A 107,927-nucleotide genomic window follows, 5' to 3' on the forward strand; every position below is an offset into this window, starting at 1 on the left:
GCTCGCTGATCCTGTCGGCCTCGAACCCCGAGAAGGGCAAGGTCATGCGCAACCCCGAGCACGAAGACACCTTCTTCCGTGACTTCATCGGCTATTCGATCGGGCCGCTCGGCATCCACCGGCTGGGCACGCTGCTGGCGATCAATGCGGGCCTGTGGAGCGCGATCTGCATCGTAATCTCGGGGACCATCTGGTTCGACCAGTGGGTCGCCTGGTGGGATTGGTATCTGAACCTGCCCTGGTGGGCCGACCTGTAAGGAGACCTGGATATGCCAGAGTATCAAAACATCTTCACACAAGTGCAGGTCCAGGGCCCGCCCGAGATGGGCATGGTCGAGGACGCCGACCTGCGCGACCGCACCAAGGGTGCGAGCTTTTCCCAGCTGCTGGGCTGGTTCGGCAATGCGCAACTTGGGCCGATCTACCTGGGACCCTTCGGCGTGGTGTCGTTCATCACCGGCGGCCTGTGGTTCTTCCTGGTGGGCATCAGCTTCTGGGTGCAGGTCGATTTCTCACCCGGGCTGTTCTTCCGCGACCTGTTCTACCTGGCGCTCGAGCCGCCGGCGCCTGAATACGGTCTGGGCATCGCGCCCCTGTGGGAAGGCGGCCTGTGGCTGATCGCGTCCTTTTTCCTGCTGATCGCGGTCATGTCCTGGCTGATCCGGTCCTGGGTTCTGGCCAACCAGCTGGGCATGGGCAAGCACGTGTTCTGGGCCTTTTCCAGCGCGGTCTGGCTGTTCCTGGTGCTGGGCCTCATCCGCCCGATCCTCATGGGATCGTGGTCCGAGGCGGTGCCCTACGGCATCTTCCCGCACCTGGACTGGACGAACCTGTTCTCGCTCAGCTACGGCAACCTGTTCTACAACCCGTTCCACGCGCTTTCGATCGTGTTCCTTTACGGCTCGGCCCTGCTGTTCGCCATGCATGGCGGCACGATCCTGGCCGTCAGCCGCTACGGCGGCGACCGCGAGCTCGAGCAGATCGCCGACCGGGGCACGGCATCCGAACGGGCGGGCCTGTTCTGGCGCTGGACCATGGGCTTCAACGCCACGATGGAGGGGATCCACCGCTGGGCCTGGTGGTTCGCGGTCCTGACCACGCTCACGGGCGGGATCGGCATCCTTCTGACCGGCACGGTCGTGGATAACTGGTTCATCTGGGCGCAGGAGCACGGCTACGGCGCGGCACAGAACTACGTCCCCGCCCGCACGCCGGAAGAGTTCATGATCTACAGCCCCTATCAGGAGTGATCGAGATGAGTGACAACAAGAAATGGTTCCTCGCCGATGACCTGCAACCATCGCTTTACATGTGGGTCTTCACCCAGATGTGCCTGGGCGCGGTCTACGCGGCGGTGGTGTTCTTCGGGGTGATCGGGGTCATCCTGATCCTGCGGGCCATCAGCTTCCTGCTGCCCGAAGATCCCTATGCAGCCCTCGAGACGATGGGCCAGGTCGCCACCGCGCTGGCCTGACAAGATTGGGGGCGCGGGCCTTATTCCCCGCGCCCCCAGGCCAGGTCGCGCCCCTTGGCTTGGGGGTGTGACGTCGGGGTCTCCACACCCCGGTTCCCTTCCTGTTGGCTACAGGAGCGCACCCCGGTGGCATGCCACCGGGGTGCAAATCTTTCCGGGTCCCGTTGTTTCCGCCTGTCCGCTTCTGGTCGGGCGTCAGCCGGGAAAGACCTTCGCCATCTCGGCGTCGAAGCGTGCCCAGCTCATGGTCGCCCTGTTCCCGGCATGGCCGTGGTAATAGGACCGTCCGGAGGCTGTGGGCAGGCCGGCCCAGATCTTGGCGAGGTTGTGCATGAAGGCGCGTCGGCCGAGACGGCCAGCCTGCGCCCGCGCCAGCCCGGCCTCCTCCAGCAGCATGTCGGCCAGCCTGTCCTGCACACGCGCCGAAAAGCGCGTTTGCTCGGACAGTCCCGCCTGACGCACCAGCCGCCGCAACGTGGCCGGGATGAACTGGTAGCGACCGATGGCGTGGGGCTGGCCGGGGGTCGCGCGGATCCAGTCGAAGATCTGGCCCAGCGTCATGTCCGTGGGCGCGCGGCGCGGCGGCACCCGCGCGCCGTGCTGGACGGCGTCGTAACCCATGCCACCGGCCTCGGCCTGCGCGATCACGTGGCGGATATGGGCGGCCGGCCCGCGCGCGGATGGTGCACCGGGGGTCGGCAACGCGGCGCGCCCGGAGGTCGGCACGACAAGAGGGCGCGCGCCATTCTCGTCGAACAGGCTGGCCAGTCGCGGTCCTGCGGAACGGCTGTCGGGCTCGTCCCGGTCGATCAGTGCCGGGCGATCTTCGAACAGGCCGTCCGCACCGGCCAAGAGCGATCCCAGCGGGGCTGCGGCGGCGGCAGATGCCGCGTGGGCCGCCAGTGTGATGATCGTGATGAGGCCCGTCGTCCTGCCCATGCATCTTGTCCCCGCAAGCCAGTGTCCAGCGGGGCCGACCATGGGGCGGCGAGGTTAGGATTTGGTTTCCGCGCGTGGTGCGGTCAGCCGTAGGAGGTGACCCGCGTGCCGATCTGGACGTTGGGATAGAGCTCGATCACGTCCTCGTTGGTCAGGCGAATGCAGCCCGAGCTGACGGCCATGCCGATGGTCCAGGGCTGTGGCGTGCCGTGGATGCGGTAAAGCGTGTCACGGCCGCCGCGATAGAGATAAAGCGCCCGCGCGCCAAGCGGGTTGTCCCCGCCGCCGGGCATGCCGCCCGCGTACTTGCCGTAGATCTCGGGCTCGCGCCGGATCATGTTCCGCGTCGGCGTCCAGCTGGGCCACTCCTCCTTGCGGCGGATGGTGGTGTTGCCGGACAGGTTCCGGCCGTCATCGCCCACCGCGATGTGGTATTCCCGGGCCATCCCCGGCGCCCGGACATGGTAAAGCGAGAAATAGCTGGGGAAGATGTGAATGGTGTCCACGGCGATGTCGGGCCGCACCTCGACATCGCGGGCCGACATGGTCGCGCGATCGGTATGGGGCAGGCCCGCATGGCCCAGAACGGCGGTCGGGCTGGCGGCGAGGGCAAGCCCGGAGGCGATGAAATGGCGTCTTGTCAGCATGTGCGATGGTCCGTGGCAGCGGAGATACACTTCGGATTACAACCGAAATTCGATTCGGTAACGCAAAGGGTTGTGATTGGTTGCAACTGTGACCCGAAGGCCGCGCCGTGCCGGGGCTAATCCGCGGGCTGTCCGAAGATCGCGTGGGCGTGTTCATCCAGGTAGATGCGCAGCCACGGGGTGAACCGGTCGGGCGCGGCCGCGACCTCGGTGCGCAAGTCGGACAGGGGCGCCCAGCGCACGGCGTCGACCTCGTCCGGATTCGGTTCAACGCGCAGGCCCGGCCCGGCCTCGAAGCTGTAGATCTGGACGACCTCATGCTCGACCAGCCCGTCGCCCACGGGCGCGCGGTATTCGGCGGTCAGGCGGAATTCAGGCTGAACGCCGGTGATGCCCAGTTCCTCGTCCAGGCGCCGGACGGCACAGGTCAGGCTGTCCTCGCCCCAATGCGGGTGGGTGCAGCAGGTGTTCGTCCACAGGCCCGGCGTGTGATACTTGCCCGCCGCCCGGCGTTGCAGCAGCACCGCGTCGCCGTCCATGGCGAAGACCGACACCGCCTTGTGCCGCAGTCCGCGCAGATGCGCGTCGAGCTTCTCGACCGGCTGGAGCGTGCCGTCGACCCAGGCGGGGATCATCACCGGTTCAGCCATAGGTGGCCGGAACCAGCCGCAGAAGGTGCGCCACGTTCTTCACCCCGATGCGCAGATGCGCCATGGGGCGGGCGCGGACCAGTTTCTTGTTCATGTAGGCCTCGAAAGTCAGGCGCTGGACGTCGATGTCGTGGCAGAGCGACACGAACCGTTCGCGCCGCTCGTCGGACTTGTAATAGGCGTCCTGCATGCTGCGCAAAACCTTGAAGACCATCTTGTGCTCCTTCATGAACAGCTTGCGGGCCAGCTTCAGGTCGCTGGCCTTGCCGCTGGCCAACGCGGCCTGCGCGGCCGTCGCGGCCACCCGGCCGCCGGCCATGGCGTAATAGATGCCCTCGCCGCTGGAGGGCGCGACGACGCCCGCCGCGTCACCGGCCAGCACCACGTCGCGGCCATTGTCCCAGCGGTCGAGCGGTTTCAGCGGGATGGGGGCGCCTTCCTTGCGGATGGTCTCGCATTCCGACAGGCCCGAGGCGGCGCGCAGGGCGGCGGTCGCGGCCTTCAGGTCCACGCCGTCGATCCCGGTGCCCATGCCGACGCTGGCCTGCCCGCCATGGGGAAAGACCCAGCCGTAGAAGTCCGGCGAAATCGTCCCGTCGTAGATCACGTCGCAGCGCAGGGGATCGTAGCGGTCGCTGGCCTCGGGGCTGCGGATGATCTCGTGGTAGGCGATGACGTAGGGGATCGTGTCGCCGCCCGGCACTTCGCCCCGCGCCACGTTCGACCGCGCGCCGTCCGCGCCGATGATCAGGCGGGTGGGCAGGTACCGTTCCTCGCCCGTGGCCTTGTCGCGGTAGGCCACGGCGGTGGTGTCGCCCCGCTCGATCCGCAGGAAGGTGCCGGTCACACGCTCGGCCCCCGCCTCGGCGGCGCGCTGGCGCAGGTATTCGTCGAAATGCTCGCGGTCGACCATGCCCACGAAGCCGTTCTCGATGGGGATGTCCACGGCGCGCCCCGTGGGCGAGATCATGCGCGCGGTGTTGACCTTGGCCACCAGCTGGCTGTCGGGGATGGCGAAATCGGCGATCAGGCGGGGCGGAATGGCGCCGCCACAGGGCTTGATGCGCCCGGCCTTGTCCAGCATGGCGACGCGTTTCCCGGCGCGGGCCAGATCCTCGGCGGCGGTGGCGCCCGACGGCCCCCCGCCCACGACGACGACATCGTAGATCATAGTCATTCTCCCGGCACGAGGGACCGGGGCATCGCCCGTGTCCCGTCCATGATGCGCGCGGCCATCAGGGCGGCGGCGATGAAGATGCAGGCCTCGCCCGCGAAGACGAGACCGAAGGCCGGGGCGTCGGCGATCAGCCCCCGCAACAGGTCTACGCAGGCCGCGCCCACCAGCCCGCCGAACCCGGCGGCGATGGCCTGCGCCGCGCCCCACAGGCCCATGCGCGTGCCTTCGCGCGAGGCGCGGCCCTCGCTCGCAAGGGCCATCATCGACCCGATGGCGGCGACGGCGAACATGCCGTTGAAGAAGCCCAGCGCGACCGTGGCGGGCACCAGCAGCGCCAGCCCGGTCTGCCCCAGCGCGGCGATGGCCAGCAGCGACAGCGCCGATCCGACACAGCCCGCGATGACCCAGTCGCGCAGCGCGCCCAGCCGCAGCCCGGTGGCCGCGATACCGACCAGCAGCATCCCCACGAAGACCCCGCCGTTCTGCGCCCCCGACAGTTGCGTGGACTGTCCGGGCGTGAAGGCGAAGACAAGGCCGGCATAGGGTTCGAGGATCAGCTCCTGCATGAAATAGGCGGTCATGCTGAGGAACACGAAGATGGTGAAGGCGCGGGCCTTGGGCTCGGCCCAGATCTCGGCCAGGCCCTCGCGGAACGGCATCGGCGCAGGCTCGGCACGGGCGACCACGCGGGATTCGATCCCCCAGGTGGCGACAACGCTCAAAACCACGGCCGCCCCGCAGACGATGGCCACGATCCGCATGAGCAACGCGGGCGAATAAGGGTCGAGAAGGGTGCCCACCACCCCGGCCGTCACCGCGATGCCCGCGATCATCATCAGCCAGGTGATCGTCGCCGCGGCCGCGCGCCGGTGCGGTGCCGTGGCGGTGGCCAGCAGCGCGAGCAGGGAGGTGCCCGAGGCGCCGACGCCAAGGCCGATCAGCGCGTAGGCCAGGACCGAAACGGCCAGGCCCAGCGCGAACCGACCGTCGAGCAGCACGACTCCCCACGCCGCCAGAAGACCGCCCAGCGCCAGCGCGACCATGCCGCCCACGATCCAGCGGGTGCGCTTGCCGCCCGTATCGCTGAGAAAGCCCCAGTTGGGCCGCGTGATCTGGATGCCGTAATGCAGCGCGACCAGTGCGCCGGGCAGGATCGCCAGCAGCCCCAGCTCGACCACCATAAGGCGGTTGAGCGTGCTGGTGGTCAGCACGACGATGGCGCCCAGGGCCATCTGCACCAGCCCCAGCCGCGCGATGGAGAGCCAGGACAGCGTCACAGCGCCAGGCCGCGAATGGCCAGCGCCGCCACCATCATGCCGCCGACATAGAGCGTCACGCCGGTGGCGTTGTACCAGGGCGCGCGCGCCTCGGGGTCGCGCAGAAGGACCCGCATTGCCGCGAACTGGCCCAGCAGGGCGATGGCGATGGTCAGCGCGTGGATCGGCTGGCCCCAGACCAGCAGCAGCGCGATGACCAGCGCCTGCGGCAATGCCATGACGACGCAGGCGATCCGCGCGGCCACGTCGGGCCCCTTGGTCACCGGCAGCGACCGGATGCCGGTCGCGCGATCCCCCTCGATGGCCTTGAAGTCGTTCAGTACCATGATGCCCTGTGCGCCCACGGCATAAAGCGCGGCGACGGTCACGACGAAGAAGCCGGGCGCGCCGGCTGACAGCACGGCGGCGCCGGTGAACCAGGGCAGCCCTTCATAGCAAAGCGCGACAAGGGCCGGGCCCCACCAGCCGGATCGCTTCATGCGGACGGGCGGCGCGGAATAGGCCCAGGCGCAGGCCACGGCGACCAGCGTCGCGCCGAAGCCCCAGGGCCCCAGTTGCCAGCCCAGCACCACGGCCAGAAGGCTCAGACCCAGCGCGAAGACCAGCGCGGCGCCCGGTGCGACGCGGCCCGAGGGAATCGGGCGATCGGGCTGGTTGATGGCGTCCACGTGGCGGTCGAAGTAGTCATTGATCGCCTGGCTCATCCCGCAGACGAGCGGACCGGCCAGCACGACGCCCAGCGCCACCAGCCACCATTGGCCCGCGGGCGCGACGCCCGCCGAGACGATCCCGCAGAGATAGGCCCACATGGGTGGAAACCACGTGACGGGTTTCAACAGCTCCAGCAGGTCGGCGGGGCGGGTCGCGCGGGGCGCGATGTGTAAGTCTGAATTGACACTCATGTGTCAACCAAACACCAAGAAACCCTTTCTCGCAAGGAAAACGGCGGTTCGCGTGATCACGTTTTCCGCCATCCCGACCGTCCTTCGATGCGCCCCGCCAAGAAAATGCGCCGGTGACCGACGGAAGATCGCCGCTGCGCCGTATCAGCCCCGTCGCGACGTGAACGATACGGTTTCATCAAGGAAAGACACCATGAACAGCACCACCCTATTCGCCGGCCTCGTCGCCGCCATGTCCATCACACTCGTTGCGCCCATGGCGTCGGCCCAGGGCGCGGATCGCCCGGGCGGCCGGATGCAGATGCTCGACCTGAACGGCGACGGCAGCATCACCCGGGCCGAGGCCGAGGGCGCCTTCGAGGCGCGCTTCGCCGAGGTCGACACCGATGGCAACGGCACCCTGTCGCAGGACGAGCTGGTCGCCGCGGCGCAATCCCGCGCCACCGACCGGGCGCAGGCGCGGTTCGACCGGCTGGACACCAACGACGACGGCCAGATCGACCCGGCCGAGATGCCCGGGCCCCGCGGCGACCGGATCGCCCGCCTGTTCGACCGCGTCGACGCGAACGGCGACGACGTGCTGACCCGTGACGAGCTGCAGGCCATGCGCGACCACCGCGGCGGTCGCGGCCACGGCGCGGGCCACAAGCGCGGCGGCTAAGCCGCCCCCCGGCGGCGCGCGGCCCTTCCCGTTGCGCGCCGTCGGTGCAAGAAAAGCATGATGGACGCCCCCGACCCCCGAGACGACGACGCGCTGCTGGCGGCCTATGCCGCCGGCGACGGTGACGCGGCCGCGCCATTGGCTAGCCGCCACGCACCGCGCGTGCTGGCGGTGGCGACCCGGATGCTGGGCGACCGGTTCGAGGCCGAGGACGTGACGCAGGAGGCTCTGTTGCGGTTGTGGAAGATCGCGCCCGACTGGCAGCCGGGGCGCGCGCGGGTGTCGACATGGCTCTACCGCGTGGCGGCGAATCTCTGCACTGACCGCCTGCGCCAGCGGGCACGGTTGTCGCCCCTGTCGGACGCCGTCGATCCGCCCGACCCGGCGCCGTCGGCCCTGGCGCGGATCGAGGGCCAGCAGCGGCACGCGGCGCTCGAGGCCGCGCTCATGGACCTGCCCGAGCGGCAGCGCCTTGCGGTGATCCTGCGCCATATCGAGGAATTGCCGAACCCGCAGATCGCCGAGGCGATGGAGATCTCGGTCGAGGCGGTGGAAAGCCTGACCGCGCGCGGCCGCGCCGCGCTGGCGCGCGCGATGGCCCCCCGGAAAGAGGCATTGGGTTATGACTGAGCGTGACGATACCGATCTCGACGCCGCCCTGCGCGGCCTGCGCGACACCCGCCCGTCCGGCGACCTGATGGACCGGATCGCCGGTGACGCGACGCTGGAACAGGCGTTCCGCGCCGCCCGCCGGGACGCGCCCGTGCCCTCGGACATGCTGATGGCGCGCATCGCGCGGGACGCGCGGCGGCACCGTCCATCGGCCTGGTGGGACCGCGCCGCCTGGTCGGGGCTGGCGATTGCGGGGATCGCGGGGTTGATGATCGGCCTGTCGGGCGGGGTCGACGGTCTCGTCGGGTCCGAGGATGATCTGGGCGCGCTGACGATGGCCTACGACTTCCAGTTTGCGGCATTGGAGTAGGCCATGGGTTTCAGGACCATCCCGCGCCGCTGGCGCATCGTGCTGCTGGCGTCTCTGGCGGTGAACCTGCTGGTCGTCGGGCTGGTGGCCGGTGCGCTCTTGGACCGGGACGACCGGCGGCCCGGGTTCCGGGGGCAGCCCCTGGTCTCGGCGCTGCCGGATGCGGACCGGGCAGCGCTGCGCGATGAGCTTGGCCGCCCCGACCGCGAGGACAGGCGCGCGCGGTTCCGGGCATTGCTGGACGCGATCCGGGCCGAGCCGTTCGACGCGGACGCGCTGCGCGACCTTCTGGCGGCCGAACGCGCGCGGGGGCAGGACCGGGCCGCGCGGTTCGAGACGGCCATCATCGCGCGGCTGTCCGGCATGGACGCCGCCGCCCGCGCGGATTACGCCCGGCGGCTGGAGCAGATGATACGCCGCGGGCCGGGCCGCCGCGACTGAGCTCTAGCGGTAGACGATCTCGACATTCTCGAACGCGCCGAGCTTGTGATCCTCGCGGAAGGCCTTGTGATCGGCGCGCAGGCGGTCGGCCGTCTCCTCGGCCCAGGACACGAGGTCCGACATGAACAGGTGTCGGGGGCTGGCGGCCTCGATGATCGAGGGTTCCACGTCGTAGTCGACCTGGCCCAGGTCGTCGGACAGCGCGTGGGCCTGCGCCAGGTTCGCGCCGCAGGCGCGGGCATAGGCGCGCCAGGTCTTGTCCGAAAGCTCGTCCAGGTCGATATCGTCGCGGAACGGCGCGCGTTCCCGGCTCATGAAGCTGTCGCCGTCGATCTCGACCGCACCGTAGAAGATATCGCCATGGGCCAGTTGCACCGCCTGCCCGTGGGCGATGCGGTCGGCCTTGTCGCCCGCGTGGAACTCGGTCGGCGGCGTCAGCCCTTCGAGCGCCGAGCGGCGCGCGGCCTTGAACTCGATGATGATGTCGTCGGTGGCGTCCTTGGACGGCCCCTCGATCAGGACGTAATAGCGCGGCAGTCCCAGGGACGCGGTACCCTGACCGTGGCGCACGCAGACATCCTTGACCTCCAGCTCGCCCGCGCGGTCGGGCACGTCGATGCCGTTCTTCTTCGCCAGGTCGTTGATCGCCTTCTGGAACTTGTCGATATCATGCGAGATCGGCTGAAGCTCGTCATCGGCGCGGAACCCGCGGCCGTTGGGCTTGAGGTAGTCGTCCCACAGCCACTCTTTCCGCTCTTCCCAGGCCTCCTCGAACAGGCGGCGGATGACCTTGGGCGAATTGTCCATGCGCCAGCTGTCGTTCTTCTCGGTCGCGTTCTCGGCATAGTCCTTCATCGCTTTCAGGTAGCCCTTGGCGAAGGCCTTCACCACGCGGCGACGCTTATTGCGCTTCATGCCGGCGACCTCTTTCGCGGCGATCCAGAAGCCGACCGCGCCGCGTTTCATGTCCCATGTGAAGGGGGCATAGATCGCCTCGTCGAAATCGTTCACGCCGAAGATCGGGTTGCCGGCCTGGTCGGGCATGATGCCGAAATTCTCGGGGTGGACGTCACCCAGCGCCATCACCGTGGGCATGCCCGCGTCCTCGCCCACCATGTCGCGGTAGAACAGCAAGGCGGTGCCGCGGAAGAACTTGAAGAAATCATCGGCCAGCTGGTCGAATTTCTCCTTCGTGCCGTGATCGTCCTGCTCGATGCGGTTGGCGTGGTCCTCGCGCAGGGTGGAGCGGACATGCAGGCGTCGCGCGTGGCCGCTCAGGTGGGTGGGCGGAACGATATGGCTACCGCTCGCCAAGGCCTCGGCAAGGCCGCGATATTGCTCGACCCGCGGATCGGCGGGACGCGAGACGTCCTTCTGTCCGTCGCCGGTGCTCGTGCTCTCCGTCTCGTCTTTCATGGCGCGCGTCCCCTTGATCCCGTCGCCTGACAACGCGGATCGGGGCTCGGGCGTTCCGCTGGGTCAGCGCGCGGGTCCCTCGCCGGGATGCGATGGGGTCAGACCACGACTTCCAGCCGCTCCTGCTGTCCCACGTCGAAGACGTCCTTGTAGCGCCGGATCTGGTCGGGCGGCCCCATCGCCTTTTCCGGGTTGTCGCTGAGCTTGACCGTCGGCCGGCCATCCGCCGCCACCGCCTTGCAGACCAGCGAGAACGGCGCCAGCGCGTCGCCCTCGGTCAGGCCACGGAAATCGTTGGTCAGCAGGGTGCCCCAGCCGAAGCTGACCCGCACACGTCCCGCGAACTGGCGGTGAAGCTCCTCGATCTTCGCCACGTCCAGCCCGTCGGAAAAGATGATGAGCTTCTCGGTCGGGTCCTCGCCCCGCGCGCGCCACCAGTCGATGGCGATCTCGGCGCCCTTCGCCGGGTCGCCGCTGTCGATGCGGATGCCGGTCCAGCCGGCCAGCCAGTCGGGCGCGCGGTCCAGGAAGCCCTGCGTGCCATAGGTATCGGGCAGGATGATGCGCAGGTTGCCGTCGTGTTCCTCGTGCCAGTCGCTCAGCACGTCGTAGGGCGCGCGGGCCAGCGCCGCGTCGTCCTTGGCCAGCGCGGCATAGACCATGGGCATCTCGTGCGCGTTGGTGCCGATGGCTTCGAGGTCGCGGTTCTTGGCGATCAGGCAGTTGGAGGTGCCGGAGAACGCGGTGCCCAGCCCCTCCTGCATGGCCTGCACGCACCAGTCCTGCCACAGGAAGCTGTGCCGCCGCCGCGTGCCGAAATCGGCGATGCGCAGACCGTCCAGCCCGCGCAGGCGTTTCACCTTTTCCCACAGCTTGGTCATGGCGCGGGCATAGAGGACCTGAAGCTCGAACCGTCCCATGTCGTCGAGCACGGCACGCCCGCGCATCTCCATCAGGATGGCAAGGGCCGGGATCTCCCACAGCATCACCTCGGGCCACGAGCCTTCGAAGGTCAGCTCGTACTGGTCGCCCTTCTGTTCCAGGTGGTAGGGCGGCAGGCGCAACGCTTCGAACCAGTCCATGAACTCGGGCGTGAACATCTGGCGCTTGCCGTAGAAGGTGTTGCCGCGCATCCAGGTCGACTCGCCCCGGCTGAGGCTGAGCGATCGCACGTGGTCCAGCTGTTCGCGCAGCTCGCCCGCGTCGATCAGGCGGGCCAGCGGAACGTCGGTGCTGCGGTTGATGAGGCTGAAGGTCACCTGCGTGTCGGGATGGTTGCGGAACACCGACTGGCACATGAGCAGCTTGTAGAAATCGGTGTCGATCAACGACCGCACTATCGGGTCGATCTTCCACTTGTGGTTCCAGACGCGGGTGGCGATGTCGACCATGGGGCCTCTTTCGATCATTTCGCCCGGATAAACGCATGGCCCGGCGACAGGGGCAAGGGCGCGACCGGGGCGGACTCTGCCACCGCGGCGTGGTGCAATAAGGTTAACGCCCGGTCAACGGCCTCTGCTATCGTGAAATCACCGAGCGGGGAGGGCAGCATGCGGGGATATTTCGGAAGCGCGCAGGTGCAGGCCCTGCAAGGGGCCCGCGATGCGGAGGTCGCCGAGCTTCGGGACCTGCCCGGCGCGGTGGTCCACGCGCGGGCCTTCTCGTCGGACGACCCCGAGGCGCTGGGCTGGGACAGGTTGCGCGACGTCATGGCGCGCGAGGGGATCGTCACCCTTCGCGGCGTCGGACCCGAGGTGGTCGAGCGGGCCACGCGCGAGCTTTCGGCGTTCTCGCCGAACCTGCATCACTGGGACATCTTCCGCGCCGATGCGGATACCCTGCGCGCGGTGTGCGGACCCCTGGCCGCCGCGCCATTGCCCGATACGTTGATGCGGCTGTCCGTCGATGCGTTGACGGACGACGTGGTGCACGCGGTGCAGGCCTTTCTCGACGGTCACGGCGTTTCGCCGTTTTCGCGGGATGCGCTGACGGGGCGGCTGTTCCCGGCGCGGCTGGTCGTCATCACGCACCGCGACGGCAGGATCGCCGCGGCCGGGTTCGCGGGGATGACGCATAACCGGTTCAGCCCGTTCCACCGTGACGCCTGGGTCGGATTGATCGCGGTCGATCCCGAGTTGCGGGGCCTTGGCCTGGGGCGGCAGGTGGACGCCATCACCAATCTCGAGGCGGTCGACGCGCTGGGCGCGGGCGGCAGCATCGAATTCGTGGCGCGGGACAACGCGCCGTCCCGCGCGATGCTGGAAAGCTGCGGGTTGCGCCAGATGCCGGACCGGGCGGTCGTCATGTTTTCGACGTCGACGGATCGCCTGTCGCGCTGACGCCCTCAGTCCGGATCGACCTGTCCGCGCAGGGCCTTCACCTCGCCGCGCTTGCGCTTGGCGGCGACGCGCTTGCGCTTCTGGTTGCGCGAGACCTTCGTGGGGATGCGGCGCTTGGGCTTCTGCGTGGCCGCGCGGATCAGCTCGACCAGACGATCGCGGGCGATGTCGCGGTTGCGGGCCTGGTGGCGCGTCTCGGCCACTTGGATCAGGACGGCGCCGTCGCGGGTCCAGCGGCGGCCGGCCAGCCGTTTCAGCCGCGCTTTCACCGGTCCCGGCAGGTTGGGGGAGCGATCGGCCTCGAACCGCAGCTCGACCGCGGTGGCGACCTTGTTGACGTTCTGCCCGCCGGGGCCGCCGGCCTGGGTGAACTGCTCGGTCAGTTCCCAGTCCTCGATGCTGATGCTGTCGGTGATGCGCAGGGTCATGGCGATGAGCTAGGGGCGGACGGGCCTACGAAAAGGGCCGCTGATCGGATCAGCGGCCCTATCGAATGTTAAGGAGATGGGCCCGGTTAGAGCGGGTGCCCAATCATGCGGTGTCGCCCACGGGGCTGCCCTCAGGCGCGAACCTCCATGACTGTTCCGACCTCGTTCTCCACCATCATTCTAGACACTGGACCACCTCCTTTCGTTGATTTCCGATATCTTGGAGCGTGGCACAGATTTTGCGTTTGTCAAAACTTTTTACGCAAGCTGTGGGCGATTCGCTTTGACGATGGCGCGGAATGGCACAAGCGCGATCAGGGCCAGCCCCATTTTCACGCACCAGTCGGCCACGGCCAGGCTGACCCACAGGGGCACGGCCGGACCGACGCCCAGCAATGGCAGGACCTCGCCGGCCCAGGACACGTCGTTGGCGGGCTCGATGAAGCTCAGCGCGCCGCTGAACGCCACGGTGAAGAAGATCGCCGTATCGACGGCCGATCCGACGATCGAGGACACCAGCGGCGCGCGCCACCATGCCCCGCCGCGCAGCCGGTCGAACACCGACACGTCCAGCAGTTGCGCCGTCAGGAAGGCCAGGCCCGATCCCAGCGCGATGCGCCACGTGACCAGCGGGCCGAACTCGCCCATGATCTGCGTGCCGATCAGCGAGCAGACGATGCCCACGACGAAGCCGACGAACACGACCTTGCGCGCGGCCGAGGGGCCGTAAAGGCGGTTCATCAGGTCGGTGACCAGGAAGGCCAGCGGATACGTGAAGGCGCCCCAGGTCAGCCATTGGCCGAACAGGAACTGCACGAGGATGTTCGATGCCACCACGATGGCGGCCATGGCGATCACGCCGGGAAGAAGACGGGTCATGGATTTTTCCGTTTTGACAAGGTGGTCGGAGACTTGATCGCGCGGCATTAGACCCATCGCGCCCGTGTGGCAAGGGGGCGGCAGGGGGCGCACGTGGGCCTAGTCGGGCAGGATGTAATCCACGAACTCGGTCCGCTGCACCGGCAGGAAGTTGTCGTCCGAAACCATGGTGGCGCGCAGCCGGTCCCGGTCGTCGCGCCAGATGGCGATCCCTTCCAGGTTGTCGTGCTGCCGCAGCCGGCTGGTCAGCAGAACATCTTCACGCGCGATCCCCTGGTCATCCAGCGTCAGGCGGCGGACCCGGCTGCGGAAGCCGATCCACTGGAACTTGCGCTCGAGGATGTAGAGCCGCCCGCGGTCATCGAAATCGGCGCCGACCGGGCGAAAGCCGTGGCGGATCTCGGGGATGCCCACGATCTCCCATTCGCCGCCACGCAAGCGCAGCAGCGGGCTTGGCAGGTCGCCGGCCAGCCTCTCGGGAAGGGTGTAGAGCGCGCCGTCCCCGTCCATGGCCAGCGCTTCCAGCCCGCCATTGGTGCGGAAGGACATGAAACCCGGGTAGAACGGCAATGCGGTGGCCGGGCCGCCGGGCGTGTCGTAGACCCACAAGCGCGGCCAGTTCTCGAACGAGACGGTCAAGCGGCCCTGGGGGTCGACGGCCAGCCCCTCGCTGTCGGCATAGTCGCCCATGAGGGTCCGTCCGCGCGGGTCGTGCAGCCTGTCGTCCGATGTGATCGTGACGCCCGTCACAGCCCCCGCGGCATCCCGGTCCAGCGTCACGCCCATCAGCCGCGCGCTGTCGTCCAGCACGTGTCCGGTGATGCCATCAGCCGACAGCTCGAGCCCAGAGAAACCGCCGAAATCGGTGCCGTCCGCCTCCCACTCCCATGCACCGACGAATTCGGCCGCCCCGATCGGGGCGGCCGCCATGGCCAACAGGGTGGCAAGGATCAGCGCGCCAGGACGGCCTGGCATGCCTGCGGCAGATCGGCGACGCGCAGTTCACGCTTCGGCTGCGGGGCGGGGGCGTTCGGATCGCGCGGCTTCGGCGGCGGCGGGTTCAGGATGTTGTTGACCCATTGCTGCGCATCGGCGCAGCCGTCACCGGCCGGGATCGGATCCTGGTTCTCGCACCCCTGCGATCCGGGGGGGCAGTTCAGCCGCACGTGCATGTGGTAGTGGTGGCCCCACCACGGGCGCACCTTGCGCAGCCAGCTGCGGTCGCCGGTGGCGTCCTTGCACATCTGCACCTTCGCGCCGGGGAAGATGAAGATGCGCGCCACGCGGGGATCGCTGGCCGCGGCCTTCACCAGCTCGTGCTGGTAGGCGGACCAGCGATCGTTGGTATAGGCGCCTTTCGCCCGCTGCATCGACACGGCCGAGATCTCCTCGCGCTGCTGGCGCGACAGGCCCAGCGTGGCGGGCATCAGCCAGATGTCGGCGTCCAGCCCGCTCTGGTGGCTGGCGTGGCCGGACAGCATGGGTCCGCCGCGCGGTTGGCTCATGTCACCCACGTAAAGCCCGTTCGAGCCCGGCAGCGACGCCGCCTTGCGCGACAAATCCTGGACGAAGTCGATCGTGGTCGGATGCGCCCAGTTCCGGTTCCGGCTGAGCCGCATGGACTGCCAGGTTGGCCCGGTATCGGCCAGCTGCTGACCGCCCGCGAGGCAGCCGCGGGAATAGCCGCCATAGGCGGCGGCGGGCAGGGGGGCGTCCAGGTTCTTGGCGCCGAACATCGTCTTGGCCAGCGCGCTCTGGTTCACTTCGACCCCTGCCATGCTGGGGAGGGGAACGGTCCGCTCGGTTCCGCCGCTGCACGACGCAAGCGCCAGTGCGGCCGCGGCCAGAAGAAGAGAAAGTCTCATACTGCTCGAGCTCCGTCGGGTTTTACCCAGATTAGCAGGAACAACCCCAAGCCGAAAAGAATAATGAGGGGCGAGATCCCCAATTGCTGGCTGCCCGTGACTTGCGTCGCGACCGCGATGGACAGGGGCGCGATGAACGACGTGGCCTTGCCCGCCAGCGCGTAGAGACCGAACGCCTCGGTCATGCGGTGGGGATTGCCCTGGTAGACCATCATGGTGCGGCTCGCGGCCTGCAACGCGCCACCGGCGGCCCCGATCAGGGCGCCGACGATCATGAAGGCGTTGTCCGGGGTGGTCGAGCCCACGCCCTGCGCCACGCCCAGCACGCTTTCGCGCGAGATGAACATCGAGGCGACGATCACCCCGATCAGCGTCACGCAGCAGACCACGATGACCGGCATGGGGCCGAAGCGCTGATCGGCACGTCCGCCGACCCAGGCGAAGACCGCACCGGTGACCACGGCGAGGATGCCGAAGGTGCCTGTCTGCACCACCGACCAGTCAAGCACGCCGGCGGCGAAGATGGCGCCCAGCGCGTAGGTGCCGTTCAGCCCGTCGCGGTAGAACATGGACGCGACGAGAAAGCTGAACTGGCTGGGCGTCTCGGGCAGGCGGCGAATGGTGCGGCCCAGCCCCGAGAGCGCGCCGCGAATGTCCGAAAGGCTGGCACTGCGATGGGCGCGGGGCTCGCGGACCCACAGGAAGAACGGCACCATGAAGACGATGAACCACAAGGCCGTCAGCGGCCCGACGAAGCGCGTGCCCTCGCGCGCCTCGGGGTCGAGGCCCAGGATCGGCTCGATCCCGATCAGCGTGACGCCGGTCGCCGGATCCTCGGCGAAAAGGGTCAGCATGATGACCAAAGCGACGAGCCCGCCCAGGTAGCCGAAGGCCCAGCCCGAGCCCGAGATTCGGCCCAGCCGGTCCCGGGGGGCGAGGTCGGGTAGCATGGAGTTCGTGAAGATCGTGCAGAACTCCATCCCGATCAGGCCGATCCCGAAGCCGAGCAGGATGAGCCCGAGATTGAAATCGCCGGGCGCGGCGAACCACAGCGACGCGGATCCGACCACGTAAAGGACCGAGAAGATCCAGATCCATCGCATCCGGCTGCCCGAATGGTCGGCCACCGCGCCGAGGATCGGGGCGAAGATCGCGATGACGATACCCGCGGCCGCGATACCGTAGCCCCAGACCGCCTGTGCCTGCGTCCCGTCGCCCAGAAGGTCCTTGATGTAGGGGCCGAAGATGAAGGTGATCAGCAGGGTATTGTAGGGCTGGCTGGCCCAGTCGAAGAAGAACCAGCCCCAGATGCGCCTGCGCGCGCCGGTCGCGGCCGCGCTGCCGTCTTCGATGGATGCCATGGCTGCCCGTTCTCCTGCCCGTCGCGGGCATTCAAACAGCCAAACCGGCGGTCGTGCAATCTATCCCTGCGCGGCCAGCTTCGGCGCGAGCTGGTCCTGCATGGGCGGCCAGGGGCGCATGGCCTCGGCCCGGGCCCATTCGGCGATCCAGTCGGGCAGGGGCGGGCTTTGCACGCCGTCCATCACCTTGGCCACGTCGGCCATGGGCACCAGCCCCGCCTTCGACGTCACCGCCGTGCGCAGCAGCGCGTGCGAGGTGCAGGTCTCGCCCCGCCACATGCCCTGCTCGATATAAAGGAACCGGTCGTCCCAGCCGACGACGCGGGTGCGCATGTCGATCCGGTCGAACATCCGGACGCGGGCGCGATAGCGCACCGACGCCCCCGCGATGGTGCCCGCCCATTTCTCGCGCTTCATCACGTCGACGACGCCGATCCGCATGAACAGGATCATCCGGCCGAGGTCATAGAGCGTCAGGGTGCGACCGTTGTTCAGCTCCATCCACAGGTCGATATCGTGCGGCCAGCAGACGTGGCGGCTTTCGTGGGTGTCGAACAGGCCGAGCCGTGGGGCGTTGCGGTATTTCGCGGCTTCCTTGGCCATGCGGATGACGGGATACATGCGGCAGCACTCCTTTGACCCGGCAGGTGTCGCGACGCCTGCCTCCCGTCAAGCCTTGTCGCTGCGTCCCGGTGCCATTAGATCGGGCGGGATTGCAAGCGGTGGAGCCCCGGCCATGACCTCGATCTTCCAGATCCTGATGCTGATCCTCGACGTGATCTGGTTCATCATGATTGCCCATATCATCATGTCGTGGCTCATCAATTTCCAGGTTCTGAACCTGCGCCAGCCGCTGGTCGCGCAGATCTGGGACGGTCTGAACCGGATGCTCGAGCCGATCTACGGCCCCATCCGGCGCGTGCTGCCCAATACCGGCGGGCTGGACCTTGCCCCGCTGGTCGCGCTGATCGCGATCTACGCGCTGCGCATCATCCTGATCAACAACGCCGCCGCCTTCTACTGAGGCGACCCGCCGCGCTTGTGCGTGATTCCGCGATGTGGGATCAGGGTGGCATCCCTGACTGACCCAGCCGCAGATCGCCCATGAATGACCCCCGTGCGATCCTGTCCGAGGTGTTCGGTTTCTCCGATTTCCGCCCCGGGCAGGAAGACATCGTGACCGCCGTGGCCGAGGGCCGCGACGTGCTGGCCATCATGCCCACGGGCGGCGGCAAGTCGCTGTGCTATCAACTGCCCGCCTTGCTGGGCCATGGCGTGACGCTGGTGATCTCGCCGCTGATCGCGTTGATGCGCGACCAGGTGCGCGCGTTGCAGGAGGCGGGCGTCGCCGCCGGCGCGCTGACGTCGGGCAACACCGAGGCCGAGACCGACGCCGTCTGGCGCGGCCTGCATGACGGGTCGCTGCGCCTTCTCTACATGGCGCCCGAGCGGCTGGCCTCGGGCGGAATGGACCGGATGCTGAACGAGGCCGGGATCGCCCGCATCGCCGTGGACGAGGCGCATTGCGTCAGCCAGTGGGGCCACGATTTCCGCCCCGACTACCTGCGGATCGGCAAGCTGCGGCAGGCGCTCGACGTGCCGCTGGCCGCCTTCACCGCAACCGCCGATGCCGAGACACGGGCCGAGATCGTCGAGCGGCTGTTCGCGGGCCGCGAGCCGGTGCAGTTCCTGCGCGGCTTCGACCGGCCCAACATCCACCTGGCCTTTCGGCCCAAGGACCAGCCCCGCCGCCAGATCCTGGACTTCGCCCGCGCCCGCAAGGGACAATCGGGCATCGTCTATTGCGGCACGCGGGCCAAGACGGAAGGCCTGGCACAGGCGCTTTCGCAGGACGGCCACCCGGCCTGCGCCTATCACGGCGGGATGGAAGCCGATCAGCGCCGCGCGGTGGAAGGCCGCTTCGCCCGCGAGGACGGTCTGATCGTCTGCGCGACGGTGGCCTTCGGCATGGGGGTCGACAAACCCGACATCCGCTGGGTCGCCCATGCCGACCTGCCGAAGTCGATCGAAGGCTACTACCAGGAGATCGGCCGCGCGGGCCGCGACGGTGCGCCGGCGGAGACTCTGACCCTTTACGGCCCCGACGACATCCGCCTGCGGCGCATCCAGATCGACGAGGGCCTGGCCCCGCCCGAGCGCAAGGACGCCGATCACGGACGGCTGAACGCGCTTCTGGGGCTGGCCGAGGCGCTGGGCTGCCGCCGCGTGCAGCTTCTGTCCTATTTCGGGGAAGAGGCCGCGCCCTGCGGTAATTGCGACCTGTGCGACCGCCCGCCCGAAACCTTCGACGGGACCGAGGCGGTGCGCATGGCGCTTTCGGCCATCCTGCGGACCGAGGAATATTTCGGCGCCGGCCACCTAATCGATATCCTGACCGGCACCATGACCGACAAGATCCGCCAGCGCGGGCACGACAGCCTGCCGACCTTCGGGGTCGGCAAGGCGCACGGCAAGAAACACTGGCAGGGGATCTTCCGCCAGATGATGGGCCACGACCTGGTGCGCCCGGATGCCGAGCGGCACGGCGCGCTGCGCATGACCCATGCCGCGCGGCCGATCCTGCGCGGCGAGGCCTCCATCGACCTGCGGCGTGACGCGCTGCAAGCGCGCGACCGCCCGGCGGTGAAGACACTGGTCGATGACGAGGACGCGCCGCTCCTGTCGGCGTTGAAGGCCCAGCGCCGCGCGCTGGCCGAGGCGCAATCGGTGCCCGCCTACGTGATCTTCCCCGACCGCACCCTGATCGAGATGGCCGAGCGCAAGCCCCAGACCATGGACGACATGGCCGGGATCTCGGGCATCGGCGCGGTCAAGCTCGAGCGCTACGGCGCCACCTTCCTGAAGGTCATCACCGGCGCCGACGCGGGCGAGATGCACCCGGCCCGCCGCAAGCTGGCCGGCCGGACGGCGGGAACGACCTTCGACCGACTGCAGGATGTCCAGGCCCGCCTGTCGCGCGGCGCCGACGGGACCGGCAAGCCGCTCAGCTGCAATGCCGCGACCCTGCGCTGGATCGCCGAACGCAAGCCATCGACGCTGGACGACCTGTCGCGCGCGCCGGGCATTACCGGCCCCAAGCTCGACCGGTTCGGCGATGCTTTCCTCGCCGTTCTGGACGAAGGTTGAGGCCCTCGGCCCTGGTGCTAGCATCAGTATCGAAGTGAAATCGCAAGGAGCCGCCGATGCTGATCGTTCTGTCGCCCGCCAAACGCCTGGAGTGGGACGTGCCGCATGACACGGTCCAGCGCCCCGAATTCCAGCGGGATGCCAACATTCTTGCGGGCCACGCGCGGCAGCTATCGCTGCAGGACCTGAAATCGCTCATGGATCTGTCGGACGACCTGGCGAAATTGAACCGCGACCGGTTCCGCGCCATGGAGAATGCGCCCGATATCGACAATGCGCGGCCCGCGGTGCTGACCTTCGCAGGGGACACCTACCAGGGGCTCGAGGCCGAGACGTTGGACGACGCCGCGCTGGATTTCGCGGAAGGCCACCTGCGCATCCTGTCGGGGCTCTACGGTGTGCTGCGGCCCATGGATTCCATCCAGGCGTACCGGCTGGAAATGGGGTCGAAGCTGAAATCCCGGCGGGGCAAGGACCTTTACAATTTCTGGGGCGACACCATCGCGCAGGCGTTGAACGACCAGGCGGCGGACCTGGGCACCGACGTGCTGGTCAATTGCGCGAGCCAGGAATATTTCGGCGCGGTGGACAGGGATGCTCTCAAGTTGCGCGTCATCACGCCCAGGTTCCTGGAGGAAGGACCCAAGGGGCCGCGCATCGTCAGTTTCCACGCCAAGCGGGCCCGCGGCGCCATGGCGCGGTTCATCTGCGAACACCGCCTGACCGATCCGGACGCGCTCCGCGATTTCGACGCGGGCGGCTACGTCTACTCGGAAGAGCTGTCCGAGCCCGATGCGCCCGCCTTCTACCGGTCCGAGGCCGCGGCGGCCGACGCTGCCTGACAGCATTCCTCGCGACAGCAGGTGGGACGCACCTGTCCGTCTCAGGACCGTGGCATACAACTCGATCTGCGTCTGACCGGGCCCGAGCGGCCATGGCGGTCCTTGGGGAGATCGGGCGCGCTTTAAGGCTCTTCCCCGTCCTTGCCTCGTTGGTCGTCCGGTCCTTTTGGGCATCGTGTGAACATCCTCCCGCACGCGGACAAGACCGATGAAGAAAACGGCGCCGAGCTGATGCGCCCATCTGCGGCAGGGCGGACAAGGGACAGCTTAGGTTTCTCCAATGGTCTTTTGCCGCCGTGCCGCTGGCACTCTGTAAACCGCCGCCCGGTCAATGGACGAGAACGACGGGCCCAATGGCTTGGCTAGGGGGCACGAGGCTCTGATGGCACCATCTCGGCGCCTTCCGCAGGGACCGGCGGAAGATCCAGGGTCGCGTGGATCGCCATGCCCTCGCTGCTGTTTCGCACCCCGATGGTCCCGCCCATCATCTCGACCAGCGCGTGGCAGACCGAACGGCTGAGACCGTAGGATTGGCCATGCCGAGTGTCGCTTTCCTCGTCTCGACCGACAGGCTGGATTGTCCCCGGCCTGCCCGGGGCCGAAGTGCCGGGTCCCAGACGCGAGACCTCTATCTCGATGAGGCTCGGGGTGTCCCCGTCTCGCGGTGAACCGGAGATCGACAACTCGACCTCGCCGCCTTCGGTCGACTTGATCGCGTCGTCCAGCAGCGTGTCCAAAACCTGCCGGATGCGCCTTTCATCGCCCAGCCGCCGCGGTGAAAGGTCGGGGTCCAGCGTCAGCTTCAGGTCGGTTCCCCGGTCCTCTGCTCGCGCGCGCATGATCGCCACCGCCTGTCGCGCGCATGCCGCCACGTCGAGAGGGGCGCGGCTCAGGTCCAGCCGACCTTCCTCCATCGCGGTGATGTCGAGAATACCGTCGAGCAGCGTCAACACGGCCTCCGCCGAGCTTCGGATCGACTCCACCATATCGCCTTGCGACGGCGCCAATGCGTCGTCGGCCAGCATTTCGCTGACGCACAGGATCGCGTTCATGGGCGCCCGCAACTCGGAAACGACCCGGCTCAGAAAGTTCGACTTGGCCCGGGCGGCGGCGTCGGCGGCGGCGCGGGCCTCGTTCAGCGCAGCGCGCTGTTGCGCCAGGTGCGTGATATCGGAGCCGTGGACCGCTCGCCCGCCATCCGGCGTCGGCACCGCGCGCAGCCGCAGCCGTCGGCCATCCGCGGTACCGATGTCCCTGGGCGCGCTGCCCGCGTCGCGGAACTGTCCGAGAAGGCCATCGGCCTCAATCGGGTCTTCCGGCGCAGGATCGGGGCCGGGAGACCCCAGCGCGCGGAACGACGCGTTGCTCAGAACCAGCCGATCGTCACGGTCGAAGACGGCGAAAGGGTCCGCGACGGCCTCGACCGCGCCGCGAATGCAATGCTCGTGGGTATGATCGAGCGCGAGGCTCACGAAGCCTCCGTCGGGCATCGGGCGGTCGGACAGGGTGATGATCTGCCCCGACCAAAGATGGATCTGCATGTCCGGAACCGGCGAGCGATCGTAGCGCCGGAACACCTGCGCGATCCAGTCGCGGCCCGGCATCCGCGGATCGACGATGCCCTCCTCGATCATCAGGCGGCATAGATCGCGCAGCGCTATACCGGGTTTGACCGCGTCCAGCCCGTCGAAGATCGACAGGTAGGCCGCGTTGGCGCAGACCAGCCGAAGGTCGGCGTCGAAGACGGCGAAACCGTCGCGCATGGTGTTCAGCACCTGCCACAGCCTGGTCTCGGCCCGCGCCCGGTCCGACACCGTGGCCTGCATTGATTGCTCGGTTTCCAGCGCCAGAAGCTTGGCGCGATCCACGCGGGCCTGCATCTCGTCCAGCTGGGCGCGCTTTTCCAGGATCGCTTCGGTCAGCACGCGGCTGCGCCGTTCCATCCGCTCGGTTGCGGTGCGCAGGTCGCGCTGTCGTTGGCTCAGCTGACGTTCGGCGGCCAGCCGGGCGCGGCGTTCCTGCGCGACGAGACGGTCGAGTTGGGTGGGCACGGGCGGCAGTCCTCCTGCCGCCAGCCTTGCCTCTCCGCGGTTAAGGCGCGGTTAAGCGCGCCGGGTCAGAGCCGCTCGATGGCCAGCGCGATGCCCTGTCCGCCACCGATGCACATGGTGATCAGCCCGCGGCGCCCACCGGTCCGGTCAAGCTCGTACATCGCTTTCACGGTCAGGATCGCGCCGGTGGCGCCGACCGGGTGGCCAAGCGCGATGGCGCCGCCATTGGGGTTCACCTTGGCCGGATCGAGACCCAGCGCCCTGTTCACGGCGATGGCCTGGGCGGCGAACGCCTCGTTCGATTCGATCACGTCGAAATCGCCCCCCGACAGGCCGGTGCGCTCGAACAGCGACTCGCAGGCCGGGATCGGGCCGATCCCCATGACCTCGGGCCGCACGCCCGCGTGGGCATAGCCCAGGACGCGGAAACGGGGGGTCATGCCGGCGGCCTCGGCCGCGTCGGTACGGGCCATCACGATGGCTGCCGCACCGTCGTTGATACCGCTCGCATTGCCCGCGGTCACCGAGCCGTCCTTCTGGAACGCTGGGCGCAGGCCGGCGAGTTTCTCCATGGACGTGGCCTTCAGGTGCTCGTCGGTGTCGAAGGCCACGCTGTTTCGTTTCACCTGGACCTCGACCGGCACGACCTGGTCCTTGAACCGGCCCTCGTCCACGGCGCGGCGGGCGCGCGTCTGGCTTTCCAGCGCGAATTCGTCCTGCGCCGCGCGGCTGATGTCGCGTTCGGCGGCCACGTTCTCGGCCGTGACGCCCATGTGGCCGGTGCCGAACGGGCAGTTCAGCGCGCCCAGCATCATGTCCAGCGCGCGCACGTCGCCCATCTTCTGGCCGAACCGCGCGGGGGGAAGGATGTAGGGCGACCGGCTCATGGACTCGGCACCGCCGGCCAGCGCCACGTCGCAATCGCCGAGCGCGAGGTTCTGTATCGCCGAGACGATCGCCTGCGCCCCCGACCCGCACAGCCGGTTCACGTTCATGGCGGGGGTGGTGTCAGGGATGCCCGCCTCGATGGCGGCGGCGCGCGACAGGTACATGTCGCGCGGCTCGGTGTTGATGACATGGCCGAAGACCACGTGGCCGACCTGGCCGCCCTCCACGCCGGCGCGTTCCATCGCCGCCCTGGCGACCGTGGCGCCCAGCGTGATGGGCGGCGTGCCGGCCAGCGTGCCGCCGAACGTGCCGATGGCGGTCCGCGCGCCGCCGAGGATTACGATATCGTCCATGGTAAACTCCTCCCGATCCGTTGGCCGCACCCTAAGGCCGCGCCAAAGCCGGGTCACCCGCCAAAATCCCGCCGCGACGCGTGACGTCCGGGCACGCGCCCGGCTTCATCTTTCCACAAATACCTCGGGGGAGTCCGCGTCAGCGGACGGGGGCCGCGCCCCCGATCACCCCGCCGCCCCTCACATCCCCGGATGCCAGAGCGGGACCGTGGACATGGACATCTTGGCCGAGCCTTCCGTGATCTCGGCCGCGTGGGCAAGGTAGATCAGCGTGCGGTTCGCCTCGTCGTAGATCCGCTTGATCCGCAGCGATTTCAGGACGATCGAGCGTCGCTCGCGGAACACCTGCTCGCCGGCTTCGCTGCGGTCGATCTCGTCGAGATCGGCCATGTCGATGGGGCCGGTCTGGCGGCAGGCGATCGAGGCGTTGGACGGGTCCTCGAACCAGTTGCCCTGGCTCAGCCGGTCCAGCAGGCCGCGCTCGAAATAGGCGATGTGGCAGGTGACGCCGGCGATGTCGGGGTCGGCGATGGCCTCGATGATGATGTCGTTGCCGACCCAGTCGACGCCCACTTCGCCCACCTGTTCGGCGGTGGCGGACGGCGCGGCGAATGCCGCGGCCAGGGCAAGGGCGGGGAGGATGGAACGGGGCATTGCGGTCTCCTTACCGGGATGGTCTGCTCGATGGGCAAGTGGTGCGGCTCATGCGGCAGGATCACGCCGGGGCGCGAAATTGTCATCCCCGCAATCGGATTCCGGCGTTCTCATCCCGACCATGCTAGTCTAGCCAAGGGCAAACGCCGGCGGCACGGCCCCGGTTTCCAGAGCGGATGATCGATCATGGCACCTGTTCTTCGTATCGCGATTCTCACCGGCCTGCTGTCCGGCGCGGCCGCCGCGCAGGACAGCGCGCCGCCGCCGCGCGTCTCGGCGTCGCCGCCGACGGCGGACGAGGTGGCGCAGCGCCCGAAGGCCCGGCCGGACGGGCTGAACGATGCCCGCGCGGCCGAGATCCGGGCGCGCGACGCGGCCTTCGACGACTGGGTCGCGGCGTTCCGGGGGCGCGCGCTGGTGCAGGGCGTCAGCGGGGCGACCTTCGACGCGGCGTTCGAGGACGTGGGATACCTCGACGACGTGATCGAACGGGACCGCAACCAGGCCGAGTTCACCATGCCGATCTGGCGCTACCTGGACCGGGCCGTCTCCGACAGCCGCGTCGAGAACGGCCGCGCCGCGCTGGAGGAGCGCGCGCGCCTTCTGGACGCGATCGAGCTGCGTTACGGCGTCGAGAAGGAAATCGTCACCGCCGTGTGGGGCATGGAGTCCGCCTATGGCAGCCACCGGGGCGATATCGACACCATCGCGGCCCTGGCCACGCTGGCCCATGACGGTCGGCGCGGCAGCTTTTTCGAGGCGCAGCTCATCGCCGCGCTGAAGATCCTGCAATCGGGCGACGTGGCCCCGCGCGACATGCAGGGGTCTTGGGCCGGGGCCATGGGGCACACCCAGTTCATCCCGACCTCCTACCTGGCCTATGCGGTGGACTTCACCGGCGACGGCCGGCGCGACATCTGGGACGACAACCCGGCGGACGCCCTGGCCTCGACCGCGTCTTACCTTTCGTCTTTCGGCTGGGTCACGGGGCAGCCCTGGGGGGTCGAGGTGACGCTGCCCGACGGCTTTGACTACAGTCTGGCGTCGCGCGACGTGAAGCGGCAGCCGTCGGACTGGGCGGCGCTGGGCGTCACCCGCCCGGATGGCGAGGCCGTCGACGATTTCGGCGCCGCGTCGATCCTGCTGCCCGCGGGCGCGCAGGGCGCGGCCTTCATGATCTTCAAGAATTTCGAGGTGATCGAGCGCTACAACACCGCCGATGCCTACGTGATCGGGGTGGGGCACCTGGCCGACCGCCTGGCGGGGCAGGGGCCGCTTTCGACCGAGTGGCCGCGCGAGGACCGCACGCTGACCTTCGACGAGCGGGTGGAATTGCAGCGCCTGCTGACGCGGGCGGGCTTCGACACCCAGGGCGCGGATGGCCGTGTCGGGCCGCTGACGATTCGGGCCATCCGCGGCTACCAGCGGCAGACCGGGGCGGTGCCCGACGGCTACGCGTCTCTCATGCTGCTGGACGACTTGCGGGACGACGCCGGCTGAACCTCAGCAGGCCAGACCGCGCAGCCAGTTGGAATGCACCCAACCTTTCTGACTGTCGCGCACTCGTCGCGCGGGGCCGTTGCTGCCAAGGTAGTCGGGCCAGCCATCGGCGACCTGCGCAGGGTGACGCCGACCCACCGCCCGACGCCTTCAAAGATGTAGACCACGTCGCCGTTGTGCAACTCGTCGATCTCGCGGTGGTTCGATCCCGGACGCGCGCGCGGTGGACGCGAGCAGGGTGGCAAACGACGTCGATCTGCCCAAGGGCGCGTCGCCGCCTCCGGCTGACCTGCAATCCGGAAAAACGGCTACCGCTCAATTCGCTCAAGCGCCGCCCGGTCGTCTCAGCCGATTGTGCCGCGCGGGCCTTCTCCGACCTGACCGCGATGAATCAGCAGGTGATCGAGCATGACCGCCGCCGCCATCGCCTCGGCCACCGGGACGGCGCGGATGCCGACGCAGGGGTCGTGACGGCCCTTGGTCACGATCTCGGCCGCCTCGCCCGACTTGGTGATCGTGCGCCGGGTCTGCAGGATCGACGACGTGGGCTTCACCGCGAACCGCAGGACGATGTCCTGCCCGGTCGAGATACCGCCGAGGATCCCGCCGGCGTGGTTCGAGCCGAAATAATGCCCGTCGTCGCCCATGAAGATCTCGTCGGCATTGTCGGTGCCGGTCAGGCCGGCGGCCGCCATCCCCTCGCCGATTTCGACGCCCTTGACGGCGTTGATGCTCATCATCGCGGCGGCCAGGTTGGTGTCGAGCTTGCCGTAGACCGGCGCACCCAGCCCGGCGGGTGCGCCCGAAACGCACAGCTCGATCATGGCGCCGACGCTCTGGCCGTCCTTGCGCAAACCGTCGAGGTAGGTGCCCCAGTCCTCGGCCGCCACGGCGTCGGGCACCCAGAACGGGTTTTTGTCGATCTGGTCCCAGTCGAAGCGGTCGCGGTCGATATGCTTGGCGCCCATCTGCACCATGTAGCCGGTGATCTTCATGCCGGGCGCCAGAGCCGCCAGCGCCGCGCGTGCCACGCCGCCTGCCGCCACCCGGGCCGCCGTTTCGCGCGCGCTGGAGCGGCCCCCGCCGCGCGGGTCGCGGATGCCGTATTTCTGCCAGTAGGTGATGTCCGCGTGACCGGGGCGGAATTTCTCGGCGATGTCGCCGTAATCCTTCGACCGCTGGTCGGTGTTCTCGATCATCAGCTGGATGGGCGTGCCCGTCGTCTGCCCCTCGTAGGTGCCCGACAGGATACGCACGGCGTCGGCCTCGCGCCGCTGGGTGGTATAGCGCGACGTGCCGGGCTTGCGCTTGTCCATCCACACCTGCAGCGCCGCTTCGTCGATGGGCACGCCCGGCGGGCAGCCGTCCACCGTGGCGCCCAGCGCGGGCCCGTGGCTTTCGCCCCAGGTGGTGACGCGGAAAAGGTGTCCGTAGGTGTTCAGGCTCATGCGGTGCGCTCCGTTGACGCCAAGGGTGTTAGCGGTGGCCCGGACGTGTCTCAAGCGGTTTCGCCTTGATGCCGGGCCGGTGGGGCCTTAGCTCTTGTCCCACCTCGGGGTGCCCCTGGCGGGGCTGAGACGCGTGATGCGGACCCGTTGAACCTGAACCGGTTGATACCGGCGGAGGGAAGGTCGGTATCCGCTGCGCCCCCCCCCCGTTCGGCTTGGAGGATACGATATGAAACCCCACGCTTTGCTTGCATTGGGCCTGATGGCCGCGCCCGCGATGGCGCAGGACCGCCCCGTGCTGACAGTCTATACCTACGACAGCTTCGTTGCCGAATGGGGGCCCGGCCCGCAGATCGAGGACGCATTCGAGGCCGAGTGCGGCTGCGACCTGCAGTTCACCGCCGCGGGCGACGGGGCCGAGCTGCTCGCCCGGATCCGCCTGGAAGGCGAACGGTCCGAGGCCGACGTGGTGCTGGGCCTCGACACCAACCTGACGGCGGCGGCGAAGGAGACCGGGCTGTTCACCGACAGCGGCGTGAGCGACGTCGCTTGGGACCTGCCCATCGCGTGGGACGACCCCACCTTCGTGCCCTACGACTGGGGCTATTTCGCCTTCGTGCACGACGCGGGCTTCGACGCGCCGGGCAGCTTTCGCGCGCTGGCCGAGAGCGACACGTCGATCCTGATCCAGGACCCCCGGTCCTCGACGCCCGGGCTGGGCCTGCTTTTGTGGGTCGAAGCCGCCTATGGCGACGAGGCCGGCGTGATCTGGGACGGTCTGGCCGACAACATCGTCACCGTGACCAAGGGCTGGTCCGAAGCCTATGGCCTGTTCCTGGAGGGCGAGGCCGACATGGTGCTGAGCTATACCACCTCGCCCGCCTACCACCTGATCGCCGAGGACGACGACAGCAAGGAAGCCGCCCGGTTCGAGGAAGGGCACTACCTGCAGATCGAAGTCGCGGGCGCGCTGGCGGCGTCCGACCAGCCGGACCTGGCGCAGGATTTCCTGGCGTTCTTAGCGACGGACGCGGCGCAGTCGGTGCTGCCCACGACCAACTGGATGTATCCCGCCAAGACGCCCGAGGGCGGTCTGCCCGAGGGGTTCGAGACCCTGATCCAGCCCGACGAGGCCCTGCTGATCCCCGAGGCCGAGGTTCCTGCCGTGCGCGATGCGGCGCTTGAGACGTGGCGGTCCGCGCTCAGCCAATGAAGCAGCCGCTGACGCTGGCGGGGATCGCGGCGGGCGCGCTCGTCGTCCTGCTGATCCTCGGCAGTGTCGTGGCGGTCGCCCTGCGTGCCGAGCGGGGCGCGGGGCTGGGGGCTGCCGATTGGGCCGCACTGCGGTTCACCCTGTGGCAGGCGGCGCTGTCGGCCGTGTTCAGCGTCGCGCTGGCCATTCCCGTGGCCCGCGCGCTGGCGCGACGCCGGTTCCGTGGACGGGGGCTGCTCATCACGCTGCTGGGGGCGCCCTTCATCCTGCCCGTCATCGTCGCCGTGCTGGGCCTGATCATGGTTTTCGGGCGCGCGGGCCTGCTGAACGACGGGCTTGCCGCGCTGGGCCTGCCGGCGGTGTCGATCTACGGTGCCTGGGGCGTGTTGCTGGCGCATGTCTTTTTCAACCTGCCGCTGGCCACGCGGATGATCCTGCAGGGCTGGGTCGACATCCCGGCCGAGCGGTTTCGCCTCGCCGCCGCGCTGGGCATGGGGCCGGCGGCGCAGTTCCGTCTGATCGAGCTGCCGATGCTGGCGCGGGTGGTGCCGGGCGCGGCATTGGTGGTGTTCCTCATCTGCACGACCTCCTTCGCCGTGGCGCTGACCCTGGGCGGCGGCCCGCGCGCCACGACGATCGAGCTGGCGATCTACCAGGCGTTTCGCTTCGATTTCGACCTGGGCCGCGCGGCGCTGCTGGCGTTGCTGCAACTGGGCGTGACGCTGGCCGCGGCGCTGGTGGCGTTGCGGGTCGCGGCGCCCGAGGCCATGGGCGCGGGGCTCGACCGCCCGGTGCAGCGCTGGGGCCTGCCGGGACCGGTGGTCGATACGCTGGCCATCACCCTCGCGACCCTGTTCCTCGTGCTCCCGATGGTGGCGCTGGCGGCGCGGGGACTGCCGCACCTGGCGAACATGCCGCCCGAGGTCTGGGCCGCTGCGTGGCGGTCGGTGGTCGTGGCGCTGGGGTCGGCCGTGCTGACGATCGCGCTGGCGCTGCCGCTGGCCGTCGCGGTGGGACGGCTGCGCCCGAGGGCCGCCCGGGGGCTCGAGGTGGCGGGCATGCTGGGGATCGCGGCCTCGCCCCTGGTGATCGGCACCGGCCTGTTCATCGTGAGCTACCCGTTCATCGCGCCCGACCGGCTTGCCCTGCCGGTCACGGCGCTGGTGAACGCGGTCATGGCGCTGCCCTTCGCGCTGCGGCTGCTGGTCCCGGCGGTGGCGCGGGTGGAATCGGATTACGGACGTCTCGCCGCGTCGCTGGGGCTGAGCGGTTTCGCTTGGCTCCGCCTGGTCCTGCTTCCGCGTATCACCCGGCCGCTGGGCTTCGCCACGGGACTGGCGGCGGCGCTGTCCATGGGCGACCTCGGGGTCGTCGCGCTTTTCGCCGACGCCGAGGCGGCGACGTTACCCTTGCAGATGTATCGCCTCATGGGGGCTTACCGGATGCAGGACGCGGCGGCGGCGGCGCTTCTGCTGTTGGCGCTCAGCCTCGCCGCTTTCTGGATTTTCGACCGCGGGGGGCGCGCCGATGCTGACGCTTGAACGGCTGCGCCTCACCCGCGAGGATTTCGCGCTCGATGCGGATCTTGCTATTCCGCAAGGCGCCCGCGTGGCGATCCTCGGTCCGTCGGGTGCGGGGAAGTCCACGCTGCTGGCGGCCATCGGCGGTTTCCTGTCCCCGCGATCGGGCCGCATCCTGTGGGACGGAAAGGATATCACCGGGGCCGAGCCCGCCGCGCGGCCGGTGGCCACGATCTTCCAGGACAACAACCTGTTTCCGCACCTGACCGCGCTGCGCAACGTGGCGCTGGGGCTGGATCCGACCGGGCGGCTGTCCGCGACGACCCGCGACCGCGCGCTGGCCGCGCTGCGCGACGTGGGGCTAGACGGGTTCGCCGACCGCAAGCCCGGTGCGCTGTCGGGCGGGCAACAGAGCCGCGTGACCCTTGCCCGCGCCATGTTGCAGGACAAGCCGATCCTGCTGCTGGACGAGCCGTTCTCGGCGCTGGGCCCGGCCATGAAGGCCGAGATGATCGACCTGGTCCTTCGCGTGGCTGAAGAGCGCGGCCTGACGGTTCTGATGATCAGCCACGATCCCGCCGACGCGCTGCGGCTGGGCGGGCTGTCCCTTGTCGTGGCCGATGGCGTGGCGCATCCGCCCCGGCCCACGACCGAACTGATGGACGATCCGCCACCCGCACTGCGGGACTACCTGGCGCGCTAGGGTGCGTCCGGACCGCGCAAGAAAAAAGCCGCCCCAAGGGGCGGCTTTCGGTGTTTCGCGGTGTGGCCGGATCACTCGGCCGGGGCAGCTTTCTTGGCCTTCCGCTTATAGGGCGCCCAGATCCGCTTGTTGGTCAGGTAAAGCAGGGCTGCCAGCACGGCCAGCATCAGCACGCCGGTGAAGCCCGCCTGCTTGCGCGCGCCCAGCTTGGGCTCGGCCGCCCACATCAGGAAGGCCGCGACGTCCTGCGCCTCTTGCTGCATGCTGGCCTCGGTGCCGTCGGCATAGACCACGTCTTCACCGTAGAGCGGGGGCGCCATGGCGATCCAGCCGCCGGGATAGGCGGTGTTCTCGTAGAGGATCGCGCCGGCCTCTTCCTTGTCTTCGCCGGTATAGCCGGTCAGCAGCGACGCGATGTATTCCGGGCCGCCCATACCCTTGAAGAACTGGTTGATGCCCAGGCCATAGGGGCCGTGGAAACCGGCGCGGGCCTTGGCCATCAGCGACAGGTCGGGCGCGTTTTCAAGCGACGATTCGGGGAAGTGGTCGACGGGCCTGCGCGGGCGGTAATCGTCGATGTCCTCGTCGTAGATCTCGTAGAATTCCGCGTAGGCGCGCACCTGATCCTCGGGCAGGCCCGGCCCGCCCTCGTCACTCAGCGAGCGGATCGGCACGAACTTCATGCCGTGGCAGGCCGAGCAGATCTCGGTATAGACCTGCAGGCCGCGCTGCAGCTGCATCTGGTCGTAGCTGCCGAACGGCCCCTCGAACGAGAAGTCGTAGTCGGTTACGTGCGAGTCTTCGCTGCCCGCGGCCAGGACCGGACCGGTGGCGAGCGCCAGGGCCAGCGCCACGCCGGTGGTGAGTTTCTTAAGCATCATTCTTCCTTCTCACTCGGCCGGGTTCACGATGGTTTTCGTGCCGCCCGTGGCCGGTGCGTAGTGGCTGGCATAGTCTTCCTCGATCGTCTGCGGCTGCGGCAGCGGCTTCTCGATCAGGCCCAGCAGCGGCAGGATGACCAGGAAATACGCGAACCAGTAGGCCGACGCGATCAGCGAGATCGTGGCATAGGGTTCTTCCGCGGGCATGGCGCCCACCCACATCAGCACGAAGAAGTCGACGACCAGCAGGGCGAACCACCACTTGAACATGGGGCGGTAGCGGCCCGACCGCACGCTCGACGTGTCCAGCCACGGCGCCAGCGCCATGACCAGGATCGCGCCGAACATGGCCAGCACGCCGAAGAACTTGGCGTCGACGATGCCGCCGGTCACGAAGCTGGCGATCTGGACGACCCAGACCTCGGCGGTGAAGGCGCGCAGGATCGCGTAGAACGGCAGGAAGTACCATTCCGGCACGATGTGCGCCGGCGTCGCCAGGGCGTTCGCCTCGATGTAGTTGTCGGGGTGTCCCAGGTAGTTCGGCATGAAGCCCACGATGGCGAAGAAGATCGCCAGGATCAGGGCCAGCGCGAACAGGTCCTTGATCACGAAGTAGGGCCAGAAGGGCAGGGTGTCCTTCTGCGCGTCCTCCTTGCTGGTGCGCCGCACCTCGACCCCGGTGGGGTTGTTGTTGCCGGTGGTGTGGAAGGCCCAGATGTGCACCGCCGTCAGGCCGACCAGGATCATCGGCATCAGGTAATGCAGCGAGAAGAAGCGCGTCAGGGTGTATTCACCCACCGCCGGTCCGCCCAGCAGCCAGGTCTGCAGCGACTCGCCCACGAAGGGGATCGCGCCGAACAGGCCGGTGATCACGGTGGCGCCCCAGAACGACATCTGGCCCCACGGCAGCACGTAGCCCATGAAGGCGGTGCCCATCATCAGCAGGTACATCAGGATGCCGATGATCCAGGTCACCTCGCGCGGTTCCTTGTAGGAGCCGTAGTAGAGCGAGCGGAAGATGTGCAGGTACACGGCCACGAAGAACAGCGATGCGCCGTTGGCGTGCATGTAGCGCAGCATGAAGCCGCCGTTCACGTCCCGCATGATGTGCTCGACCGAGGCGAAGGCCTGATCGACCGACGGGATGTAGTGCATCACCAGCACGATGCCGGTGACGATCTGCAGCACCAAGGTAAAGGTCAGGACGATGCCCCAGATCCACATCCAGTTCAGGTTCTTGGGCGTGGGGATCATGATCGTGTCATAGGCGAGGCCCAGCACCGGCAGGCGCTTGTGCAGCCAGCGCTCGCCACCGGACTTGGGCTCGTAATGATCGTGCGGAATTCCAGCCATAGGGTGTACTCCTTATCCCAGTACGATGGTGGAGGCGTCGGCGAACGCGGCGACGGGCACCGGAAGGTTCGTGGGCGCGGGGCCGCGGCGGATCCGCCCGGCGGTGTCGTAGTGCGAACCGTGGCAGGGGCAGAACCAGCCGTTGAAGTCGCCGGCATTGCCCAGCGGCACGCAGCCCAGGTGGGTGCAGACGCCCATCTGGACCAGCCATTCCTCGCTGCCTTCCTCGCCCGGGACGGCCAGCGCGCGGTTGGCGTCGGTGGCCGGCGCGCCTTCTTCGATGTTCGCGTTACGCGCCTGCGGGTCGGGCAGGGTCGACACGTCCACGGCGTTCGCCTCGTCGATTTCCTCCTGCGTGCGGCGGCGGATGAACACGGGCTTGCCCAGCCACTGCACCGTCAGCTGCGTGCCGGGTTGCACCCCGCTCACGTCAACGCGGATCGAGGCCAGCGCCTGCACATCGGCCGAGGGGTTCATCTGGTTCACCAGCGGCCAGACAGCGGCGCCGGTGACGACGGCACCTGCGCCTGCGGTCGCATAGTAAAGGAAATCGCGGCGTGTTTCGCCGTGGTCGTCTGCGTGGGACACCGGGTGCTTCTCCATCTTTGATTTGCCCGCACCATAGCGTTGCACGGGCGATTCGCGCAAAGTCGGTCGCCTTCGACCTTTCGCGGAGGGTCTATAGCCGTTTTTTGCATCGGTCCAGCCGACAAACTGGCGCAGTTTCGCCAATTTCGTCCGGTCAAGGGCCGAAAAACGGCGACCCGCTACTCGGGTTTCGTCGCCTGCATCGAGCTCCGCTCGCCGAATTTCGCATACCAGTCCGCCAGCGCCGGGCGCGCGCTGCGCCAGTCCCGCGCGCCGTGGCGCAGGTCCAGGTAACCCAGCGCGCAGGCCACGGCGATCTGCGCCATGTTCAGCGGACCGGCCAGGTGGCTCATCCACTGCGCCTCGATCGCGTCGAGCGCGCGGGTGATCTTGGCCCACTGGCCCTCGACATAGTCCGGGAACTGCTTGTCCTCGGGGCGGACGCGGATCTCGTAGACCATGAGGATCCCGGCATCCATCACGCCGTCGGCCAGCGCCTCGAGCGTCTGGATCTCCCACTGCCGGGCGGCGGGGATCAGGTCGGCGCCCGCGCGGTCGGCCAGGTAGCGGCAGATCACGCGGCTGTCGAACAGGGCCGGACCGTCGGGACGGGTCAGGCAGGGGATCTTGCCCAGCGGGTTCTGGTTGGCGGGGTTGGGCGACAGCGGCGTCTGCGCCGATTCGACCAGCGTCACGTCTTCGGCCTGGCCGGTCTCGTGCAGGACGACCTTGACCTTGCGGACATAGGGCGAGGCTGCGGCGTGAAAAAGCTCCATCGACGATCCTTTCGCAAGGCACGGCACCGCGCCGCGCCGAAACGGAAAACTGCCGAAGTGGTAGCGGATGGAAGGTCGCGCCCGCAATGGCGTTCGCGTGCCTTCGCCCGGCGGGTCAGGCCGCGGTCAGGTGCGCGCCGTCGTGCCCGGTGATGGTCGTGCGCACGACCTGGCCCTCGGGGCGGTCGCTGGCGAAATGCACCTCGGCGAATTGCGCGGTGCGGCCCATGCGCGGGCTTTCCATCAGCACGTCGTGGCTGCGGCCCGATTGCGCGGCCAGGTGCCGCTGCACCGCGCTGTCGCCGGCGGCGCGCAGCCGCGCGGCGCGGTCCTTGATCGCGGCGCCGTCCACGGCGGGCATCCGGGCCGCGGGCGTGCCCTTGCGGGCCGAGTAGGGAAAGACGTGCAGCCAGGTCAGGTCGCAATCCTCCACCAGCCGCAGGCTGTCGGCGAAATGCGTCTCGGTCTCGGTCGGAAAGCCGGCGATGATGTCGGCCCCGAAGGTCATGTCGGGCCGCAGGCGCCGCGCCTCGGTGCAGAAGGCGATGGCGTCGCCGCGCAGGTGACGCCGCTTCATCCGCTTCAGGATCAGGTCGGAGCCGTGCTGCAACGACAGGTGAAGATGCGGCATCAGCCGGTCCTCGTCGGCGATCGCGTCCATCAACGCCGGATCAGCCTCGATCGAGTCGATCGAGCTGATGCGCAGGCGGGGCACGGCCGTCAGCTTCAGGATCCGCCGCACCAGGTCGCCCAGGCGCGGCTCGCCCGGCAGGTCGGCGCCCCAGCTGGTCAGGTCGACGCCGGTCAGCACCACCTCGTTATAGCCCTGGTCCACCAGCCGCGCGATCTGCTCGACCACGACGCCGGCGGGGACCGAGCGGGAATTGCCCCGCCCGAACGGGATGATGCAGAAGGTGCAGCGGTGGTCGCAGCCGTTCTGCACCTGGACGTAGGCGCGGGACCGGGTGCCGAAACCGTCGATCAGGTGGCCCGCGGTTTCGCGCACGGACATGATGTCGTCCACCTGCACCCGCTCGGTCGCGCCGATCAGGTCCGGCGCCATGCCGGCCCATGTCTCGGGCTGCATCTTTTCCGAGTTGCCGATGACGCGCGTGACCTCGGGCATGGCGGCGAAGGTCTCGGGTTCGGTCTGGGCGGCGCAGCCGGTGACGATGACCGGCTTGCCCGGGTTCTCGCGCGCCAGGCGGCGGATGTCCTTGCGGGCCTTGCGCACCGCCTCGGCCGTGACGGCGCAGGTGTTGACGATCACGGCGTCGGTCAGGCCGGCTTGCGCGGCCAGGTCCTTCATCGCCTCGGTCTCGTACATGTTGAGCCGGCAGCCGTGGTTGGAGAAGACGGGCGCGCTCATGACTGACCCGCGATCCAGTCGGCGCGGATCACGCCATCGGCCACGTGGGCGGTGGGCCCGGTCATCCAGACGCCGTCCTCGCGCCAGTCGACCCAGAGCGTTCCGCCGTCGAGGTCGATGCGCACGCGGCGCCCGGTCAGCCCGCGCCGCGCCGCCGCCACGGCGACCGCGCAGGAGGACGACCCCGAGGCCAGGGTCACGCCCGCACCACGTTCCCACACCCGGAGGCGCAGGTGATCGGGACCCACAAGCTGCGCGAGTTGCACGTTGGTGCGTTCGGGGAAAAGCGGATCATTCTCGACGCGCGGCCCGATCTCGGACAGGTCCACCGCCTCGACGTCGTCGACGAAGAAGGTGCAATGCGGGTTGCCCATGCCCGTCGCCACCGGATCGCCGTCCAGCGGCAGGTGGTCCAGGTCCACGTCGCGGGCCAGCGGCACCTCGCGCCAGTCCGGCACCGGCGCGCCCATGTTGACCGAGGTCAGGCCGTCGCCCGCGTCGCGCGCGGCCAAGTCGCCCCGGTCGGTGCGCAGGGTGACGGCATCGCGGCCTTCGTCCATCAGGTGACGCGCGATGCAGCGGGTGGCGTTGCCGCACGCGCCCGACAGGCTGCCGTCGCTGTTCCAGAAGGTCAGCCGCGCATCGGCACCGTCGCAGGGGTCGATGGTGGCCAGCTGGTCGAACCCCAGCCCGCGCCGCCGGTCCCCCAGCGCGCGCGCCAGAGCAGCCGTCACCGGCACGTCGCGGTGGCGGCGGTCGATGACGATGAAATCGTTGCCCAGCCCATGCATCTTCATGAACGGCACGTCTGTCTGGTCCTGCGGCACGCGCGCCATATATGCCCCTTTGGCGGCGCTGAAAAGCGGGGCGCGACGTTCGGGGTTTTTGACTTGACGCCCCATGCCCCCGTCTTTAGTGACCCGCCTCGTGAGCCTGTAGCTCAGTTGGTAGAGCAACTGACTTTTAATCAGTAGGTCCAGGGTTCGAACCCCTGCGGGCTCACCATTCCTTCCCCTTCGTTTCCGGTGTCGCGAAATGTCGTGACCTGCGCGGCCCGTTGCCTAATCTTCGGATCGGGGCGGTCCTGCACCGCGCGCGCATGGGGATTGCCTTGATCGACCACATCCTGAGCCTGCCGGTCGCGCTGTCGGCGTCGCTGTTCATCGCGGCCACCGTTCTGCTGGCCTTGGCCTCCTACGCCGTGGCGCGGTGGGCCCGGCCGTGGTCCCGCGGGTCCGAAACGCGCGATCTGGCGGGGTCTGTCACCTTCCGTATCGCGGCGCTGCACGGGCTGGTCCTTGCCCTGGTCTTCGCGCAAGAGCTGGGAAACATCCGCGACGTCCAGACCGCCGCGGCGCGCGAGGCGTCGTTGGTAAGCGACATCTTCCATGACCTCGAGCGATTCGACCCGGACGCGACCGGGCGGATCCGCCGCGACCTGGCGCGCTATGCCGTCATCGTGGCCGACCAGGAATGGGACCTGCTGGCCAGTGACGCCCGCCTGTCCCTGCCGGCCTGGGATGCATGGGAAAGCGCCTATCTCGGGATCCTCGACCTGCCGACCGGAACGCTGGTGCAGGAACGGCTGATGGGCTTCATGCTGGACGACATCCGCGAATTGTCGGCCCTGCGCGACGCGCGCGAGAACGCGGCGCTGTCGGGCACGTCCTCGCTTTTCCTCTTCGCGGCCATCGCCGGCGTGGTCCTGATCTCGGCGGCGTGGTTCACCTGGGCGCCCACGGCGCTGCACCTCGGCCTGATGGCGGGGTTCGCGGCCTATACCGGGCTGATCGTGTTCTTCGTGGTGGCCTACGCCAACCCCTACCACGCGCCCGGCAACGCCGAGCCCACGGGATTCGAGCGATTCCTGACCGACCGCGTCCGGGCCGTCGCCGCCGAGCCGGACTGAGCGCGGCCTTCCTTCGGCGCGCGCTGGCACTAGCTTGGCGAAGGGCAAGGAGGATCGGCATGCACAAGCTTCAGACACAGGGCGTCCACCACATCACGCTGGACGGCGCGGACCGGCAGACGTCGCTCGATTTCTGGGAAGGCGTGCTGGGCATGCCTTTCGTGTTCGAGCAGCCCAACCTCGACAACCCGGGCGAATCGCACCTGTATTTCGACCCGGGCGACGGCCGGCTGATCACCATCTTCACCAACGAGGACCGCAAGCCTACGGGCAAGCCCGCGCCGGACAACCCCGGCGACGTGCATCACATCGCGTTCGCCGTCAGCCAGTCGATGTATTCGCAGCTGGCCGGGCGGCTGGACGCGCGGGGCATCAAGCATTCGGGCGAGAAGGATCGCGGGTTCATGAACTCGATCTACTTCCGCGACCCGCTGGGCACGCTGATCGAGCTGGCATCCTACCGTTTCGTGCCGCCGGTGGGCGCGACCCATACGGACGTGCTGTTCGAGGCGCACCTGATCCGGGTCGAGATGGGGGACACATCCATCGGCGATCCGCATCTCGCCATCGCGATCGAGCGTCTGTCGAAGCGCAATCAGCGCAGCCTGAGCGACTGAGCGCTCAGGCCACCGCGCGGGCCTTCGACAGCTGCACCGCCAGGATGCCCGCCATGATGATCGCGACGCCCAGCACGTCCAGCGGACCGATCCGTTCGCCCAGGATGGCGGCCGCGATGGCAACGCCCAGGAACGGGTTCAGGAAGTGGAAGGTCGCCGCGCGCGTGGCGCCGATGCGGCCCACCAGCACGAACCACAGCAGCGTCGCGGCCAGCCCCGGCACCAGCGTGGTGTAGAGGAACGCGATCACCAGCGACGGCGACCAGTCGACCTCCCACGGCTCGAGCGCGGCGCCCGCCACGGCCAGGATCGCCGCGCCCACCAGCATCTGCAGGCCCACGACCATCACCACGTTGCCGCCCGACGACGCCCCGCGCACCGACAGCGTCGCGGCGGCCAAGGCCAGCACGCCGGCGATGCACAGGCCCAGCCCGAACGGGTCGACCCCGCCCGAGATGCGGCTGCCCATGATCAGAACCGCCCCCGCAAGCCCCGCGAACAGCCCGGCGATGGCCTGCCGGCCCAGTTGCTCGCCCAGCAGGCTCCAGCCCACGAAGGCCACGATCAGCGGCATCGTGGAGGCGATGATGGACGCGAGGCTCGCGTCGATGGTGCGCATGGCGACGAAATTCAGGCCGAGGTAGAGCGCGTTCTGGCACAAACCGAACAGGAAGGTCAGACGCCACTGCCGCGCGGTCAGGTTCCAGCTCTGGCCCATCGCGCGGGCGACGATGACGGCCAGCGCGCCGGACAGCGCGAAGCGGAAGGCGAGCGCGGTCAGCGGCGGCGCATCCGCGACGATGAACTTGGCCGAGGTGAAGGCCGAGGACCACATGACCGCGAAGGCCAGCCCCAGCATCAGTGCGCGAAGATCCATCAGGTCAGCGTCACGCCCGCGTTGCGCATCCCGTCCATGGCGGCCTTGAGCGAGCCGTCCAGGTCGATGCCCCGCGACAGGTCGGTGCGTACGGTAACGTCAAAGCCCAGCTTCGCGCCGTCCACCGCCGAGAAGTTCACGCAGAAATCCAGCGCGAGGCCCACCATGGTCAGCCGCTCGATCCCCCGCGTGCGCAGGTAGCCCTCGAGCCCGGTGGGCGTCTCGTGGTCGTTCTCGAAAAAGGCCGAGTAGCTGTCGATGGCCGGGTTGAACCCCTTGCGGATGATCAGGTCGCCATCGGTGCGCAGGTCGGGATGAAACGCGGCCCCCTTCGAGCCCTGGACGCAGTGATCGGGCCACAGGACCTGGGGGCCATAGGGCATTTCGGTCATGGTCATCGGCTGGGCACCGGGATGCGACGAGGCGAAGGACGAATGGCCCGCCGGATGCCAGTCCTGCGTCAGGATCACGGTGGCGAACTCATCCATCAACGCGTTGATCGGCGCGACGATATCGTTGCCCCCCTCGACGGCCAGCGCGCCGCCCGGGCAGAAATCGTTCTGCATGTCGATGACGATCAGGGCGTGCGCGCGGTCGGTCATGGGATGTCCTTCTCAGCTTGGCGGCAGCTAGGCGCGGCCCCCCTCCGGTGTCAACCGCCGCCCGCTTGCCCGGACGCGGCCACGGCGCTATCAGCCGGGGCCATGCCCGTCGTCGCCGCGTTCTACCGTTTCGCCTCGCTCGAGGATCCCGACGCCCTGCGCCCCGCGCTGCGCGCGCTGGCCGAGGCGCACGGCGTGCGCGGCTCGATCCTCGTCGCGGGCGAAGGGGTCAACGGCACGATCGCGGGCCCGCGCGACGGCATCGAGGCGGTGATCGCCCATATCCGCGCCTGGCCCGGCTGCGCCGGTATGGAGGTCAAGGAAAGCCACGCCGAGACCATGCCCTTCGGCCGGCTGAAAGTCCGCCTGAAGCGCGAGATCGTGACGCTGGGCGCGCCGGTCGACCCCGACCGGGTGGGCCAGTACGTCCCGCCATCGGCATGGAACGACGTCATCTCGGCGCCGGACGTGGCCGTCATCGACACGCGCAACGCCTACGAGGTCGCCATGGGCAGCTTCGCGGGCGCAATCGATCCGGGCACCGAGGCGTTCGGCGATTTCCCGGCCTGGTGGGCGGAGAATGCCGAACGGCTGCGCGGCAAGCGTATCGCCATGTTCTGCACCGGCGGCATCCGCTGCGAGAAATCCACCGCCTTCCTGCGCGCACAGGGGGTCGAGGAGGTGATGCACCTGCAGGGCGGCATCCTGAAATACCTCGAAGAAGTGCCTGCCGACCAAAGCCTCTGGCGCGGCGAATGCTTCGTCTTCGACCAGCGGGTGACCGTGGGCCACGGCCTTGTCCCCGGCAGCGCCACACTCTGCCACGCCTGCCGCAGGCCGCTGTCGCCCGAGGATCGGGCGCATCCCCATTACGAAGAGGGCGTCCGTTGCCCCCACTGCGCCGACGAATTCACAGACGAACAGCGCCAGCGCTTTCGCGAACGTCAGAAACAGGTGACGCTGGCCGAGGCGCGGGGCGCGGCGCATCTGGGTCCCGACGCGCTTCGCAAAACCGTTACAAAGGACGGCTAAACGGCGCGCGACCGAAACGGGGGCCCGGTATGACGAAGATCGCGATCAACGGTATCGGCCGGATCGGCAAGCTGCTGGTGCGGCGCCTGTTCGACATGGGGCTTGGCGACCGGATCGCGCTGCTGAACGATGCGAAGGGCGATCCCGGGCAGCACGCCCTGCTGCTGGAGTTCGACACGGTCCACGGCCGCTGGAGCCGCCCCGTCTCGGCCGACGGCAACTCGCTCGTCATCGACGATCACCGCATCCCGCTCAGCCACGCCGCGCGGATCGAGGATCTGGACCTCACCGGCATCGACCTGGTCATCGACTGCACCGGCACCTTCAAGACCGTGGCCAAAACGCAGCCCTATTTCGACGCGGGGGTCGCGCGGGTGCTGGTCAGCGCGCCGATCAAGGAAGAGGGCGCGCTGAACCTCGTCTACGGCGTGAACCACGACCTTTATGACGGCAGCCAGCGCCTGGTCACGGCGGCCAGCTGCACGACCAACTGCCTCGCCCCGGTGGTGAAGGTCCTGCACGAGCGCATCGGCATCCGCCACGGCGCGATCACCACGATCCACGACGTGACCAACACGCAGACCATCCTCGACCGCCCGGCGAAGGACACGCGGCGCGCGCGCTCGGCCGTCAACGCGATGATTCCCACGACCACCGGCTCGGCCACCGCGATCACGGTGATCTACCCCGAGCTCAAGGGCCGCCTGAACGGCCACGCCGTCCGCGTGCCGCTGGTCAACGGGTCGCTGACCGATTGCGTGTTCGAGATGGAGCGCACGGTGACGGCGGACGAGGTGAACACGCTGTTCCGGGACGCCGCGGCAGGCGACCTGGCCGGGATCCTCGGGGTCGAGGACCGGCCGCTGGTCTCGGCCGATTTCCTGAACGACGACCGGTCGTCCATCGTGGACGCGCCGTCGACCATGGTCGTGAACGGCACGCAGCTGAAGGTCTATGCCTGGTACGACAACGAATGGGGCTATACCTGCCGCATGGCCGATATCGCCCGGATGATGACCTGACCGATGAGCGCCGCCGACCGCCCGCTTGCTGCCTACGCCACGGTGACCGCCGCCTACTGGGCCTTCATGCTGACCGATGGCGCCCTCAGGATGCTGGTGCTGCTGCACTTCCACGAGCTGGGCTTCAGCCCGGTGCAGCTTGCCTTCCTATTCACCCTCTACGAGGTCGCGGGCATGGTCACCAACCTGGCCGCCGGGTGGCTGGCCGCGCGGTTCGGCCTGACCCGCACGCTGTATCTCGGGCTCGGTGTGCAGGTGGTGGCGCTGGCCGTGCTCACCCGCCTCGACCCGGGCTGGGCGGTGACGCTGTCGGTGACCTTCGTGATGCTGACCCAGGCCGCGTCGGGCGTGGCCAAGGACCTGACGAAGATGTCCGCGAAAAGCGCGGTGAAATTGCTTGCCCCGGGTGACGGCGCGCTGTTCCGCTGGGTGGCCGCGCTGACGGGATCGAAGAACGCGGTGAAGGGGCTGGGCTTCTTCCTGGGCGCCGCGCTGCTGGCGTGGCTGGGGTTCCGGGCGGCGCTCTGGTCCATGGCGGGCACGCTGGCGCTGATCCTGCTCGCGGTGCTGGTCTTCATGCCCACGGGCCTGCCGCAGGGCCGCAAGGGCGCGAAATTCTCCGAGGTCTTCAGCAAGGACCCGGCCGTGAACTGGCTGTCGGCGGCGCGGATGTTCCTGTTCGGCGCGCGCGATACGTGGTTCGTGGTGGGCATCCCGGTGTTCTTCCAGGCGACGCTGACCGGCGCGCTGGGCTGGGACACGCGCGACGCCTTCTTCGCGGTGGGCGGTTTCATGGCGGTCTGGATCACCCTCTACGGGGCCGTGCAGGCGGGTGCGCCGCGGGTGCTGCGCGCGAATGGCCGCGATCTGCCCAGCCTGGCGCGTGGCGCGGCGTCCTGGCTCACGGGGCTGATCGTCATCCCGTTGCTGCTGGCCCTGGCCGCCATGACGCTTTCCGGCGCGCCCCTCGTGGCCGTGGTGGTGATCGGCCTTTTCGTCTTCGGTGCGATCTTCGCGGTGAACTCGTCGCTGCATTCGTTCCTGATCCTCGCCTTCAGCACGGGCGAGCGGGTGACGCTGGACGTGGGGTTCTACTACATGTCGAACGCGGCCGGGCGCCTGCTGGGCACGCTGCTGTCGGGGATCAGCTTTCAGCTGGGCGGATTGCCGGCCTGCCTCGCCACCGCCGCCGCCATGGCCGCGCTCAGCCTGGTCGCCGCGCGCAAGCTGCCGGGCGGCGCGGGCCACGCCCCATCACTGGTCTGAAAATACTTTCGGTCCCGCCGGTTCAGCGGCGCGTCCGCTTGACCTTGCGCGCCGTCTTCGCCGACTTCTTCTGCGCCTTGGCCCGCGCACGCTTGGGCGGCTTGCCGGGCTTTCGGGACCCGCCGCCGCCGCGGGGCATGGCGTCGCCCTCGACCTCCAGCAGCTCCAGCATCAGCCCGCCGGTGACCGGCACCGCCTCGGCCAGACGCACGGTCACGCGCTGGCCCAGCCCGATAGTCGTGCCGCTGTCGGCGCCCATGAGGGTCTGCGCCTCGGGGTCGAAGACGAAGAACTCCCGCCCGATCGACCGCACCGGGACCAGCCCGTCGGCGCCGGTTTCGTCCAGCTTCACGAACAGCCCGAATTTCTGCACACCCGAGATCCGGCCCGTCATCTCCGAGCCCACGCGCTCGGACAGGTAGGCGGCGAGGTATCGGTCGGTCGTGTCGCGCTCGGCCACCATCGAGCGTCGCTCGGTGCCCGAGATCTGTTCGGCCGTCTGGTCCAGCGCCTCGATCTGCGCGGGGTCGAGTCCATCGTCGCCCCAGCCATGGGCCGAGATCAGCGCCCGGTGCACGATCAGGTCGGCATAGCGGCGGATCGGCGAGGTGAAATGGGCGTAGTTCTTCAGCGCCAGACCGAAATGCCCGAAATTCTGCGGGCTGTAATAGGCCTGCGTCATGGCGCGCAGCGTGGACATGTTGATGAGCTCGTCGAAATCGCTGTCCTGGGCCTGCGACAGAAGGCGGTTCAGATGCGCGGTCTGCAACACCTGCCCCTTGGCCAGCGCGAAGCCCGAGGCCTGGGCCACCTCGCGCAGCGCCTCGAGCTTCTCGGGCGCGGGTTCCTCGTGCACGCGGTAGAGCAGGGGCGAGCGGCGCTTCGACAGCTCTTCGGCGGCGGCCACGTTGGCGGTGACCATAAACTCCTCGATCAGCCGGTGCGCGTCCAGCCGTTCGGCGAAATCGACGCTGGCGACGCGGCCGTCTTCGGACAGGACGATCTTGCGCTCGGGCAGGTCCAGCTCCAGCGGCTGGCGACGTGACCGCGCCCGGCGCAGCGCCGCGTAGGCGGCGTAAAGCGGGTCGATCACCCTCTCCATCAGCGGCGCCACCTTGTCGGACGGGTTGCCGTCACGCCCCGCCTGCACCTGCTGGTAGCTGAGCGAGGCGCGCGACCGCATCAGCCCGCGGGTGAAGCAGTGGGCGATCTTGTTGCCCTCGGGATCCAGCGTGATGCGCACGGCCATGCAGGCCCGTTCCACATCCTCGTGCAGCGAGCACAGGTCCCCCGATAGCGCCTCGGGCAGCATCGGGACGACGCGGTCGGGGAAGTAGCTCGAGTTGCCGCGCAGCCGCGCCTCGCGGTCCAGCGCGCTGCCGGGGCGCACGTAATGGGCCACGTCGGCGATGGCGACCCAGATGACGTGGCCGCCCTCGTTCCCCGGGTCCGTGTCCGGCGCGGCCAGAACGGCGTCGTCGCGGTCGCGGGCATCCGCCGGGTCGATGGTGATCAGCGGCAGCTCGCGCAGGTCCTCGCGCCCGTCCAGCCCGGCGGGTTCGGCCGCCTCGGCCTCGGCGATGACCTCGTCCGGGAACTGGTCCGGAATCCCGTGCTGGTGGATGGCGATCAGCGACACCGCTTTCGGCGCCGTCGGGTCACCCAGGCGCGACAGCACGCGCGCGCGCGGCAGGCCCATGCGGCCCTTGGGGCCGGCGCGCTCGGCCTCGACCAGTTCGCCATCCTGCGCGCCGTGGGTGTCGCGGGACCCGACCTGCCATTCCTTGTCCTGCCCCTTGTCGATGGGCACGATGCGCCCGCCCTCGGGACCTTCGCGGAAGATGCCCAGCATGCGCATGGCGCTGGAGTTCAGCTTGCGGATCAGCCGCCCCTCGTAGCCGTGATCCTCGTCCGTCACGGCGGTCAGGCGCAGAAGCACCCGGTCGCCCGGCCCCAGGGCGGGGTCGGCGGCGCGCGGGATCACGAGGATGCGCGGCTCGGGCGTGTCGCCGTGCCATTCCAGCGGGCGGGCGAAGATGTCGCCGTCACGGTCGGGGCCCGTGACCTCGCAGACCGATACGGGCGGCAGGGTGTCGGGGTCGCGGTAGGTCTTGCCACGCTTCGTCAGGTTGCCCTCGGCCTCCAGTTCCTTCAGCACGCGCTTCAGGTCGATCCGGTCCGCACCCTTGAGCCCGAAGGCGCGCGCGATGTCGCGCTTCGCGGTCTGGGTGGGGTTTTCCGAGATCCAGTCGAGGATCTGCTGCTTCGAGGGGATCTTGGCCATGGCGCCGCGCCTAGCACGCGCCGGGCGGGCGCGACAGGGGGCGGCGTGCGCGGCTCACAACGACAGCCACATGTCGCGATGCGGGATGCCGGCGTCGTCGTAGATCGGGCCATCCGGCTCGAACCCCAGCCCGCGGTAGAAGGGGATCACGTGCACCTGCGACGAGACCTTCATCCGGGCCGCACCCCGGGCGCGCGCCACGCCGATGGCGTGTTCCATGATCTGGCCCCCGATGCCTGTGCCGCGCAGGGGATGCAGCACGCAGACCCGGCCGACCTTGGCGACGTCGTCCTCGATGAACATCCGCGCGGTCCCCACGTCCAGGCCGTCCTGCCGGGCCAGCATGTGGATCGCGTCACCGTCGCGGTCGTCGTACTCGTCCGCCTCCGAGATCTTCTGCTCCTCGATGAAGACGACGCGGCGCAGTTCGCGGCAGGCGTCGATATCGTCGGTGATGTCCACGAGAACGGTCATTTGAAGAAATCCTTCAGGATACGGGTATAGATCGCCTTCAACGTGACGATGTCGGCCACCGGGACCCGTTCGTCGATCTGGTGCATGCTGCTGCCGACCAACCCGACCTCGACCACGGGGCAATGGTTGCGGATGAAGCGCGCGTCGCTGGTCCCGCCCGAGGTCGACAGGGCGGGCGTGACGCCGGTTTCGGCCGCGACGGCGTCGCTGACCATCTGCGAGAACTCACCTTGCGGAGTGACGAAGCTTTCGCCCGACACCTTCACCTCGATGTCGAAGTCGACGCCCGTGGTCCCGCTGACCTTGGCGATTTCGTCCTCGATCCAGGCCTTCAGATCGTCCGAGCTGTGCGCGTCGTTGAACCGGATGTTCAGCATGGCCCGGCACTGGCCCGGGATGACGTTGTTGGCGCTGTTGCCGGTGTCGAAGCTGGTGACCTGCACGGTGGTGGGGTCGAAATGCTCGGACGCGTCCACCCGTTCGAACGCGATCAGCCGATCGACCAGCTGCACCATGGCGTGGATCGGGTTGCGCGCCTTGTGCGGATAGGCCGAGTGGCCCTGCACCCCGCGCGCGGTCAGCCAGGCTGTCATCGACCCGCGCCGGCCGATCTTGATCATCTCGCCCATGGTTTCGGGGCAGGTGGGCTCACCCACCAGGCAGACATCCATCGCCTCGCCGGTCTGGTCCATCCAGTCGAGTATCGCGCAGGTTCCGTCGACGCCGTCGCCTTCCTCGTCGCCGGTGATGGTCAGGACGATGGAGCCGTGCGGGTCGTCGGATGCCATGTCGATGGCGGCGGCCACGAAGGCGGCGACCCCCGATTTCATGTCGCAGGCCCCGCGACCGTACATGATGCCGTCCACGATTTCGGCCCCGAACGGGTCATGCGCCCACTGCGCCGGGTCGCCGGTCGGCACGACGTCGGTATGCCCGTTGAAGCCGATGACCGGGCCGTGCGTGCCCCAGCGGGCATAGAGGTTGGCAATGCCGTTGCGATCGACCCGCGTGCAGACGAAGCCCGCGTCTTCGAGCAACTCGAACAGGTGCTGGATCGCTCCGCCTTCCTCGGGCGTGACCGAGGGGCAGCGGATCAGCTGAGATGTCAGCTCGACCGGGTCGGTTGTTGTGTGCATGGGCGGCCTCCTCCGGGCGGCAAAAGGGATGGTAGGCCGGGCGTGTGTGGCGGGCAATCGTGCGGCCGGTCAGTCCGCGCCTTTTTCAAGCTCGTCGCCTTCGAAGAACGGGGTCATCTGCGCGACGATCACGGCGTTCTCGTCCAGCGCGCGCTGCATCAGAAGGCGTTCGTCGGGGTCGATGTCGTGCCCGTCGGCCAGCCGTTCGTCCAGCGTGCCGTATCCGGTGACGTCCAGCGGCGAAAGATCGGCCTGCTTGAGGATGGCGACCGTCTCGCGCACGGCCTCGGCCTCGTCCACGCCGGCCGCGTAGCACATGAGCGCCGCGCCTGTCGCATTCTCGGGAAGCCCGTCCGAGGGGGCGCGACCCACCTCCACCAGGAGCGTGTAGACGTAGTGAGGTTTGCCGGATTTAGCCATGGCCGCCGGATGCCAGTCCCGGCGGCCTTTGGCAAGATATCAGGTGCGGCCGCGCACGGCGCGCACGAGGAAGATCAGGATACAGGCGCCGATGAAGCCCGCGACCAGGTAGCCGATGCTGAAGCTGGCGCCGGCGGCGTAAAGGCCCAGCAGCGTGCCGAAGATGAAGTTGAAGACGATGGCGCCGACGATGCCCAGGACGATGTTCATCAGAAGCCCCATGTTGGACTTCATGAATTGCTCGGCCAGCCAACCGGCCAGACCCCCGACGATGATAGCTGCAAGCCAGCCCATGGATTATCCTTCCTGATTGTTTTCGCTACGCATTTGCGCAGGATTCGAGGCAAAACGTCGCGATCTGCGCTCGGTTCCGTGAAGGATCAGCCGAAGACCTCGAAAAACGCGGCGGCGAAGTAGATGGCCAGCATGGCGACACTTTCGACACCGATGCCGCCCGGTCCGCGCCGCTGCCGCGCGATCAGCCCGGCCAGGAGGATCGAGGTCATCAGGATCCCGGTGCCCAGCCAGTAAAGGTCCGTCGTCCCGATGGCGTGGTAGAGGGACCCGTCCCGGTAGGCCAGGTCCGAGAAGACGACGAACAGCGTGTCGAACGTGTTGCCGCCGATGATGCCGCCCACGGCCAGCTGCAAGGCGCCGCGCCGGACGGCGACCAGGGTCGTGACCAGTTCAGGCAGCGATGTGACGACGGCGGTAATCAGCGATCCGACCAGGCTGGACGACAGGCCGAAGCGCTCGATGAACGACCCGCCCACCTGGCTGATGACCCAACCCCCGACGGCCATGATCGCGACCAGTCCGATGAACGACATGATCGGTCCGCGGGCCGATTTCTCGGGCTCTGCATCGTCCTCGGGCTCGTCCTCGCGGGTGTCCGAGGTCTGGACCGGTTCCCACATCGGCTGTTCCGACACGCTGGACGACACGCCGACTCCGTAGAGATAGGTCAGGAAAAGCACGACCGAGATCGGGTGGATGCCGAAATAGGCGATCTCCGGACCGGCCATCGCGCAAAGCGGCATCGACAGAAGCACGATCAGCATCACGCCCTGGAACAGGTTCGTGGGCTCGGCCGCCGCGTGTTCCAGGTTCACCTTCTTGTAGATCGTGTCGGCTATGGCGAGGAAAAGGGTCTGCGCCGCGATACCGCCCACCGCGTTCGAAAAGGCGAAGGACGCGTCGCCGTCCAGCGCCGCGTTGACCGAGACGACCACGCCGGCCAGCGATGTCGCACCGCCCAGGATCAGGCCGCCGGCCATCGCCTCGCCGATCTGGGTGCGGTCCGCGATGATGTCGGCCAGGCGCGTCGCACGGATCGACGACAGGACGACGGCCAGGGCCGCGACCGCGAACACGGCGAACAGCCAGAAAACGGGAAGATCACCAATCATGACGTGGCAACGGGCCTGGCGCTGAAATGGTTGCCATCTTTCCCGATGATTTGCCCGCGCGGAAGGTCAGGGCATCGGGCCGCCGATTGGGGGGCCACATCCTGAACCTCGCCATCGGTGATAGGGGCCAAGGCAAGTGCGGCGCGGGGATCTATCTCCACGCGCGCCGCACCGTTCCCCGGTGCGCCCTCAGTCGCGCAGCAGCTCGTTTATACCGGTCTTGGACCGCGTCTGCGCGTCCACCCGCTTCACGATCACCGCACAGTAGAGGTTCACGTTGTTCTTCGACGGCATCGAGCCCGAGACTACGACCGAGTAGGGCGGCACCTCGCCCATGAAGACCTCGCCCGTCTCGCGGTCGACGATCTTGGTGGACTTGCCGATGAAGACGCCCATGCCCAGCACCGAGCCTTCGCGCACGATGCAGCCTTCGACCACCTCGGAGCGGGCCCCGATGAAGCAGTTGTCCTCGATGATCGTGGGCCCGGCCTGCATGGGCTCGAGCACGCCGCCGATGCCGACGCCGCCCGACAGGTGCACGTTCTTGCCGATCTGGGCGCAGGACCCGACCGTGGCCCAGGTGTCGACCATCGTGCCCTCGTCCACGTAGGCGCCCAGGTTCACGAAGCTGGGCATCAGCACCACGCCCTTGGCGATATGGGCCGAACGGCGGACGACGCAGTTGGGCACGGCGCGGAACCCGGCCGATGTCCACTCGGTCTCGCCCCAGCCCAGGAACTTGCTGTCGACCTTGTCCCACCAGCCGCCGCCCTGCGGTCCGCCCGATTGCGGCGCCATGTCCTTCACGCGGAAGCCTAGCAGCACCGCCTTCTTGGCCCACTGGTTCACGTGCCATTCACCGTTCTCGCGCGGCTCGGCCACGCGCAGCTTGCCCGAATCCAGCGCGTCCAGCGTGGCCTCGATCGCCTCGCGCGTCTCGCCGCCGGTGGCGGGCGTGATCTGGTCGCGGGTTTCCCACGCGGACTCGATTGCGGCTTCAAGCTGGGCGTTCGACATGGGTGCGGCCCCCTTTGTGATGTGTCTGGTTGCGTTGCGCGCTCTATACTCGGGGGGAGGCCCGGGGAAAAGAGATGGCGAAACTCATGCTGCGGACGTTGGCCCTGCTGTTCGTGACGGCCCTGGTGGCGGTGGGGTGCCAGACCTGGCGCAATGGCGGGCAGGCCGATCTGCCGCCCCCGCCGCGGGACGCGCTGCGGATCGCCACCTACAACGTCCACTACATCGTGCTGAACGACGCGACCGGCGCCTGGTCGCGCGGCGACTGGGAGCGGCGCAAGGACCCCCTGGCCGCCGCGGTCGCCGCCACCGGCGCCGATGTCATCGCCTTCCAGGAGATGGAGAGCTTCCAGCGCGGCAGCGACGGCAGCGTGAACCTCGCCCGCGATCACCTGCTGGCCGAACTTCCGCAATACGCCGCGGCCGCCGACGGCCCGTGGGAGACGTTTCCGCCGACCCAGCCGATCTTCTACCGCGCCGATCGTTTGCGCGTTCTGGACGAGGGCTGGTTCTTCTTCTCGGACACGCCGGACCGGATCTATTCGCGCACCTTCGATGGCGGCTACCCGGCCTTCGCCAGTTGGGCGCGCTTGACCGACCGGACGACCGGCAAGAGCTTTCGCGTGGTGAACATCCACACCGACTACGCCAGCTACGACAACCGCGCGCAATCGCTGGCCCTTGTGGCCGAGCGCATCGCGCCGTGGCAGGCGGCGGGCGAAACGGTTTTCGTCACCGGCGATTTCAACGCGCGGCTGGGGTCGGACCTGCACGCCATCCTGGAGGATCGGGGCCTGTCCTTCGCGCCGGTCGAGGGCGCAACCTATCATTTCGACCGTGGCATCAACCTGTTCGGCGCGATCGACCACCTTGCCTACACGCGCGGGGTCGGTCTGGCGGGCGGCCCTTGGGTGCTGCGCCGTCAATTCCTGGGCGAATGGCCCACGGATCATTATCCGGTCGTCACGGATGTGACCTTACCCTAGGCTGCGACCCGAGTTTGACCGAAGGATCCCCCATGCCGGACGACCGCCAATCGCCGTTCCGCGATGCCCACCAGGATATCGAAACCGCGCGCGACATCCCCGATACGCCGCAGACCCGCGCGCCGGCCTACAGGCTGGCCTTCGCCGACGACGACTTCCTGTGCCGCGAGGAGCTGCGCCCCGTGCGGCTTCAGCTGGAACTTCTGAAGCCCGAGATGATCCTGAACGAGCAGAACATCGACTCCACCGTCGTTCTGTTCGGCGGCGCGCGGATTCCGGATCCCGCGAACAAGGCCAGCGCCCGCACGCAGACGCTGGCGGACCTGTCGCGCTATTACGACGAGGCGCGCGATTTCGCCCGGCTGATGACTCTGCGCAGCATGGAGACCTATGGCCGCGACCACGTCGTCGCGACGGGCGGCGGCCCCGGCGTGATGGAGGCCGGGAACCGTGGCGCCCAGGATGCGGGCGGCCATTCCATCGGCCTGAACATCGTGCTGCCCCATGAACAGGCCCCGAACGAGTACGTGACGCCGGGCCTGTGTTTCAACTTCCACTACTTCGCGATCCGCAAGATGCACTTCCTGATGCGGGCGCGGGCGATCTGCGTTTTCCCGGGCGGCTTCGGCACCTTGGACGAGCTCTTCGAGGCGTTGACCCTGATCCAGACCGGCCGGATGGAGCGGGTGCCGGTTCTTCTGTTCGGGCGCGAGTTCTGGGAGCGGGTGATCGACTTCGCCGCGCTGGCCGACGCGGGCACCATCGCCGACGAGGATCTCGAGCTGTTCCGCTACGTCGAGACGGCGGCCGAGGCGGTCGAGATCATCGACACGTGGGACGACGATCCGGCCAAGCGGGACACGATCCCCGGCCGCTGAATTCAGGCCTTGCGCAGCTCTGAATGGCTTTTGAGGACGGTGCCGCCGTCCTCCTGCTCGATCCGGTAGGCCGGGTCGTCGTCATCGGCGTCGCGCGTCACCTCGGAGCCGTCGATCTTCAGCGTCCGTTTCTGGGTGTATTTCTGCGCCACCTTCCCTTGGGCGGTGCCGTTGCCCCAGTCCCATTCCACGGTGTCGCCTTCGTCGTAGTGCTTGGTCATGCCACATCTCCTCGGCGTGTCTTTGACCGCTCAAGGATCGGCAGCGCCGCTTCGTTCCTCGTCACGGCGCGGCACGGCGGACAAGCGCCCAACAAGACGGCGCAATTCCGGCATTATTGGCCTGAAAATACCTGAAGCCGGACGCTCGCCCTCCGCGCCGATCACCCGTCCCGGCGGATCGGGCGACCCATGCCATCCGGCGCAACGCCCCGCAGCGGGGCGCCCCGCGTCAGGACAGGCCCGCGTCGGCCTCGATCTGGCGGCGGGACTTGCGGGCGCGCTCGGTCTCGGACTTCAGCTGACCGCAGGCGGCCATGATGTCCTCGCCCCGCGGCGTGCGGATGGGCGAGGCATAGCCGGCCTTGTAGATGATGTCGGCGAAGGCGCGGATGCGATTGTTCGACGACCGCTCGTAGGGGGCGCCGGGCCATTCGTTGAACGGGATCAGGTTGATCTTGGCGGGGATGCCCTCGATCAGCTTGATCAGACGGTGGGCGTCCTCGTCGCTGTCGTTCACGCCCTTCAGCATCACGTATTCGAAGGTGATCCGCTCGGAATTGGTGGCCTTGGGATATTCGCGCAGCGCGCCCAGCAAGGTCTCGATGTTCCAGCGCTTGTTGATCGGCACCAGCTGGTCGCGCACCTCGTCTGTGGTGGCGTGGAAGGACACGGCCAGCAGGCAGCCGATCTCGGCCGCGGTGCGCGCGATCTCGGGCACCACGCCGCTGGTCGACAGGGTGATGCGGCGGCGCGACAGGGAAATCCCTTCGCCGTCCATGGCGATCTTCATCGCGTCGCGCACGTTCTCGAAATTGTAAAGCGGCTCGCCCATGCCCATCAGGACGATGTTCGACAGCAGGCGCTGTTCGTCCTTGGGATGGCGGCCGGGCAGGGGCCATTCGCCCAGGTCGTCGCGGGCGACCATGATCTGGCCCACGATCTCGCCCGCGGTCAGGTTGCGCACCAGCCGCTGGGTCCCGGTGTGGCAGAACGAACAGGTCAGGGTGCAGCCCACCTGGCTGCTCACGCACAGCGTGCCGCGGCCTTCCTCGGGGATGTAGACGGCCTCGACCTCGTGCCCGCCGGCGATGCGAAGCAGGTACTTGCGGGTGCCGTCGGTCGACAGTTCGCGGCGCACGACCTCGGGCACCTCGATCACGAAATGCTCGGCCAGGAGCGCGCGATAGGGCTTGGCCAGGTTCGTCATGTCGTCGAACGACCGGACGCCCTTCTGGTAGACCCATTGCCAGACCTGGCCCGCGCGCATCCTGGCCTGTTTCTCGGGCGTGCCCGCCGCGATCAGCGCGTCGCGCAGGGCGTCGCGCGTCAGGCCGACAAGATTCACCTTGCCGCCCTCGGCCGCCTTGCGGGGCAGGGTCAGAACGTCCTGTGTGATCGGCGCCTTGGGTGCGTCGGGCATCGGGTCCACCTTCGTCAACGGGATGGACGGCATATAGGGCAAGTGTCGCGCCCGATAAACCCCGCGTGACGTTGCGGGGGCCGACACGAAAAAGGGCGGCCCGCGCCGCCCCTGTCCGTTCCGCTGTCGCGCTCAGTTCACTCGCAGCGACTTTGCGCCTCTTCCAGCGCGGCGGTGAAGCCGAACAGCGAGAAGGTATCGGCGGTGTTGGTGCCGCGCTCGGACCGGGCGCTCAGTTCCGCCTCGGCGCCGCGCCGCATGGCCGCGATGATCTGCGCGTCCTCGGCCTCGGAGGCCGGCCAGGCCCACTCGCCATCGGTGAACAGCTCGAACTCGGTCCCGCCGATGTCCAGCGTCACGGTCGAGCCGTCGGCGAAGGGATAGCCGCCGGTGAACGACACCTCGCCATTGGCGCCCGATCCGGGGCGGAACGTCACGAACAGAAGGATATCGCCGCGGCGCACCGACACGACCTGTCCACCACGGGTGTTGACGGTGTTGGTCGGGCTGCTGACCGACCAGCATTCCTGCGGGTCGTCCTCGACGAATACGCTCCAGGCCGTTTCGACGGCCACGCGGTTGGTGCTTTCGTCCTGCGCCACGGCGGCGGTTGCAAGGGCCGCGCCCAGGATGGCGCCAGCAAGGATTGATTTCATGTGTCGGGGCCTCCAGCCGTCGTCTGCCTCTGGAATTTGGTGCCCGTCCGGCCCGTCTTCGGGGCGCGTGACGAGACGGGTTCCAATCGTCGTCAAGCGCGGCGACTTTAACGACAATTCGCCGAGCGACGAAAGCCCCTGTGGCAAATAATCGCTCAGACGTGAGGCGCCATTCCCGTCACCCGTCCGGCCCGTTCGTGCCGTCCCCGCGGAGCCCAATGGCGCGATTCGCGGCGAGTCGCGACCGGGCAGGGGCGGCCGCCCGTGGTCACTGGCGCACGAAGTCACCGTCGGCGTACCCCTGGAGATAAAGCAGCGCGGTCAGGTCGCCGTGGTTGATCCGCCTGTCCACCTGCGCGGCGACCGAGGGCTTGGCGTGCAGTGCCACGCCTGCCCCGGCCAGTTGCAGCATTCCCAGGTCGTTCGCGCCGTCGCCCACCGCCATCACGTCCGCGGGGGACAGGTTCCGCGCGGCGCAGATGTCGTGCAGCGCCTGGACCTTGGCCTCGCGCCCCAGGATCGGCTCGGCCACCTGCCCGGTGATCCTGCCGGCCTCCTGCGGCAGCTCGTTCGCGCGGTGCATATCGAAGCCCAGCCGCGCCGCGACCCGTGACGTGAAGGCCGTGAACCCGCCCGAGACCAACGCGGTGTAGCCGCCGTTGGCCTTCATGGTGGCGATCAACACGTCGCCTCCGGGGGTGAGGGTGATGCGGTCTTTCCAGACCCGGTCGATCACGCCCGCGTCCAGCCCCGCCAGAAGGCCCACCCGTTCCCGCAGCGCGCCCTCGAAATCCAGCTCGCCGTTCATGGCGCGGGCGGTGATGCCCGAAACCTGCGCCCCGACACCGGCCATGTCCGCAAGCTCGTCGATGCATTCCTGCCCGATCATCGTGCTGTCCATGTCGGCCAGAAGGACGCTCTTGCGGCGGTTCTCGTCGGGCTGGATCACGAGGTCGCATCGCATCTTCTGCGCCTCTTCCCAGACCTCCCACTGGTTGGCGGGCACCTGCGCCACCGGGAATTCGACGGCGCGGTCCGGCGACAGCCATTGCGCGTCGCCCCCGCCCCACGCGTTGCGCAGCGCGTCGGCGAAGGCGGGGTCCAGCGCGGGCGAGATCAGGGTGACGATGGGCATGGCGGCTCCGCTTGGGTTACTCGCGCTGCGCCTTAGCGCATCGAGGGCAGCCGCAACAGGTGCCATCAAATTCCGCTTGCCTGAATCCCTGGCCGGCCCTATCTCCGGCAGCGGGACACCCTTCCCCAACGAAGGGCATATATCTGGAAGGATACCAGTCATGGCGACCCTCGAACCGGCCACGCGGCCGGCCCTCACGCGACCGTCCGCAACGCCGGACAACCCGCATTTCTCCTCCGGCCCCTGCGCCAAGCCCCCCACCTTTTCGCTGGAAACGCTGTCCGACGCCGCGCTCGGCCGTTCGCACCGTGCGGCCATCGGCAAGTCGAAGCTTGCCCAGGCCATCGACGAGACGCGCGACCTGCTGGGCGTGCCGGACGATTACCGCATCGGCATCGTGCCCGCCTCGGACACCGGCGCCTACGAGATGGCCATGTGGACCATGCTGGGCGAACGCCCCTGCGAGATGGTCGCCTGGGAATCCTTCGGCGCGGGCTGGGTCACCGACGCGGTCAAGCAGCTGAAGCTCGACGCCCGCGTGCACGAGGCCGAGTATGGCCAGATCGTCGACATGGCCGCCCTGGATTACGACCGGGACGTCTGCTTCACCTGGAACGGCACCACCAGCGGCGTGAAGATGCCCCACGGTGACATGATCCCGGCGGACCGCGCCGGCCTGACCCTGTGCGACGCGACCTCGGCCGCCTTCGCGCAGGACCTGCCCTGGGACAAGCTGGATGTGGTCACCTACAGCTGGCAGAAGGTGCTGGGCGGCGAGGCCGCGCACGGCATGCTGATCCTCAGCCCCCGCGCGGTCGAACGGCTGGAAAGCTACACCCCCGCATGGCCCCTGCCCAAGATCTTCCGCCTCACCAAGGGCGGCAAGCTGATCGAAGGCATCTTCAAGGGCGAGACGATCAACACCCCGTCGATGCTGTGCGTCGAGGATTACCTCCAGGCGTTGGCCTGGGCCCGCTCGGTCGGCGGCCTGGAGGGCCTGAAGGACCGCGCCAACCGCAACGCGCAGGTGATCTGGGATTTCTGCGCCGACCGCGACTGGATCGCGAACCTGGCGGCCAGCGACGACATCCGCTCGAACACCTCGGTCTGCCTGCAATTCACCGATCCGGCTGTCGCGGGCGACGCGGCCTTCGCCAAGGCGGTGCAGAAGCGTCTGGAAGCCGAGGGCGCCGGGCTGGACCTGGGCAGCTACCGCGACGCGCCCCCGGGCCTGCGCATCTGGTGCGGCGCCACGGTCGAGACCTCGGATGTCGAGGCGCTGATGCCGTGGATCGACTGGGCCTACCACGCCGAGCTCGACGCGCGCGACGCCGCCTGAGCCACCCCGCACGCCCCGGGCGCAGGTCCGGGGCCATTCACCACATTCCGCGCGACCCCGGCCCGCCCGGTGCGCGCCTTCCCCCGATTTCAAACGACAGGAGCGCCACACATGGCCCCCAAGGTTCTCGTCTCCGACAAGCTGTCGGAAACCGCCGTCCAGATCTTCCGCGATCGCGGCATCGACGTCGATTTCATGCCCGACCTGGGCAAGGACAAGGAAAAGCTGGCCGAGGTGATCGGCCAGTACGATGGCCTCGCCATCCGCTCGGCCACCAAGGCCACCGCCAAGCTGCTGGAGAAGGCCGACAACCTGAAAGTCATCGGTCGCGCGGGCATTGGTGTCGACAATGTCGACATCCCGGCCGCCAGCAAGAAGGGCGTGATCGTCATGAACACGCCCTTCGGCAACTCGATCACCACGGCCGAGCACGCCATCGCCATGATGTTCGCCGTCGCGCGCCAGATCCCCGAGGCCAGCGCCAGCACCCATGCCGGCAAGTGGGAGAAGTCGCGCTTCATGGGCGTCGAGCTGACCAACAAGACGCTGGGCGTCGTCGGCGCGGGCAATATCGGCTCGATCGTCATCGACCGCGCCCACGGCCTGCGGATGAAGGTCATCGCCTATGACCCCTTCCTGACCGAGGAGCGTGCCGACCAGCTGGGCGTGCGCAAGGTCGAGCTGGACGAGCTGCTGGGCAAGGCCGACTTCATCACCTTCCACGTGCCGCTGACCGACAAGACCCGCAACATCCTGAGCCGCGATGCCATCGCCAAGCTCAAGTCCGGCGTGCGGATCATCAACTGCGCCCGCGGCGGACTGGTCGACGAAGAGGCGCTGGCCGAGGCGCTGAAGGACGGCCGCGTCGCCGGGGCCGCCTTCGACGTCTTCGCCGAAGAGCCCGCGACCGATTCGCCCCTGTTCAACCTGCCGAACGTGGTCGTCACGCCCCACCTGGGCGCCGCCACCACCGAGGCGCAGGAGAACGTGGCCCTCCAGGTGGCAGAACAGATGTCGGACTACCTCCTGACGGGCGCGGTGCAGAACGCGCTGAACATGCCGTCGGTCACCGCCGAGGAAGCCAAGGTCATGGGCCCGTGGATCAAGCTGGCCGAGCACCTGGGCGCCTTCATCGGGCAACTGACCGACGAGGGTGTCGAGGCGATCAACATCCTCTACGACGGGATGGCGGCCGAGATGAACACCGCGGCGCTGAACACGTCGGTGATCGCGGGCATGATGCGGTCGGTGAACCCGGACGTGAACATGGTGTCGGCCCCCGTGCTGGCCAAGGACCGCGGCATCGACATCGCCACGACCACGCAGGAACAGACCGGCATGTTCGAAGGCTACATCAAGGTGCACGTGAAGACGGCGACTCGCGAACGCTCCATCGCGGGCACCGTGTTCTCGGACGGCAAGCCGCGCTTCATCCAGATCAAGGGCATCAACATCGATGCCGAGGTCGGGCCGCACATGCTCTACACCACCAACCAGGACCGCGCCGGCATCATCGGTACGCTGGGCCAGACCCTGGGCGAGAACGGCGTGAACATCGCCAATTTCACCCTGGGCCGGTCCGAGCTGGGCAAGGACGCGATCGCGCTTCTGCTGCTCGACGACCAGCCGCCCGAGCCGGTTCTGAAGAAGCTGAAGGACACCGGGTCGTTCCAGCAGGTGCGCCCGCTGCAATTCGCGGTCGGCTAAGCTGCATCGCGACCTATCATGAGGGGCGGGCCATCGGGTCCGCCCCTCTTGCATTGTCCCGGAAGGACACCCCATGACGATCTACGCCATCGGCGACATCCACGGCTTTTCCGCCCAGCTCGACCGCGCGCTGGACCTGGTCGAACGCGACGGCGGGCGCGACGCGCGGATCGTGTTCATGGGCGACTACACCGACCGCGGACCCGACAGCCGCGGCGTGCTGGACCGCCTGATCGGCGGCCTGGCCGACGGGCGCAACTGGGTCGCCATCAAGGGCAACCACGACCGCATGTTCGAGCGTTTCCTGACCCAGGGCGTCGAGAACGACGACCGGATCAAGTCGGGGCTGTCGTGGATGAACCAGCGGCTGGGTGGCCCGCGCACGCTGGGCAGCTATGGCCTGGGCGGCGAGGACGCCGCCTTCCTGCACAGCGCCAATGGCGGGATCGAGACGCTCATGTCCTATGAGGTCGACGACACGATTCTCGACCGCGAGGAGCTGGTGATGCAGGCTCGCGCCACGGTGCCCCAGGCGCATGTGCAGTTCCTGGCGCAGCGGCCCCTGTGGCACCGCGAGGACGGGTTGCTGTTCGTGCATGCGGGCATCCGACCGGGCATTCCGCTCGACCGGCAGGACGAGGATGACCTTCTATGGATTCGCGAAGGCTGGCTCGAGGATACGCGCGACCACGGCGCGCTGGTCGTGCACGGCCATACCGCGCTGGAGTTTCCCGAGCACTACGGCAACCGGATCAACACCGATGGCGGAGCCGGCTACGGCCGCGACCTGGTGCCGGTGGCGATCGACGAGGATGGCGTCTTCACGCTTCATCCCGAGGGCCGCGCGCCGCTGACCGCGCCCTGAGAATCCCGCGCAAGGACCAGAGAGCCGACAGGCCGAAGAAGCCGCCGGCGACGATGATGACCTCGAAGAAAGCAGGACCGGATGGCACGCCGCGGACAAGCAGCGCACCGATCAGGAGGGCCAGACCCGCGACCGAAATGGCCAGCCGGACGTAAAGCTCGCCCACGCCAGGCCCCTTGGCCGCCATGGATCGGCTTACTTGCTCGACGACATGAAGTTGAAGACGGCAAGGCCCAGCAGCAGGACCAGAATGATGAGGACGATGAAATACATGGGCCGAGGTCTCCTTCCAGATGCGAAAGCATATGGGCGGCGCGGGCTTTTTGTCCACCTCCCCCGCTTTTCCCGCCGCTGCGGATGGTCTAGAAGGCCGCGAATTTTGCCTCAGGAGGGGTTTTGATGGGTTATCGTATCGCCGTTGTCGGGGCCACGGGTAACGTGGGCCGCGAAATGCTGAGCATCCTGGACGAGCGGGGCTTCCCGGTCGACGAGATCGTGGCGCTGGCCTCGCGCAAGTCGCAGGGCACCGAAGTCAGCTTCGGCGAGCAGACGCTCAAGACCAAGGACCTCGAGCAGTTCGATTTCACCGGCTGGGACATCGCCCTGTTCGCTGTGGGGTCCGAGGCGACGAAGGTCCACGCGCCGCGCGCCGCCAAGGCCGGCTGCATCGTGATCGATAATAGCTCGCTCTACCGCTACGATGCGGACGTGCCGCTGATCGTGCCCGAGGTGAACCCGGACGCGATCCATGGCTACGCCAAGAAGAACATCATCGCGAATCCCAACTGCTCGACCGCGCAGATGGTCGTGGCGCTGAAGCCGCTGCACGACCGCGCCCGGATCAAGCGGGTCGTGGTCAGCACCTACCAGTCCGTTTCTGGCTCGGGGAAAGAGGCCATCGACGAGTTGTGGGACCAGACCAAGTCGATCTACAACCCCGTCGATAATTACCAGGCCAAGGTCTACCCCAAGCAGATCGCCTTCAACGTGATCCCTCATATCGACAGCTTCATGGACTCGGGCGACACGCGCGAGGAATGGAAGATGGTGGTCGAGACCAAGAAGATCGTGGACCCCAAGATCAAGGTCACGGCGACCTGCGTGCGGGTGCCGGTCTTCGTCGGCCACTCGGAATCAATCAATATCGAGACCGAGGATTTCCTGGACGAGGACGAGGCCCGCGACATCCTGCGCGAGGCGCCGGGCGTGATGGTCGTCGATAAGCGCGAGGATGGCGGCTACATCACCCCGATCGAAAGCGTGGGTGAATTCGCCACCTATGTCAGCCGCATCCGGCAGGACGTGACCATCGAGAACGGTCTGAACTTGTGGTGCGTCAGTGACAACCTGCGCAAGGGCGCGGCGCTGAACGCGGTGCAGATCGCCGAGCTGCTGGGCCGCGAGGTCCTGAAAAAGGGCTGATCGGCTTTCGTGGTTTCACGAACGGGCGGCGCCGGACAGGGGCCGCCTTTTTCGTGTCCGGCCGTAAGTGAGCGAATCGGTGTCCCCGGATACTGGTTAAGATCGGGTAACGATCCGGGGTCCGGGTTGCGTATCACGCCCGATGGGCGGGATTTTAAGCGAATCTCCGGCATCCGGTTACCGGAATAATCCATTCGGATCAGTGTTTTGCGGCGTCAGCGCCGATCCCGGAAAATCCGCGGGGAAATCGAAAGCGGGCGCAAACCAGCCCGTGGTGAATTGCGGTCATGGACACGTCCGGGGGGCGGGCGTGCCGGGAAAAGGGTGACCGCCACAATGACCTGTTTCTTGAATAATCGCCGTATCGCCAGGCCCGCGATGGGCCCTGCACCTGCCAGCCGGGCCATCGCGCGGCCACGGATCGGACGGCAGGATGTCGAGCCGGTCCTTCGGGATCTTCTCGGCGACCTGCCCCGCCTGGCGGTGACCCATCCGGTCCCGCCCCAGCCGAAAGGAGCAAGCCATGTCTGAAATGATCGAGAAAGCCCGCGCCGGCCGCCGGCGCGCCCTGCGCCTGAACCGACTGTCCCGGACCAACGTGTTCCTGGATGTCGACGGCCTGGACGAGGATCCTCTTCCGCGCGGGTCGGTCCTGCGGGTGCTGTCCGAGATCACGGCGCTTTCTCCCGAACACGCCCGTCCGATGGCCCGCCACGCGGCCTGAACGGTCGGGCACGGCGCCCCCGGTCCCCGGGCGCGGCGCCCGCGGGCCGGGATCGTTCACCGGAGGGTGGAACGACCCCGGCCCGCGCCTCAGATCGCGGCGAAGCGGTCGGCCACCGGGTTGTAGACGTGGATTTCGCCCGCGGCGATGTCGTTCCAGACGCCGTGCAGGTTAAGCCGGCCGTCCTCGACCCGTTCGGACACGAAGGGGAAGGTCATGAGATTGCGAAGCGAGACTTTCACCGCTTCCTTCTCCAGCGCGACGGTGCGCTCGCCTTCATCACCCTCCGGCAGATTCTCGAATCCGGGCCGCAGGATGTCCATCCAGCGGCCCACGAAGCTTTCGGGTTTCTCCAGCTCGGGCGCGTTGCCCGAGCACATGTCGTAGCAGCCCTTGACCCCGCCGCAGGACGAGTGGCCCATGACCACGAGGTTGGTCACCTGCAAGGCGGCCACCGCGTATTCAACCGCGGCCGAGGTGCCGTGCTGCTGGCCGTCGGGCTGGTAGGGCGGAACCATCGCGGCGATGTTGCGGTGCAGGAAGAATTCGCCCTGTTCCGCGCCGAACATGTCGGTCGCGTGGACCCGGCTGTCGCAGCACGAGATCATCATCACGCGCGGGCGCTGCCCCTCGTTCACCAGCCTTTTGAACCAATGCTCGTTCTCGACGAAGCTCGTGGCGTGCCAGCCCTGGAAACGCTGCACCAGATAGGTCGGAAGCGGCTTGGCGGGGATCATCTCGGCTCCTCTCGGTTACGGCCTTCTTGCGGAGTTAGCCCCGATTGAATGCTTTTGCGACCCCGGATCGCGCGGGCCGACACCAATTGTTAGCAGCCTTGGGCCATGGTGGCGGTCGGGGATGAAAGGGAAGATGGATGCCTGATATCGTAAGTCTGAACCCGGTCGAGCCGACGCCGGAGGACCTGTCGCGCCTGCTGAAACTGGGGCGCGGACCGGCGGGCGGCGGTCCCAGCTCGGTGATCGAACGGCGACTGGAACGGCTGGCGAAGGCGCTTTTGCGCGCGTCGGTCGCCCTGCGCGACGATCGGCCCAGCGGCGTTGCCGAGGCCGCATGCGACGCCGCGCGGCTGGCCCGGGGGTTGGGTCTGCGCCGCGCCTTCCGGGTGGCCCAGGCGACGGCGGCCCTGGCCGGGTCGCCGGATCGCACGGCGCTGGCTGCCAATGTCGCCCGGCTGGTCCGCCTGGGCGACCAGGCGGTGACCTGCATCTGGGAGGAGGCCGACCATTCGTCGGGCGCCTGAGCGGTTGCACGCGCTTGTCGCTGCCCTAGTAATGGCAGGAATTGACCCTGCCAGGACAGCCCGATGCCCGACCTTTCCGACGGATTTGCCCCAGCCGATGCCGATGCGCGCCCGCTCTGGGTGCTGGGGCCGGACGACCTGAAGGCGTGGCGGGCGGATCAACCCGCCCATGTCGGCAACTGGCTCGACAAAGCGGGCTTCGCCGCGCAGGCGGGCCGGGTGATCGTGGTGCCGTCCAAGACGGGCGGGGTCCACGGCGCCGTGCTGGGCCTGGGCGAAGCGGGCCAGCGCGACCGGCACCGGTTCCTGGTTGGCGGGGCGCGGGCATCGCTGCCCGAAGGCGATTGGCAGCTGGCAGGTAACCTGGATCCGGACGCGGCGGCCGAGGCCGCGCTGGGCTGGCTGCTGGCCGGCTACGCGTTCGGCCGGTATGCCAAGGCGCCATCGCCTGCGGCCCGGCTGGTGCCGCCCACCGCCGTGGACGCCGACCGCATCGCCGCCATCGCGGCGGGCGAGGCGCTGACCCGCGACCTGATCAACACGCCCGCCAACGACATGGGCCCGGCCGAGCTGGAATCGGCCGCGCGGGACCTGGCGACCGCGTTCGGCGCCGGGATCACGGTGACCGCGGGCGACGCGTTGAAGGACGCCAATTTCCCGCTGATCCACACGGTCGGCCGCGCCGCCGCGCCCCATCGCGCGCCGCGCCTGATCGAGATGACCTGGGGCGACACCGGCCCGCGCCTCACGCTGGTGGGCAAGGGCGTATGCTTCGACACCGGCGGTCTGAACCTCAAGCCCGGCGCGTCCATGGGGCTGATGAAGAAGGACATGGGCGGGGCCGCCACGGTTCTTGGCCTCGCGCGCATGATCATGGCGCTGAAGCTGCCGCTGCGGCTGCGCGTCCTGGTCCCGGCGGTCGAGAACGCGGTGGGCAGCGACGCTTTCCGCCCCGGCGACATCCTGACTGCCCGCGACGGCAAGACGGTCGAGATCAACAACACCGATGCCGAGGGCCGGCTGGTGCTGGCCGACGCCCTGGCCCTGGCCGCCGAGGAGGCATCGGACCTCACCGTTTCCATGGCCACGCTCACCGGCGCGGCGCGGGTGGCCGTCGGCCCCGACCTGGCGCCGTTCTTCTGCGATGACGACGGCATCGCGGCGGCCTTCGCGGCGGGCGGTGCGGCGGCGCGCGACCCGGTCTGGCGGATGCCGTTCTGGGCGCCCTACGAGCAGATGATCGAGCCGGGGATCGCCGACCTGGACAACGCGCCCAAGGGCGGGTTCGCCGGCGCCATCACCGCCGCGCTGTTCCTGCGGCGCTTCGCCGGCGACGGCACGCGCTACGCCCATTTCGACATCTATGGCTGGCAGCCGCAATCGGCGCCCGCGCGTCCCAAGGGCGGCGTCGGGCAGGGGGCGCGCGCGATCCTTGCCGCGCTGCCCGGGGTTCTGGGTCTATGAGCGACCGTCGGCTCACCCCCGCCAATGGCCGCGTCGCCGCCGCGCACCTGAAAGGCATGGTCGAGGCCCTGAGCTATACCGAGGGCAGCGCGGCCAGTGTGACGGCGCCCATCACCGATATCTGGACCACGCCCGACCGGGTGGCCCGGGACCGGCAATTGCTGCGGGGCGAGGCCGTGCGCGTCTACGAACGCGCGGGCGGCATGGCCTTCATCCGGGCCGAGCGGGACGGCTACGTGGGCTACGTGCCCGAGATCGACCTGGGCGACCCGGTGGCGGCCACGCATATCATCGGCGTCCCGGCCAGCCACCTTTATCCCGCGCCGGACATGAAGATCCCAGCCATCGCGCGCCTGAGCTTCGGCGCGCGGCTGCGGGTGGTGGCCGCGTCCGACACGTTCTTCGAACTCGACGATGGCACCCACGTCCCGCGGCCCCACCTGCGACCGGCCAACCGGCCCTTCACCGACCCGGCCAGCGTCGCGCAATTGTTCTTCGGTGTGCCGTACCTTTGGGGCGGCAACTCGTCCGACGGCATCGACTGCTCGGGGCTGATCCAGGCGGCGCTCCTGGCGTCGGGGCATCCCTGCCCGGGCGACAGCGACCTGCAAGAGGGCGTGGTGGGCCAGCCGCTGCCGGCGGATGCGGCCATCACGCGGGGCGACCTGCTGTTCTGGAAGGGTCACGTGGCAATGGCGGTGGATGGCGAAGTGCTGATCCATGCCAACGCCCACCACATGGCGACGAGCTATGAGCCCATCGTCGACGCCATCGCGCGGATCGAATCGCAGGGCGGCGGCCCGGTGACCGGCCGGCGGCGGCTGTCATAGGCGGCCGAAACGCCCCGGTCAGCCTGCCTTTCGCCGTTTCGCGAGCTCACGATAAAGCGCGGCGGGGCTGACGCCGATGGCTTCGGCCACCTCCGTCCAGGGCCGGTCGGCCGGTGCACCGTTCAGCGCGATCCAGGCGTCGAGCCGGTCGGGCAGCCGCTTCATGCGCAGGATCTCGACCCGCGCGCGCTGGGCCTGCACCTCTTTCGCCGCGCCCGCGAACAGGTCCAGCAACGTCGCGGGCGATTCCGCCAGCCCCTCGAGAAACGCCCCGCGGGCCACCCGGCGCAGCGCAGTGTCGGTGCGGGTCTTGGCGTCGCAATGATACCGCGCGGCGAAAAGCGACGCTTCGGCCAGCAGCGTGCCGGGCCGCGCCACGTGCAGGGTCAGCGTCTCGCCCTCCGACAACGTGCGCACCAGCGCGATGGACCCCGACTCCAGGAAAATGGCGTCCCTGATCGGATCGTCGCGGTGGAACACCGGCTGTCCCGCGTCGACCCGCGTAAGCGGCGCATGGGCGAAAAGCACGGCAAGCTTGGACATGATCCGGATCATACGCCGATGCGGGGGGGCGCGATAGTCTGACAGCACCATCGAGACAGGAGATCCCCATGTTCCGCCTTGTCACCGCGACGATCCTTGCCCTGGCCGCGCCCTTCGCGACCCAGGCCCAGCACGCCGACCATTCCGCCGGGATGACCCATGGCGCCGCCCCCGCGACCCTGACCGAGCCGGGGCAGGGCGCCTTCGCCGCGCTGTCCGAGGTCGTCCAGCTGCTCGAGTCGGACCCGCACACCGATTGGTCGCGCGTCGATCTGGATGGCCTGCGCGCGCACCTGGTCGACATGGACCTGCTGGCGACCCGGGCGCAGGTCGAAACCGACGCGATCGACGGCGGCCTCACGGCGCGCGCGACCGGCGATGCGCGCGTCCTTGCCGCGCTGCGCCGCATGGTCCCGGCCCACGCCAAGCAACTGGCCGCCGATCCGTCCTGGACCGTCGCGGTCGAGGCGCGGGACGACCATGTCGTCCTGACCGTCACAGCTGACGATGCCGCCACCACGGCGCGGATCCGGGGGCTGGGGTTCTTCGGCCTCATGGCCAGCCAGGATCATCACCGCGCGCATCACCTGGCGATCGCACGCGGCGAGATGCCCCACTGAGGGTGCGCCCTGTTGTCGATGGGGGGCGGAAACGCTACTCTCTCGCCCGATGAAAATCGGTCTTTCGGCACTCCTGTCGCTGGCGCTCCTGTTCGTTGCCAGCCTCGACGCGGCGCACGCCGCGCCGCGCGGCGGCGATTTCGCCACGACCGAAATGCCGCACCACGGGGACGGTGCCGCCGACATGGCGTGCTGCGACGGACTGTCCGGCCGGACCGCGTCCTGCCTCGGCGACCTGTTCGCGGTCGGCGCGTGGACGGCCCGGCCCGCCACGCTGCCGGTCCCGGTTCACTTCGCGGTGTCCGGCGGACGGTTCGCGGACGGGTTCCTGTGCGAACCGCCGCTGGGCCCGCCGAAGGTCTGACGACTGGATCCCCTTCAATCCACGCGCTCCGGCGCATCCAGACTTCTCCGAACAGGACCCATTCCCATGACCAACCGTCGTGCTTTTCTCACCGGCCTTGGCGCCACCGCGCTGATCTCCGCCACCCCCGCCGCACGCGCCGCCACGGGCACTGCGCTGCACGTGCTGTCCTCGCCCAATTGCGGCTGCTGCCACGCCTGGGCCGACCTGGCCCGTGCCCGCGGATACGCCGTTACGGTCGAGGATCTGACCGACCCCGGCGCCCAGAAGGCCGCGCGCGGCGTGCCGGCCAACCTCGTTTCGTGCCACACCGTCGACGCGGACGGCTACGTCTTCGAGGGCCACGTGCCCTTCGAGGCGATGGAAGCCGTGCTGCGCGACCGGCCCGACATCACCGGCCTCGCGGTGCCGGGCATGCCCATGGGCTCGCCCGGAATGGGCGACGACCCGAATGCGCGGTACGACGTGATCGCCTTCGGCGGGTCGGCGGGCGCGGGCCGCGTCTTCTACCGCGCGGGCACGCAGCGTCCCTTCGACGTCTGATCGGTGCGACGTCCGCTCTATGCGCTGGCCGGCCTCGCCCTTCTGGCGGGGCTGGCCGCCTTCCTGGTCATCGGCCCGGATCATGGTGGGGACGCGGCCTTGCTGCGCCCGGACGACCCGGACGAGATCGCGCTGGGGCGTCGTGTCTACGACGCCGAATGCGCGTCCTGCCACGGCGCCGACCTGCAAGGGCAGCCCGATTGGCAGAGCCCGGGCGCGGATGGCCTGATGCCGGCGCCGCCGCACGACGAGACGGGGCACACCTGGCACCACCCCGACGCCATGCTGTTCGCCCTGACCCGCGACGGGCTGGGCGCCGTGCTGGGGGATCCCGACTACGAGTCCGGCATGCCCGCCTTCGCCGGACGGCTGAGCGACGACGAAATCCGCGCCGCGCTGTCCTTCATCAAGTCCACCTGGCCGGACGAGATCCGCGCCGCCCATGACGAGATCAACGCCCGCGCCGCACAGTGATGCCGCGTCTGACAGGAGACAGGACATGCGAAAGACCCCGACGACCCTCGTGACGACCGGCGCGCTGGCGGCTGTCGGAGGCGAAGCGTCGGCCCGCTCGAAGGCCAGCCCGGCGCATCGGGCGCGCTTCGGCGGTCCATCGCGATGGAAGGGGGCGCAGTTGTGCTGATCCTGCTGGTCACGGCGGCGATCACCACCGTCGCGACGCCGCCCGTGACCCTCTGGAAGGAGCCATGATGCTGCCGTTTCTTGCCGGGATCGCCTTCGGACTGCTGGCCATCGTCTTGCTGCGGCTCAGCGGAATGTCCCGTGACCGCGCCACCGGGCCTGTGATGCTGGTGGCGATCGCGCTGTTCTACCCCGTTTTCGCGGTCGACCACGGCGGTTTTCCCGCCTTCGTCGTGCAAGCCATGATCGCGGCGCTGTTCACCGCGGTTGCGATCCTCGGCTACCGGACCCGGCTGGCCTGGGTCGGCGTCGGGATGATCGCGCACGGGCTGTTCGACGCGGTCGCGCACACCGCCCTGAACAGCCCCGCGCCGGGCTGGTGGGGCCCCTTCTGCATCGGAATCGACGTGGTGCTGGGGCTGTGGCTGCTGACCCTGCGGCCGGAACCCGTGCGGGGAGAGGCCCGCTGACTGGGCAGCAACAAGCCAGCATATGGCATGGCGCAAGGCTTTCTCGCCCCGCTGTCTTGCGCGTGGCTGGCCGTTGGCCTGTTCGTCGGCTGCTGGTGTCGAAGCGCCCGGTGGCGCCCCCGCTCCAAGACGGGGGCGCAAGGCGGGATGTCGGATCAGACCGGCTGAACCGTCGGGCGGAACAGGATCTCGTTCACGTCCACGTTCTCGAGCTGGGACACGGCGAAGGCCACCATGTCGGCCATGGTCGAGGACGGCACCGCGATGTCCTTGACGAAGCCGCGGACCTGGTCGCCGAGCTCGGGCTCGGAGATGTGCTGCGTCAGTTCGGTATCCACCGCGCCGGGCGAGATGACGGTGACGCGCACGTTGTAGTCCTTCACTTCCTGCCGCAGGCCCTCGGAAATGGCGCGCACCGCGAACTTGGTCCCGCAATAGACCGCGCCGGTGGCGACTGCCTTGTGGCCGTAGACCGAGCTCACGTTGATGATCTGGCCGGACTTCTGTTCCTTGAAGATCGGCAGCACGGCGCCGATGCCGTAGGGCGTGCCCTTCACGTTGACGTCGACCATCTGGTCCCATTCGTCCACGCGCAGGCTCTCCATGGGCGACAGCGGCATCAGGCCCGCGTTTTTGAACATCACGTCCATGCGGCCGAACGTGTCCTTGGCCTTGGCGACCAGCGCCTCGACCTCCTCGCGCTTGGTCACATCGGTGGCCAGTGCGACGGCTTCACCGCCCGCGGCCTCGATTTCCTGCCCGATGGTATCCAGGCGGTCCTGGCGGCGCGCACCCAGCGCGACCTTGGCGCCCTTGGCGGCCAGGTCACGCGCGGTGGCCTCGCCCATGCCGCTGGACGCGCCGGTGATGACGATGACCTTTCCGGTGATGTTGTCGGTCATTGTATCTTCCTTTCTTCGGAATTGATCGGGACGGCCGCCGGGCCGCCCGGGAGGTCAGTCGGCCCGCGCGATGCGGACGGGATAGTCGCCGTCGCGGATCAGCGGGTCGATGGGATCGTCGAAGGCGCCCAGGCGGACCAGCCCGCGCGACGCTTCGAACGGCTTGTAGAAGATGGCGAGATTGCCCCAGGGCGCGTAGATCGTGATATCGCCCGTTCGCGGCGTGTAGCTGGGCGGCGCCGCGCTGGTATCCACCGCGCGGGGCAGGTCGGCCACCTTCTCGATGCCGGGGTAGTCCGAAAGCGTCAGCTCGGGCGGAAGCATCGCCGCGAAATTGCGGGCCGCGGGGCTGTCGTCCAGCGTGGCGGCCAGCGTCGTCTCGCCGACGGTGACGGTGATCCTTGTCATTCCGGGTTCCTCCTGTGCTGTGGCGTAGGCTCCGAATGTCAGCGCAGCGAAAAGCGCTGCCGCACGGTATGATTGTCGCATGGCGCCCTCCGCCGCGTTTCGATGAACGGGATCTAGAGGCGCCGGCCGCCCGGGATAAACCGCGGTGAATTGCATCCACTCATGACAAGGTTTCATAAGTCCCGCTGAAGATTGCGGCTGCGCCCGCCTCCGCGTTCATGAGGCGCGCTCAGGACCGCATCCCGCCCGGCGCCGATGATCGGGCGCGTTCCGGCACCATTTCCGACGGGCAGACGTTCCAGAACCTGGACACCGCCACCCGAAACAGGAGACGACCGGCATGAAACGACTTCTCACACCCACCCTCGCCCTGGCGCTCGCCGCGCCCGCCGCGTTCGCACAATCCATGGAGATCACCCGCGCCGAGGATCGCGCCGGCCCGATCGGCAGCGCGGACGTGTTCACCGGCACCGTCTACGTGGCGCCGGTCCACCATTCCGACATGGCGCCGGTCAGCGCGGGCGAGGTGACGTTCATGCCCGGCGCGCGCTCGGCCTGGCAAACGCATCCCGGCGGCCAGAAGCTGGTCATCACCCACGGTACTGGCTGGACGCAGGAGCGTGGGGCCGAGCGGATCACCATGCAGGCCGGTGACGTGATCTGGTGCCCGTCGGATGTCGAGCATTGGCACGGGGCCACCGCAAGCACGTCGGTGACGCACAACGCCATTCAGGAGGTCGTCGACGGGTCGGCAGTGGTCTGGGGCGAGCACGTCACCGACGCCGGATACGGGCAGCGAGAATCTCTGAATAATCGGCGGACGTCATGAGCGCGGCGCATGTGTCACGGGGCAGTGCAACCGACCCGCAGACCCGAGCGGCGCTCATGCTCCGCGAGAACATCACAGACCTGATCGCCCTGGCGGCCGTCTCGTAAGAGCGCAGCTTCACCCGCGCCGCCGCGCGGCTGAACGTGTCGCAGTCAGCGCTGAGCCACACGATCAAGTCGCTCGAGGCCCGGCTGGGCCTGCGGCTGCTGAGGCGCACCACCCGCTTGGTCGCGCCGACGCTCGAGGGCGAGGATCTGCTCGCCACGCTCAACCCCTGTTTCGAGAAGATCTAGGGGCGGCTGCTGGCGCTGAACGACGCGCGCGACCAGCCCACCGGCACGGTCCGCATCGCGGCGACCGACTACGCCATCGAGACGCTTTCAAGGCCCAAGCTGGCCCCGGTTCTGCGCGACCATCCGGCCGTGCGGATCGAGCTGGTGAACGATTACGGCTACACCGATCTTGCCGCGTCGCAATGCGATGCCGGCGTGCGCTACGGGGACCAGGTGAGCGATGGCATGATCGCGGTGCGGATCGGCCCGGACGAGCGGATGATCTGCGTTGGCGCGCCCGGGTTCTACGAAACCCACGGCCGCCCCGAAACACCGTACGACTTGCCGGAGCTGCCCTGCGTGAACCTGCGCCTGTCGAACCACGGCGGGCTCTACGCGTGGGAGTTCGAGGCCCCCGACGGCAACGACCTGACTGTCAAGGTCGGCGGGCAGGCCTGTTCCAATGCCATCGGACCGGTGATGCAGGCCGCCATCGACGTGATCGGCCTTGCGCTGGTGCCCGAACGGCTGGCGGCGCGGGCGCTGGCCGATGGTGAGCTTGAAACCTGTCTCGAGGATTGGTGCCCGTCCTTCCCGGGCTTCCACATCTTCTATCCCAGCCGCCTGCGCGCCTCGTCCGCGTTCCAGGTCGTGCTCGACGCCCTGCGCGAGCGGGGATGAGCGATTGATGAAGGCCGCTCATGAGCGGCTTGCCGACCCGGCCCATTAAGGTTCGGCGGTCCGGCCCCAAGTCGGTCGGTAACAGCAACCTCACCGACAGGAGACGCCCCATGACGACGCGCCTTGCCCTACCTGCCCTCGCCCTTGGACCCGCCGCCACGGCGGCCCCGGCCCAGGACCTCGGAACCACGTTGCCCGACGCCGTGGGCCAGGTCGCGCCGAAGCTCGAAGCCTATGCCCAGAACGACCTTTTCGGCAGCGTCTGGACCGATGAGCAGCTTTCCATGCGCGATCGGGCGCTGGTGACCGTCGCGGCGAAGATCAAGCGGCACGAGACCGACGGCCTGTCCGAGCATATCGCGCTGGCCCTCGACGCCGGCGTGACGCCCGCCGAGATTTCCGAGACGATCACGCATCTCGCCTTCTACACGGGCTGGGGCAACGCCGTCGCCGCCGCCGAAGCCGCGGCCCCGGTCTACGACGAGCGCGGCGTGACCGTGGATGACCTGCCCGCCCTCGCCCCCGAGCTTCTGCCGCTGGACCAGGAGGCCGAGGAGGCCCGCCAGGAAACGGTGCAGTCGACCTATGACGACGTGAGCCAGGGCGTCGTCGACAACACCGAGCAGCTCCTTTCCTCGACCTCTGGCTGCGCCCGGCGCTGGAACCGCGCGACCGCAGTCCCGTGACCGTCGCCGCGCTGATCGCGACCGGCCAGCCGGAACAGATGACCTTCCACCTCAATCGCGCCATGGATAACGGCCTCACGCAGGACGAGGCGGGCGCGATGCTGTCGCACCTGGCCTTCTATGCCAGCTGGCCGCGCGTCTTCTCGGCCATGCCCGTGGCCGCGGATGTCTTCGAAAGCCGTTCGCAGTGAGCCATGCGCCGGCGGGGTCCGTCCCCGCCGGCGTCCGCTGACAGGAGGGCGAAATGAAAATCGGGATGCTCGGATCGGGCCTGATGGGGGCCAAGCTCGGCGCGCTTTGGGCCGCCTGCGGCCGCGACGTGACCTTCGCCTATTCCCGCGACCGCGCCAAGCTCGACCGGCTGGCTCAGCGATCCGGCGGCACGGCGGGCTTGGTCGCCGAGGCCGTCGCCGCGGCGGATGCCGTGCTGCTGGCCGTGCACTGGTCGCGGATCGGCGACGTGCTGGATCAGGCGGGCGACCTGGCCGGCAAGGTCGTGCTGAACTGCTGCGCCCCGCTGAACGACGGCAACGACGCGCTGTTCCTCGGTCCCGAGACCTCGGGCGCCGAGGAGCTATCGCGGATGCGGCCCGGCGCGCGGTGGGTGTCGTGCTTCAATACCAGCCCGTCCGAATCCTTCGACCCGGTCTTCGCCCGCAAGGACACCGTGCCGCGCCCGCACCTGATGCTCTACGACGATGACGACGGAGCCAAGGAAACGGTCCGCGCGTTGATCCGGGATATCGGGCTCGACCCGCTCGAGGCCGGCGGGCTGACGGCCGGCCGCTACGCCGAACCCTTCGCCATGGTCACGGCCGTACTGGCTTACGGCCAGCCCGGTGGGCCGGTACTGACCTACCGTTTCGACAAGCTGCGCTGAGCGCAGGAAAGGAGATTACCATGAAGATCACACGCGCGGGGCAAAATGCCTCGACCCGGGGCCCCGAGGAGTATTTCACCGGCACCGCCCGCATCGACCCCATGTTCCAGGCCGAGGAGCCGGGCCGCGTCGCCGGCGCCCACGTCACGTTCGAGCCGGGCGCGCGCACCGCGTGGCACACCCATCCGGCCGGCCAGACCCTGATCGTCACCTTCGGCCGCGGCCGCGTCGCGCGCGAGGGCGGCGAGATCGAGGAGATCAGCGAAGGGGACATCGTCTGGTTTCCCGCCGGCGAGAAGCACTGGCACGGCGCGGCGCCGGACACCGCGATGAGCCACATCGCGATCCAGGAAAGCATCGACGGATCGCCGGTGACCTGGCTCGAGAAGGTGTCGGACGAGGATTACGAGGGCTGAGGGTCCGCGCCCGGTTGGCGCTGCGTCAGTCGTCCACCGGGCGGATCAGCTTGCGCTCCAGCACGCGCAGCACGGTCTTCAGGTCGTGCCCGCGCTTCAGGATCTGGTTGTCCATCCCGATCACCGCGTATTGCCCTTGCCTGTTGCGCAGGCGGGGCCGTTTTTCGATCCGGTAGATCGGGTGTTCAGCGGTGCGGCGAAAGACCGAGAACACGGCCACGTCGCGTAGGAAGGACATGCCGTAGTCGCGCCATTCGCCCGCGGCCACCATGCGGCCGTAGAGAGTCAGGATCGCGCCGAGCTCGGACCGGTCGAAGGCCACGCGGTCGTTGGGATCGGGGCGTCCGGGAAACGGAGTGGGCTGGATCACGTTCATGCCCCCAAGGTGGGGGGACGTCGGCAGTTTGGCAAGCGTCATCGATTCGCCGCAAAATGACCCATTTGTCGCGCCAACTCGGTCCCGCGATCGCCACGTCGCCGGGCAATAAGGAGACATAGCGAAGAACGCTACTCCCGGTGTCGCGCCACCATGGCCCCCACCAGTGCGCGGCACCGGGCATCGCTTTTCCCCACACGGATCATCCGAAACTGCCTTGGCAGTACCACCCGGCCGAGATCTCGGCGCCGTGGGCGAAGAACAGCCACAGGCAATCGCCGGATGTGCAGCGCACCTGCCAGTAGTCGCGGACGCCGCTGCGCCAGTTGGGGTCGTCCAGCCACCATTCCGGCGCGATGCGCTCGGGGCCGGTCAGCGCCGCGACCTCCATGTGCCGGCCGCGCCAGCGGAAGTGCTCGGCCAGCCGCGGCGCGGCGGGGGCGTTCACCGGCTCGGGCGGCCACAGGAAGGGCGGGCGCGGCGTGGGCGCGGCGGGCCAGGGAGGCGCCGGTTCGGACCACGCGGCGGCCAGCACCCGCGCGCCCTTTTCGGGGATGTGGCTGTCGGCGGGGTGATGGCGAGTGATCCGGTCCAGCCCGATGCGCGCGCCGATGCGGCCCACCAGGTCGTCCAGCGGGGCGGGATCCGCCTGCCGCGCGCGGGCGTCGTCGGCCGCGTCGGAATGGCCGCGATGCTGGCGCGGCGACACCGGCTCGGTCACGTGGGCCAGCAGCCGCACCATGTCGATGCCGAAGCCCGCGTCGATCTCGGCCGCCTTCATGGCCAGCAGCGGGCGCATCCGGTCGGGCTCGGCCGTGGGGCGCGCCAGCCCCAGCTCGGCAAAGCCCATGGTGCCGTCGCTGCGGTGGCATTCCAGCCGCAATCGCCGCGCGCCGCGCCCCTTCGCGCGCAGCTTGTCCGACAGCGGCACCAGCAACCGGTCGATGGCGGCCAGCACGTCCGCCTCCAACCCGATGGGCTCGGGCAGGGTCAGCCGCACGGCGAACTGCGTGTCGGGGGCGGCGGGCGACACCGGCTCGGGCTCGGCGCCCATGGCCTGGTCCAGCCGTTGCACCAGGTGCCGGCCGAACCGCCGCGCCAGCCCGGCGCGCGGCTGTCCCGCCAGGTCGCCGATGCGGCGCAGGCCCAGCCGCCCCAACTCGGCCACCAGGTCGCCGGGCAGGCGCAGCGCGGCCACCGGCAGCGGCGCGATGGCGCCGTAGGTGCCGCCGGGCGGCGCGATGCGGGTGGCGCGCGCCTTGGCCGTGGGGATGGCGGGGGCCGGGCCGCCCCGTTCCCAGTTGCGCCGCTTGGCCGCGCGCGACCGGGTGGCATAGGCCTCCTGGTCGATGGCGTCGCCCGACCGGTCCGGCCCCGCCGCGCGGCCCGCATACCGCGCCAGCGCCCAGGCCGCGCCCACCGTGTCGGCCACGCCCGCGGCCACCGAAAGCCCCAGGTCGGCACAGTCGCGTTCCACCTGGTCCAGCAGCGCGTCCTCGCCCCCGAACAGGTGCGCGCAGCCCGTCAGGTCGATGACCAGCGACGCGGGCGGTTCCTCGGCCACCCAAGGAGAGAACTTGCCGGCCCAGCGGCGCAGCACCGACAGGAACGCCGCCTCGGCCCGCGGATTCTGCCAGCGGGTCAGCAGCGCAGGGCACATGGCATTGGCATCGGCCAGCGGCTGGTCGCGGCGCAGCCCCGCGCGCGACGCGGCCACGTTCAGCGACGACAGCACCTGCGCGTTGCCGAGATCGGCGACCACCGCGAAGGGCGCGTCCTCGGGGGGGCGTTCGAGACGCAGGATCCGCTCGGCCCCCAGGCGCGGGAACCACAGCGACAGGATACGGCGATGGGGCATGGCACCTGTGGCAGCAGATGTTTCCGTTATGTTCCCGTTCTAGGGCCGCCCGTGGCCCGAGTCGAGTCGCCGGACTGCCGCGCCGTGCTATCCTGCGGGTCCAGATCACACCAAAGGGAAGGAGCCCCGGCATGGCCAAGACCACCCTCTACGGATTCGACGGATCGACCTACGTGCGCACCGTCAAGATCCTCCTCGACCGCAAGAACGAGGATTTCGACCAGGTGCAGGTGAACGTCCTGGAAGGCGAACCGAAGCAGCCCGAGCACCTGGAGCGTCACCCCCTGGGCAAGGTGCCGGTGCTGGACACCGACGGCCACCGCATCCGCGAGACCACCGCCATCGCCATGTACCTGGAGGAAACCCGTGAAGGCCCCTCGGCCCTGCCCGAAAGCGCCTGGGACCGCGCCCGCATGTACGAGATCATGTCGATCGTGAATTCCTACGGCTACGACGCGCTGGTGGGCACGGCCTTCTATCACATCATGCCCGAGTTCATCGGCAACCCCAGCGAGGCGCAACATCACGAGACGGTGGAGCGCGCCAAGACCATCCTGACGCTGATCGACGACATCCGCGGGGGCGACGCGTGGCTGGCCGGCAGCAGCATCTCGCTGGCCGATTACTGGCTGGGACCGGTGATGTTCTACGCGGGCCTGACCCCCCACAAGGACGAGCTTCTGGGTGTCGGCGGGATGCAGGGCTGGTGGGACCGGTTGAGCGACGATCAGGCCTTCGCCAAGACCGAGCCGAACCTCGGCTGAGCTCACGAACGAGGGTCAGCGGGGCGGTGCCAGGCTGCCGCCCCGTTGACGCATATCAAGGCGCGGTCCGCGCGTCGGCCCTAGGCTTGGTACATCGGATGCCGACCGAGGAGATGCGCCATGCTGACCGTCAAGAAGACCGCCCCGAACCGGATCGAGATCGACCTGTCCGGCGAAATCGATTCCGAAACCATGCGCGAGGGGCTGGATAAGCTGATCGCGCTGTCGCAGGACATGAACCGGGCGCAGCTGCTCTATCGCATCAACGCCTTCGCGCTGCCCACGCTCGGCGCCATGGCGGTGGAATTCGCCCGGCTGCCGCAGCTGTTCGGGCTGCTGGGCCGGTTCGACCGCTGCGCCGTGTTGAGCGATGCCGCGTGGCTGCGCACCGCGGCCGAGGTCGAGGGGGCGCTGTTCCCGGGGCTCGATATCAAGAGCTTCCGCGCCGATGACGACGCGGCCGCCGAGGCCTGGCTCGATGGGACGGCGAATTGACCGGCAGCTCAGCCGCAGGTGATGGCAAGGACCGTGCCCTGCCCGTCGGTGACGATGTTGATCCGCTCGGGCAGCATGTCCATCGTGACCGGGTCGCCCTGCGCATAGACGCGGGTGATCGACTGCCCGGCGGCCTGCTGCGCCGGGCCCACCGGGCCGCCCACGAAGCCTTGCAGCCCGTCCGCCCCGCAAACCGACGGGTCCACCGCCGATGCGCCGGGCGCGGGGGCCGACGGCGCGCTGGCCTGGCAGGCCGCGAGGATCGGAAGGGCGAGAGCGAGGGCTGGGGCGCGCATGGCTTGTCCTTTTCGGTGATGTGTCGCCCGGACCCTAGCGCGCGGCGAGCGTCACCGTAAACGGTCCCGCCGACAGCCGGATGTCCCGCGCGCCGGAGGCGCCGGGGGCATAGCGGGCGGACATGCGGATCTGCCGGAAGCGGAAGGGCGACACGTGGCCCGGCCCCTGCACCACGTCGTAGGCATAGTCGCACCGGATCAGACCGCCATCCCGCGACTGGGACACCAGCCCCACCCTGACCGTGCGCCGTCCGTCGTAGATGCGGAAGGGGCGGAGGCAGCCATCGGCCAGCGCCACGCGGGCGAAGCCCTGGACGGGATCCAGCACGCCGGCGGGAATCTGGCCGGGATCCGAGGCGGCCGTCGCCTCGCCCGGGGGGGCGATCCGCACCGCCGCCACACGGTTGCCGGCGAAGTCGATATCGATGGCGCGACGCTCGCCCCCGCTTTCGCCCAGGCTGCGATAGGCCCCGGCCCGCGTGGTGGCCGTGAACCGGCCGTCGCCCACGCCCAGCGGGGTGTTGTCCAGCACGCTGTCCAGCCGTCCGTTGCCGCCCGACAGGGCTACCGTGACCCGGCCCATGGTCGCGCCGGCCAGCCGGACGTCGAAGCTGCGGGTCTCGGCCGCGAGAGAGGTCGGCAGCCAGGCGGCGACGAGAAGGGCAAGCAGTGATTTCATGGCAATCCAAGTAGGCTTTCGGACGGTCCGCAACAGGGAAGGTGATTGCAATTTCCGGACGTCTCGGCGCAGGTTGCGCAGCAGCATAGTAAGGGAGACCGCCGTCATGAAAACCCGCGCCGCCGTCGCAATGGGCCCCGGAAAGCCACTGGAGATCATGGAGGTCAACCTGGAAGGCCCCCGGGCGGGCGAAGTTCTGGTCGAGATCAAGGCGACCGGCCTGTGCCACACCGATGAATTCACCCGCTCGGGCGACGACCCCGAGGGCCTGTTCCCGGCGATCCTGGGCCACGAGGGCGCGGGCGTCGTCGTCGAGGTGGGCGAGGGCGTCACCTCGTTGGAAGTGGGCGACCATGTCATCCCTCTCTACACCGCCGAGTGCCGCGAGTGCGAATACTGCCTGAACCCCAAGACGAACCTGTGCCAGAAGGTGCGGTCGACCCAGGGGCAGGGCGTGATGCCCGACGGCACCTCGCGGTTCTCGCTGCCCGACGGCACGATGATCCACCACTACATGGGCTGCTCGACCTTCGCCAATCACACGGTCCTGCCCGAGATCTCGCTGGCCAAGGTCCGCAAGGACGCGCCGTTCGACAAGATCTGCTATATCGGCTGCGGCGTGACCACCGGCGTCGGCGCGGTCATCAACACCGCGAAGGTCGAACCGGGCAGCAACTGCGTGGTCTTCGGCCTGGGCGGCATCGGCCTGAACGTGATCCAGGGCCTGCGGATGGTGGGCGCCGACATGATCGTGGGCGTGGACCTGAACAACGACAAGAAGGCCTTCGCCGAGCAGTTCGGCATGACCCATTTCGTGAACCCCTCGGAGGTCGAGGGCGACCTGGTGGCGCACCTGGTCGAGCTGACCGGCGGCGGGGCCGATTACAGCTTCGAATGCATCGGCAACGTGAACGTCATGCGGCAGGCACTGGAATGCGCCCACAAGGGCTGGGGCGAGTCGATCATCATCGGCGTCGCCGGTGCAGGGCAGGAGATCTCGACCCGGCCGTTCCAGCTGGTCACCGGCCGCAGCTGGCGCGGATCGGCCTTCGGCGGCGCGCGGGGCCGGACCGACGTGCCCAAGATCGTCGACTGGTACATGCAGGGCAAGATCGACATCGACCCGATGATCACCCACAAGCTGAGCCTGGACGAGATCAACAAGGGCTTCGAGCTGATGCACGAGGGCAAGTCGATCCGCGCCGTCGTCGAGTTCTGAGGGGTGGGGGCCCTGCCCCCGTCCGCTGCGCGGACTCCCCCGGAGGTATTTGTGGAAAGATGAAGCTGGAGCGGTACGAGGATCGGCATGCCGATGCGCTCTGGGCCATGCTCGAGCCGATGCTGCGGGCGGGCGAGACCTATTGCCTGCCCGTAGACCTGGACCGTGCGGGGGCGCTGGCCTACTGGTGCGGACCGACCCACGAGACCTGGATCGCGGGCGACGACCTGGGCACCTACTACCTGCGTCCCAACCAGCAGGGCAACGGCGACCATGTCTGCAACGCGGGCTTCGTCACCGCGCCCGGGGCCGCCGGTCGCGGCGTGGCGCGCACCATGCTGGAGCACGCGCTGCAGCGGGCGCGCGACCGCGGCTTCGCGGCCATGCAGTTCAACTTCGTGGTCGCCTCGAACGCGCGCGCTTTGAGGATCTGGGCCGATTACGGGTTTGACATCGTGGGCCGCGTGCCGCAGGCGTTCCGCCACCCCCGGCTCGGCCCTACCGACGCGCTGATCCTGCACCGCACTCTCTGAGAGGTTCCATGCCCACCGATCGCGACCGCCCGCTCTACGCCGTGCTGATCGACGCCGACAACATCCCCGCCAAGTTCGCCGAGCCGATCCTGCGCGAGGTGACCAGCTTCGGCGAGCCGGCGCTGCGCCGGGTCTACGGCGACTGGTCGTCGGGGCGGCTGTCGAACTGGTCGAAAACCGTGCGCGACATCGGCCTGGTGGCGCACCAGGAAACCGCCAATACAGTCGGCAAGAACGCCAGCGATATCGGGCTGGTGATCGATGCCATGGATATCCTGCACACCGGGCGATTCGACGGCTTCGTTCTGGTCAGCTCGGATTCGGACTTCACCGCGCTGGCCAACCGCATCCGCGAGCAGGGGCTGGACGTGATCGGCATCGGCGAGAAAAAGGCGCCCGAGGCCCTGCGCAACGTGTGCAACCGGTTCATCCTGATCGAGAACATCGTGGACGAGCCGATCCAGCCCAAGTCCGAGGACAGCGGCCGCGCGCCCGCGGGCAAGGTCGCGCCCATCGAGGCGGTCCCGCTGATCCTGCGCGCCATGGACAAGATCCAGCAGGACGACGAGTGGTACGCGCTGGGCCAGCTGGGCCAGTACATCACCGCCGAGAACCCCGATTTCGACACCCGTACCTACGGGATGCGCAAGCTCAGCGACCTTGTGCAGGAACTGAAGCGGTTCGAGACCAAGAAGATCGGCAACCAGCTCCACGTGCGCCGGGTCGACTGACGCGGGCGTCCAGCGACGGTTGCGGCGGAGCGCCTGTCAGGCGCCGTACCGCGCCATGAACATCTCGACCGCGCTGTCGACGACCCGGGTGCGCTCGGCCTCGGTGAAGTCCGCCTGCAACCCGAAGACCAGCCGCGGGAACAGCTGCGCCTTGCACAACTCGGCGAACTGGTGCGCGGCCAGGATCTTGTCCTCGACCACGAGCTCGCCGCGGGCGATGGCCCGGTCGAAGTAGCAATCCAGCGTGCGTTCGATCAGGCCGGGGCCCGAGTCCCAGAACCGCTGGCCGAGTTCGGGAAAGCGGTCGGTCTCGGCGACGCAGATGCGGAAGACGCGCTGGCCGAACGGCGACAGCAGGAAGCCCAGCATGTGGTTGCCCGCCACGCGCAGCACCTCGGCCGGCGGCGCGTCCATGTTCAGGCTGTCGATGGCGGCGGTGGCCTGCTTGCCGCATTCGCAGGTGGCCACCTCCATGAACAGAAGCCGCTTGTCGGGGAAGTAGCTGTAGAGCGTCGCCTTGCTGACGCCGGCGCTGCGGGCGATGGTATCGACGCTCGCCCCTTCGAACCCGTCGGCCATGAAGACCTCGCGCGCGCCCGACAGCACCTGCTGGTACTTCCGGCCCTTCTTGATCGTTTCAGGCTTGTTCACGCGCCCACCTTCTGCAGGGTCGCCGCGCGGCATCGGCGGCGTTTCCGTCCATGCATTAGAAATAGGCATCCCCCGCTGCGAAGGGAAGGGGCGGGACCAAGCGGGGACTTGTCCCGCGGCGCGCCGCGGGCACAGACTGGGACGGACATGTTTTCCCACCGGCGGAGCCCCAGATGATACCCGGACTGCCCTATCGCCGTCATTTCAAGGACCTGAGCGACCAGGAGGTCGTCGCGCTGGCGATCTCGTCGGAAGAGGACGACGCCCGGATCTACCGCACCTATGCCGCGCGGCTGCGGGACGAGTTTCCCGCCACGGCCAAGGTCTTCGACGGCATGGCCGAGGAGGAGGACGGCCACCGCCGACAGCTGATCGCCCTGCACGTGGCCCGGTTCGGCGACGTCATCCCGCTTTTGCGGCGCGAGCACGTGGCGGGCTTCTACGCGCGGCGGCCGGTCTGGCTGGTCGAGAACCTCGGGCTGGAGCGGATCCGGGACGAGGCCGCGATGATGGAGCGGGACGCCGAGGCCTTCTATACCCGCGCGGCGTCGTCGGCGCGGGACGCGCGCACGCGGGCCCTGCTGGGCGACCTGGCCGCCGCCGAGGCGGGACACGGGAAGCTGGCCGATACGCTCACAGCCGAGCACCTGGGCGACGCGGACCGCGACAGCGAGGACTGGTCGGCCCATCGCCAGTTCGTGCTCACGTGGGTGCAGCCGGGCCTGGCGGGGCTCATGGACGGTTCCGTGAGCACGCTGGCACCGATCTTCGCCGCGGCCTTCGCCACCGGCGATACGTGGCAGACCTTCCTGGTGGGGCTGGCCGCATCGGTGGGGGCGGGCATCTCCATGGGGTTCACCGAGGCGGCGAGCGACGATGGCGCCATCTCGGGGCGCGGGTCGCCGATGAAGCGCGGCATCGCGTCGGGCGTGATGACCACGGTGGGCGGGCTGGGCCACGCGCTGCCCTACCTGATCCCCGATTTCTGGACCGCCACGATCATCGCCATCATCGTGGTTTTCGTCGAACTTTGGGCCATCGCGTGGATCCAGAACCGCTACATGGAGACTCCGTTCATCCGAGCGGCGCTGCAGGTCGTGGCGGGCGGCGGTCTGGTGCTTGCGGCGGGGATCCTGATCGGGTCGGGCTGAGCGCCGATCACGCGACATCCCCGGCGCGGCCGGTTCGCCGTGAGTATTTTCGGACCAGTGATGAGGCAGCAGCGCCGGAATTGGCGGATCAACCGAAGTTCATCACCCGGTCGAAAAACGCCCGGTTGGCGGAGCGGGCGTGCTCCAGCGTCTCGCCGTGGCGGCGGGCCCGGTGGAGGTGGTCTGGCCAGTCCCCGGGCGCGGCGGTGGCGGGCGCGTCGAGGAAGCCGTCGAACTTGTCCGAGAAGGGTAGGCACAGCACCTTCCGGCCAAGGCACATGGCCCAGAACGTGCCGTGGTAGGAATTGGTGACGACCGTTTCGCCCATGGCCAGGAACTCGATCGCCTGGGCCAGCGTGACGCCCTGGTTCGACCGGGCGGGCACGTGGGCGGGCCGCGCCAGGGCGTCGCTCTTGCGGGCGTGCCAAAACAGCACCACGGGCACGCGCGCCGGGGACGGCGTGTCGAGCCGCGGTGACATGGCCGAGGCACAGGGCACGAAATCGCATCCGGGCGTGTCCTTCACCCGGCTGCCGACCAGCGCCGCGCTGCCGCGCATCAGGTCGAAGTCGAAGCTGCGGGCCTGCCGCGCGGTGATGCCGACGCCCCAGACCACCCGGTGGCGCGCCGCGGGGCTGTCGAGGATCACGCCCTGCGCGGCCTGGCGGAAGGTCTGCCCACCGCCGAAGATCGCCAGCCGCGCGGGCGGCATCGGCTGGCCGTAGCCCTGCACCACCGTTTTGCCGAAGTCGAAATAGGCGGCGGGACAGCAGGCGTCGTCGCCCACGTTCCCGGTTCCGCGCAGGTGTTGAAAGGCCGCGTCCAGCATCGGCCGCAGAGTGGCGCAAGCGGTCGCGCGGGCCAAGCGGCTTGTGCGTTGCAGCGCCAGCCGCTAGCGCTGAAACCGATATGGACGTCCTCGCGCAGACCATCCCCTTTTTCGCCCTGATCGGCCTTGGCTACGGTGCCGGGCTGCGGGGGATGTTCGACGCGCGGGCGGCGGCGGCGCTGACCGCCTTCGTCTTCTACTTCGCGCTGTCGGCGCTGCTCTTCCGCTTCACCGCCGGGCTGGACCTGGGCGACGTGCTGAACGGTCGGTTCATGCTGGCCTACCTGGGCGGCACGCTGGCGGTCTACCTGCTGGCCACGCTGGTGTCGCTCTGGCGCGGACGGGGTATGGCCGAATCCGCGGTCGAGGCGCAATGCGCGGTCATCGGCAACGTGGGCTTCCTGGGAATCCCGATGCTGGGGCAGCTGCTGGGGGACGGCGCGGTGGGGCCGATCCTGCAGGTTCTGGTGGTGGACCTTATCGTGTTCGGGTCGTTGATCGTCATCCTCATCACCTGGTCGCGGGGCGAGGGCAGCGCCGCGTCGATCCTGCGCAAGGTGGTGCTGGGGGTCCTGCAGAACCCGATGATCGTGTCGATCGCGCTGGGCCTGCTGTGGTCGGGGCTGTCGCTGCCGATCCCCGGGCCGGCCGACCGGTTCCTGGAGATCCTCGGTGCCGCCGCAACCCCCGGCGCGCTGTTCGCCATCGGCCTGTCCCTCGCGGGCAAGTCTGCCGAGCGGTTGTCGGTCGCGGCGTGGCTGTCGTTCTGCAAGCTGGTGCTGCACCCGCTGGCCGTGGCCGTCGCGGCGTTCCTGCTCCTGGGGGTCGAGCCCTTCGCCGCCGGCGTGATGGTGGCCGCGGCCGCGCTGCCGGTAGCGGGCAACGTGTTCATCATGGCGCAAAGCTACGCCGTGGCCCCCCAGCGGGCGTCGGCGGCGATCCTCGTGTCGACCGTGGTTTCGGTGGCGACGGTGACCTTCGTGCTGTCGCGGCTGGTGTGACGCTTTACCGTCCCGCGCGGGCGCGCTAGCTCACGCACGGAACCCGCGAGGAGGATCACCATGGAAACCGTTTCCGAAACCGCCAGCTTCGGCGGCGCCCAGGGCGTCTATCGCCACCGCTCGAGCGCCTGCGCCTGCGACATGACCTTCGCGGTCTTCCTGCCGGAAGAGGCGCGCTCGGGCCCGGTGCCGGTGCTGTGGTTCCTGTCGGGCCTGACCTGCACCCACGAGAACGCCATGACCAAGGCCGGTGCGCAGGCCGCCGCCGCCGAGGCGGGCATCGCCCTGATCTTTCCCGATACCTCGCCGCGCGGCGAGGATGTGCCGAACGACGACGACTTCGCCATGGGCCAGGGCGCGGGGTTCTACGTGGACGCGACGGAAGGACCGTGGTCGGAGCATTTCAAGATGTGGAGTTACGTCGCGGACGAGCTGCCGGAGCTGGTGGCGCAGAACTTCCCGCTGGACATGGAGCGGCAGGCCATCACCGGCCATTCCATGGGCGGGCACGGCGCCCTGACGCTGGCCATGGGCCTGCCGGGGCGGTTCCGCAGCGTGTCGGCCTTCGCACCCATGGCCAACACCCTGGACAGCGACTGGGGCGTGCCGCAGCTGACCGCCTATCTTGGCGCGGACAAGGCTGCGCGCCGGCGCCACGACGCCAGCGTGCTGGTGGAAGAGCGGGGCTTCGACGGCCCCATGCTGATCGACCAGGGCACCGAGGACCAGTTCCTCGACAAGCTGAAGCCCGAGGCGCTGGCCGCCGCAATCGCGCGCCGCCGCCAGCCCGCGACCTTCCGGATGCAGAAAGGCTATGACCACAGCTATTTCTTCGTGTCCTCGTTCATCGATGACCACGTCGCCATGCATGCCGAGGCGCTCTGGGCGTGATCTACGTCGATGCCGACGCCTGCCCGGTGAAGGCCGAGGTCGAAGCGGTGGCCACGCGCCAGAAGGTGCCGGTGGCCATGGTGTCGAACGGTGGGCTGCGGCCGTCGCCGAATCCGCTGGTGGAAATGGTGTTCGTCCCCCAAGGACCCGACGCCGCCGACATGTGGATCGCCGAGAGGGCGGGCGCGGGCGACGTCGTCGTGACCACAGATATGCCGCTGGCGGCGAAATGCGTGGCGGCCGGCGCACGGGTGCTGCGCCCCGATGGTAGCGCGCTGACCGAGGCCAACATGGGCGACGCGCTGGCCACCCGCGACCTGATGAGCGACCTGCGCGCCGCCGATCCGTTCCGGCAGGGCGGTGGCAAGCCGTTCTCGAAGGCCGACCGGTCGCGGTTCCTGAACGCGCTGGACCTGGCGCTGCGCCGCGCGGCGGCGGGCTAGGCGATGCGCCCCGAGATCGTGGTCTTCGATATCGGCAACGTGCTGATCGGCTGGCAGCCCGACCGGTTCTACGACGGCGTCATCGGCCCCGGGGCGCGGCAACGCCTGTTCGCCGAGGTGCCGCTGACCGCAATGAACGAACGGGTCGATGCGGGCGCGTCGATGCAGGACGAGGTGCAGGCGCTGGCGCGCGCGCATCCCGCATGGCACGACGAGATCCTCATGTGGCACACTCGCTGGGCCGACATGGTGCATCCGGTCATCGACCATTCCGTGGCGCTGCTCCGTGCTCTACGCGGCAAGGGGGTCCCGGTCTGGGCGCTGACGAATTTCGGGGTCGAGACCTACCGTATCGCGCAGGGGCGCTTCGATTTCCTGAACGACTTCGACCGCGCCATCGTCTCGGGGCATCACCGGGTCATCAAGCCCGACCCGCGGATCTACGCCATTCTCGAGGACGCGGCCCCGGTTCCGCCCGAGCGGCTGCTGTTCGCCGACGACCGCGCCGACAACGTAGCGGCCGCGATCGCCCGGGGCTGGCGGGCGCATCACTTCACCTCGCCCGCCGGCTGGGCCGCGTGCCTGGTCGATGCGGGCCTGCTGTCGCCCGAAGAGGCAGCGGCGCCCGGCACCGACGCGACATAATGACCGACCGGCGGTCATCGCCGGGAACGCGCTTTGCTCTGGTCCGTTGGATGGCGAACCTGACACAAGGAGCGTCATCATGGACTTGAAGATCGCTGGAAAACGCGCCCTCGTCACCGGCGGCAGCGGTGGCCTGGGACAGGCCGCGGCCCGCGTCCTGGCCGAGGACGGCGTCGAGATCACCCTGACCGACATGGACCAGGACGGCCTCGAGACAGCGGCGTCCCAGCTGCCCGGCAACATCCACCCCATCGCGGCCGACCTGACCGATACCGACCATATCGAGATGCTGCGAAAGACGATGGCGGACAAGGGCGGGATCGACATCCTGGTGCATGCCGCGGGCGTCACCGGCGAAAAGGGCGACCCGCTTGAGATGACGGACGAGGAGTATTTCCGCGTCTGGAACATCAACTTCATGTCGGCCGTGCGCATGTGCAAGGCGATGGTCCCCCAGATGGCCGACAAGGGCTGGGGCCGCGTGGTCTGCGTCACGTCCGAGAACGCCGTGCAGCCCTACGAGGACGAGGCGGTCTACAACACCTCGAAGGCTGCCTTGCTGAACTTCGTGAAGGGTCTCGCGCAGGTCTACGCGCCCAAGGGCGTGCTGGCGAACACCGTCGCCCCCGCCTTCATCGAGACACCGATGACCGACTTCATGATGGACATGCGCAGCGACAAGCTGGGCGTCAGCAAGGAAGAGGCGATCAGCAGCTTCCTGAAGGAAGACCGCCCGTTCCTGAAGCTCGGCCGTCGCGGCAAACCCGAGGAAGTCGCGGCCGTCATCGGCCTGCTCTGCTCGGACCGGGCGACCTTCACCACCGGCTCGGCCTACCGGGTCGATGGCGGCGCCGTCGGCGCGATGAACACCTGAGCCAGGGAGACCGAGATGAACGAACATGTGAAAATCCCGCCGCAGGCACAGGACAACATGCCCGCGGACGAACACAAGATGGACCCCAAGCCCGACTACGCGCCGCGCCACTCCGGCGCGGGCAAGCTGGCCGTCAAGGTCGCTCTGATCACCGGGGGCGACAGCGGCATCGGCCGCGCGGTCGCCGCGCTCTTCGCGCGCGAAGGGGCGAAGGTGGCGATTGCCTACCTGGAAGAAAGCCGGGACGCCGAGGATACCCGGCGCATCGTCGAACAGGACGAGGGCGGCGAGGCCCTGCTGATCGAGGGCGATCTCGGTCACAAGGAAAACTGCGAAGCCGCCGTCGCAAAGACGCTGGAGCGGTTCGGCAAGATCGACATCCTGATCAACAACGCCGCGCAGCAGTTCATCGACGAGGACTTCGCCGAGATCAGCGAAGAGATGCTGCGCCGGATGATCGACAGCAACGTGATGAGCTATTTCTTCATGACCCAGGCGGCGCTGCCGCACCTGGACGACGGCGCGGCCATCGTGAACACCTCGTCCGTCAATGCCTTCGCCGGTATGGGGTCGCTGGTCACCTACTCGACCACGCGCGGCGCATCGCTGGCCTTCACGCGGTCGATGTCGTCGAACCTCGCCTCGCGCGGCATTCGCGTGAACGCGGTGGCGCCGGGCCCGATCTGGACGCCGTTCATCCCCGGCACCATGCCGCCCGAGCAGGTCGAGGATTTCGGCTCGGGGACGCCCATGGGCCGCGCGGGCCAACCGTGGGAGGTGGCGACCGCATTCCTGTTCCTGGCGAGCGATGACGGCAACTACTTCACCGGCCAGACGCTGCATCCCAACGGGGGCATGGTCGTTGGAGCCTAGGCGCAGGCTGCGCAACCCCACGCTCTACGAGATCTACCCGCGGTCCTTCCGGGACACGGGAACAACGGGCGAGGGGGATCTCAGGGGCGTGGCCGACAATCTCGGCCACGTTCGCGACCTTGGCGTCGATGCCATCTGGCTGGCGCCCTTCTACTGTTCGCCCATGGCGGACGGCGGATACGACATTACCGATCACCGGGCCGTCGATCCCCGTTACGGCACGCTGGATGACGTGGATCGCATCGTCGCCCGGGCCCACGAGATGGGTCTGGGCGTGGTCTGCGACCTGGTGTTCAACCACACCTCCTGCGACCACGCGAATTTCCGCGCCGGGATCGACGGGGACGAGGACATGGCCGCGCGCTACGTCTGGCGCGATCCGAAGCCCGACGGCACCGCGCCCAACAACTGGCTGAGCTTCTTCGGCGAGCCGGCCTGGACGTGGAACCACAAACGCCAGCAATACTATTTCCACCAGTTCCTGCGCTGCCAGCCGTCGCTCGATCTGCGCAACCAGGCGGTGCAGGACGATCATCACGAGACCGTCGCCTTCTGGCGCGACCGCGGTGTCGACGGCTTCCGCATGGATGCGATCACGTCCTACCTGTTCGACGAATCCATGAAGGACAATCCGCCCGCCACGCCCGAGGTGAAGGACCGCGTCAGCGGCGCGCCGCACAACCCCTACACCTGGCAGGACCACGTCTACGACATGCTGCCGGGCGACGGCGCGGCCTTCGGCGGCACGGTGCGCGAATGGGCCGGGCCCGACATCTGGCTGGTGGGCGAGAACAATTCCGGCAACCGCGCCGTCGAGATGTCGCTGAACTTCACCCGGGACGGGCGGCTCGACGCGGCCTACACGCTCAGGCTGGGCGAGATCGCGGGCACCGCGCGGGGGATCGCGGACACCATCGACGCCATGGACGGCCGGTGGATCGCGCCATGGTGGTTCTCGAGCCACGATGTCGCCCGCCATGTCAGCACCAAGGGCGATGGCAGCGCGCGGTCGGCCAAGTTCTATGCCCTGCTGCTATCGGTCCTTCCCGGCGCGATCATGCTGTTCCAGGGCGAGGAGCTGGGCCTGCCGCAGCCCGACCTCCCGCGCGAGGTGGTGAAGGATCCGCACGACCTGATCTACTGGCCCGACGGCCCGGGCCGCGACGGGGCGCGCGTGCCGATCCCCTGGACCGAGCAGCGGCCCAACCGCGGGTTCTCGCGCGCGCGCGATACCTGGCTGCCGATGAAATGGGACGCCGGCGCATCCGTCGCGGCGCAGGCCGACGATCCGGACTCGGTGCTGACCTTCTACCGCCGGGCGCTGTCGCTACGCCGCGCCGCGGGGTTCGCCGCGCCGGATGCACTGTCGGCCCATGCCGAAGGCGACGTTCTGCGGCTCGACATCAATGTCGACGGCCAGGCGTGGCAGGCGATCTTCAACTTCGGCGACACGCCTGTGCCGGTGCCCACCGACGGGGTCGAGCGGGCCGTGGCGCTGGAGTCCGGCCAATTGCCACGCTTCGGCGCGGTGCTGGCGCGGGCCTAGCCCAGCAGCAGCCCGATCAGCAGGCCGACGATCAGCGGCACGCCGACCAGCCCGCCCAGGGCCAGCTTGCGGGTCAGGTCGGCGTCCACGATCATCCCGTCATCCTTGGCGCGGTCGCCGAAGCTGCCCTGCGCGCGGGAGGGGTAGTCGACCGGATCCCACAGGTTGTCGGGACGTCCGCCCGGTTCGTTCCGGTCGGATTTCTGCATTTCGGCCCCGGACGAGGCCAGCTTGCGGTCCAGCCAGTCGGGCAGGAAGAAGTTGGGCAGGGTCAGCTTCAGCACCGATGTTCCGACGAAGATCTCGCGCGCGTCGGTGTCGATGGCCTTCATCACGCCCCGTGCTGCCACCTCGGGCTGAAAGATCGGCGGGGCAGGCTGCGGCATGTCTTCCAGCCGGTTGCGCGCCCAGTCGAACTGCGGCGTGTTGATCGCGGGCAGTTGCACCAGCGACAGGACGATCGGGGATTTCTCGCGCAGCAGCTCGGAGCGGAGCGACGAGGTGAACCCGTTGATCGCGTGCTTGGCCGCGCAATAGGCCCCCTGGAACGGCACCGGCCGGTAGGCGAGGCCCGAGCCCACGTTGACGATGTTGCCCCGGTCCATGTGCTCCAGCGCCAGCCGCGTGCCGTTTACCTGGCCGATGAAGGTGACGTCGACAATGCGGCGGAACTCATCCGCGGCGACCTTGGGGAAGGGCGAAAAGCTGGTCAGCATCGCGGCATTCACCCAGACCGACGGCTTGCCGAGCTGTTCCACCAGCGTTCCCACGGCCTGCGACAGGGCCTCCGCGTCCGAGACATCGGCGCTGGCCGTGGCGACACCGTCCAGCGTCTCCATCTCGGCCAGGCGGTCCTTGCCCCGCGCGATGGCGCCCACGCGGTAGCCCCGGGCCAGCAGCGCGTCGACGATCGCGCGCCCCACGCCGGCACTGCCGCCGCAGACGATGGCTGTTTTCTGTGTCATTGCGCGCGCTCCGGGGTTCGAATGGACGTTTTCGCCCAACCCCGGCCAGCGGGCTTCGTTCCTGCTCAGCGCCCCGTGGCGCGATTATAGGCGGGGCGTTCGCGCATCCGGTCCAGGTAGGCCCGGGCCGCCGTGTTCTCGAGCGGGAACTTCGCCACCATCGCCCAGCCCAGGCAATGGGTGAAGACGATGTCGGCGATGGTCATGTCCTCGCCCGCGATATAGGCCGTGTCCTCCAGCCGGGTCGCGATGCGGTTCAGGTTGCGCTCGAACTCCCACTTCAGGCTGTCCTTGATCTCGGGCACGCGCCGCTCTTCGGGCAGGATGAAGCTGTGGCGCGCGGCGCACCACAGCACCGCGTCCATCTCGTCCAGAACCTGCTGCATCACCGCGTCCTGCCGCGCGCGGTCCAGCGTGCCGGGGCGGGCAGTCAGCTTGTCCTCGCGATCGGCGAGGTAGGACAGGATCGCGGTCGAGTCGGTCACCGACACGCCGTTGGCCACCAGGACCGGCACCTTGCCCGAGGGGTTCAGCTTTCGCAGCGCGTCGTCATGGGGCGCGACGGGCTTGTGCGCGAAGTCGAGCTCGAGCTCTTCGAGCAGCCACAGCGGCCGGAAGGCGCGCGTCTTGGGCGATCCGTAGAGTGTCAGCATCAGCGTTTTCCCATCATGGCGAGTCGAATGAAGGCGCGTTCCAGCAGCGCCGCGGCGGGCGCCCGGGCCGAGGACCGCAGCGCAAGGTCGGTGTCTGTCAGAAGATGCACCGCCTGTTCAAGCCGTGGCGTGCCCCAGTGCTGGGCCTGCCGCAGCATCGCGTCGCGGCGCGGGCCGTAGACCGGCGGGCGCAGTCGACCGATGCCGGCGCCGGGGCCGCCCGGGTCGGCGGCGGCGGTCAGAAGCGTGCGGAAATGGCGCTGGGCCGCGATGCACAGCGCCACGGGCTGCGCCCCCTGCGACCAGAGCCGTGCCATCACCGGGCCGATCCGCTCCACGCGGTTGTCGGCGACGATGGCGACGATCTCGTCCGGGTCGGCCTCGGTCGAGGCGGGCGCGCAGGCGGCTACATCCTGCGGCGACAGGGCCGTCTCGTCGCCCGACTTGTAAAGCGACAGCTTGTCCAGCAATTGCCGGAAATCGCCCGGGTCCAGCGCGGCGGCCAGGTCGTTCAACGCGGCCTGCGCGTCGGGGTCCACCCGCGTCAGCCCGGCCTTCGACAGCGCCTCGGCAATGTCCGCGCGGCTCATGGGGTCGTCGTAGACACCGATGCAGGCGGTGGCCTTGTGGCCCTCGAACGCCTTGCGCAGGGCCGAGCTGGGTTTCTGCGCCTTGGCGGTCACCACCATGTGGGCATCGCCGGGCCGCCAGTCGTCCAGCGCCGCCAGCACGACCTTCGCCTGGTTGTTCGTCGCATCCTCGACCAGGACGGCGCGGGGGCCGGGGAAGAAGCCCTGCGCCTTCACCGCGTCGGCCAGGGCCGCCTTGTCTCCGGACAGGTCGGCGGCCTGGAGCCGGGTGATGCGCATTTCCTCCTCGGCATCGGGGCCGGTCAGGTTCGCGATCAGCTCCTGCCGTTTCAGCGCCACGCGCATGGCGTCGTCGCCGTGGATCAGCGTGCCGGGGCGGTCCGGCGGGGGCTTCGCGATCCAGGCGTTGGCGTCGGCCTTGTTCAGCTTCAAGGCGTCGGCCCGCGCCAGTCGGGCGCCGTGGCCAGAAGCTCGGCCACCAGCTGGTCGGCGAGGATGGTCATCAATCGCTCGACCGCGTCTTCCTCGGCGACCGCCACGGTGACCGAGTTGCCGGCGATGGATTGCCGCGCGGCACTGAACACCGGCGCCGAGTACGACGTGAAGTTCTGCACCGACCCGGTGCGGATCGCGGCCCCGGTGCTGCTGTCCGACAGCCGGTAGCTGAGCGTGCCCTGCAGGCAGATGCGCGTGATCTCCTGGTCGGGCGTGATCCCGAGACCGGTCTCGTTCACGTCGACCTCGGCGGTCAGGTCATAGGGCGCGGCGCCGTCGACCAGGCCCAGGCGCTGCTGCAATTCCCGGGCCAGGATATAGCCCGGCACGTCGCGCGGCGGGGCGACCTGGATCTGGCCGTAAAGCCCCCGCGCCACCCCCTGCGGACCGTAGACCGGGGTGAAGCCGCAGGCGGCGACCAGCAGGGGCGCGCAGATCATCAAGGATGGTCTGCCGAAGAACAGCCCGGCCGTCCTGGCGACGAGATCCCGGATCCTTTGCGCCCCGCGCCCCATGTCAGACCACCACGTTCACGATGCGCCCGGGCACGACGATCACCTTCTTGGGGCTGCCGCCGTCCAGGGCCTTCTGCACCGCGTGGGTTTCCAGCGCGCGCGCCTCGACCGCGTCCTTGGCCATGTCGCGGGGGACCGTGATCTCGGCCCGGCGCTTGCCGTTGATCTGGATCGGCATGGTTACCTCGTCCTCGACCAGCATGGACTCGTCGGCCTGTGGCCACGGAGCGTTGGCGATCAGGCCTTCGCCGCCCAGCAGGCGCCAGATCTCTTCGCTCAGGTGCGGGGTCATGGGTGCCATGAGCTGCGCCATGGTGCGCGCGGCGCGGACCTGCGCGGCGCGGCCGGCCTTGGATTTCGACAGCGTGTTGGCGAAGGCATAGAGACGCGCGACGGACGTGTTGAAGCCGAAGCTCTCGATTCCCATGGTCACGTCGTGGATGGCCTTGTGCCGCTCGCGCTCGAGCTCTTCGTCGCCGCTGCCGGTCTCGGGCGCGTCGCTGGCGCCCTCGGCGATGCGCCAGACGCGGGCCAGGTGCTTGCTGGCCGCTTCGGCGCCGGCGGCGGTCCATTCCACGTCACGCTCGGGCGGGCTGTCGGACAGGACGAACCAGCGCGCGGTATCGGCGCCGTACTGGTCGATGATCTCGACCGGGTCGACCACGTTCTTCTTCGACTTGGACATCTTGGCCGACGGGATGATCTCGACCTTGGTGCCGTCGGCCAGTTTGCCGTCGGTCACGTCCGAAGGCAGGTGATAGACCGGCCGGCCGGACGCATCCTTCGTCATGTAGATTTCGTGCGTCACCATGCCTTGCGTGAACAGCGCGTCGAAGGGTTCGCGCGCCGCGTCGGGCAGGTGGCCGCAATCGTTCATCGCCCGGGCGTAGAAGCGGGCATAGAGCAGGTGCAGGATCGCGTGTTCGACCCCGCCGATATACTGGTCCACGTTCATCCAGTACGCGGCCTCGACCGGGTCGGTGGGCGTCGTGGCGCCGGGCGAGGTGAAGCGCGCGAAGTACCACGACGAATCCACGAAGGTGTCCATCGTGTCGGTCTCGCGCTTGGCGGGCGCGCCGCAGCTGGGGCAGGGCACGTCGCGCCAGGTCGGGTGACGGTCCAGCGGGTTGCCGGGCGTGTCGAAGCTCACGTCCTCGGGCAGCTTGACCGGCAGGTTCTCCTTCTTCTCCGGCACCACGCCGCAGGCGTCGCAATGGACCACCGGGATCGGGCAGCCCCAGTAGCGCTGCCGGGACAGGCCCCAGTCGCGCAGGCGGAACTTGGTCACGCCCTGGCCGACGCCATTGGCTTCGCAGAACGCGATTGCCACATCGATGGCCGCGTCGCCGGTCTGCACCTCGTCGCCGGCGAAACCACGGACGTATTTCACCGGCTGCGACTTCGGCGGAACGTAGGCCTCGCCGCCGTCCTCGGGCGCGGTGTGGTCGCCCTCGACCGGCTCGAAGGTCGAGGCGACCGGCAGGTCGTACTTGCGCGCGAATTCCAGGTCGCGGGCGTCGTGGGCCGGGCAGCCGAAGATCGCGCCGGTGCCGTAATCCATCAGGATGAAGTTCGCGACGTAGACCGGCAGTTCCCACGCCGTGTCGAACGGGTGGCGCACGCGCAGCCCGGTGTCGAAGCCGCGCTTCTCGGCCTTCTCAAGCTCTTCCTCGGCGGTGCCCATCTTGCGGCACTCGGCGTTGAAGGCGGCGAGCTCGGGATTGTCCTGCTCGAGCTGCTTGGCCAGCGGGTGGTCGGGCGAGATGCCGACGAAGCTGGCGCCCATCAGCGTGTCTGGCCGCGTGGTATAGACCTCGATCCGGTCGTGGCCGTCCGGCCCGTCCACCAGCCCGAAGGCGAATTGCAGGCCGCGCGACTTGCCGATCCAGTTCGCCTGCATCGTCTTGACCTTGTCGGGCCAGTTGTCGAGCGTATCCAGCGCTGCCAGTAGCTCGTCCGAGTAGTCGGAGATGCGGAAGAACCACTGCGTCAGCTCGCGCCGCTCGACCAGCGCGCCCGAGCGCCAGCCGCGCCCGTCCTCCACCTGCTCGTTCGCCAGAACCGTCATGTCGACCGGGTCCCAGTTCACCACCGCGTTCTTGCGGTAGACCAGGCCCTTTTCCAGGAAATCCAGGAACATGGCCTGCTGCTGGCCGTAATACTCGGGGTCGCAGGTGGCGAATTCGCGAGACCAGTCCAGCGACAGGCCCAGACGCGCGAACTGCGCCTTCATGTTGGCGATGTTGGCATAGGTCCAGTCGCCGGGATGGATCTTGCGCTCCTGCGCGGCATTCTCGGCCGGCAGTCCGAACGCGTCCCAGCCCATCGGGTGCAGCACCGCGTGGCCGGTCGCCAGCTTGTAGCGCGCCACCACGTCGCCCATGGCGTAGTTCCGCACGTGGCCGATATGCAGGTTCCCCGACGGGTAGGGAAACATCTCGAGCACGTAGTATTTCGGCTTGGCGTCATCGCGGCGGGCGGTGAAGGTGCCGGCCTCATCCCACGCCTTTTGCCAGCGGGGCTCGGAGGTCTTGGCGTCGTAGCGGGGCATGGCGGCTCTTTGTTCGGGTCGGTCCAGAATGATCGGGTGATTGATATGGGGGGGCGGGCCGAGCGTCCAGCGCCAAGGCGCGGGTTTACCCCTTATCAGGCGGGGAAAATCCGGTATGGATCGGGGCAGTCCCAGTGGTCAGCATGATGGTGCGATGGTTTTCCTGTTTCTTCACCAGAATTTCCCGGGCCAGTTCGCCCATCTCGCGCCCGCGCTGGCGGCCAAGGGGCACCAGGTCTTCGCGCTGAGTTCGCGCTTCACCAAGCCCGACACGTGGCGCGGCGTGCGGCTGATTCCCTATGCCTATGCCGAGCCGAAGGACCAGAAACTGCACCCGTGGCTCAACACCATGAACCGGGCGGTGGACCGGGGGACCGTGGTGCTGCGCGCGGCGCTGGCGCTGAAGGCGCGAGGGCTCATGCCCGACGCGATCGTGGCCCATTCCGGCTGGGGCGAGGCGCTGTTCCTGCGCGAGGTCTGGCCGGACGCCCGCATCGGCATCTTCTGCGAGTTCTTCTATGCCACCGAAGGGGCCGACGTGGATTTCGACCCGGAATTCGCCAATCCGAACGAGCTGGGCCGCGGGCCGCGCATGATGTTCAAGAACATGGCCATGCGGATGCAGCTGGACCAGGCGGATGCCGGGTTCAGCCCGACCCATTGGCAGGCCGATTCGCACCCGCCCGAGCTGCGCCAGCGGCTGACGGTGCTGCATGACGGCATCGACACGGACGCGATCCGGCCCGACCCCGAGGTGCGGCTGACGCTCGAGGGCCATGGAAGCTGGACGCGGGATGACGAAGTCGTCACCTTCGTCAATCGCAACCTCGAGCCCTATCGCGGCTTCCACGTCTTCATGCGCATCCTGCCCGAGCTCCTGCGCCGCCGTCCGAAGGCGCAGGTCATCGTGGTGGGCGAGGACGGTCTCAGCTACGGCAGCCCGCCCAAGGAAGGCGGCACCTGGAAGGACAAGATGATCGCCGAGGTGCGCGGGCGGATTCCCGATGCGGACTGGGCGCGCGTGCACTTCACCGGCCGGGTCGCCCGGGGCGATTTCACCCGGCTGCTGCAGGTGGCGCGTGTGCACCTGTATCTCACCTATCCGTTCGTGCTCAGCTGGTCCGCGCTCGAGGCGATGGCCTGCGAGGCGGCCATCGTCGCCAGCGACACCGCCCCCGTGCGCGAGGTCATGCGCCACGATGAGACGGCGCTGCTGGTGGATTTCTTCGACAGGGAGGGGATGGTCGATGCCATCGACCGCCTGCTGAGCGATCCCGACAAGCGCCGCGCGATGGGCAAGGCCGCGCGGGCGCACGTTGTCGACAACTACGACCTGAAGCGCGCGTGCCTGCCGAGGCAGTTCGAATGGGTGGACAAGCTGGTGGCGCCCCGCGACTGACGCGTCAGAGCGCGCCTTCCGCGATGCGTATCTGGCGGGCGCGGGTCAGGATCGCGTCCTCGATCGCGCGGGTGGTCGCGGCGTTCACCGGGCCAGACCGCGTGGACAGCGCCACGTTCAGCGACCGCGCATCCAGCGCCGGGTCGGTGACGTAGACCGTGCCGCGATAGGCCGCGCCGCCGCCGGGCGGGCGCCCGTAGCCATAGACCAACACGCCCGAGAAGGGATCCGCGGTCTCGACCGGCATGAAGTCTAGGACCTGCTGCGTGGCGGCCCAGATATACTTGTTCACCTCGACCGTGGTGTTTGGATTGTCGGCGTTGGTGAACAGGTCCCAGATCGTCTCGCGCCGTGGGCCGCCCAGCGGCGTGCTTTCGCGCTGGCGCAGGATGCTGGCCTGGCGGTCCTGGTTGGGAATCAGGCCGTCGCGGGATTCGCGCGTGCCGCAGGCGGACAGGCTCAGCGCGGCGGCGATCAAACCGCCGATCACGAAAAGGGATGATTTCATAGTGTTCGTCCGCCCCGTCAGACCCATTTCGACCTTGCCTACCCCAGCCGCGCTGCACGGGCAAGAATCGTTGTGCGGCCGTTCATTCGCGGGCCAGGGCCGTCTTGACACATCCAATGCCTTGCGATGGCTGTAAAAAAAGTAATCGACACGTGAAACCTATGACAGGGCAATGGTGTTATCGGTTCAGCAAGGCACATCAGAAAAAATCTGGTTGCCGAACGCTAACCGCCGCCTAGGTGGCATTCCGAAGCCGCGCTCGCGGCCTGAAACTGAAAAGAAGGGACTACTACTATGAAACGTATTCTGACCGTCATCGCCGCATCCGCAACCCTGGCCGGTGCCACCGCGCCCGCCGCCATGGCCCAAGACGCCGAAGTCACCATGCTGACCGGCAAGGTCTTCCGCGCCCTGCGTGACTGCGACATCGATGGCAACATGGTCGACAGCCTGACCATGGCGCAGGTCGCCGGCATCACCATCGCGTCCGACGCCGATGACGAATCCGAGAAGTGCCAGCGCATCCGCGCCATCGCGATGGACGAGTAATAACGTCCGTCTCGACGGGGCTTCGGCCCCGCTTGGACAAAGGCCGCCCTTCGAGGCGGCCTTTTTTCTTGCGACGTGAAGAATTCGCTCCGGGTGGGCCGCGGGACTGTGGCAGGACTGCACCAATCCGGCCACCGTGGTTCCGGTCGCGTTCGGCATCGCTTGAATCGTGCAGGGGAAAGGCGCACTCCACCCTCGTACTCACGGGGCACAGCCCTTTGGGACCGGAAATGAGATCATGAGGGAAAGCATGAAAAAGATCCTTTTTGCGACCACTGCGCTGGTTGCCTCGACGAGCTTCGCGATGGCTGACGTCGACCTGTCCGGCTCGGCCGAGATGGGTATCTTCGGTGGCGAAGGCGTCGGTGGCGTGGACATCGAAGACCAGTTCCACACGGACATCGACGTCACGTTCTCCATGTCGGGCGAAACCGACGGCGGCCTGACCTTCGGTGCGTCGATCGACATCGACGAGTCGACCAACGGCACCGCGTTCGCCAACCGCACCGGCGGCGGCGAGACCATCTTCGTGTCCGGCGCCTACGGCACCCTGACCATGGGTGAAACCGACGGCGCTCTGGACTGGGCGATGGACGAAGCCATCATCGGCTCGGCCCTGAACGACGACCACGAGCACGCCGGCTACAACGGCAACTCGCTGCTGGACAACCGCTTCACCGGCGGTGACGACCAGGTTGCGCGTTACGACTACTCGTTCGGCGGCTTCGCCGTTGGCGTGTCGGCCGAAGTGCAGAACGGCGCCGCTGGCGACGACACCTTCGGCATCGGTGCCACCTACGACGGTGAGTTCGGCGCCATCTCCTACGGCTTCGGTCTGGGCTACCAGCAGAACGACAACGGCGCCGCCGCTGACGTTTCGGCCACCGGCTTCAGCGCCTCGATGTCGATGGACAACGGCCTGTCGGCGGTCTTCAACTACACCGACTACGACAACTACATGGCCCCCGCGACCGGCCTGGGCGGCTTCGCTGCTTCCGGCGGTGTGATGGTTGACGACCACATCGGTGTGGCTGTCGGCTACGAGTTCGGCCAGTTCCTGGTTGCCGCCAACTACGGCAAGTTCGACACCGCCGCTGGCGACATGGACGGCTACGGCCTGGTTGCCAACTACGACCTGGGCGGCGGTGCGTCGCTGCAGGCCGGCTACGGCAAGTCGGACTTCGACAACGGCGCCGCTGCTGACCAGGACCGCGACAGCTACTCGTTCGGTATCGCGATGTCCTTCTAATCCCACAGGGATTGGAAACACGGATTGGGCAGGTCTTCGGACCTGCCCTTTTCTTTTGCGCGGGGCTATATCGGCGCGTGACCCCAACGACCGGAGACGCGCCATGTCCCTGACCGATATCAAGACCCGGATCGCCAAGGCGGAAACCGATGCGGGCCGCGACCCCGGTTCGGTCCGGCTGATCGCCGTCAGCAAGGTACAGCCCGACGAACGGGTCGAGGCGGTGCTGGAGCAGGGTCACCGGTCGTTCGGCGAGAATCGCGTGCAGGAGGCGCAGGGCAAGTGGCCCGGCTTCGCCGAGCGCTACGGCGACCTGGACCTGCACCTGATCGGTCCGCTGCAATCCAACAAGACCCGCGCGGCGATGGAGCTGTTCGGAACGATCCAGACGCTCGACCGTCCCAAGCTCGCCCGCACCATCGCCCGCATCGCGGACGAGATCGGCCACTGCCCCGACCTGTTCGTGCAGGTGAACACCGGCGACGAGACCCAGAAGGCAGGCGTCGCGGTCGACGACACCGACGCTTTCGTGGCCGAATGCCGGTCCCTGAGCCTGCCGGTCATCGGGCTCATGTGCATTCCGCCCATCGATACGGACCCGGCGCCGCATTTCCGCCTGTTGGCCGATCTTGCCGCACGCAACGGGCTCGACGGCCTTTCCATTGGGATGAGCGGCGATTTCGAGGCCGCCATCGCCGCCGGTGCCACCCACGTGCGCGTGGGCTCGGCCATCTTCGGCGCGCGCGTGACCGGCTAGGGGACGATCAGCTGCGTCTGGTAGGTGATCCGGCGGGCCATCCACAGCAGGTCTTCGGGCGCCAGTGCGACGCATCCTTCGGTCGGATAGCCGGGCCGCCGCCAGCGATGGAGGAAGATGGCAGACCCGCGTCCAGGCGCCGAGATGGGCCAGTTCCAGTCCGTGAGGATCACCAGGTCATACAGCGGGTCCGGCCGGCGCAGCGTCTCGTGCGAGAAACCATGGGGCGCGCGCACCATCTTGTTGTAGTCGGGATCGCGCGGATCGTCGGACCACAGGTCGCACGGCCCGATGGGCAGGGCCCAGTCGGTCGGCCGGGCCATGCGGTCGGGGCGATAGAGCATCCCGACGATCCGGTGAATGCCGCGGGGTGTGGCGCCGTCGCCCTCGCGCTTGCGTCCGCTTACGCCGCCGCGCCCGATCGAGCACGGCAGGCTGCGCCCCATGAACCGCAGCCCGCGCGGCGTCAGGACCATGTCCTCGGGTCTCATTCCAGGTGCCCCGAGCGTTCATGCTTCACCCGCAGGTAGTCGCGGTTGAAATCGCCTTCGCCGACCCAGAGCGGCACACGCTCGACCACCTCGATCCCCTCGGCGTCGAAGGCGGCCAGCTTGCGCGGGTTGTTCGTCATCAGCTTGATCCGACCGATTCGCATCTGCCGCAGAATCTGGCCGCCCAGCCCGAAATTCCGTTCATCGTCGTCGAAACCAAGCCGGTGGTTCGCCTCGACGGTGTCGAAACCCTGGTCCTGGAGGGAATAGGCGCGCATCTTGTTGGCCAGCCCGATGCCGCGCCCCTCCTGGTTCAGGTACAGCAGGACGCCACCACCCGCCTGTGCCATCTGCCGCAGCGCCGCGTTCAACTGCGGGCCGCAATCGCATTTGAGCGAGCCGAGCACGTCGCCGGTGAAACAGGCCGAATGCAGCCGCGTCAGCACCGGCGCGGACCTGTCCGGTTTTCCCACGACGACGGCATAGTGCTCGTCGCCCAGGCCATCGGGGCGGAAGATCTGCAGGGCGCTGTTCACCTCGGCCGCGATGGGCAGGCGGGCGGAGACCACATGCGCGAGCGTCGTCTGCGACACGGCCGCCATGTCGGACAGCGAGATGCGCAGGACGCCCTCGGGCACGGACTCCACCGGCGCGACGATGGCGGCGGGCAGCAGCTCGGCCTTGCGCAGCAGCAGAAGCGCGGCGCGCGACGGGGCCGCGTCGCCACCCCGCAGGGCAAGGAACGGACCCTTCATCGGCTGCGCCAGGTCGTTGGCCGGATCGATCACACCGCCCAGCCAAGCCCGATCGACGGCGCGCGGCAGGGACAGCCGGGCCATGTCGCCGTCATAGACGCTGATCTTCAGCGTTTCGGCCCGGCGCGCGGTGACGGCCAGGTGCGCCGCACCGGTCTCGGTCATCGCGTCCAGCCGCCCGGGGTCGGCCCGCTCGGCCGAGATCGCCAGCCAGGTGGTGTCGCCCCCGCCGATGGCGACCGCAAGCCCCAGCCGCAGGTCGGACACCGCGCGGGCCAGGCGTTCGGCGCGGTCGGGCAGGAAGGGAGAGGGTGAGACCATGCGCTCTGCCTAGCCGCGAACCCCGGAAAAGTGAAACATATCTCGCATTTGTGACACGACCCCGTGAGTCGGAGCACCGCAATCTTGCTAAACCGGGACCCTGCCGCCACCTCCGAAGTTGATATGCCGGAGGTATGCAATGAGTGGTTTGAAAAAGCTTCTTTTGGTCGATGACGACGACGACCTGCGAGATGCGCTCAGCGAACAGCTGATGCTGACCGAGGATTTCGACGTGTTCGAGGCCGAAACCGGTGCGAATGCCATGGAGAAGGTCAAGGAAGGCCGGTTCGACCTGGTGATCCTGGACGTTGGCCTGCCTGACACCGACGGGCGTGAGCTGTGCAAGCTCATGCGCAAGCAGGGGGTGAAGTGCCCGGTTCTGATGCTGACGGGCCATGACAGCGATGCCGACACCATCCTTGGGCTGGACGCCGGCGCGAACGATTATGTCACGAAGCCGTTCAAGTTCCCCGTCCTGCTGGCCCGCATCCGCGCCCAGCTGCGCCAGCACGAGCAGTCCGAGGATGCCGTCTTCTCGCTCGGGCCCTATTCCTTCCGTCCCGCCCAGAAGGTCCTGGTGGACGAGGCCGACAAGAAGATCCGCCTGACCGAGAAGGAAACCAACATCCTGAAGTTCCTGTATCGCGCGACCGAGGGCGTGGTGGCGCGCGACGTGCTGCTGCACGAGGTCTGGGGCTACAACGCGGGCGTGACGACCCACACGCTCGAGACGCACATCTACCGGCTGCGCCAGAAGATCGAGCCCGATCCGTCGAACGCGCGGCTGCTGGTGACCGAATCGGGGGGCTATCGCCTGGCGATCTGATCCGGCGGGCGCCGGATGCGAGAGGCGCTGCCTCTCGCGCTCTCCGAGGTACTTGCGGAAAGATGAAGGGGGGGGCGGCCGGGATTGGCTGCGCCCCTGTCGCGTCATTCGTCGCGGATGACCGTCGCCTGAAGATCGGCGGAGAGGGTGACGCCCTCGTCCGACACGACCGACAGGTCGGCCTCGCCGGGACCCATGGTGGCGCGGATGTTGCCCTCGATCAGCAGGCTGTCGCCCGTCACCTCGAGCGAGTTCACCGTCAGGTCGATGGCCTCGTCCGTCGCGGTCAGGGTGTCGCCGTTGCGGGTGAGGGTGACCTCGCCGCTTTGCATCTCGCCCTGGCGGCTGGACGGGTCGGCGGTGACGGTGACGGTCAGGCTGTCGTCTTCGCCCTGGGGCCCGTCGGCGGGATAGGCGCGCAGCGTGAGCTCGATCCCGGTATCGGTTTCGGACCAGCCGGTGGGCAGGTCTTCGCCATCGACGATGACATAGGCGACCTGCACCCCGTCGAGCGTCCCGTCGAGCGAGCCGATCGTGGTCGCGTCATCGGCGGTCTGGGCGGCGGCCGGCACCGCGAGCGCGGCCGAAAGCAGAAGGGCGGATCTGAACATGCGTTTCTCCGAGTGTTTGAACTTGGCCTGTCAACGGTCGCAGCGCGCCCCGCGTTCCCGCGATGGGCTGTCGCGCCCGGGGACGATCTGCGCTAGTCAGGCGGCCAATTGACCAGACCGGAGCCGCCGATGCCCTTCACCCTTGCCACCTGGAACATCAACTCGGTCCGCCTGCGCGAAGGGCTGGTGCGCGACTTCCTGGCCGAGACGCACGTGGACGTGCTGTGCCTGCAGGAATGCAAGTCGCCGGTCGAGAAGATCCCCGATTTCGCCGACGCGGGGTTCCCCCATGTCGTGGCGCGCGGGCAGAAGGGCTACAACGGCGTGGCGATCCTGTCGCGCAGCCCGCTGGACGAGGTGGGCGCGGACGATCACGCCGGGCTGGGCCATGCCCGCCACGTGGCGGCGCGGCTGGAGAACGGGGTCACCATCCACAACTATTACGTGCCGGCTGGCGGCGACGTACCGGACCGCGAGGTGAACGAGAAATTCGGCCAGAAGCTCGATTACCTCACGGCCATGCGCGACGCGTTCCGGGCCGCGCCGCCCGCCCGGTCGATCCTGGTGGGCGACCTGAACATCGCCCCGCGCGAGGATGACGTCTGGTCCCACAAGCAGCTGCTGAAGGTGGTGTCCCACACCCCCGTCGAGGTCGACCACCTGGCCGAGACGCAGGCGGCGGGGGCCTGGGTCGACATCACCCGCGCGCATATCCCGGAGGGGCAGCTGTATTCCTGGTGGTCCTACCGGGCGAAGGACTGGGATGCCGCCGACAAGGGGCGCCGGCTGGACCATATCTGGGCGACACCCGACATCGCCGATGCGGCCCGGGACAGCCGGATCCTGCGTCACGTGCGCGGCTGGGAGAAGCCGTCGGACCACGCCCCGGTGCTGGCAACCTTCGACCTCTGACCTTGATTTGACGCCGGCGCCACGCCATCTAGCGGGCGAACGGACAAAGGGATGCGCACGATGATCGAACTGGGACAGGGCACCGCCGCCCCCGCCGCCGCCGACCTGATCAAGGAGGGCACCGAGGCGAGCTTCATGGCCGACGTGGTCGAGGCCAGCCAGCAGGTGCCGGTGATCGTCGACTTCTGGGCCCCCTGGTGCGGCCCGTGCAAGACCCTGGGCCCGATGCTGGAAAAGGCCGTGACCGAGGCCAAGGGCGCCGTGAAAATGGTCAAGATTGACGTCGACCGCGCCCAGTCCATCGCGGCGCAGCTTCAGATCCAGTCGATCCCGACCGTCTATGCCTTCTACAAGGGGCAGCCGGTGGACGGCTTCCAGGGCGCGATCCCCCAATCCGAGATCAAGGCCTTCGTCGACCGCCTGGTCGCACAGGGCGGCGGTGCGCCCGGCGGCGAGGAAGACGGCCTGGCCGAGGCCTTGCAGACGGCCGAGGACATGCTCGCGGCCGGGCAGGCCGAGGACGCCGCGCAGGTCTTCGCCGCCATCGCGGGCGAGGCGCCCGACCGCGCCGCCGCCCATGCGGGCCTGGTGCGCGCCCACATCGCCATGGGCGACCTGGAACAGGCCGAGGCCATACTGAACGGCGTCGATGCGTCGATCAGCCACGCGCCCGAGCTCGAGGCCGCCCACGCCCAGCTGCAACTGGCGCGACAGGCCGCCGATGCCGGCCCCGTGGACGATCTGCGCGCCCGGGTCGAGGCCGACCCCGACGACCACCAGGCCCGGATCGACCTGGCCAAGGCCCTGCACGCCACGGGCAACACCGAGGAGGCGGTCGACCAGCTGCTCGAATCCTTCCGCCGCGACCGCGAGTGGAATGACGGCGCGGCCCGTGCGCAGCTGTTCACCCTGTTCGACGCCTTGCCGCCGCAGGACCCGGTTGCGCTGAAGGGTCGCCGAAGATTGTCGTCGATGATCTTTGCTTGAGTGTCTGCCAGCCTAGGTAGCAGGGCATGGCAAAGAAGTTCGATCTTCCGCAAACGATCCCCGTCTTTCCGCTCCCCGGCGCGCTGCTTCTGCCGCGCGGGAAACTGCCGCTGCATATCTTCGAGCCGCGCTACCTTGCGATGATCGAGGACACCATGCGCACCGATCACCGCCTGATCGGCATGGTGCAGCCGCGCGAGGTGCCCGGCGGCGCCGAAAAACGGCTGCACAGCATCGGTTGCGCGGGGCGCCTGACCCAGTGGTCCGAGACCGACGACGGGCGCTACATGATCACGCTCACGGGCGTGTCGCGCTACCGGATCACCAGCGAACAGGAAGGGTTCGAGCCCTATCGCCGCTGCGACGTGACGTGGGACGCGTTCACCCGCGACCTGGGGCAGCCGGAAAAGGACCCGGGATTCGACCGCGACGCGTTCCTAGACCTGCTCAGCCGCTATTTCGAGGCGCAGGAGCTGAAAACCGATTGGGAGTCGCTGTCGGGGGCCGAGGACGAGCTTCTGATCAACGCCCTGTCGATGCTGTGCCCCTTCGATCCCGAGGACAAGCAGGCCCTGCTCGAGGCGCCCGACCTGACCACCCGCCGCGAGACGCTGGTCACCCTGATCGAGTTCGCCCTGCGCGGCGGCGACGACGAAGGCGTGCTGCAATGAGCGAACAGAGCTACGACCGCAAGATGCTCGAGGCGCTGGTCTGCCCGCAAACGCAGGCGCCGCTGCATTACGACGCCGACCGGCAGGAGCTGGTCTCGAAGGCTGCACACCTGGCCTACCCGATCCGCGGCGGGATCCCGATCATGCTGATCGACGAGGCGCGCAAGATCGACGACTAGAGCTAGCCGACTAGATCGGGCGGCCCTGTAGAAGGCGCGGGCGGTCCCCGGTCAGGCCGGCCGCCTCGCGGATGGCGCCGCGGCGCAGACCGGGCAGGTGCCCGACCAACCCGAGCCCCGCGTCACGGACCGCCCGCAGGATCGGGTTGTCGTTGGAGAACAGTCGGTTGAACCCGTCGGTCGCCAGGGCCAGGGCCGAGACGTCGAAGCGCCGCCATTGCTCGTAGCGGCGCAGCACGTCGATTCGGCCGATATCCTCGCCCCGACGGTGCGCATCCACGACGACCTCGGCCAGGCTGCCCACGTCCTTCAGCCCCGCGTTCAGGCCCTGACCGGCGATCGGGTGCACCGCGTGGGCCGCGTCGCCCACCAGCGCCACGCGCGGCGCGGCAAAGCTGTTGGCGATGCTCAGCGCAAGCGGGTAGGTAAAGCGCCGCCCGGCCAGCGAAATCTCCCCCAGGAAATTGCCGAAGCGGGGCCGCAACACGTCCAGGTAGGCGTCGTCCGGCAGGTCGGTGAGGGCGCGCGCCCGCTCGCGTCGCTCGGTCCAGACGATCGAGCAGCGGTTGCCCTTCAGCGGCAGGATGGCCAGGGGCCCCTCGGGCATGAAGAACTGGTGCGCGACGCCGTCATGGGGTCGCTCGTGGCCGATGGCGGCGACCAGCGCGTTCTGCGGATACTCCCACCCGGTGCGGCGGATGCCCGCGCGCTGCGCGGTGGCCGAGCGGCGCCCGTCGCAGCCCACCAGCAGACGCCCGTCGATCTCGCGCCCGTCGGACAAGGTGGCGGTGACACCGGATGCGTGGGGCGCCTGCCCGGTCACCGAGACGCCCGTGATCGCGGTGATCCGCGCGTCCTTGTCGATGGCGTCCAGCAGCGCTGGTCTCAGGTGCCGGTCCTCGACCATGAAGCCCATCGGGCCTTCCTCGATCTGGGCGTGGTCGAATTCCAGCGTCAGGGGCGACGGGCCGGTGCCCGCAGTCCCGTCGCTGATGCGGATGTCCAGGATGGGCTGCGCGCCATCGGCCAGCCCCGGCCAAAGGCCGAGCGCGCCGAGCAGTGCCCTTGAAGCCGCCGAAAGGGCGTAGCTGCGCCCGTCGAACTCGGCCCCGCCGCGTGTGTCCACCGGCACCGGGTCGATAAGCGCCACGTCCAGCCCGCCGCTGGCCAGCGCCAGCGCAAGGGTGCAGCCGTTCAGCCCGCCACCCGCGATGATAACGTCATGATCCATGGCGCTGACTATGGTCTTGCGGCGGGCATTGTCCATGCGCCGCCGCGCCGCTACCGTCGCGGCGAACCGGGCGGGGGACACCATGGACGATCTGACACGGGCGACGGCATGTGACCTGGGGCGCGCCATCGGGCAGGGCGCGCTGGACCCCGTGGAACTGGCGCAAACCTTCCTGGACGCCGCCAGCGACCACGACCTCGCCCCCCGCATCTTCGCGCGCATGACCCCGGACCGCGCGTTGTCCGAGGCACAGGCGGCGCGGCAGCGAGCCCGGCACGGTGTGCGGCGGGGGCTGCTGGACGGCGTGCCCATCGGCTGGAAGGACCTTTATGACTGCGCGGGTGTGCCCTGCGAAGGCGGCAGCGCGTTGCTGGAAGGCCGCGTGCCCGACCGGGATGCCGCGTTGCTGCGGCAGGCGACGCTGGCGGGACTGGTGTGCCTCGGCAAGACCCATCTGAGCGAGCTGGCGTTCTCGGGCCTGGGTCTGAACCCGTCGACGGCGACGCCGCCCTGCGTGAACGACCCCGACGCGGTGTCGGGCGGGTCGTCCTCGGGCGCGGCGGCGTCGGTGGCGTTCGGCCTGGCGCCGGCGGGAATCGGGTCCGACACCGGGGGATCGATCCGGCTCCCCGCGGCCTGGAACGACCTTGTGGGCTTCAAGCCCGGTCACGGATCGCTGTCGATGGAGGGTGCTCTGCCGCTCTGCCCCAGCTTCGACACGGCCGGGCCGCTGGCGCGCTCCGTCGAGGACGCGGCCGAGATCTGGGCGGTGCTGGCGGGTCGGCGTGCGCCCGACCTTGCCTACTCGTCGCTGGCCGGGCGCCGCCTGATGGTGCTGGAGAACGCGCTGGCCGACTGCGACGAGACCGTCGTGGAGGGTTTCGAACGCGCGGTGGCCCTGCTT

Annotated in this window: 122 protein-coding genes, 1 tRNA gene, 1 pseudogene and 1 riboswitch (2 of these 125 cut by a window edge); of the genes and pseudogenes, 66 read left to right on the top strand and 58 right to left on the bottom strand. The window is 68.6% G+C overall.

All coding sequences use genetic code 11. The features are described 5' to 3' along the window. The 3 genes in view from pufL to pufX are tightly spaced (at most 12 nt apart) and all read left to right on the top strand, a layout consistent with a single transcriptional unit that may run on beyond the window. Positions 1–257, top strand: the end of a protein-coding gene (gene pufL, locus BUB76_RS04265) for a photosynthetic reaction center subunit L (protein WP_073127091.1). Its footprint begins 574 nt before the window's first position; 257 of the gene's 831 nt are visible here — the last part of the coding sequence; its start codon lies beyond the left edge, outside the window; its stop codon occupies positions 255–257. 12 nt (positions 258–269) lie between these two features. Further along, positions 270–1,250: a photosynthetic reaction center subunit M gene (gene pufM, locus BUB76_RS04270; protein ID WP_073127093.1), complete on the top strand. Its 981-nt coding sequence runs from the start codon at positions 270–272 to the stop codon at positions 1,248–1,250. A gap of 5 nt (positions 1,251–1,255) precedes the next feature. Continuing rightward, positions 1,256–1,474: an RC-LH1 core complex protein PufX gene (pufX, locus tag BUB76_RS04275; protein WP_139210017.1), complete on the top strand. Its 219-nt coding sequence runs from the start codon at positions 1,256–1,258 to the stop codon at positions 1,472–1,474. 195 nt (positions 1,475–1,669) lie between these two features. Here the strand turns inward: pufX and BUB76_RS17880 are convergent, their stop codons facing one another. The 6 genes from BUB76_RS17880 to chlG all read right to left on the bottom strand — a co-directional run bounded on the left by BUB76_RS17880 (position 1,670) and on the right by chlG (position 7,066). Continuing rightward, a complete protein-coding gene (locus BUB76_RS17880; protein ID WP_175550262.1) occupies positions 1,670–2,413 on the bottom strand; it encodes a lysozyme family protein in 744 nt (247 codons plus the stop codon). A gap of 83 nt (positions 2,414–2,496) precedes the next feature. Beyond that, complete coding sequence (locus tag BUB76_RS04285; RefSeq protein WP_073127098.1) at positions 2,497–3,060, bottom strand: L,D-transpeptidase; 564 nt, start codon at positions 3,058–3,060, stop codon at positions 2,497–2,499. Between the two features lie 116 nt (positions 3,061–3,176). After that, positions 3,177–3,710, bottom strand: a complete 534-nt coding sequence (idi, locus tag BUB76_RS04290; RefSeq protein ID WP_073127100.1) for an isopentenyl-diphosphate delta-isomerase — start codon at positions 3,708–3,710, stop codon at positions 3,177–3,179. Continuing rightward, positions 3,703–4,881, bottom strand: a complete 1,179-nt coding sequence (locus BUB76_RS04295) for a geranylgeranyl diphosphate reductase (RefSeq protein WP_073127102.1) — start codon at positions 4,879–4,881, stop codon at positions 3,703–3,705. Before BUB76_RS04295 ends, idi begins: the two co-directional genes overlap by 8 nt. 2 nt (positions 4,882–4,883) lie before the next feature. Beyond that, entirely contained in the window at positions 4,884–6,164 is a 1,281-nt protein-coding gene (locus BUB76_RS04300; RefSeq protein ID WP_073127104.1) for a BCD family MFS transporter, read from the bottom strand. After that, positions 6,161–7,066, bottom strand: coding sequence for a chlorophyll synthase ChlG (gene chlG, locus BUB76_RS04305; RefSeq protein ID WP_073127106.1), 906 nt, complete (start codon positions 7,064–7,066; stop codon positions 6,161–6,163). The genes BUB76_RS04300 and chlG overlap by 4 nt, the downstream gene beginning before the upstream one ends. Positions 7,067–7,259: 193 nt before the next feature. Between chlG and BUB76_RS17885 the strand changes: the two genes are divergently transcribed. Genes BUB76_RS17885 through BUB76_RS04325 form a run of 4 tightly spaced genes read left to right on the top strand, consistent with a single transcriptional unit; the run spans position 7,260 to position 9,150 of the window. Continuing rightward, positions 7,260–7,727: an EF-hand domain-containing protein gene (locus tag BUB76_RS17885; RefSeq protein WP_073127108.1), complete on the top strand. Its 468-nt coding sequence runs from the start codon at positions 7,260–7,262 to the stop codon at positions 7,725–7,727. Between the two features lie 57 nt (positions 7,728–7,784). Then, on the top strand, positions 7,785–8,357 hold the full coding sequence (locus tag BUB76_RS04315) for an RNA polymerase sigma factor (RefSeq protein WP_073127110.1): 573 nt from the start codon (positions 7,785–7,787) through the stop codon (positions 8,355–8,357). After that, positions 8,350–8,709, top strand: coding sequence for a hypothetical protein (locus BUB76_RS04320; protein ID WP_073127112.1), 360 nt, complete (start codon positions 8,350–8,352; stop codon positions 8,707–8,709). Before BUB76_RS04315 ends, BUB76_RS04320 begins: the two co-directional genes overlap by 8 nt. A 3-nt stretch (positions 8,710–8,712) precedes the next feature. After that, positions 8,713–9,150, top strand: coding sequence for a periplasmic heavy metal sensor (locus BUB76_RS04325; RefSeq protein ID WP_073127115.1), 438 nt, complete (start codon positions 8,713–8,715; stop codon positions 9,148–9,150). A 3-nt stretch (positions 9,151–9,153) separates the two neighbouring features. On the opposite strand, the gene BUB76_RS04330 is transcribed toward BUB76_RS04325, so the two are convergent. Together BUB76_RS04330 and pncB are read right to left on the bottom strand one after the other, a co-directional pair. Further along, a complete protein-coding gene (locus tag BUB76_RS04330) occupies positions 9,154–10,566 on the bottom strand; it encodes a DUF2252 domain-containing protein (protein WP_073127117.1) in 1,413 nt (470 codons plus the stop codon). 98 nt (positions 10,567–10,664) lie between these two features. Then, positions 10,665–11,957: a nicotinate phosphoribosyltransferase gene (gene pncB / locus BUB76_RS04335; RefSeq protein ID WP_073127119.1), complete on the bottom strand. Its 1,293-nt coding sequence runs from the start codon at positions 11,955–11,957 to the stop codon at positions 10,665–10,667. A 159-nt stretch (positions 11,958–12,116) separates the two neighbouring features. On the opposite strand from pncB, the gene BUB76_RS04340 reads away from it, so the two are divergent. Beyond that, positions 12,117–12,905 carry a GNAT family N-acetyltransferase gene (locus BUB76_RS04340; RefSeq protein WP_073127121.1) on the top strand — a complete coding sequence of 263 codons (789 nt, stop codon included), beginning with the start codon at positions 12,117–12,119 and terminating at the stop codon, positions 12,903–12,905. Between the two features lie 5 nt (positions 12,906–12,910). Here the strand turns inward: BUB76_RS04340 and arfB are convergent, their stop codons facing one another. From arfB to BUB76_RS04370, 6 genes are all read right to left on the bottom strand, one after another. Then, the gene (arfB, locus tag BUB76_RS04345) at positions 12,911–13,333 is read right to left on the bottom strand and encodes an alternative ribosome rescue aminoacyl-tRNA hydrolase ArfB (protein WP_073127123.1); all 423 of its coding nucleotides are present in this window, start codon (positions 13,331–13,333) and stop codon (positions 12,911–12,913) included. A 258-nt stretch (positions 13,334–13,591) separates the two neighbouring features. Further along, positions 13,592–14,212 carry a queuosine precursor transporter gene (locus tag BUB76_RS04350; protein WP_073127125.1) on the bottom strand — a complete coding sequence of 207 codons (621 nt, stop codon included), beginning with the start codon at positions 14,210–14,212 and terminating at the stop codon, positions 13,592–13,594. A gap of 99 nt (positions 14,213–14,311) precedes the next feature. Beyond that, positions 14,312–15,187, bottom strand: a complete 876-nt coding sequence (locus tag BUB76_RS04355) for an esterase-like activity of phytase family protein (RefSeq protein ID WP_073127127.1) — start codon at positions 15,185–15,187, stop codon at positions 14,312–14,314. Beyond that, positions 15,163–16,077, bottom strand: a complete 915-nt coding sequence (gene mepA / locus BUB76_RS04360) for a penicillin-insensitive murein endopeptidase (RefSeq protein WP_073127129.1) — start codon at positions 16,075–16,077, stop codon at positions 15,163–15,165. Before mepA ends, BUB76_RS04355 begins: the two co-directional genes overlap by 25 nt. Further along, on the bottom strand, positions 16,074–17,438 hold the full coding sequence (locus tag BUB76_RS04365) for an MFS transporter (protein WP_073127131.1): 1,365 nt from the start codon (positions 17,436–17,438) through the stop codon (positions 16,074–16,076). Before BUB76_RS04365 ends, mepA begins: the two co-directional genes overlap by 4 nt. A gap of 60 nt (positions 17,439–17,498) precedes the next feature. Next, complete coding sequence (locus BUB76_RS04370; RefSeq protein ID WP_073127133.1) at positions 17,499–18,059, bottom strand: acyl-CoA thioesterase; 561 nt, start codon at positions 18,057–18,059, stop codon at positions 17,499–17,501. Between the two features lie 115 nt (positions 18,060–18,174). Here BUB76_RS04370 and BUB76_RS04375 point away from each other — a divergent pair, with 115 nt between their 5' ends. The 3 genes from BUB76_RS04375 (at position 18,175) to yaaA (ending at position 21,427) form a co-directional block, all read left to right on the top strand. Next, positions 18,175–18,462, top strand: coding sequence for a YggT family protein (locus BUB76_RS04375; protein ID WP_073127135.1), 288 nt, complete (start codon positions 18,175–18,177; stop codon positions 18,460–18,462). Positions 18,463–18,542: 80 nt separating this feature from the next. Continuing rightward, positions 18,543–20,585 carry a DNA helicase RecQ gene (gene recQ, locus BUB76_RS04380; protein ID WP_073127136.1) on the top strand — a complete coding sequence of 681 codons (2,043 nt, stop codon included), beginning with the start codon at positions 18,543–18,545 and terminating at the stop codon, positions 20,583–20,585. Positions 20,586–20,641: 56 nt separating this feature from the next. Further along, positions 20,642–21,427 carry a peroxide stress protein YaaA gene (gene yaaA / locus BUB76_RS04385; RefSeq protein ID WP_073127138.1) on the top strand — a complete coding sequence of 262 codons (786 nt, stop codon included), beginning with the start codon at positions 20,642–20,644 and terminating at the stop codon, positions 21,425–21,427. Between the two features lie 362 nt (positions 21,428–21,789). Here yaaA and BUB76_RS04390 read toward each other — a convergent pair whose 3' ends face one another. From BUB76_RS04390 to BUB76_RS04400, 3 genes are all read right to left on the bottom strand, one after another. Next, positions 21,790–23,478, bottom strand: coding sequence for a sensor histidine kinase (locus BUB76_RS04390; protein WP_073127141.1), 1,689 nt, complete (start codon positions 23,476–23,478; stop codon positions 21,790–21,792). A gap of 65 nt (positions 23,479–23,543) precedes the next feature. Beyond that, positions 23,544–24,719, bottom strand: coding sequence for an acetyl-CoA C-acyltransferase family protein (locus tag BUB76_RS04395; protein ID WP_073127143.1), 1,176 nt, complete (start codon positions 24,717–24,719; stop codon positions 23,544–23,546). A gap of 180 nt (positions 24,720–24,899) precedes the next feature. After that, positions 24,900–25,373 carry a CreA family protein gene (locus BUB76_RS04400; RefSeq protein WP_073127145.1) on the bottom strand — a complete coding sequence of 158 codons (474 nt, stop codon included), beginning with the start codon at positions 25,371–25,373 and terminating at the stop codon, positions 24,900–24,902. A 186-nt stretch (positions 25,374–25,559) separates the two neighbouring features. Here BUB76_RS04400 and BUB76_RS04405 point away from each other — a divergent pair, with 186 nt between their 5' ends. After that, complete coding sequence (locus tag BUB76_RS04405; RefSeq protein WP_073127147.1) at positions 25,560–26,873, top strand: lytic murein transglycosylase; 1,314 nt, start codon at positions 25,560–25,562, stop codon at positions 26,871–26,873. Between the two features lie 344 nt (positions 26,874–27,217). Here the strand turns inward: BUB76_RS04405 and aroC are convergent, their stop codons facing one another. Next, entirely contained in the window at positions 27,218–28,321 is a 1,104-nt protein-coding gene (gene aroC, locus BUB76_RS04410) for a chorismate synthase (RefSeq protein WP_073127149.1), read from the bottom strand. Between the two features lie 95 nt (positions 28,322–28,416). Beyond that, positions 28,417–28,518: riboswitch (TPP riboswitch) on the top strand. 32 nt (positions 28,519–28,550) lie between these two features. Between aroC and thiB the strand changes: the two genes are divergently transcribed. From thiB to BUB76_RS04425, 3 genes are read left to right on the top strand one after another with little or no spacing between them, the layout of a single operon-like run. Next, positions 28,551–29,534, top strand: a complete 984-nt coding sequence (thiB, locus tag BUB76_RS04415) for a thiamine ABC transporter substrate binding subunit (RefSeq protein WP_073127152.1) — start codon at positions 28,551–28,553, stop codon at positions 29,532–29,534. Continuing rightward, positions 29,531–31,075: a thiamine/thiamine pyrophosphate ABC transporter permease ThiP gene (locus BUB76_RS04420; RefSeq protein ID WP_175550263.1), complete on the top strand. Its 1,545-nt coding sequence runs from the start codon at positions 29,531–29,533 to the stop codon at positions 31,073–31,075. Before thiB ends, BUB76_RS04420 begins: the two co-directional genes overlap by 4 nt. Beyond that, positions 31,062–31,757 (top strand): thiamine ABC transporter ATP-binding protein, encoded by a 696-nt coding sequence (locus tag BUB76_RS04425; RefSeq protein WP_073127543.1) that lies wholly within the window; start codon positions 31,062–31,064, stop codon positions 31,755–31,757. Before BUB76_RS04420 ends, BUB76_RS04425 begins: the two co-directional genes overlap by 14 nt. A gap of 71 nt (positions 31,758–31,828) precedes the next feature. On the opposite strand, the gene BUB76_RS04430 is transcribed toward BUB76_RS04425, so the two are convergent. The 6 genes from BUB76_RS04430 to dapF form a co-directional block, all read right to left on the bottom strand. Beyond that, entirely contained in the window at positions 31,829–32,635 is an 807-nt protein-coding gene (locus BUB76_RS04430) for a cytochrome c1 (protein ID WP_073127156.1), read from the bottom strand. Positions 32,636–32,647: 12 nt separating this feature from the next. Continuing rightward, a complete protein-coding gene (locus BUB76_RS04435; RefSeq protein WP_073127158.1) occupies positions 32,648–33,991 on the bottom strand; it encodes a cytochrome b in 1,344 nt (447 codons plus the stop codon). Between the two features lie 12 nt (positions 33,992–34,003). Continuing rightward, positions 34,004–34,579: a ubiquinol-cytochrome c reductase iron-sulfur subunit gene (gene petA / locus BUB76_RS04440; protein WP_073127545.1), complete on the bottom strand. Its 576-nt coding sequence runs from the start codon at positions 34,577–34,579 to the stop codon at positions 34,004–34,006. Between the two features lie 179 nt (positions 34,580–34,758). Beyond that, positions 34,759–35,355, bottom strand: a complete 597-nt coding sequence (locus BUB76_RS04445; protein ID WP_073127160.1) for a glutathione S-transferase — start codon at positions 35,353–35,355, stop codon at positions 34,759–34,761. 115 nt (positions 35,356–35,470) lie between these two features. Then, positions 35,471–36,724: a tRNA (N(6)-L-threonylcarbamoyladenosine(37)-C(2))-methylthiotransferase MtaB gene (gene mtaB / locus BUB76_RS04450; RefSeq protein ID WP_073127162.1), complete on the bottom strand. Its 1,254-nt coding sequence runs from the start codon at positions 36,722–36,724 to the stop codon at positions 35,471–35,473. Further along, positions 36,721–37,560 carry a diaminopimelate epimerase gene (gene dapF, locus BUB76_RS04455; protein ID WP_073127165.1) on the bottom strand — a complete coding sequence of 280 codons (840 nt, stop codon included), beginning with the start codon at positions 37,558–37,560 and terminating at the stop codon, positions 36,721–36,723. Before dapF ends, mtaB begins: the two co-directional genes overlap by 4 nt. A 93-nt stretch (positions 37,561–37,653) precedes the next feature. Here dapF and BUB76_RS04460 point away from each other — a divergent pair. From BUB76_RS04460 to BUB76_RS04470, 3 genes are all read left to right on the top strand, one after another. Further along, positions 37,654–37,729: transfer RNA gene (locus BUB76_RS04460), tRNA-Lys, on the top strand. Positions 37,730–37,835: 106 nt separating this feature from the next. Next, positions 37,836–38,633 (top strand): bestrophin-like domain, encoded by a 798-nt coding sequence (locus BUB76_RS04465; RefSeq protein WP_084140532.1) that lies wholly within the window; start codon positions 37,836–37,838, stop codon positions 38,631–38,633. A 59-nt stretch (positions 38,634–38,692) separates the two neighbouring features. After that, entirely contained in the window at positions 38,693–39,250 is a 558-nt protein-coding gene (locus BUB76_RS04470) for a VOC family protein (protein ID WP_073127169.1), read from the top strand. Positions 39,251–39,254: 4 nt separating this feature from the next. Here BUB76_RS04470 and BUB76_RS04475 read toward each other — a convergent pair whose 3' ends face one another. Continuing rightward, entirely contained in the window at positions 39,255–40,127 is an 873-nt protein-coding gene (locus tag BUB76_RS04475) for a DMT family transporter (protein ID WP_073127172.1), read from the bottom strand. Next, positions 40,127–40,729, bottom strand: coding sequence for a bifunctional nicotinamidase/pyrazinamidase (gene pncA / locus BUB76_RS04480; protein ID WP_073127174.1), 603 nt, complete (start codon positions 40,727–40,729; stop codon positions 40,127–40,129). Before pncA ends, BUB76_RS04475 begins: the two co-directional genes overlap by 1 nt. Before the next feature lie 102 nt (positions 40,730–40,831). Between pncA and trhO the strand changes: the two genes are divergently transcribed. Genes trhO through arsJ form a run of 3 tightly spaced genes read left to right on the top strand, consistent with a single transcriptional unit; the run spans position 40,832 to position 44,049 of the window. Next, complete coding sequence (gene trhO, locus BUB76_RS04485) at positions 40,832–41,761, top strand: oxygen-dependent tRNA uridine(34) hydroxylase TrhO (RefSeq protein WP_073127176.1); 930 nt, start codon at positions 40,832–40,834, stop codon at positions 41,759–41,761. Between the two features lie 29 nt (positions 41,762–41,790). Then, positions 41,791–42,783, top strand: a complete 993-nt coding sequence (locus BUB76_RS04490) for an ArsJ-associated glyceraldehyde-3-phosphate dehydrogenase (protein WP_073127178.1) — start codon at positions 41,791–41,793, stop codon at positions 42,781–42,783. A 3-nt stretch (positions 42,784–42,786) separates the two neighbouring features. Continuing rightward, the gene (gene arsJ / locus BUB76_RS04495; RefSeq protein WP_073127180.1) at positions 42,787–44,049 is read left to right on the top strand and encodes an organoarsenical effux MFS transporter ArsJ; all 1,263 of its coding nucleotides are present in this window, start codon (positions 42,787–42,789) and stop codon (positions 44,047–44,049) included. Positions 44,050–44,071: 22 nt separating this feature from the next. Here arsJ and rnr read toward each other — a convergent pair whose 3' ends face one another. From rnr to dapD, 7 genes are all read right to left on the bottom strand, one after another. Next, positions 44,072–46,333, bottom strand: a complete 2,262-nt coding sequence (gene rnr, locus BUB76_RS04500; protein ID WP_073127182.1) for a ribonuclease R — start codon at positions 46,331–46,333, stop codon at positions 44,072–44,074. A gap of 54 nt (positions 46,334–46,387) precedes the next feature. Continuing rightward, positions 46,388–46,807 carry a GNAT family N-acetyltransferase gene (locus tag BUB76_RS04505; protein ID WP_073127185.1) on the bottom strand — a complete coding sequence of 140 codons (420 nt, stop codon included), beginning with the start codon at positions 46,805–46,807 and terminating at the stop codon, positions 46,388–46,390. Then, entirely contained in the window at positions 46,804–47,943 is a 1,140-nt protein-coding gene (gene dapE, locus BUB76_RS04510; RefSeq protein WP_073127187.1) for a succinyl-diaminopimelate desuccinylase, read from the bottom strand. Before dapE ends, BUB76_RS04505 begins: the two co-directional genes overlap by 4 nt. Before the next feature lie 69 nt (positions 47,944–48,012). Next, positions 48,013–48,363, bottom strand: a complete 351-nt coding sequence (locus tag BUB76_RS04515) for a DUF8846 family protein (protein WP_073127189.1) — start codon at positions 48,361–48,363, stop codon at positions 48,013–48,015. Positions 48,364–48,402: 39 nt separating this feature from the next. Then, a complete protein-coding gene (locus BUB76_RS04520) occupies positions 48,403–48,657 on the bottom strand; it encodes a GlsB/YeaQ/YmgE family stress response membrane protein (RefSeq protein WP_073127191.1) in 255 nt (84 codons plus the stop codon). An 86-nt stretch (positions 48,658–48,743) separates the two neighbouring features. Beyond that, positions 48,744–49,772: a sodium:calcium antiporter gene (locus BUB76_RS04525; protein WP_073127194.1), complete on the bottom strand. Its 1,029-nt coding sequence runs from the start codon at positions 49,770–49,772 to the stop codon at positions 48,744–48,746. A gap of 189 nt (positions 49,773–49,961) precedes the next feature. Then, positions 49,962–50,789 carry a 2,3,4,5-tetrahydropyridine-2,6-dicarboxylate N-succinyltransferase gene (dapD, locus tag BUB76_RS04530; RefSeq protein ID WP_073127196.1) on the bottom strand — a complete coding sequence of 276 codons (828 nt, stop codon included), beginning with the start codon at positions 50,787–50,789 and terminating at the stop codon, positions 49,962–49,964. 74 nt (positions 50,790–50,863) lie between these two features. On the opposite strand from dapD, the gene BUB76_RS04535 reads away from it, so the two are divergent. Together BUB76_RS04535 and BUB76_RS04540 are read left to right on the top strand one after the other, a co-directional pair. Continuing rightward, positions 50,864–51,775 (top strand): endonuclease/exonuclease/phosphatase family protein, encoded by a 912-nt coding sequence (locus BUB76_RS04535; protein WP_073127198.1) that lies wholly within the window; start codon positions 50,864–50,866, stop codon positions 51,773–51,775. Positions 51,776–51,807: 32 nt separating this feature from the next. Continuing rightward, positions 51,808–52,653 (top strand): LOG family protein, encoded by an 846-nt coding sequence (locus tag BUB76_RS04540; protein ID WP_073127200.1) that lies wholly within the window; start codon positions 51,808–51,810, stop codon positions 52,651–52,653. Positions 52,654–52,655: 2 nt separating this feature from the next. Here the strand turns inward: BUB76_RS04540 and BUB76_RS04545 are convergent, their stop codons facing one another. From BUB76_RS04545 to serB, 4 genes are all read right to left on the bottom strand, one after another. Further along, positions 52,656–52,874: a hypervirulence associated TUDOR domain-containing protein gene (locus BUB76_RS04545; RefSeq protein WP_073127202.1), complete on the bottom strand. Its 219-nt coding sequence runs from the start codon at positions 52,872–52,874 to the stop codon at positions 52,656–52,658. A 229-nt stretch (positions 52,875–53,103) separates the two neighbouring features. Further along, positions 53,104–54,294 (bottom strand): dual-specificity RNA methyltransferase RlmN, encoded by a 1,191-nt coding sequence (gene rlmN, locus BUB76_RS04550; RefSeq protein ID WP_073127204.1) that lies wholly within the window; start codon positions 54,292–54,294, stop codon positions 53,104–53,106. Positions 54,295–54,431: 137 nt separating this feature from the next. Next, positions 54,432–54,950, bottom strand: coding sequence for an invasion associated locus B family protein (locus tag BUB76_RS04555; RefSeq protein WP_073127205.1), 519 nt, complete (start codon positions 54,948–54,950; stop codon positions 54,432–54,434). A gap of 268 nt (positions 54,951–55,218) precedes the next feature. Then, complete coding sequence (gene serB / locus BUB76_RS04560; protein ID WP_073127207.1) at positions 55,219–56,085, bottom strand: phosphoserine phosphatase SerB; 867 nt, start codon at positions 56,083–56,085, stop codon at positions 55,219–55,221. 160 nt (positions 56,086–56,245) lie between these two features. Between serB and BUB76_RS04565 the strand changes: the two genes are divergently transcribed. The 3 genes from BUB76_RS04565 to BUB76_RS04575 all read left to right on the top strand — a co-directional run bounded on the left by BUB76_RS04565 (position 56,246) and on the right by BUB76_RS04575 (position 59,996). Continuing rightward, complete coding sequence (locus tag BUB76_RS04565; protein ID WP_073127209.1) at positions 56,246–57,424, top strand: phosphoserine transaminase; 1,179 nt, start codon at positions 56,246–56,248, stop codon at positions 57,422–57,424. 111 nt (positions 57,425–57,535) lie between these two features. Then, positions 57,536–59,131 carry a phosphoglycerate dehydrogenase gene (gene serA, locus BUB76_RS04570; RefSeq protein WP_073127210.1) on the top strand — a complete coding sequence of 532 codons (1,596 nt, stop codon included), beginning with the start codon at positions 57,536–57,538 and terminating at the stop codon, positions 59,129–59,131. Between the two features lie 73 nt (positions 59,132–59,204). Next, a complete protein-coding gene (locus BUB76_RS04575) occupies positions 59,205–59,996 on the top strand; it encodes a metallophosphoesterase (RefSeq protein WP_073127212.1) in 792 nt (263 codons plus the stop codon). Here the strand turns inward: BUB76_RS04575 and BUB76_RS04580 are convergent. Continuing rightward, positions 59,953–60,162, bottom strand: a complete 210-nt coding sequence (locus tag BUB76_RS04580) for a hypothetical protein (RefSeq protein ID WP_073127213.1) — start codon at positions 60,160–60,162, stop codon at positions 59,953–59,955. The two genes, BUB76_RS04575 and BUB76_RS04580, sit on opposite strands and share 44 nt — an antisense overlap. Before the next feature lie 233 nt (positions 60,163–60,395). On the opposite strand from BUB76_RS04580, the gene BUB76_RS04585 reads away from it, so the two are divergent. Together BUB76_RS04585 and BUB76_RS04590 are read left to right on the top strand one after the other, a co-directional pair. Further along, entirely contained in the window at positions 60,396–61,418 is a 1,023-nt protein-coding gene (locus BUB76_RS04585; protein WP_073127215.1) for an aspartate-semialdehyde dehydrogenase, read from the top strand. Positions 61,419–61,941: 523 nt separating this feature from the next. Continuing rightward, positions 61,942–62,142, top strand: a complete 201-nt coding sequence (locus tag BUB76_RS04590) for a hypothetical protein (RefSeq protein WP_073127217.1) — start codon at positions 61,942–61,944, stop codon at positions 62,140–62,142. An 89-nt stretch (positions 62,143–62,231) separates the two neighbouring features. Here the strand turns inward: BUB76_RS04590 and BUB76_RS04595 are convergent, their stop codons facing one another. Continuing rightward, a complete protein-coding gene (locus BUB76_RS04595; protein ID WP_073127219.1) occupies positions 62,232–62,879 on the bottom strand; it encodes a carbonic anhydrase in 648 nt (215 codons plus the stop codon). A gap of 137 nt (positions 62,880–63,016) precedes the next feature. On the opposite strand from BUB76_RS04595, the gene BUB76_RS04600 reads away from it, so the two are divergent. From BUB76_RS04600 to BUB76_RS04610, 3 genes are all read left to right on the top strand, one after another. Further along, positions 63,017–63,403 carry a hypothetical protein gene (locus BUB76_RS04600; protein WP_073127221.1) on the top strand — a complete coding sequence of 129 codons (387 nt, stop codon included), beginning with the start codon at positions 63,017–63,019 and terminating at the stop codon, positions 63,401–63,403. Between the two features lie 63 nt (positions 63,404–63,466). Next, the gene (locus BUB76_RS04605) at positions 63,467–64,867 is read left to right on the top strand and encodes a leucyl aminopeptidase family protein (protein WP_073127223.1); all 1,401 of its coding nucleotides are present in this window, start codon (positions 63,467–63,469) and stop codon (positions 64,865–64,867) included. Continuing rightward, positions 64,864–65,697 carry a C40 family peptidase gene (locus tag BUB76_RS04610; RefSeq protein WP_073127224.1) on the top strand — a complete coding sequence of 278 codons (834 nt, stop codon included), beginning with the start codon at positions 64,864–64,866 and terminating at the stop codon, positions 65,695–65,697. The genes BUB76_RS04605 and BUB76_RS04610 overlap by 4 nt, the downstream gene beginning before the upstream one ends. An 18-nt stretch (positions 65,698–65,715) precedes the next feature. On the opposite strand, the gene BUB76_RS04615 is transcribed toward BUB76_RS04610, so the two are convergent. Beyond that, positions 65,716–66,240 carry a Crp/Fnr family transcriptional regulator gene (locus tag BUB76_RS04615; protein WP_175550264.1) on the bottom strand — a complete coding sequence of 175 codons (525 nt, stop codon included), beginning with the start codon at positions 66,238–66,240 and terminating at the stop codon, positions 65,716–65,718. A gap of 68 nt (positions 66,241–66,308) precedes the next feature. Here BUB76_RS04615 and BUB76_RS04620 point away from each other — a divergent pair, with 68 nt between their 5' ends. From BUB76_RS04620 to BUB76_RS04640, 5 genes are all read left to right on the top strand, one after another. After that, complete coding sequence (locus BUB76_RS04620; protein WP_073127226.1) at positions 66,309–66,860, top strand: hypothetical protein; 552 nt, start codon at positions 66,309–66,311, stop codon at positions 66,858–66,860. A gap of 49 nt (positions 66,861–66,909) precedes the next feature. Next, positions 66,910–67,224, top strand: a complete 315-nt coding sequence (locus BUB76_RS04625; protein WP_073127228.1) for a hypothetical protein — start codon at positions 66,910–66,912, stop codon at positions 67,222–67,224. Positions 67,225–67,290: 66 nt separating this feature from the next. Next, the gene (locus tag BUB76_RS04630; RefSeq protein WP_073127229.1) at positions 67,291–67,767 is read left to right on the top strand and encodes a DUF411 domain-containing protein; all 477 of its coding nucleotides are present in this window, start codon (positions 67,291–67,293) and stop codon (positions 67,765–67,767) included. Between the two features lie 3 nt (positions 67,768–67,770). Further along, on the top strand, positions 67,771–68,241 hold the full coding sequence (locus BUB76_RS04635) for a c-type cytochrome (RefSeq protein ID WP_073127231.1): 471 nt from the start codon (positions 67,771–67,773) through the stop codon (positions 68,239–68,241). A 236-nt stretch (positions 68,242–68,477) separates the two neighbouring features. Then, entirely contained in the window at positions 68,478–68,879 is a 402-nt protein-coding gene (locus BUB76_RS04640) for a DUF6010 family protein (RefSeq protein ID WP_139250773.1), read from the top strand. A gap of 155 nt (positions 68,880–69,034) precedes the next feature. On the opposite strand, the gene BUB76_RS04645 is transcribed toward BUB76_RS04640, so the two are convergent. Continuing rightward, positions 69,035–69,781, bottom strand: coding sequence for an SDR family oxidoreductase (locus tag BUB76_RS04645; protein ID WP_073127235.1), 747 nt, complete (start codon positions 69,779–69,781; stop codon positions 69,035–69,037). 54 nt (positions 69,782–69,835) lie between these two features. Beyond that, positions 69,836–70,189 (bottom strand): cyclophilin-like fold protein, encoded by a 354-nt coding sequence (locus BUB76_RS04650; RefSeq protein WP_073127237.1) that lies wholly within the window; start codon positions 70,187–70,189, stop codon positions 69,836–69,838. Positions 70,190–70,529: 340 nt separating this feature from the next. On the opposite strand from BUB76_RS04650, the gene BUB76_RS04655 reads away from it, so the two are divergent. The 7 genes and pseudogenes from BUB76_RS04655 (at position 70,530) to BUB76_RS04675 (ending at position 73,953) form a co-directional block, all read left to right on the top strand. Then, positions 70,530–71,018 (top strand): (R)-mandelonitrile lyase, encoded by a 489-nt coding sequence (locus BUB76_RS04655; RefSeq protein ID WP_073127238.1) that lies wholly within the window; start codon positions 70,530–70,532, stop codon positions 71,016–71,018. A gap of 119 nt (positions 71,019–71,137) precedes the next feature. Then, positions 71,138–71,311, top strand: a pseudogene (locus BUB76_RS18120) (helix-turn-helix domain-containing protein); the annotation flags it as partial. Positions 71,312–71,326: 15 nt separating this feature from the next. Then, positions 71,327–71,971 (top strand): LysR substrate-binding domain-containing protein, encoded by a 645-nt coding sequence (locus BUB76_RS04660; RefSeq protein WP_269085816.1) that lies wholly within the window; start codon positions 71,327–71,329, stop codon positions 71,969–71,971. Positions 71,972–72,081: 110 nt separating this feature from the next. Next, positions 72,082–72,657 carry a carboxymuconolactone decarboxylase family protein gene (locus BUB76_RS04665; protein WP_236737855.1) on the top strand — a complete coding sequence of 192 codons (576 nt, stop codon included), beginning with the start codon at positions 72,082–72,084 and terminating at the stop codon, positions 72,655–72,657. Then, the gene (locus tag BUB76_RS18125; RefSeq protein ID WP_236737856.1) at positions 72,654–72,848 is read left to right on the top strand and encodes a carboxymuconolactone decarboxylase family protein; all 195 of its coding nucleotides are present in this window, start codon (positions 72,654–72,656) and stop codon (positions 72,846–72,848) included. The genes BUB76_RS04665 and BUB76_RS18125 overlap by 4 nt, the downstream gene beginning before the upstream one ends. Positions 72,849–72,901: 53 nt before the next feature. Then, a complete protein-coding gene (locus BUB76_RS04670) occupies positions 72,902–73,537 on the top strand; it encodes an NADPH-dependent F420 reductase (protein ID WP_073127240.1) in 636 nt (211 codons plus the stop codon). A 20-nt stretch (positions 73,538–73,557) separates the two neighbouring features. Beyond that, entirely contained in the window at positions 73,558–73,953 is a 396-nt protein-coding gene (locus tag BUB76_RS04675) for a (R)-mandelonitrile lyase (RefSeq protein ID WP_073127242.1), read from the top strand. A gap of 25 nt (positions 73,954–73,978) precedes the next feature. On the opposite strand, the gene BUB76_RS04680 is transcribed toward BUB76_RS04675, so the two are convergent. Both BUB76_RS04680 and BUB76_RS04685 read right to left on the bottom strand, forming a co-directional pair. After that, positions 73,979–74,329, bottom strand: a complete 351-nt coding sequence (locus tag BUB76_RS04680; protein WP_073127549.1) for a DUF2794 domain-containing protein — start codon at positions 74,327–74,329, stop codon at positions 73,979–73,981. A gap of 202 nt (positions 74,330–74,531) precedes the next feature. Then, the gene (locus BUB76_RS04685; protein WP_073127244.1) at positions 74,532–76,187 is read right to left on the bottom strand and encodes a Y-family DNA polymerase; all 1,656 of its coding nucleotides are present in this window, start codon (positions 76,185–76,187) and stop codon (positions 74,532–74,534) included. A gap of 131 nt (positions 76,188–76,318) precedes the next feature. Here BUB76_RS04685 and BUB76_RS04690 point away from each other — a divergent pair, with 131 nt between their 5' ends. Then, the gene (locus tag BUB76_RS04690; protein ID WP_073127246.1) at positions 76,319–76,951 is read left to right on the top strand and encodes a glutathione S-transferase family protein; all 633 of its coding nucleotides are present in this window, start codon (positions 76,319–76,321) and stop codon (positions 76,949–76,951) included. A 120-nt stretch (positions 76,952–77,071) separates the two neighbouring features. Further along, a complete protein-coding gene (locus tag BUB76_RS04695; protein ID WP_073127248.1) occupies positions 77,072–77,446 on the top strand; it encodes a SpoIIAA family protein in 375 nt (124 codons plus the stop codon). Positions 77,447–77,454: 8 nt separating this feature from the next. Here BUB76_RS04695 and BUB76_RS04700 read toward each other — a convergent pair whose 3' ends face one another. Together BUB76_RS04700 and BUB76_RS04705 are read right to left on the bottom strand one after the other, a co-directional pair. After that, the gene (locus BUB76_RS04700) at positions 77,455–77,742 is read right to left on the bottom strand and encodes an I78 family peptidase inhibitor (protein WP_073127251.1); all 288 of its coding nucleotides are present in this window, start codon (positions 77,740–77,742) and stop codon (positions 77,455–77,457) included. 34 nt (positions 77,743–77,776) lie between these two features. Next, on the bottom strand, positions 77,777–78,421 hold the full coding sequence (locus BUB76_RS04705) for a DUF3108 domain-containing protein (RefSeq protein WP_073127253.1): 645 nt from the start codon (positions 78,419–78,421) through the stop codon (positions 77,777–77,779). A 106-nt stretch (positions 78,422–78,527) separates the two neighbouring features. Between BUB76_RS04705 and BUB76_RS04710 the strand changes: the two genes are divergently transcribed. The 3 genes from BUB76_RS04710 to BUB76_RS04720 are packed head-to-tail and all read left to right on the top strand — an operon-like array spanning position 78,528 to position 80,904. Continuing rightward, positions 78,528–79,640 carry an S-(hydroxymethyl)glutathione dehydrogenase/class III alcohol dehydrogenase gene (locus BUB76_RS04710; RefSeq protein WP_073127255.1) on the top strand — a complete coding sequence of 371 codons (1,113 nt, stop codon included), beginning with the start codon at positions 78,528–78,530 and terminating at the stop codon, positions 79,638–79,640. Between the two features lie 59 nt (positions 79,641–79,699). Then, positions 79,700–80,173 carry a GNAT family N-acetyltransferase gene (locus tag BUB76_RS04715; RefSeq protein ID WP_073127258.1) on the top strand — a complete coding sequence of 158 codons (474 nt, stop codon included), beginning with the start codon at positions 79,700–79,702 and terminating at the stop codon, positions 80,171–80,173. Positions 80,174–80,181: 8 nt separating this feature from the next. Then, positions 80,182–80,904, top strand: coding sequence for an NYN domain-containing protein (locus tag BUB76_RS04720; RefSeq protein WP_073127260.1), 723 nt, complete (start codon positions 80,182–80,184; stop codon positions 80,902–80,904). A gap of 36 nt (positions 80,905–80,940) precedes the next feature. Here BUB76_RS04720 and BUB76_RS04725 read toward each other — a convergent pair whose 3' ends face one another. Next, the gene (locus tag BUB76_RS04725) at positions 80,941–81,588 is read right to left on the bottom strand and encodes a TetR/AcrR family transcriptional regulator (protein ID WP_073127262.1); all 648 of its coding nucleotides are present in this window, start codon (positions 81,586–81,588) and stop codon (positions 80,941–80,943) included. Between the two features lie 140 nt (positions 81,589–81,728). Between BUB76_RS04725 and mbfA the strand changes: the two genes are divergently transcribed. Continuing rightward, entirely contained in the window at positions 81,729–82,706 is a 978-nt protein-coding gene (gene mbfA / locus BUB76_RS04730; RefSeq protein ID WP_073127266.1) for an iron exporter MbfA, read from the top strand. A gap of 88 nt (positions 82,707–82,794) precedes the next feature. Here the strand turns inward: mbfA and BUB76_RS04735 are convergent, their stop codons facing one another. Continuing rightward, positions 82,795–83,535, bottom strand: a complete 741-nt coding sequence (locus BUB76_RS04735) for a hypothetical protein (RefSeq protein WP_073127269.1) — start codon at positions 83,533–83,535, stop codon at positions 82,795–82,797. Between the two features lie 80 nt (positions 83,536–83,615). On the opposite strand from BUB76_RS04735, the gene BUB76_RS04740 reads away from it, so the two are divergent. The 7 genes from BUB76_RS04740 to BUB76_RS04770 all read left to right on the top strand — a co-directional run bounded on the left by BUB76_RS04740 (position 83,616) and on the right by BUB76_RS04770 (position 89,808). Further along, complete coding sequence (locus tag BUB76_RS04740; RefSeq protein ID WP_073127271.1) at positions 83,616–84,536, top strand: AEC family transporter; 921 nt, start codon at positions 83,616–83,618, stop codon at positions 84,534–84,536. A gap of 60 nt (positions 84,537–84,596) precedes the next feature. After that, positions 84,597–85,427 carry an S-formylglutathione hydrolase gene (gene fghA / locus BUB76_RS04745; RefSeq protein ID WP_073127273.1) on the top strand — a complete coding sequence of 277 codons (831 nt, stop codon included), beginning with the start codon at positions 84,597–84,599 and terminating at the stop codon, positions 85,425–85,427. Beyond that, entirely contained in the window at positions 85,424–85,870 is a 447-nt protein-coding gene (locus BUB76_RS04750) for a YaiI/YqxD family protein (protein WP_073127275.1), read from the top strand. The genes fghA and BUB76_RS04750 overlap by 4 nt, the downstream gene beginning before the upstream one ends. A gap of 3 nt (positions 85,871–85,873) precedes the next feature. After that, complete coding sequence (locus tag BUB76_RS04755; protein ID WP_073127277.1) at positions 85,874–86,515, top strand: HAD family hydrolase; 642 nt, start codon at positions 85,874–85,876, stop codon at positions 86,513–86,515. Between the two features lie 79 nt (positions 86,516–86,594). Beyond that, positions 86,595–87,389 carry an SDR family NAD(P)-dependent oxidoreductase gene (locus BUB76_RS04760; RefSeq protein WP_073127279.1) on the top strand — a complete coding sequence of 265 codons (795 nt, stop codon included), beginning with the start codon at positions 86,595–86,597 and terminating at the stop codon, positions 87,387–87,389. A gap of 15 nt (positions 87,390–87,404) precedes the next feature. Continuing rightward, the gene (locus BUB76_RS04765; RefSeq protein ID WP_073127281.1) at positions 87,405–88,262 is read left to right on the top strand and encodes a glucose 1-dehydrogenase; all 858 of its coding nucleotides are present in this window, start codon (positions 87,405–87,407) and stop codon (positions 88,260–88,262) included. Next, positions 88,198–89,808 carry an alpha-amylase family glycosyl hydrolase gene (locus tag BUB76_RS04770; protein WP_084140535.1) on the top strand — a complete coding sequence of 537 codons (1,611 nt, stop codon included), beginning with the start codon at positions 88,198–88,200 and terminating at the stop codon, positions 89,806–89,808. Before BUB76_RS04765 ends, BUB76_RS04770 begins: the two co-directional genes overlap by 65 nt. On the opposite strand, the gene BUB76_RS04775 is transcribed toward BUB76_RS04770, so the two are convergent. From BUB76_RS04775 to leuS, 5 genes are all read right to left on the bottom strand, one after another. Further along, positions 89,805–90,773, bottom strand: a complete 969-nt coding sequence (locus BUB76_RS04775) for an SDR family oxidoreductase (protein WP_073127285.1) — start codon at positions 90,771–90,773, stop codon at positions 89,805–89,807. The genes BUB76_RS04770 and BUB76_RS04775 overlap by 4 nt on opposite strands. 65 nt (positions 90,774–90,838) lie before the next feature. After that, positions 90,839–91,426 carry a glutathione S-transferase family protein gene (locus BUB76_RS04780; protein WP_073127288.1) on the bottom strand — a complete coding sequence of 196 codons (588 nt, stop codon included), beginning with the start codon at positions 91,424–91,426 and terminating at the stop codon, positions 90,839–90,841. After that, a complete protein-coding gene (gene holA, locus BUB76_RS04785; protein ID WP_073127289.1) occupies positions 91,426–92,448 on the bottom strand; it encodes a DNA polymerase III subunit delta in 1,023 nt (340 codons plus the stop codon). Before holA ends, BUB76_RS04780 begins: the two co-directional genes overlap by 1 nt. Further along, the gene (gene lptE, locus BUB76_RS04790) at positions 92,445–92,951 is read right to left on the bottom strand and encodes an LPS assembly lipoprotein LptE (protein WP_073127291.1); all 507 of its coding nucleotides are present in this window, start codon (positions 92,949–92,951) and stop codon (positions 92,445–92,447) included. The genes holA and lptE overlap by 4 nt, the downstream gene beginning before the upstream one ends. Positions 92,952–93,027: 76 nt before the next feature. After that, positions 93,028–95,577, bottom strand: a complete 2,550-nt coding sequence (gene leuS, locus BUB76_RS04795) for a leucine--tRNA ligase (RefSeq protein ID WP_073127293.1) — start codon at positions 95,575–95,577, stop codon at positions 93,028–93,030. Between the two features lie 154 nt (positions 95,578–95,731). Between leuS and BUB76_RS04800 the strand changes: the two genes are divergently transcribed. Continuing rightward, positions 95,732–96,976: a glycosyltransferase gene (locus BUB76_RS04800; RefSeq protein WP_073127295.1), complete on the top strand. Its 1,245-nt coding sequence runs from the start codon at positions 95,732–95,734 to the stop codon at positions 96,974–96,976. 4 nt (positions 96,977–96,980) lie between these two features. Here the strand turns inward: BUB76_RS04800 and BUB76_RS04805 are convergent, their stop codons facing one another. After that, positions 96,981–97,484 (bottom strand): DUF3576 domain-containing protein, encoded by a 504-nt coding sequence (locus BUB76_RS04805; protein WP_073127296.1) that lies wholly within the window; start codon positions 97,482–97,484, stop codon positions 96,981–96,983. 294 nt (positions 97,485–97,778) lie between these two features. Here BUB76_RS04805 and BUB76_RS04810 point away from each other — a divergent pair, with 294 nt between their 5' ends. From BUB76_RS04810 to BUB76_RS04820, 3 genes are all read left to right on the top strand, one after another. Beyond that, the gene (locus BUB76_RS04810) at positions 97,779–98,033 is read left to right on the top strand and encodes a hypothetical protein (RefSeq protein WP_073127299.1); all 255 of its coding nucleotides are present in this window, start codon (positions 97,779–97,781) and stop codon (positions 98,031–98,033) included. A 250-nt stretch (positions 98,034–98,283) separates the two neighbouring features. Then, the gene (locus tag BUB76_RS04815; protein WP_073127302.1) at positions 98,284–99,282 is read left to right on the top strand and encodes a porin; all 999 of its coding nucleotides are present in this window, start codon (positions 98,284–98,286) and stop codon (positions 99,280–99,282) included. A 103-nt stretch (positions 99,283–99,385) separates the two neighbouring features. After that, positions 99,386–100,039, top strand: coding sequence for a YggS family pyridoxal phosphate-dependent enzyme (locus tag BUB76_RS04820; RefSeq protein ID WP_073127304.1), 654 nt, complete (start codon positions 99,386–99,388; stop codon positions 100,037–100,039). Here BUB76_RS04820 and BUB76_RS04825 read toward each other — a convergent pair. Next, positions 100,036–100,530: a L,D-transpeptidase family protein gene (locus tag BUB76_RS04825; RefSeq protein WP_073127306.1), complete on the bottom strand. Its 495-nt coding sequence runs from the start codon at positions 100,528–100,530 to the stop codon at positions 100,036–100,038. The genes BUB76_RS04820 and BUB76_RS04825 overlap by 4 nt on opposite strands. Beyond that, the gene (ribA, locus tag BUB76_RS04830; RefSeq protein WP_073127307.1) at positions 100,527–101,606 is read right to left on the bottom strand and encodes a GTP cyclohydrolase II; all 1,080 of its coding nucleotides are present in this window, start codon (positions 101,604–101,606) and stop codon (positions 100,527–100,529) included. Before ribA ends, BUB76_RS04825 begins: the two co-directional genes overlap by 4 nt. 139 nt (positions 101,607–101,745) lie before the next feature. On the opposite strand from ribA, the gene BUB76_RS04835 reads away from it, so the two are divergent. Continuing rightward, complete coding sequence (locus BUB76_RS04835; protein ID WP_073127309.1) at positions 101,746–102,432, top strand: response regulator transcription factor; 687 nt, start codon at positions 101,746–101,748, stop codon at positions 102,430–102,432. Positions 102,433–102,536: 104 nt separating this feature from the next. Here the strand turns inward: BUB76_RS04835 and BUB76_RS04840 are convergent, their stop codons facing one another. Then, the gene (locus BUB76_RS04840; RefSeq protein ID WP_073127311.1) at positions 102,537–103,043 is read right to left on the bottom strand and encodes a hypothetical protein; all 507 of its coding nucleotides are present in this window, start codon (positions 103,041–103,043) and stop codon (positions 102,537–102,539) included. A gap of 129 nt (positions 103,044–103,172) precedes the next feature. Between BUB76_RS04840 and BUB76_RS04845 the strand changes: the two genes are divergently transcribed. From BUB76_RS04845 to BUB76_RS04860, 4 genes are read left to right on the top strand one after another with little or no spacing between them, the layout of a single operon-like run. Continuing rightward, positions 103,173–103,955, top strand: coding sequence for an exodeoxyribonuclease III (locus BUB76_RS04845; protein WP_073127313.1), 783 nt, complete (start codon positions 103,173–103,175; stop codon positions 103,953–103,955). 60 nt (positions 103,956–104,015) lie between these two features. Next, positions 104,016–104,942, top strand: coding sequence for a thioredoxin (gene trxA / locus BUB76_RS04850; protein WP_073127551.1), 927 nt, complete (start codon positions 104,016–104,018; stop codon positions 104,940–104,942). Between the two features lie 26 nt (positions 104,943–104,968). Next, complete coding sequence (locus BUB76_RS04855; protein WP_073127316.1) at positions 104,969–105,613, top strand: LON peptidase substrate-binding domain-containing protein; 645 nt, start codon at positions 104,969–104,971, stop codon at positions 105,611–105,613. Continuing rightward, positions 105,610–105,792, top strand: a complete 183-nt coding sequence (locus tag BUB76_RS04860) for a Trm112 family protein (RefSeq protein ID WP_073127318.1) — start codon at positions 105,610–105,612, stop codon at positions 105,790–105,792. The genes BUB76_RS04855 and BUB76_RS04860 overlap by 4 nt, the downstream gene beginning before the upstream one ends. Positions 105,793–105,802: 10 nt before the next feature. Here BUB76_RS04860 and BUB76_RS04865 read toward each other — a convergent pair whose 3' ends face one another. After that, the gene (locus BUB76_RS04865; RefSeq protein ID WP_073127321.1) at positions 105,803–107,059 is read right to left on the bottom strand and encodes an FAD-dependent monooxygenase; all 1,257 of its coding nucleotides are present in this window, start codon (positions 107,057–107,059) and stop codon (positions 105,803–105,805) included. 46 nt (positions 107,060–107,105) lie between these two features. Here BUB76_RS04865 and BUB76_RS04870 point away from each other — a divergent pair, with 46 nt between their 5' ends. Next, positions 107,106–107,927: the 5' portion of an amidase gene (locus tag BUB76_RS04870; RefSeq protein ID WP_073127553.1), read on the top strand. It continues 504 nt past the right edge of the window; 822 of the gene's 1,326 nt are visible here — the first part of the coding sequence; its start codon is at positions 107,106–107,108; the stop codon falls past the right edge of the window.

It is taken from the genome of Palleronia salina (genome assembly GCF_900141995.1).
GTDB lineage: Bacteria > Pseudomonadota > Alphaproteobacteria > Rhodobacterales > Rhodobacteraceae > Palleronia > Palleronia salina.

Bases quoted from the DNA above. Each gene is read 5' to 3' on its own strand.
- BUB76_RS04505 (WP_073127185.1), bottom strand. From the start codon at position 46,807: ATGACCGTTCTCGTGGACATCACCGACGATATCGACGCCTGCCGCGAA.
- rlmN (WP_073127204.1), bottom strand. From the start codon at position 54,294: ATGCCCGACGCACCCAAGGCGCCGATCACACAGGACGTTCTGACCCTG.
- BUB76_RS04755 (WP_073127277.1), top strand. From the start codon at position 85,874: ATGCGCCCCGAGATCGTGGTCTTCGATATCGGCAACGTGCTGATCGGC.
- BUB76_RS04665 (WP_236737855.1), top strand. From the start codon at position 72,082: ATGACGACGCGCCTTGCCCTACCTGCCCTCGCCCTTGGACCCGCCGCC.
- BUB76_RS04620 (WP_073127226.1), top strand. From the start codon at position 66,309: ATGTTCCGCCTTGTCACCGCGACGATCCTTGCCCTGGCCGCGCCCTTC.
- recQ (WP_073127136.1), top strand. From the start codon at position 18,543: ATGAATGACCCCCGTGCGATCCTGTCCGAGGTGTTCGGTTTCTCCGAT.
- BUB76_RS04320 (WP_073127112.1), top strand. From the start codon at position 8,350: ATGACTGAGCGTGACGATACCGATCTCGACGCCGCCCTGCGCGGCCTG.
- BUB76_RS04435 (WP_073127158.1), bottom strand. From the start codon at position 33,991: ATGGCTGGAATTCCGCACGATCATTACGAGCCCAAGTCCGGTGGCGAG.
- BUB76_RS04825 (WP_073127306.1), bottom strand. From the start codon at position 100,530: ATGAGACCCGAGGACATGGTCCTGACGCCGCGCGGGCTGCGGTTCATG.
- BUB76_RS04325 (WP_073127115.1), top strand. From the start codon at position 8,713: ATGGGTTTCAGGACCATCCCGCGCCGCTGGCGCATCGTGCTGCTGGCG.
- BUB76_RS04545 (WP_073127202.1), bottom strand. From the start codon at position 52,874: ATGACCAAGCACTACGACGAAGGCGACACCGTGGAATGGGACTGGGGC.
- BUB76_RS04780 (WP_073127288.1), bottom strand. From the start codon at position 91,426: ATGCTGACACTCTACGGATCGCCCAAGACGCGCGCCTTCCGGCCGCTG.
- BUB76_RS04375 (WP_073127135.1), top strand. From the start codon at position 18,175: ATGACCTCGATCTTCCAGATCCTGATGCTGATCCTCGACGTGATCTGG.
- BUB76_RS04315 (WP_073127110.1), top strand. From the start codon at position 7,785: ATGATGGACGCCCCCGACCCCCGAGACGACGACGCGCTGCTGGCGGCC.
- yaaA (WP_073127138.1), top strand. From the start codon at position 20,642: ATGCTGATCGTTCTGTCGCCCGCCAAACGCCTGGAGTGGGACGTGCCG.
- BUB76_RS04520 (WP_073127191.1), bottom strand. From the start codon at position 48,657: ATGGGCTGGCTTGCAGCTATCATCGTCGGGGGTCTGGCCGGTTGGCTG.
- pufM (WP_073127093.1), top strand. From the start codon at position 270: ATGCCAGAGTATCAAAACATCTTCACACAAGTGCAGGTCCAGGGCCCG.
- BUB76_RS04740 (WP_073127271.1), top strand. From the start codon at position 83,616: ATGGACGTCCTCGCGCAGACCATCCCCTTTTTCGCCCTGATCGGCCTT.
- BUB76_RS17880 (WP_175550262.1), bottom strand. From the start codon at position 2,413: ATGGGCAGGACGACGGGCCTCATCACGATCATCACACTGGCGGCCCAC.
- BUB76_RS04470 (WP_073127169.1), top strand. From the start codon at position 38,693: ATGCACAAGCTTCAGACACAGGGCGTCCACCACATCACGCTGGACGGC.
- arsJ (WP_073127180.1), top strand. From the start codon at position 42,787: ATGAGCGCCGCCGACCGCCCGCTTGCTGCCTACGCCACGGTGACCGCC.
- chlG (WP_073127106.1), bottom strand. From the start codon at position 7,066: ATGAGTGTCAATTCAGACTTACACATCGCGCCCCGCGCGACCCGCCCC.
- mbfA (WP_073127266.1), top strand. From the start codon at position 81,729: ATGATACCCGGACTGCCCTATCGCCGTCATTTCAAGGACCTGAGCGAC.
- BUB76_RS04725 (WP_073127262.1), bottom strand. From the start codon at position 81,588: ATGCCGCGCGGCGACCCTGCAGAAGGTGGGCGCGTGAACAAGCCTGAA.
- BUB76_RS04535 (WP_073127198.1), top strand. From the start codon at position 50,864: ATGGCGAAACTCATGCTGCGGACGTTGGCCCTGCTGTTCGTGACGGCC.
- BUB76_RS04690 (WP_073127246.1), top strand. From the start codon at position 76,319: ATGGCCAAGACCACCCTCTACGGATTCGACGGATCGACCTACGTGCGC.
- BUB76_RS04515 (WP_073127189.1), bottom strand. From the start codon at position 48,363: ATGGCTAAATCCGGCAAACCTCACTACGTCTACACGCTCCTGGTGGAG.
- BUB76_RS04445 (WP_073127160.1), bottom strand. From the start codon at position 35,355: ATGGAGCTTTTTCACGCCGCAGCCTCGCCCTATGTCCGCAAGGTCAAG.
- BUB76_RS04330 (WP_073127117.1), bottom strand. From the start codon at position 10,566: ATGAAAGACGAGACGGAGAGCACGAGCACCGGCGACGGACAGAAGGAC.
- BUB76_RS04350 (WP_073127125.1), bottom strand. From the start codon at position 14,212: ATGACCCGTCTTCTTCCCGGCGTGATCGCCATGGCCGCCATCGTGGTG.
- BUB76_RS04605 (WP_073127223.1), top strand. From the start codon at position 63,467: ATGCCCGACCTTTCCGACGGATTTGCCCCAGCCGATGCCGATGCGCGC.
- BUB76_RS04855 (WP_073127316.1), top strand. From the start codon at position 104,969: ATGGCAAAGAAGTTCGATCTTCCGCAAACGATCCCCGTCTTTCCGCTC.
- BUB76_RS04700 (WP_073127251.1), bottom strand. From the start codon at position 77,742: ATGCGCGCCCCAGCCCTCGCTCTCGCCCTTCCGATCCTCGCGGCCTGC.
- dapE (WP_073127187.1), bottom strand. From the start codon at position 47,943: ATGCACACAACAACCGACCCGGTCGAGCTGACATCTCAGCTGATCCGC.
- mtaB (WP_073127162.1), bottom strand. From the start codon at position 36,724: ATGAGCGCGCCCGTCTTCTCCAACCACGGCTGCCGGCTCAACATGTAC.
- BUB76_RS04420 (WP_175550263.1), top strand. From the start codon at position 29,531: ATGAAGCAGCCGCTGACGCTGGCGGGGATCGCGGCGGGCGCGCTCGTC.
- BUB76_RS04585 (WP_073127215.1), top strand. From the start codon at position 60,396: ATGGGTTATCGTATCGCCGTTGTCGGGGCCACGGGTAACGTGGGCCGC.
- ribA (WP_073127307.1), bottom strand. From the start codon at position 101,606: ATGGTCTCACCCTCTCCCTTCCTGCCCGACCGCGCCGAACGCCTGGCC.
- BUB76_RS04650 (WP_073127237.1), bottom strand. From the start codon at position 70,189: ATGACAAGGATCACCGTCACCGTCGGCGAGACGACGCTGGCCGCCACG.
- BUB76_RS04680 (WP_073127549.1), bottom strand. From the start codon at position 74,329: ATGAACGTGATCCAGCCCACTCCGTTTCCCGGACGCCCCGATCCCAAC.
- BUB76_RS04490 (WP_073127178.1), top strand. From the start codon at position 41,791: ATGACGAAGATCGCGATCAACGGTATCGGCCGGATCGGCAAGCTGCTG.
- pncA (WP_073127174.1), bottom strand. From the start codon at position 40,729: ATGACCGACCGCGCGCACGCCCTGATCGTCATCGACATGCAGAACGAT.
- BUB76_RS04600 (WP_073127221.1), top strand. From the start codon at position 63,017: ATGCCTGATATCGTAAGTCTGAACCCGGTCGAGCCGACGCCGGAGGAC.
- BUB76_RS04775 (WP_073127285.1), bottom strand. From the start codon at position 90,773: ATGACACAGAAAACAGCCATCGTCTGCGGCGGCAGTGCCGGCGTGGGG.
- dapD (WP_073127196.1), bottom strand. From the start codon at position 50,789: ATGTCGAACGCCCAGCTTGAAGCCGCAATCGAGTCCGCGTGGGAAACC.
- lptE (WP_073127291.1), bottom strand. From the start codon at position 92,951: ATGATCTGCGCGCCCCTGCTGGTCGCCGCCTGCGGCTTCACCCCGGTC.
- BUB76_RS04615 (WP_175550264.1), bottom strand. From the start codon at position 66,240: ATGTCCAAGCTTGCCGTGCTTTTCGCCCATGCGCCGCTTACGCGGGTC.
- BUB76_RS04475 (WP_073127172.1), bottom strand. From the start codon at position 40,127: ATGGATCTTCGCGCACTGATGCTGGGGCTGGCCTTCGCGGTCATGTGG.
- BUB76_RS04815 (WP_073127302.1), top strand. From the start codon at position 98,284: ATGAAAAAGATCCTTTTTGCGACCACTGCGCTGGTTGCCTCGACGAGC.
- BUB76_RS04820 (WP_073127304.1), top strand. From the start codon at position 99,386: ATGTCCCTGACCGATATCAAGACCCGGATCGCCAAGGCGGAAACCGAT.
- BUB76_RS04715 (WP_073127258.1), top strand. From the start codon at position 79,700: ATGAAGCTGGAGCGGTACGAGGATCGGCATGCCGATGCGCTCTGGGCC.
- BUB76_RS04805 (WP_073127296.1), bottom strand. From the start codon at position 97,484: ATGAAATCATCCCTTTTCGTGATCGGCGGTTTGATCGCCGCCGCGCTG.
- BUB76_RS04860 (WP_073127318.1), top strand. From the start codon at position 105,610: ATGAGCGAACAGAGCTACGACCGCAAGATGCTCGAGGCGCTGGTCTGC.
- fghA (WP_073127273.1), top strand. From the start codon at position 84,597: ATGGAAACCGTTTCCGAAACCGCCAGCTTCGGCGGCGCCCAGGGCGTC.
- BUB76_RS04705 (WP_073127253.1), bottom strand. From the start codon at position 78,421: ATGAAATCACTGCTTGCCCTTCTCGTCGCCGCCTGGCTGCCGACCTCT.
- pufX (WP_139210017.1), top strand. From the start codon at position 1,256: ATGAGTGACAACAAGAAATGGTTCCTCGCCGATGACCTGCAACCATCG.
- BUB76_RS04595 (WP_073127219.1), bottom strand. From the start codon at position 62,879: ATGATCCCCGCCAAGCCGCTTCCGACCTATCTGGTGCAGCGTTTCCAG.
- BUB76_RS04555 (WP_073127205.1), bottom strand. From the start codon at position 54,950: ATGAAATCAATCCTTGCTGGCGCCATCCTGGGCGCGGCCCTTGCAACC.
- trxA (WP_073127551.1), top strand. From the start codon at position 104,016: ATGATCGAACTGGGACAGGGCACCGCCGCCCCCGCCGCCGCCGACCTG.
- BUB76_RS04675 (WP_073127242.1), top strand. From the start codon at position 73,558: ATGAAGATCACACGCGCGGGGCAAAATGCCTCGACCCGGGGCCCCGAG.
- mepA (WP_073127129.1), bottom strand. From the start codon at position 16,077: ATGAGACTTTCTCTTCTTCTGGCCGCGGCCGCACTGGCGCTTGCGTCG.
- BUB76_RS04770 (WP_084140535.1), top strand. From the start codon at position 88,198: ATGACGGCAACTACTTCACCGGCCAGACGCTGCATCCCAACGGGGGCA.
- BUB76_RS04685 (WP_073127244.1), bottom strand. From the start codon at position 76,187: ATGCCCCATCGCCGTATCCTGTCGCTGTGGTTCCCGCGCCTGGGGGCC.
- BUB76_RS04760 (WP_073127279.1), top strand. From the start codon at position 86,595: ATGGACTTGAAGATCGCTGGAAAACGCGCCCTCGTCACCGGCGGCAGC.
- BUB76_RS04735 (WP_073127269.1), bottom strand. From the start codon at position 83,535: ATGCTGGACGCGGCCTTTCAACACCTGCGCGGAACCGGGAACGTGGGC.
- BUB76_RS04370 (WP_073127133.1), bottom strand. From the start codon at position 18,059: ATGTATCCCGTCATCCGCATGGCCAAGGAAGCCGCGAAATACCGCAAC.
- BUB76_RS04355 (WP_073127127.1), bottom strand. From the start codon at position 15,187: ATGCCAGGCCGTCCTGGCGCGCTGATCCTTGCCACCCTGTTGGCCATG.
- BUB76_RS04565 (WP_073127209.1), top strand. From the start codon at position 56,246: ATGGCGACCCTCGAACCGGCCACGCGGCCGGCCCTCACGCGACCGTCC.
- BUB76_RS04340 (WP_073127121.1), top strand. From the start codon at position 12,117: ATGCGGGGATATTTCGGAAGCGCGCAGGTGCAGGCCCTGCAAGGGGCC.
- BUB76_RS04640 (WP_139250773.1), top strand. From the start codon at position 68,478: ATGCTGCCGTTTCTTGCCGGGATCGCCTTCGGACTGCTGGCCATCGTC.
- BUB76_RS04710 (WP_073127255.1), top strand. From the start codon at position 78,528: ATGAAAACCCGCGCCGCCGTCGCAATGGGCCCCGGAAAGCCACTGGAG.
- serA (WP_073127210.1), top strand. From the start codon at position 57,536: ATGGCCCCCAAGGTTCTCGTCTCCGACAAGCTGTCGGAAACCGCCGTC.
- BUB76_RS04720 (WP_073127260.1), top strand. From the start codon at position 80,182: ATGCCCACCGATCGCGACCGCCCGCTCTACGCCGTGCTGATCGACGCC.
- BUB76_RS04525 (WP_073127194.1), bottom strand. From the start codon at position 49,772: ATGATTGGTGATCTTCCCGTTTTCTGGCTGTTCGCCGTGTTCGCGGTC.
- BUB76_RS04610 (WP_073127224.1), top strand. From the start codon at position 64,864: ATGAGCGACCGTCGGCTCACCCCCGCCAATGGCCGCGTCGCCGCCGCG.
- BUB76_RS04810 (WP_073127299.1), top strand. From the start codon at position 97,779: ATGAAACGTATTCTGACCGTCATCGCCGCATCCGCAACCCTGGCCGGT.
- BUB76_RS04800 (WP_073127295.1), top strand. From the start codon at position 95,732: ATGGTTTTCCTGTTTCTTCACCAGAATTTCCCGGGCCAGTTCGCCCAT.
- aroC (WP_073127149.1), bottom strand. From the start codon at position 28,321: ATGAGCCTGAACACCTACGGACACCTTTTCCGCGTCACCACCTGGGGC.
- BUB76_RS04765 (WP_073127281.1), top strand. From the start codon at position 87,405: ATGAACGAACATGTGAAAATCCCGCCGCAGGCACAGGACAACATGCCC.
- BUB76_RS04865 (WP_073127321.1), bottom strand. From the start codon at position 107,059: ATGGACAATGCCCGCCGCAAGACCATAGTCAGCGCCATGGATCATGAC.
- BUB76_RS04645 (WP_073127235.1), bottom strand. From the start codon at position 69,781: ATGACCGACAACATCACCGGAAAGGTCATCGTCATCACCGGCGCGTCC.
- BUB76_RS04840 (WP_073127311.1), bottom strand. From the start codon at position 103,043: ATGTTCAGATCCGCCCTTCTGCTTTCGGCCGCGCTCGCGGTGCCGGCC.
- BUB76_RS04625 (WP_073127228.1), top strand. From the start codon at position 66,910: ATGAAAATCGGTCTTTCGGCACTCCTGTCGCTGGCGCTCCTGTTCGTT.
- BUB76_RS17885 (WP_073127108.1), top strand. From the start codon at position 7,260: ATGAACAGCACCACCCTATTCGCCGGCCTCGTCGCCGCCATGTCCATC.
- BUB76_RS04630 (WP_073127229.1), top strand. From the start codon at position 67,291: ATGACCAACCGTCGTGCTTTTCTCACCGGCCTTGGCGCCACCGCGCTG.
- idi (WP_073127100.1), bottom strand. From the start codon at position 3,710: ATGGCTGAACCGGTGATGATCCCCGCCTGGGTCGACGGCACGCTCCAG.
- BUB76_RS04695 (WP_073127248.1), top strand. From the start codon at position 77,072: ATGCTGACCGTCAAGAAGACCGCCCCGAACCGGATCGAGATCGACCTG.
- BUB76_RS04835 (WP_073127309.1), top strand. From the start codon at position 101,746: ATGAGTGGTTTGAAAAAGCTTCTTTTGGTCGATGACGACGACGACCTG.
- BUB76_RS04405 (WP_073127147.1), top strand. From the start codon at position 25,560: ATGGCACCTGTTCTTCGTATCGCGATTCTCACCGGCCTGCTGTCCGGC.
- BUB76_RS04285 (WP_073127098.1), bottom strand. From the start codon at position 3,060: ATGCTGACAAGACGCCATTTCATCGCCTCCGGGCTTGCCCTCGCCGCC.
- BUB76_RS04540 (WP_073127200.1), top strand. From the start codon at position 51,808: ATGCCGGACGACCGCCAATCGCCGTTCCGCGATGCCCACCAGGATATC.
- thiB (WP_073127152.1), top strand. From the start codon at position 28,551: ATGAAACCCCACGCTTTGCTTGCATTGGGCCTGATGGCCGCGCCCGCG.
- dapF (WP_073127165.1), bottom strand. From the start codon at position 37,560: ATGGCGCGCGTGCCGCAGGACCAGACAGACGTGCCGTTCATGAAGATG.
- BUB76_RS04425 (WP_073127543.1), top strand. From the start codon at position 31,062: ATGCTGACGCTTGAACGGCTGCGCCTCACCCGCGAGGATTTCGCGCTC.
- BUB76_RS04845 (WP_073127313.1), top strand. From the start codon at position 103,173: ATGCCCTTCACCCTTGCCACCTGGAACATCAACTCGGTCCGCCTGCGC.
- serB (WP_073127207.1), bottom strand. From the start codon at position 56,085: ATGCCCATCGTCACCCTGATCTCGCCCGCGCTGGACCCCGCCTTCGCC.
- BUB76_RS04655 (WP_073127238.1), top strand. From the start codon at position 70,530: ATGAAACGACTTCTCACACCCACCCTCGCCCTGGCGCTCGCCGCGCCC.
- BUB76_RS04670 (WP_073127240.1), top strand. From the start codon at position 72,902: ATGAAAATCGGGATGCTCGGATCGGGCCTGATGGGGGCCAAGCTCGGC.
- BUB76_RS04295 (WP_073127102.1), bottom strand. From the start codon at position 4,881: ATGATCTACGATGTCGTCGTCGTGGGCGGGGGGCCGTCGGGCGCCACC.
- BUB76_RS04395 (WP_073127143.1), bottom strand. From the start codon at position 24,719: ATGGACGATATCGTAATCCTCGGCGGCGCGCGGACCGCCATCGGCACG.
- BUB76_RS04590 (WP_073127217.1), top strand. From the start codon at position 61,942: ATGTCTGAAATGATCGAGAAAGCCCGCGCCGGCCGCCGGCGCGCCCTG.
- rnr (WP_073127182.1), bottom strand. From the start codon at position 46,333: ATGGCCAAGATCCCCTCGAAGCAGCAGATCCTCGACTGGATCTCGGAA.
- arfB (WP_073127123.1), bottom strand. From the start codon at position 13,333: ATGACCCTGCGCATCACCGACAGCATCAGCATCGAGGACTGGGAACTG.
- leuS (WP_073127293.1), bottom strand. From the start codon at position 95,577: ATGCCCCGCTACGACGCCAAGACCTCCGAGCCCCGCTGGCAAAAGGCG.
- pncB (WP_073127119.1), bottom strand. From the start codon at position 11,957: ATGGTCGACATCGCCACCCGCGTCTGGAACCACAAGTGGAAGATCGAC.
- BUB76_RS04365 (WP_073127131.1), bottom strand. From the start codon at position 17,438: ATGGCATCCATCGAAGACGGCAGCGCGGCCGCGACCGGCGCGCGCAGG.
- BUB76_RS04400 (WP_073127145.1), bottom strand. From the start codon at position 25,373: ATGCCCCGTTCCATCCTCCCCGCCCTTGCCCTGGCCGCGGCATTCGCC.
- trhO (WP_073127176.1), top strand. From the start codon at position 40,832: ATGCCCGTCGTCGCCGCGTTCTACCGTTTCGCCTCGCTCGAGGATCCC.
- BUB76_RS04430 (WP_073127156.1), bottom strand. From the start codon at position 32,635: ATGCTTAAGAAACTCACCACCGGCGTGGCGCTGGCCCTGGCGCTCGCC.
- BUB76_RS04575 (WP_073127212.1), top strand. From the start codon at position 59,205: ATGACGATCTACGCCATCGGCGACATCCACGGCTTTTCCGCCCAGCTC.